Genomic DNA, 88,866 nt, shown 5'->3' with positions numbered 1-88,866 from the left:
CGCCGTTCGTGGTAGGCGGCCAGCCGCGGCTGGGCCAGCAGCGCCAGCGCCCCGCCGGCCACCAGGAACGGCACGACCCGGGCGAAGACGCCCGGCGGGGTCGACAGCAGCAGCGCCGATCCCGCCGCCGCGCCCAGCACCGCCGGCGGCAGCCACCGGCGCAGCCACGCCCCCTGACCGGCCAGCTCGGGCCGGGAGGCCAGCGCCGCGCCGGGCCAGCAGGCGGCGAAGGCGACGATGTTGGCCACGTTCGCCGTCACAGCGGGAAGGCCCAGCGCGAGCAGCGCCGGATAGGAGATGAGAGAGGTGATGCCGCCCGCGGTGCCGACCACCCCGGCGAGCACTCCGGCCAGGGCCAGCAGCGCCATCTGCCCGGCGCCGCTCACCGCCGCTCCCGCCGGCGGGGGAGCGGGGGGCCGAGGCTGCGGGGCAGGTGCACGGCAAGGGCCTTCCTGGGCTCCGGCCCGGCACCCGGCCCCGGGCACGACCGCGATCTTCGCAGGATCGTAGCAGCCGCGCGCCGACGGGCCCCGCCCGCTGCTCTACCCTGGCTCCGAAACGGTGGCCGAAGAGGGGTTCGCGTTGAGACCTGGTCCGGATGGTTCGCTCGCCACATCGCTGGACGCGGTGCTGGAGCGCATTGTCCGCAAACCACTAACTATCCTGATCGCATGCTGAGGCAAAAACCCCCTGGTCAGGCCTTGATCCCCGCTATCGGCTACATCCGCGTCTCGATGATGCTGGAGGAGAAGATCTCTCCGGACATCCAGCGGGCCTCGATCAAGGAGTGTGCCCGCCGCCGTGGCTATCGGATCACCGACTGGGTCGAGGACCTCGACGTCTCCGGTAGGACCTTCCAGCGGCAGATCATGAAGGTCATCGCTGATGTCGAAGCAGGCAAGGCCCAGGCGATCCTCGTCTGGAAGTACAGCCGCTTCGGACGCAACCGGACCGGCAATCAGCTCAACCTAGCCCGCGTCGAGAAGGTCGGCGGTGAGCTGGTCTCCGCGACCGAGGAGATCGACGCCCGTACAGCGGTCGGTAAGCTCACCCGCGGCGTGCTGTTCGAGCTGGCCGCGTTCGAGTCCGACCGGGCCGGTGAGCAGTGGGGCGAGGCATTTCAGAACCGCCTTGCTCGGGGACTTCCTCCGCTCGGCAACGCCCAGTTCGGGTACATCAGGCGCGGGCGTGTCCGTCACCCGCTCTATCACGACAGGACCCTCGCTGCGCCTGAGGACGGCAAGGAACGCTACGAGCCGGATCACGCAAGCGGTATGGCTAGCGTCCTTGCGGACTGCTACGAGCGGTGGATCGCTGACAGGAACTTCTGCACCCTGGCCGACTGGGCGAACGCTCGCGGCGCCCGCACGACAACCGGTGCGAAGTTCAGGCCCGGTGAGCTGGCGCGCGTGATGGACCGGGGGTTCGCGGCCGGTCTGATCTGTGTCCACCATCACGAATGCCGGTGTGCCAAGCCGTCGACCTGCCGAAACAAGGAGTACCACCCCGGCGCGCACGAGGCCGTGATCGGCATGGAGACGTGGGAGACCTACAAGCGATACCGGAAGATCACCTCGGCTTTGCCACCGCGCGCCAGGAAAGCGGTCCACCCATTGTCCAAACTCCTGAAGTGCGGCTACTGCACTCACACCATGTACGCGCACAAAGTCCAGCACAGCGGTCGCACAGGGTGGGTCTGCGGGTCGAACTACCGCAAGCGCTATGGCGCCGCACCCTGCGGCACCCGGTTCGTGACGATGGAGGCCGCTGAGCAAGGCGTTCAGCAAGTGCTCGTCGAGTGGTTGCCAGACATCGAGGCCGCAGCCGCCCTTGCAGCGGCCGGCCTCCAGCCACCAGAAGTCGAGGATTTCAAGCCGGAAGTGCTTCGCCGCGAGCTGGACCGGATCGACAAGGCTCTCGAACGGCAGACCGAGCTGCTGATCAACGAGGTGATCCCGCAATCTTCCTACGAGCCGGTGCGTGACAAGCTCCTCCGCGAACGAGAAGAGGTCATGAACTCGCTCGCTCAGATCGACGACCTACCGGAGCCGGTCGACCCGCTGGACTGCGTGCCGGTGATCGAAGGGCTCCTGCAGGAGTGGGACAGCCTGCCCTCTGACCGGCTGCGGAACATATTGGCCGAGGTCATCGCCCACGTGGATGTGTACCGGCAGGATCACACAACGGCGTGGATCGTCGTCCACTCAGTGTGGGGCGACGAAAGACGTCACACGCTGGCTGGCCGCTTCAGCACATGGGGAGGCTCGGAGGCTGTGGGATACTCCGGCGACTCTGACAAAGGAGAACTACCGGCTAAATAAGAAACGGCCCGCAGTGCGGGCCGCTCCCTGAAGTACCAACTTCACGCGATTGTCATCCCTGCTCCGTGCTTTGGCCGGCGGTGAGCGGGGTGCCTCGCGTTGCCCCCGTGGGGGCCTTTCTCTCGGAGTAGAAGATAACACGCCTGCCCTCGGTTTGCGAACAAACCGAAATCGGGGGGCGTCGCCGCACGTCGGCGCACGCCCCCATCACGCCCGTACCCATGGACGGGCAGAAACTTGCACCCACCCGCGCGGTGTGGCTCGACGCGGTGGACTACCTTGCCCGCGCCCACTGCAACCGGCAGCGGCACCGCAATGTGATGCGCCTGGCTTGGCAGCTCGCCACCCGTACCGACGCCACGATGATGACGGCGCCCAAACGTGGCGCCACCTGGGACGTGCTGGCCGAAGAGGTCGGCGTCTCGCGCCGCACCGTCGCCTACCTGCTGGCGTGGATGCGTGAGCACCAGTTGCTCATCACCGTCACCACCGGCTCCACCCCGAGCACCCGCGCGGGAAACCTGTGGGGCCGGAAGGACGACGGCTTAGGCAACCTCGCCGCGGAGTACGCCCTCACCATCCCGGCCGAGCTGCTGGCCGACGACGTCGACGACCTTGGGGCGCCGGAGCCCGAAGAGGAGGAAGAGGTGCCCTGGCCGGTCGAAACCGTCGCTGAGCGCCCCACGTTTTCTCACGTCAGCGAGGGTGTGGAAAGAGTTTGCACCCCCGCTGTTTGGGGTTGCTCTTGGGAGAGATCTTTCCCTAACGCGGGCGCGCGCGACAGCTCCGAGCCCACGGGCCCGTCCCGCTTATGGCCACGCCACGAAACGCCCCGCAGCAAGAGAGACCAGGTCGCGGCATGCGAGCGGCTGCGTCAGGACAACCGGCTGACCCTCGGCATCCTGTCGGCGAAGGACCTGCGGTCGCTGCTGCGTCCGCTGTTCGTCGCTGGGTTTACCGTCGCCGATGTGGAGCACGCGCTGAACCGCCAGCCGGACGGGCAGCACTGGGGCGACATCGACCCCGGCCGGCAGGCGGGCACGGTCGAGCGCAAGCGGGGCATGCGGGCGCGGATCCGTCACCGCGTCCGTCTGTGGGTCGACGCTGACGGCACGCCGCTGGCGCGGTCGGCGTCGCAGCGGGCCGAGGACGCCGAGATCGCGATGTGGCGGGCCCAGGAGCGTCGACTGGCCGACGTCTGGGGTACGGCCGATCCCGAGCCGGTCGACCAGGCGGCGCGCGTGGTCCAGTTGGCCGAGCGGCGCACTCCGCCGGCGGAGTACCTGGCCGCTCGGGCGGCGCTGCGGGCGCGGCTGAAGGAGGGCGCGTGATGGGCAGCTTGCCGCCGCAGGTGCCTGCGCATCTCCTGGACCTGGCCCAGCGGTTCTTCGACGCTGGGTGGAGTCACGCGGATGTGCTGCACGCGCTGAACAACTCGCCGGACGGTTCGCCGGTGTGGGGCGACCCGATGCGGTGGGAGGTGGCCAAGGCCCGGCTGCGGCTCTGGATGGACGGGTCGACGCGGCCGACCCTGTCGCAGTCGCAGCAGGTGGCCCGCGCCCACTCAGCCCGGATGCGAGCGCAAGCGCTTGCGCGAGCGGCGCGGGCTGAGGCCCTGCAGCGGACGTCGACGGATCCTGGGGCCGCGGCCGCGCGCGCGAGGGAGATCCTGGCGAAGGTCTTGCCGGCGGCAGCTGAGCCGCTGGCCAAGCGTACGGAGAAGCGGGGGAGGACTCGCAAGGATCTGGAGCGGTGGCGCCGGTTGGATGAGGCTGCGGCGGCCGCGGTGGCGGCTGGTGCGGTGGCTGAGGCATGGGAGCCGGAGCCCGAGCCGGTGGTGGATCGCGGCGAGGCGGCGCGGTTGCGGGCGGTGCTTCGGGCGCGGTGGGAGCGCGCGAGCCGCAGTGACAACACGTCGGTATTCAACGAATAGGGGCCCCACTCGGGTCCGTGCCATCAGCCGCAAAGTAGCTCTGAGTAACCGCCATAGATCGGTTATCTCAGTGTCGAATAACAACGTCTGTCGACACTCCGCCCAAAATCCGGGAGGTCGCAGGTGGTGGAGCGTCGAGAACCCGTGTCGAGAATCAACGTCGGTGAACGGTTCGGTGAGCGAATGCCGGCAGGTACCGGTGCGGTCCCCCTGACTTCGGGGTACGCGCGGGGGTCGGTGAGTTCGGGTGGCGCGGTCCCGGCAGCCCTGCCGGACGGGAACCGGACCGGGGCTGCCGGGACGTGCCCGGGTGGTTAGAGGGCCTGGTATTGCAGCAGCCAGCTTGCTGGGGCGTCGTCCACCGTGTCGTTGGGGCCGGTCTTTACCCGGCCGATGCTGATCTTATGTGCCAGGGCAGGAATCTTGGCGCCGACGCCGACGCCGACGCGGGGCCCCGCGGCGGGGACATTGATGGTCTGGGGGGTGCCCCAGTTTGTGCCATCGTGGATGGCGACCCTGAGCCGCACATCGGCCCAGTCGCTGCCGAAGGTGATGTGGCCGTCGCCGGACCAGGTGGGCTGGTTGGCCATGGGGATGGCCAGGACGATGGCGTATTTGTAGTGGATGAGTGCACCGTTTTCGGTGAAGGCGAAACCATGGGGGATCTCGCCAGTCTGGAATACCTGCATGCTGCTCCTTTGGGTCCGGCGGAGCGCCATGGGAGGCGCCAGGCGCCGGTAGGGGGCGGAGGCGTATGCGGTCAGCAGGAAAACTCGTCCTTAACCGACCACTCACTGAGTGTAGTCAAATAGATACTGAACGTCAGGTGGGTGGTGGTGAACTGGGCAGAGCAGAAGCGCTAGGTATCTGTCGCGTCGAGGCAACCTCCATCGACATGGAGCGTTATTGGCCTCCGGGGAGGGTCGGACCGGATTTTGGCGCTAGAGACTCGATCTTGCGACCACACAGAGCGATGGGTCCTCCGCTCGGGTCCGCGCGATGAGCCCTAGACCAGAGCGTTGCCGCAGGCCGGAGCGGGTGACGGCGGCAGTGCCCGCCGCCGCCGGGTTTCGGTCCAGGCGTTCGGGGATGAGTCCGGCGCTCCCCGCCGCGATAACGACGGCAGGGACAGTCGACGCCGTGCTGCACGGTCCCCCGCCGTTTCACTCGCGGGCGCCGGTGCTCAGACCGCGCTCACCCAGTGCGCCATGACTCCGGTGCGCCCATCGCCGCTGCTCTCGATGACGGCATCGCCGGTCCCGTTGCGGTAGGCGTGGAGTGTCACGACGTCTCCGGCAGCGAAGGTCTGCAGGAGCGTCTGCCCGGCGGTGGCGCGCAGTGTTGCAGTCGCACCGGCGAGGCCGCTCAGGGCCTCACTGCCGGGAAGGAGCACGCCATTTATGAACAATGCTGTCTGGATATACAGATGCGGCGCCACCATAGCCAGCGCGTGGAGGGCGTGATAGGAGACCTCCCACACGCCGGGAAAGGGGATCTGCAGGTCCGGAACCTCAGAGACCTTCTCGTGGACACGGTTGGCGCCCCTGAGGCCGTGGGCGAAGGTGAGCGGGCCCGTCTGGAGCCATACTTTCGAGGCTCCCTGCTGGGGGGACGCGGTGTTGGGTGTTGGCATATCTGGCGCACCTTCCGGATGAGGGCCTTCCGCCCTTTTGCTGGGGACGAGTCGCCGAACGGGCCGGCGCTCGCATCGATGCGGTCTCTATGAGTATTCGTTCAACTACCGCCTGTATTCGAGCGAGATGTTGCTGTCCCCCCGGCCACATAAGCCCCACCACGGGGGTGCCACGGGAAAACCAAAGTCGAGCGGCTTGCGTCTACGCGTGGCCAGGATCGTCCGTGAGCCCTTCCGGACGCTTTTCATGAGAAGAAGATCCAGAAGCTTCCGCGAAACACTTTGGGACGCTCTGAGACGTGCGTTTTCCAACGTCAAATGGTCGTTTTGCAAACGAGACGACTCTATGGCAAGATGATCTCAGCAAACGCAACTTGACCTGCGGAAACGCGGCGGAGCGCTGGACGCGGCGGCACCCTACCACGGTGCCGAAACCGCCCATCAACCCCACCCCCGGTACAACTAATGCAAGCAGAAAGGCCAGCATGGTCATCACCACGCCCGAGGTCGAACCTCCCACCACCGCCGAGATCGCCGAGAGCATCCTCGGCGCTCTACGGCAGGCCACCGCCGCCCGATATGAAGCCGTTGCCGACGCGATCACCGAAGCGCTCGTCGTCCTGCTGCACGAGTGTGGCTGGCCGCGCGGCATGGCGCGGGAAGCCATCAACCACGCCATGGTCAACCACACCACGATGAAGGCCGCACTGTTCGCCAACCAGACCGGCTGACCCAACCCTCCGGCCCGGCGGCCACCCACCGGCGGGCCTACAACAAACCAACCCAACCCGGCCTTTGCTGCTAGCACTACAGCCAGCAGTACGGCATCCCCGAGGAGAACCGGCCATGGCACCGAAGCCCACCCTTGAGCAGTCCGACATCGTCGAAACCTTCATCCCCGGCGACAAGAACCTCGTCATCCAGGCCGGGGCCGGCTGCGGCAAGACGTCCGTGCTCAAGATGGCGGCGCGCGCGGTCCCCAAGCGCACAGGTCTGTACATCGCGTACAACAAGGCCATCCAGGTCGAAGCGCAGAAGTCGTTCCCCGACTCCGTCACCTGCAAGACCAGCCATGGCCTGGCGTTCGGCGCGGTCGGCCGCAAGTACGCGCACCGCCTCAAGGCGGCCCGCATGAAGTCGGAGGACGTCGCCCGGCTGCTGAAGGTCAACAGCCCGATCTACACGCCGACCACCATCATCCCCCCGGCGCACGTCGCCCGGATCGTCATGGCCACGGTCGGCGCGTTCACCCGCTCCGCCCGCACCAACATCCTCTCCCAGCCGGTGCCGCGCATCCCCGGCCTGGACGACCCCGAGACGAAGGCGACGCTCGCCGCTGAGATCCCGTTCCTGGCGCAGAAGGCGTGGGACGACATCTGCGACCCCCGCGGTCAGCTGCCCTTCTCCCATGACTGCTACCTCAAGATGTGGTGCCTGTCCGAACCGCAGCTCACCAAGTACGACTACGTGCTGCTCGACGAGGCGCAGGACTCCAACCCACCCGTCGCGAAGGTTGTCAACCAGCAGCGGCATGCCCAGCTCGTCCTCGTCGGCGACGACGCCCAGTCCATCTACGGGTGGCGGGGCGCCGACAACGCCATGGCGGGGTTCGACGGCGTCCGCAAGACCCTGTCGCAGAGCTTCAGGTTCGGCGTGGCCGTCGCCGAGGAGGCGAACGTGTGGCTGGAGTACCTGGACGCCCCCCTGCGGCTGCGAGGCTTCGACCAGATCAACAGCCGCATCATCGAGCTGGACGAGCCCGACGCGATCCTGTGTCGCACCAACGGCACCGCCATGGCTCAGGTCATGCAGCAGCTGCAGGCCGGCCGCCGCGTCTCCCTCGTCGGCGGCGGCGACCAGATCCGCAAGCTGGCCGAGGCCGCGACCCAGCTCAAGGATGGCCGCGGCTGCTCCCACCCCGAGCTGTTCGCGTTCAAGAACTGGGGAGAGCTGCAGGACTACGTTGAGGAGGAGGAGGGCTCCGACCTGCGGCCGTTCGTGAACCTCATCGACGAGCACGGCCCCGACGTGGTGCTGGACACGGTGTCCAAGCTCGTCACCGCGAACCCCGAGGTTGAGATCTCCACCGGCCACAAGGCGAAGGGGCGCGAGTGGCACCGCGTCCAGGTGGCCAACGACTTCCCCGAGCCGAAGCCCACTGCTGACGGCAAGCAGGGCAAGATCTCCCGCCCGGACGCCATGCTCGCCTACGTCACCGTGACCCGAGCGCAGTACGACCTCGACAACACCGGCCTGGCCTGGATCCACGAGTACGTGTAACCCTGTCCGCACTTGACGCAAGCACTGTTACTTGCGCTAGGTGCCCCCCTCACTGACTAAGGAGCCAAACCCCTCATGGCGAAGCTGACCGACATCGTGATCATCCGGACGCACGGCAAGGGCCGGTACGAGGCCGAGATCCCCGGCTTCGGCCGGTTCGAGGCCGAGCGGCCCGCGCTCGCGACCGATGCCGCGGTGACCGCGTTCCAGGAGTTCCACCTGATGGGCGACGACCGGAAGTCGGAGTACATCCCATGCAACGACGGCAAGACCCTGTTCCACTGCTGGGCCACGCCCCACAGTTGGGCGTGGCAGATCGTCAAGTTCGCCGAAGGCGGACGCAAGACGAGCCTCGGATTCGAGTACCACGACGGCGCGACGAAGACGTGGGAAGAGTTCCTCGCGCGGATGCGCGCGTGGGCGGCCGACTACGACGGCACCATCTCCGCTACCACTAAGGAGGCTCCCTGATGCCCGACCTTCCCGAGGAGGCCGCACAGACTGCCGCCGTCGTGGAGAGCACTGCGCTCGCCTTCGCCGCCCCCGAGGAGGCGATCCGTGCCGACGAACGCCGCAAATGCATCGCAGAACTCCGCGACCTCGCCGCCCGCTACCGGACCCTACCTGGCGAGAAGCGTTCCGCTGGTGAGCGAGTCAATCTGGGCGAGGAGTGGTCCTGTGACGTGCAGGCCATGCACCTGGAATACGCGGCCGACGTGCTCTGGAGGCGGCGGGCTCAACCCGGGCCAGGACGGCGGTAGACGCGGTTCTGAACGTACCAGTCGCTCGTGGCCCTCGGCGAGGAGCGATTCGGCCCCCGCCCTGCCGGCGGACCAGCCTCTCGGCTGCTGGCCCGACCAAGGACCAGCTCAATCACGCAATCAAAAACGCTAGCGAGAAAGGTCATTCCTACCATGGGATCCACGACCCGCAGGACCAAGAGAAGGCGTCCCCGCGCCAACTTCACCCCCGAACAGCGCGCGGAGTGGTCGGCGCGCAAGCATGCCGACAAGCAGACGGCTATCGCGGCAAGGGAGAGCGCGGCGGTGCTCCTCGCGCAGCGGTCTGATCTGATTGACGCATTCCGGGTGTACGCGAGCCGCGTCATGGGTCACCGCACCCTCGGCAACGCCCTCGGCATGATGGCGCAGAACCCGGCCGCGACCCGGGTCAACTCCGCGTTCTACTGGGCCCGGGAGGGCCGGGGCGTCCGGCCCGAAGCAAAGCCGATGTGCGTCCTGGCGCGTCGCAAGGGCAACAAGATCGTCGAAGAGGAGAACCCGGACACCGGCGAGACCGAGGAGACCGTCGACGGCAAGTGGTCTGGCTGGACCAGCGAGCGGGTGTTCGACGTTCGCGACACCGTCCCGGCCAAGAAGCCTTGCGAGCACTGCGGCACCGAGCCAGGCGGGAGCTGCCCCGGCTCGTGTGCAGTGTACGTGTCGGTGGCCGGCCCCGTCCCGACGAGGGAGGAAGTCGCCGAGCTGCTCGACAAGATCCTTCGTGATGAGGGCGGTTTCGACCTCGACTTCCTCGAGGCGGCGGCCGACGAAGCGCAGGGCCTCCTTGACGACGAGTCCGCCGAGGGCGACGAGTGACCCGCAACCCGAACCCGGCCACGAAGACCGGCCGCGCCCAGCTCGCTAGGCAGGCCCGTCGCCACGGCTACTTCCACGACCGGGAGAACTTCACGATCGGCGTGACGTGCCCCCTGTGCGAGGAGCGGGTTCGCGGCGACCAGCCCGGCTACGGCGAGAGCGTCACCAAGGCGTTGGACGCCCTCATGGACACCCACCTCCTCCGCGATTGCCTGAAGGGACCACAGCAGTGACCGCCACCGACATCACCTTGGAGAAGCGGTACGTCCTCGCGGGGACGCCCGGCTGGGGCGAGCACGACCACACCATCCGGTCGCAGGGCTTGGCCGTCGCCAACGCTCCTCGCCTCCTCGCCGGTGCTATCACCTGGACCGGGGAGTTCATGAACGGCCGCTACTACGCGGCCGGGAAGCTCGACGAGCTGGCCGAGCGCTGGCACGCGGATGACGCCGTACTGGTGGTCGAGCTCACACCGCAGGCCATCGTGCGGAAGGTTGCGCGCTACATCAGCGATCACGGCTACACGCTGGAGGAGATCGCCAAGGGGTACGAGGGCGCGGTCGGCGACACCGCGCACGAGATGGGCCTTCCGTGGGACGACGCCTGGCTGCAGGTGCCCTTCCTCCCGGCACCGACGACTCAGGCGATCACTGGCATCCCGCTGTGCGAGCACGGCGTCACGGCCCAGGCGTGGATTCTGCAGGTGGTCCGGCCCGGCAACCCGCTGCCGGAGGACGTGGAGATCGGCTCCATGAACGAAAGCAACCCGACGTCCTTCATGAACATGAAGGCGCGGGCCGCCGCCATCGAGGGCCTGCCCGACCAGTTCCAGCTCAGCTACATGCACAAGGACCTGTGCCGCACCGCCAGCGACCCGGGCGTCCGGAGCCTGCGGTGAACCAGGCCACGCTCGAACTCGACGCCGCACCGACCGTTTTCCTCCGCATGTCTCTAGCCTGCCCTTACAGCGGGTGCGGCGGCGACTCGATCGCGGAGACGACCACGGACGGCGACGAGAACCCGCTCTACATCGCCGAGGAGCGCGTGATCAGCGCATCCACCGGCCTGGACGAGCGCACCGCCGGTCACGAGGGCTTCAAGTGCTCCGACTGCGACCGGTCGGTGTCTCTGCCGTCCGGCTGGACCTTCAAGCGGTCCTGACCGGCCTGAACCACTCACCCGGGCGGCGGCCACCCACCGCCGCCCCTTCTCACCCAACCAACCCAGAAGAGGGGCACGTTGACCATCACCATCAGGCACAACCACGAGGACGGCACCCTCGTGTACGGCACCCGCAAGGGCGACGGCGTGTACGAGATCATCCGCCAGTGGGAGAACGGCGGCTTCCGCTACTTCCGCTCGATCGGGATGCTTGGGCTGCGCAACAGCCGTGACCAGGTCGCCGACCGGTACGCCATCCACGCCGCGGCGAAGGCCCTGCGCGAGGCCGGGTTTGAGGTCGAAGTCGAGATCGATGACACCTTCCGCGACCGCGCTCAGGTCCTGGCGGATAAGGCCGACCGGCTCGACGACCGACGTGACGCGCTCGAAGCGAAGGCCGGCCGGCACGCCGGCGAGGCGGCAGCCGCGCACGAGCGAGCGCATCAGATCAGCGAGCGGTTCGCGGCTGGCCAGCCGATCCTGGTTGGCCACCACTCCGAGCGGGGCGCACGGCGCGACCGGAAGCGCATGGATGCCGCAATGCGCAAGAGCATCTCCGAGGACAACGCGGCGCAGAGCGCTGCTGAGCGCGCGAACGCGGTTGGCCGCCAGATGCGTCGCTCGGCGACTCCAGCCGTGACCCGGCGCCGGATCGAGACGGCCGAGGCAGAGCTACGCAAGATCCAGAAGAACTTGGAGGGCTACGAGCGCAGGCACCTCGACTACAGGGGCAACGCACGCTACGTCGAGAACCACGCGCCCGCCCAAGGCGACTACCGGGAGATGCAACTCGCCCGCAAGGCGCAGCTGGAGAACCAGCTCGAATACGACCGTGCGCAGCTCGCCGCCGCGGTGGACGCGGGCGAGTACGTCATGTGGGACAAGCACAACGTGCATGTCGGCGACGTCGTGCACTACTGGGGGATCCGGGCGCGCACTGTGATGAAGGTCAACACGGTGACCGTTGCCGTCGAGTCCGACTACAGCTGGCCCGACAAGGTGAAGTTCGCCGACATCCGCCGCGTCGATTGCCCGCACGGCGAAAACGGCCTCGAAGTCACCACGACGAACCGGCCCGCGAAGAAGGCCCCGGCCAAGCCGAAGTTCGAGGTGCCAGCGATCGACGTCGAGAAGCTGCGGGTCGCCGCGCAGGCTCTCAGCAACATGACGGTGGGCGCCGGCCGGGAGGCGTTCGTGTCGCCACCCAAGGTGGTCGCACGGCTGATGGAGTTGGCCGATATCCAGTCCGGCCACACCGTGCTCGAACCCTCGGCAGGCACCGGCAACATCGCCGCAGCCGCCGTCGAGCTGGGCGCGATCGTGGACTGCGTCGAGATCGACAACGGCCTCGTGGAGGTCCTGGCGTCCCGCGTCCCTGGCGCGAACCTGCTGTACCGCCACGACTTCCTGGAGACGGACACGTCGCAGCTCGGCACCTACGACCGGGTGGTGGCCAACCCGCCGTTCTCGGAAGGGCGGGACATCGCGCACGTCACCCACGCCCTCGGGTTCGTCAAGCCGGGCGGTCGTCTCGTCTCGGTGATGGGCCAGGGCGTGACGACCAGCCGGACCAAGGCTGCTGCGTCGTTCCGAGACACGGTCGAAGCGCACGGCGGCTGGTTCGAGGACCTGCCTGCGGGCTCTTTCGCCCCGGCGACGACCTTCAGCACCGTCATCGTCGTCATCCCCTGCTAGCCCATCTCTCCGGCGCTGGCCATTCATGCAAGCAAAACAGCAAGCGTCTAAAGGACCCTCTCATGCCCACAAACCCGAACCGGACGCTGACCGTCACCCTGACGAGCGACATCTGGGACCATGTCACTGACCTGCTCGGCGACTTCGCCGACCAGGTTGAGGAACGCCCGTGGCTGGGTGACTGCCTCGACTGCGACAAGGCCGACCCCGGCATGTGTCCGCAGCACAAGCAGGCGGCCGAGTTCGGCACGCGGGTCCGTGGCTGGCGCGACCAGATGGTGGACCAGATCGTCGTCCAGACCGCGACGACGGCCGACCTGGTGCGCTACTCCTGGCTGCCGGTGACGACCAAGATCGACGACCTGTCGGTGTCAGGCGAGATCCGGAACCTGCTGGCGCGGGCGGGCATCTTCACCCTCGGCGACCTGGCCGCGTACAGCGATGACGAGCTGCGTGGGCTCAGGAATCTCGGCGCGGGCAGGTTCGCGGAGCTGCGGACCATGCTGCGCGGGATGGCCGCGAGCGGATGAGCATGCCGCCGCTCTACCTCGCGCCGCCGTCGACCCCGCTCATCCGGGAGCAGGTTACCGCTGGCCGGCTGGGTGCGATCCTCAACCCGGCCAGCGGCAACGGCGTTCCGGATGCGGGCCTGTTCGGCGTGGACAACGCGGTGTTCAGCGGCAAGTACCCGGGCGACGCCAAGTACCTGCGCTGGCTAGAGCGGTTCGTCCCGGCCGCCGACAGGTGCTTGTTCGTGACCGCGCCCGACGTGGTGGGCAACGCGTTCGCCACCGTGGCGCGGTCACGGCACATGCTCAAGGAGATCCGCGCCATGGGCCTCCCGGCCGCCCTGGTCGCGCAGGACTACATGGAGTTCTGCCCGCTGTGGGACTGGGAGGACTTCGACTGCCTGTTCATCGGCGGCTCGACGGCGTGGAAGCTGTCGCCTGCCGCCGAAAACCTCGGACGGGTCGCCAACAGCATCGGCCTCTGGACTCATGTCGGACGGGTCAACTCCCTGCTGCGCTACCGGCTCGTCGACTGGGCCCGCTCCGTCGACGGCACCTACCTGCAGCGCGCCGGCCCCGACCGGGCGCTCCCGACCGTCCTCGGCTGGCGCGCCGCGCTGCTCCGCGACGACGAGCCGCCGCCCGGCCTGATCGACGTCGACGCGCCCCCACACAACCCCGACCCCTGGGACGGCAGCTACGACCTCGCGCAGTGGCTGCCGCCCGGCTGGCCGCGGCGGTCGAAGCCGCCGCGGCCCAAGCCCGTACATCAACAACTCGCTCTGCTGTGAAAGGAACCCTCGTGGACGACAACGCCCTGTTCGGCCCGCCGGCCGCCGACATGGAGATGACCAGACTGCCGCACGGCTGGACGACGGTCAACCGGACGAAGGTGAAGGCCATCATCAAGGATGAGTTCGTCGCGGCCGACCCCATCATCCGGCCGGGCCAGCGTGACTTTTTCCCCCGCAAGGCCACCTACCAGTGGGAGTGGAGGCCCGACCACGGCTGGAGGCTCACCATGTACGTGCTGACTGGCCCGAATCGGAAGGCGAACGGTGAGGTGGGCCTGATGACCGTCACCGAGCGCAGGTACAGCGCCGCCTCCGAGTCGTGGGCTCACCTGCCGGACTGGCTGTACCTGGCCATGGTCGCCTCTCGTCCCGACTGGGAGCCGCCCGCGGCCACGCTGCAGCCGGCCGAAGGCGCGGTCGAAGCAGTCATGGCGGCTGCGGGCGACGAATATCCCGGTGGCGTCCGCGCCGACGACTTGGAGAGCGGGCGGACGTGGTGAGTCCCGACGCCACGACGGCGGCCTCGGCCGCCGTCCGCCGCCAGCGAGCCGCACGGAAGGAGCAGGCCGCGCGGCTGCTGCGTGACGGCATCACCGATCTTGCCCTGATCGGAAAACATCTCGGCGTCTGCGAGCGGACCGTCCAGCGGTACTTGCGGGAGCTGGAGGGCGACGTTGACCGGCGGGGGATCGTGTACCTGGAGATCAAGCCGCAGGTGTTGGAGCACCTCCGCAGATATCCGCATCTGCGGATCAGCGCATGGATGCTCGCCCGAGCGCTCCGGATGATGTCGTATAGGCCCGTGCAGCACGCATTGCAGAGCCTGGAGCTGGATGGGCACGTACGGCATGAGATCGGGACTCGCAAGGAGGGCGACTACAGCCGCGCCGTGAAGGTGATCCTGTGGTCACTCGCCGAGCAGGGGCAATCCGATGGGCGGTGAGCCGCGCGGCGTCGCCGCCCGCCAGGCGGCGCTCAGAGAAATCCCCATCGGCCAGGGGCGCGGCATGTGGGCCATCTACTTCGGCCACCCGGGGGCGAAAGAACATGACGGCGTCACCTCCACTGCGCCCGACCACCGGCCGACCCTACTGGGCCGCGTGGTCGACGAACCGAAGTGGCACCAGCTCTACCGTGGCGGGTGCCTCGGCTGCGGCTGGGAAGGCGAGACGCGAGCCAGGAACGGCGACGCGATCGAGGACGCGCACGACCACGCGTGGCCTGGCTGGCGTGACCTGCCCGCAGTGCAGCGGCCGAAGTCGAACTACGAGCGGTGGCTGGTTCAGGTGAAACGTGCCTACCCGCCCGGATGGCTTGAGGCTGGTGGGCCGATCATCACCGTCCGGCCCGACTCCCGGTTCGGCCGGCACTTACCTGGCAAGGCGCCGGGCGGCGGCTACGACTTGGCCGCCTCGTACTACCTAGCCAAAAGAACGCGGGGCAATCACCCCCAACCGACCCTTGATCTGGAGTTCCCCTGTTGATCTACCTGACGCGGTGGTCAAAGCTGCTCGTCACCAGCGGGCCTACTGCGTACCTCTGGGTGGGAAATTCTGCTTCGGGTAGGCCAGGATCGCGGTGTGCATCGGGCGGCGGTTGCGATGGAAGCCCGCCTGTCGCCGTCTGGGGGTAAGCCCTAGCAAACCAGTCGCCGGGCCGCCTCATACGGCGGTGGCCGCACCAGCGCGGGACTGAGGCAGCCCTGCGGCTACCGGGCGTGGGTGTCAGCCAATTCAGAACCGCTCGAAGCGTGCGGCGAGGCAACGGGAACACATCCCGGTATCGATGTCGGTCGTCAGGTCTCCGCACCCGCCCTGACATTCGGCCAGCTCGGCGAACGCCTCACTGCAGCCGAAGCACAGGGCCACCGGAGCGTCCTTCGCTCTGGCGAGCACCGCTCCAGGAACCAGGGACTTGGTGCCACATCCGGGGCAGTAACGGACTGGGGGCATGCCGCCAGTCTTGACCTGCCGATATTCGGAAAGGTTCAGTACGCCCCAGCAGTAATCGTCTGCTGCTTCTTCCGGAGTTGCCCATTCGGTATGGCAGTACAGACAGCTAACCGTGCAATTGTATGTGTCGATCGTGATCGCGTCCTGCCCACATTCGGGGCACTCGACTGCCCAGCCGGCAGCATCACCCAGATCGGACCGAATCCGGGCCATCCGGATATCGATCAGCGTCCGCACGTCTTTCAGGCTCTCGCGCACGGAGGTCATGTGCTGGTCTACGTATGCAGTGTCGTCTGGGTCCAGGTAGTCCCGCAGGTGGTGGCGAATGAAGTCGAGCAGGAAGTCCAGCACCTTCGCCGCGCTGGCCTGTATGGCCGTAGCGGACCCCGACATTCCCAGGTGCTGAAGCTGATTCCGGTTGTTACTCAAACGGCGGATCGCCCTCTTCGCACGGCCTGGGATCTTAATATCCACCTCCTCGTTGAGGAGTTTGATGGCCAAGCCGAGACCTATGCTGCGGAACTCGCCTCGGCGAAAGGTTGCTTCGTCACAGATTAACCCGGTCTGCTCGTCGGGCATAACCACCAGACGCCAGTCACGTCGGATTAGTGGCCACTTCAGTAATACTTCCGTGGCGGCCTGGAGGTGGAGGACGGCGTACTTTGTGTCACGCGCCTCGACCGGAGGAGACAGGCATTCCATCACGCTGGCCAGATAATCCATGCCGTTGCGGACTACCGGAAAGTGAAAGTCGTGCTCTTGCGGCATCGCCAATCCTCTCCGGGATCCACGCTGAAGACGCTCTGGTAAACCCCCGAGGAGGGACGGTGTTTGCGGTTGTCAAACGCCAGGCGTTTGCGGGTAAAGCGGGATGCCTCGCTTACGCAGCCATGCCTTGAGGGCGGTCTCCACGATGTCCTGCGGGCCGGTGGCGGTGTCCAAGCAGGCGATGGTGAGCCGGTCGTCCGTTTGGCGGGTGATGCGTGGACCAATGGACACGTCGTCGACTTCGTCCTTGGATCGGCGGATGCGCTTCTTGACGCTGCGTTCCCGCTTGGGGCGACTGCCGTCTGGGTTGCGGGGTGGCTCGGCGTCTGCGGGGATGCCGAGGAAGCCGAGGTAGTCGACGAGGGCGGCTTCGACGATCCCGGAGATGCCGAGACCGGTCTCTTGGTTGGCGTAGGTGAGGCGTTCGTTGGTCTGGTAGCTGATGCGGGTAGCGAGGGTTGGTTTGTCCTGGCGGCTTTTGGTGCGCACGCGCGATGCCGCTTGCTGTTCCGCTTGCTTGACCAGTGCCTTGCGGGCGGTGGCGGCTTGGGTTGAGCGGGCCATGGGCGGCGGTGTCTCCTTGACGGCGGGCGTGGTGTCGCCACCTACCTTTCCGTGCTTCGGTTCTTTCTGCAAGTGACGTTGCTTGCGTTTCGGGTGGCCATTGAGAGGGTGGACGCGAGGGAAGCGTCCTCCGGAGTGACGCTAGAAGCGTGCGCGCGCGACGCTCAGAGCCAGCGTGGGCGTTGCTGATCATGGTTCGTGCGTCTACTGATCATCTCGCCTCTTACGTCGGCCCAGGGGCGTTTCAGCGCGTTCTATGGGTCGTTGCGAAAACGGAACGAGTATGCAAGAATAACCAAGATCAAAACGCAAGCGAACGTGAGCAATACCCAACTCACGCAAGCAAAACAGCTCGCAACCAACCCAGAAAGGCAGGCAAGTGACCGCCGCCCCCGAGAAGAAGCTCGACCTCATCCGCAAGCTCCTCGCCGTCGCGGAACACCCCGGCACCGGCCCTGAAGAAGCCGAAACCTACCGCGAGCGCGCCTACAAGCTCATGGCCAAGTACGGCATCGAACGCGCCCACCTCGCCGCCGCCGGAGAAATCGTCGACGACCTCGGCAGCATCCCCCTCATCGTCGACAAGACCCACCAGGCCGAGCGCGTTTTGCTCCTCACCGCCATCACCAGCGCCAAGCAGTGCCGCGTCCTGCAGTGGAAGCTCAACGGCAAGACGTACCTGATGGTGTCCGGCTACCAGAGCGACCTCGAAGCCGTTCAGATGCTCTACGCCTCCCTGTCGCTGCAGATGCTCAAGGAAGTCGCCCACGTCACGTCCACCGGACGCAAGGGCCTCAGCACCGCCCGCAAGAGCTTTATGGCCGGATTCGCCAGCCGCGTCGGCGAGAAGCTCCGCGAGGCCAACAAGGCCGCCACCGCCGAAGCCGCGCACATCGAAGGCCGTTCCACCGACCTCGTCCTGCGCGACCGGAAGACTGCCGTCGACGACTTTTTCAACCGCATGACGCCCAACACCGGCGCCATCAAGGCGCGGAAGGTCGGCGACGCAGCCGCCTACTACGCCGGCCGTGAAGCAGGCGACCGCGCCGACCTCGGCGGCGCTCGCCTCGGCTCCGGCAGCCAGCACTCCATCAGCGCTTAACTTCCCCAGGGGCGGGCGCCACCCAGCGCCCGCCTTCCGACCAACCCGAAGGAGAACCGTGGAGAACACGGAATCGACCTGCACCAGGTGCGGAGGCCCTATCCGCAACCTGGCCACGGACGGCCGCCCCGATCTGTGGGACCACACCACCGTCACGGACCCCCGCTGCTATGAACCGATCCCTCCCTACGAGGTCGAGGCGGCCCTGCCCCGCGAGACCCGCAGGGTCCGGATCCGGGTCGAGGAGTTGGTCACTTACGAGCGGGAGATGGAGGTCGAGGTCCATGTCGGCGTAACCCCGGATGAGCTGGCCGCCTACCTCGACTCCAACACCGAGCAGTGGGCCGACGACATCGAAGACCACTTCCTCGGCGCCAGCGACCGGGAAGTCCTCGGCGAGTACACGTTCTTCTCCGACGACGCCGGCTACCTCGCCAACCTGGCCATCCACATCGACGAAGGCCCCAAGCACCTCACGCGGTGGCTGACCCTCACCTGCCCGGTCTGCGGCGTCCAACCAGCCGCGGACGACAGCGCGCACCAGAACATCGGCTGGTTCGTCGGGATCGCCTGCGACGGCATGCGCGTCGTCGCCCCCGACAGGATCGGCATGGACGGCACCGGCTGGACGGACTGGACCATGAAGCCCACTGATGCAAGCGGAAAGGCTAGCAATTGATGGCCCGCATCGTTGTGAAGATCGAGCCGGTCGAGGTCGACGGCAAGCCCCGGCACCAGGCCGTCTGCCACACGCCCGGCTGCACGCTCGGCGTCGACGGCGGCCCGTGGGCCAGTCACACCAGCGTGGTCAAGGCCGCCGCGGAGGAGCTGGCCCGCTACCACCGGAACGACCACCGCGCCCCCGATCGGCGGCCGATCTCCGCCGCCTCGGCGGCGCCGCCCGTGCGAGACGCCCAGATGCCCGCCCACACCAGCGAGGAGAACCTGTGATCCGCTACTGCGACGCCGCACGCGTCGCGGCCTTCGCCTCCGATGTCGCCCAGCACCTCCCCGAGACGTTCGAGGTGCAGACGTTCCCGCAGAAGTGGGAGAAGGCCGCCATCGTCCTGGTCAACGGTGACGAGCGGATCGCACTCCTGCACCGCACGTTCAGCGAGTGCCACAACAACAAGGTCACCTTCATGGGGCTTCGCCTGGAGGCCGACCTGTCGGACCCGGCGTGCCTGTCGTTTGAGAAGGGCACGACCACCACCGCGGCGCTGACCCGCTCCCCGAAGGCCGTGGCGGCCCAGCTCGGCCGCAACGTCCTGCCGTACTACCGCAACCAACTCGCTTCGCAAAGGCGGATGGAAGCCCACCAGGCAGCTCAGCGGTCCATGCGGCGGGCCGAAGCCGAACGGATTGTCGCGCTACTCCCCGGCAGTGAGTACACCCCCACGAACACCAACCGCTTCTACGACAGCGAACTCATTAGCTTCTCCGGCCCCGGCGGCAAGGGACGCCTGTCCGTCTACTCCGACCGGGACGGCCTGAGCTACGCGCTGACTTTCGGCCAGGACGACGCCTTCTGCGCCGACCTGGTCACCCTGCTCCGCAAGCACTCTGGCTGACGCCTATCCAGGGTGGCCCGGCCGCGCGCCGGGCCACCCGCCCCACCCTTCGGAGATCCAATGCGCCAAGCAATCCTCGACCCGCCGCACCGCACCGTACCGATGGACTACGTCGACGGCGACACGTCCGATGTCGTCCGCGGCCTCCGATACGACATGCTCCTGCCGTGCAGGGAGCACCACATCCCGCGCAAGTACATCACCCCGTACGTCAGCCGGTGGGGCTACGGCTTCACCATCCAGGGCGCCGACTACGACCGCGACAAGCGCAACGTCATCCTGTGGACCCGGCAAGGCCACTGGCGCAAGTTCCCCCTCAAGGCCGGCACCGCTGAGTACCGCACGCTGATGGACCTGCGTGACTACTCCCGCCTCCTGGAGGCGATCGACCGGGATTATCCGCCGGGGAGCCTCACGGCTGAGCTGACGGCGTCGCTCGCGCAGATCCTTCAACTCTGGGTCTCCGCGAAGGAGCAGGGCCAGAACAGCCTCGACCTGCGACCGGTCGACGAGATCGTGGCCGCCCGGCTCAACCCGTTCGTCAGGGCGTGGCTCGACAAGGAGCCCGGCCGGTGAAGTGCGTTGAGTGCGGCCAGAAGAACAAGCCGTGGACCAGGCAGCACGTCTACGAACACAGCCTCTGCCAGCACCCGATCTGCATCTACTCCCGGCCCTGCCAGGACATCCACGGCCGGACCTGCGTCAGCTACTGCCGTGACGTCGGCCAGACACCTGAACCTCACCCGCGCGACCTCGCCCGCCACGCCGAGGAAGCCGCCAACCCTCGACAGCTCGACCTCTTCCCCGAGCTATGACCCCACCGAGAGGACACCCGTGAAGTACGTCTACCTGGACACGGAGACGACCCACCTCGACCCCGAGTTCGGCCACCTCTGGGAGGTCGCGCTGATCGTCCGTGACACCGACTTCCCCGACGGAGGAGACCTGGAGTTCTGGTGGCAGGTGAGGCCCGATCTCACCACCGCCGACCCCAAGGCGCTGCTGATCAGCAAGTACTACGACAGGAGCCAAGTCTGTGACCTGCCGATCGGCACCGGCGTACAGCTGATGTGTGGGACAGAGTTCCCCGACGCCCCTGTGGGCACGGTCATGAAGAACGAGACGGCGGCCGGCATCGCGCTCCAGCTCGCCTGGCACCTCGACGGCGCGACCATCGTGGCGAACAACCCCCGCCACGACCGGGACTTCCTGCGCGCGTTCCTGCACGCCAATGGGCAGGCGTTCACGGCGTCGCACCGGATGGACGACGTCCGGGCCATGCTGAAGGGCTACGTCTACGGACGCCTGGCAGCCCACGGCGGCAAGGTGGACCAGGCGTTCGGGTCCGAGCCTGCAGCGCACATACGCGACTGGCTAGAAGGTGCTACGGACGTGCTGGCCTGGGAGCTCGTTAGCGTCCACCAGGACCCCGCGACCAAGCACACCGCGCTGGGCGACGCCCGCTGTGTCCGGGACGTCCACGACGGCATCACGCACGGGATCCACCGGTGACCACCAACGAGGAAGAGGCCCCAGACATGCCCCCGTACTGGGGGCCCGGCGGCTACCTGGAGAGCGCCGCCGACCCGACTGCGCGGGTCGTGGTCGACGGTGAGCACTACACGATCGGCGGCGACACCGGCGGCTTCCGCGGCTTCGGCGGTCGCCGCTTCGGCATCGAGTGGTTCGACGGCCGGAAGGCCACGACCCGGAACCTCTGGCACCAGGGCACCGTGCCGGCCGAGTGGCGGCACCGATACCCCGACAACGCCCGATTCGTACAACCGCAGGAAGGAACGCAGGCATGAGCTACGCCTACGGAGAGGACTGCTCGGCCGCGCGGGACGCGCAGCGGGCCGTCGACGACGTGCGGCACGAGGTCGACATGCTGTCCCGCACGGTGGACTCGAACCGGTGGGCGGCGGAGAACCGCGCCGAGGAGCTGGAGCGGCGCATCCGCGACCTGGAGAACCGATGAGCGCGTCCGGCTACATCACCCGCGAAGAGATCGCCGAGGTGGCCGGCTTGCTGTGCGCCCGGCCCGGCCAGCCGTCCGAGATGGTCAGCGTGCAGGCCGCCACGATCAACGGCGAGTACGAGAACCCCCTCACCTTGGAGAGGGCGTGGGTCGAGATTCAGGACGTCCTGGATCGGGCGCGGAAAGACGCTGACCACTACGGCGGAGACTGGCAGGACCACATGCCCAACCGGCCGGAGCTATTCGACGTCGAGTACGGCGACGACTACGACCTTGATACCGGCACCGGGACCACGACCTACAGCCACACCGAGGACTACGACGAGGCCGAGGACCGGCGCATCGCCCTCGACATCATCCGGGCGCTAGCCGCCCGGTTCCCCCTCACCGCCGAAGAAAGGAACTCCCTGTGAGCGTCGACCTGACCCGTCTGGGTCTCACCGACGACCAGGTGCGCGAGCTGGTCAAGCTCGCCGCCGCGGCCTGCGCGAGCACGGCCTGGGAAGAGCCGAACCCGCTGAACTGGGCGCTGGATTTCTTCGGCGACCCCGAGGCCATGGTCGAGCTCGGCATCGCCGTCTGGGACCAGATTGACAACAAGTACGGGATGGTGTGATGAGCACCTGGACCGAAGTGGCGCACGTGCTCGCCGACGAGCTGGAGCGCAGCGAAGCGCTGGGGCCGTTCGCTGAGGAGGACTACCGGCTGCGCATCGCTGACCAGTTGCTCCAAGCGCTGGACACCAGGAAGTACGTCGTGATGAAGCGCAACACGATGGCCGAATTGGCACCGCCGCCAGCCACGGTCGTCTCGGCGAGCACGCCCGTGACCGTAGAGCAGCTCTACGACGACCCCGGCATGATCGTGCAGCGGCACACCACGCAGGAAGAGGGCTCCGACCGCGTGGTCACCGAGCTGCCGTGCTGCCACCGGCCCCTGACCGTCCCCGCAGATTCCGGCCTCGAGGTGGACGTGGTGTGTCAGTTCGATCGGGTGCTCTACACGCTTCGCCTCGCGGAGGAGTGGGACGGCGGCCTGCTGGCGTGCTTCGAGGTGGCAGGCCGGGTGATGGTGGCCAAGCGGCGCCCGGCCAAGAGAAGGGTGGCAGCGTGATCACCGAAGCCAGGAAGTACGGCACGCCGTTCGTGGAGACGGAGGTTCTGCTCGCCGTGGGCGCGCGGGACGTGAACTACGTCCGCGCGCTGCTGGCCGAGATGACGCCGGGGGAGCGGCGAACGCTGGAGCGCCAGTGCGAAGAGATCAGCGGCATTATCCAGGTCATGCGAGAGGACGAAGAGTGAGCAGTGACGGGATGCCCCACCGCAAGTACCCGTGCGGCGAATGCCCTTGGCAGGTCAAGGCCCCGCTCGGGAAGTTCCCCGCCGAACGGTACGAGCAGCTGCGCTCCACCTGCCGGCCGGACGCGGCCGGGATCCCGCCGCTGCCGGGGGCGCCGATGTTCGGCTGTCACGTCGGCGACCCGGGCACGGGGGAGGACCTGGCGTGCGCGGGGTGGCTCGTGGTCGAGGGCCACAACCACATGGGTGTCCGGGTCGCGGTGATGGAGGGAAGGCTGTCAATGGAGGCGCTGGACCGGGGAGACAACTGGCCGGAGCTGTACGAGTCGTACGAGGCGATGGCAGAGGCGAACGGGGCCGCCGCCAGGGAGGACGTACGGTAGTCCGATAATGCGAGCTGTATCGCTAGCGACAGCGGTACGGCTCGCTACCCCTCTTGGACGTTGGGAAGGACCCGTGTTGCCCGCGACCGACACGAACCCGCTATGCATCGGCCCTCGCTGCGGAAGAGGCGCACCCCGCCAGGCAGCGGCCGGGCGTCTCATCTGCGCGACCTGCACGATTAGGCTGCGACGTGACCTGGACATCACGCCGCTGCTCATGCGGTGGCTGGAGCAGCACAAGACGCCGGGCCAGGGCGGCGGGGACAAGGTATCCGGATCGCAGGAGGCCGGCACGCCGTCACGGCTCGATGTGCTGTCGATGCTGCACGAGGGGGCGACGCCGATCCATGGCGACGATGACGACCAGGTCGGCCCGCCGTCGATCCCGTCGACGCTGAAGAACTGGGCGTGGCTGATCGCTGAGCACCGCGGCCTGGTCCATCCGCAGAGAGCCGACGTCGACGAGCTGTCGGCGTGGCTGCTGCGGCATCTGGACTGGGCGACCAGCCAGCCGTGGATCGACGACATGATCGGCGAGGTCGGGGCGTTGCGCCGGTGGGCGCATGGGCTCGCGCCGTGGGCTGTCCACGTGCAGGAACTCGTCGGGCCGTGCCGGGCGTGCGGCAAGCGGGCGCTGATCCGGGTGGCGGGGGAGCGGTACATCGAGTGTGACGCGCGCGAGTTCGTCGGAGGGTGCGGCAGCTTGTGGACCGAGGAGGAGTACGAGGAGCACGTGGCCGAGCTGGTGGGTCGGCGTCGCCAATTCCGGAAGGTTGGCGCGAAAACAAAACGAGGCATGGCAGAATGATGTTCATGAAGAACCCCAACCCGGGGCGGCTCCCCCCGGCCGATCAGAGAGCCGCCGCCGAGAAGGCTCTCCTGGAGGCGGCCCGCGCCTACTACAAGACGATTGGCGAGGCGACCGAGAAGTTCAACCAGGCTCTCATTGCCGCGGCGGGTCGGCCCGAAGGGGTGCCCGCCAGTGACAAGAAGTCCCTGGTGACCCGTCGCCGCATGGTGGAGATCACCAAGGAGGCCGACCCTCAGGGAGAGGGCTTCACGCTCTACACCATCTTGAAAGTCGTGTCGGAACTCACGCAGCAGGACGAGTAGTTCTCCCGCCGAAGTGCCATCGGAAAGCTCCGGCCCCCGCCGGAGCTTTCCGCGCTTAGGAGCTCGACGGCGCGGAATCCCTGAGGCGTTCATAGCCGGGAGTCGAGATCGAGTCCCGGATGCCGATGCCGTGCTCCAACCCGATCGCGTACGCCAACTTGGCGTCGCCGATCATGCGCTGGAACGTCCGCAGCGCGACCAGCGCCACGGCGGTCACGGTCGCCACGATCGCGAAGCTGTGCAGCCACAGCAGGTAGACCGCGAGATTGAGCATGTTCGGGTTGGGGGCGACCCAGATGGTGGCGGCCGCGGCACCGATCCAGCCGAGCACGGCGACCGTCACGGATGTTGCCGAGGCGCGATCAGCGCGCAGCACATGCAGCATAGAGAATCCCCCAGTAGGTGGCGTTGGATACGTTTGCAGCCAGTTCTTGGTTGCGTAGTGCATGAGTTGCCCTCGGGTGGACACACCTGACGGCCGGCGCGTCCGCGCGATGCAGGCTGCGGGGTGCCGAGCGGCTGACACTAACTAGTGTTAGCGACCGGCCCGGTGTATGTTTCCGCTAGCATCTTGGATTTGTCAACTGTAGTTAGTGCCGCAGGCCCGAACGGAGTAAGCGATGCCCCTGGCTGCCCGGCTGACTCGCTTATTCGAGGTGATGGTCAACCCGGCAGACCGCGAACCCTATTCGCTGCGAGAAGCCGCAGAAGCCATAACAGCAGCCGGGACGCCGATAACCGACGCATACCTGTCGCAACTACGCACCGGGCAACGAACGACCTTGTCACTGGACAAAGCGATTGGGATCGCCGGCTTCTTCGGGGTGCCCGTCGAGTACCTGTCCTCCAGCGATGACAGCGCAGAGCTGGCGGCCTTGCGAGAACGGGTCGAGTCGCAGCTGGATCTTCTGGCGGCGCTCCTCAAGACAGGCACACAGGACCTTGCGCTGCGGTCGGCCGAGCTGTCTCCGGAAGGCCGCAGGAAGATCGCGAAAGTCATCGAGGAGACCCGGGCGCAGGAAGGATTGTCCTCGCAAGACGGTACTTTCTGATCTTCACCCGCTCGCCGACCAGCTTGCCGGAAAGGTCATGCTGACATGCCTGCCTCCCGTTTCGACGTCCCCGATCCTGTCCGTGCCGCGCTGAACGCTGTACGTCCGCCGAGGCCCTTCCACGTCGACACGTACCTGGCCCGCGTGGAGGCGTTCCGCGGCAACCCCCTTCACCTGCACGAGGACGACTTGCCGGTGGACGTGTGCGGGATGTGGCGCTTCGAGAACGGCGTCGACCACATTCACGTGCCGCGCGGCACGACCGGCTCCCAACGCCGGCAGATCGTCGCCCACGAGGTAGGGCACATGCTGATGGCCGACCCGAGCCGCAAGTTCGGGCACGGCCTGCGCGACGAGGAAGACGCTCTCGCCCGGCTGTCCGCACTCATGCCCGACCTGGACCCAGCCCGCCTGGCGATGTACCGGGCACGCACCAACTACGCCGACGAGGAAGAAGGCTGGGCCGAGCTGTACGGCACTTTCGCGGTCGCTGGCCTTTTCCCCGATGACACTACCCCCCAAGGGCGAATTGCCCGGATTCAATCAGCATTGGACGGTATGTAATGATTTACTGGTTAGTGACGCTGGTCGTTTGCGCGGTCGCGGTGTCGCGCTTACGCCAGCGCGAGACCCCCCAGGACATCGGCCTCCTCATCTGCTATTTCGGCTTGGCCGCCGGACTCGTGGTGGCACGGCCAGAGGTCGCCGCGCTCCTCGACTCCCTTGCAGGCGTCCCCCTCTCGTCACTGACAAAGCGCCTGTGTGGTGGCGCCGCCGCGCTCGGCGTAATTCTCTTCATGTCGGGGGTGGCCGCCCAGCGGAACACCCGAGGCTACGTGTACAGCGGAATCGCGGTCATGGCGCTGCTGGCCGTCACCTACGTAGCTGGCGCCTACCGGTGGGCGGAGACCGCCGACTTTTTCGCAGACCCGGCGCGGTTCGACTTCACCAGCACGTGGGCGCCGTGGGTCCACTTCCTGGCCTGGTACATCTACCTGGGCGCCGTCATGCTGTTCATGACGGCCATCTGCGCCAGCGCGGCGCGCAAAGCCACCGGACCGCTACGCACCCAGTTGTGGCTCATGTCGATCGGCTCGGTGGTGTTCGGCCTCTCCCCGGTGTACTCGCTGGCCGGTATCGCTGGCCTGATCCACTACGACCTCGGCGTGGACCGGGCCGCGTTCATCATGCCCGGCACCGTCATCCTGGTGCTGGGGATGACCTGGCAGGCCGCCGGCCGCCGCCTGTCCGACCTGCGCGCGTGGTGGCTGTACACGCGGCTGAGCGGCCTGTGGAAGCTGCTCACGACCGTCAACAGTGACGTCGTGCTGCAGCAGCTCAAGCGGGCGCCCTGGCAGGTGCGGCTGCACCGGAGGGTGGTGGAATGCCAGGATGCGCTGCGCGACCTGCTGGCCTACTCGCCGGCCGAAGAGGGTGAGGACGGCGGGGACATGCGCAAGACCGCAGTTCGGATGCAGGCGGCACTGGCAGCGAAGGAAGCCGGGGCCGCCAAGCCCGTCGAGGTCGGACCGCCGGCGACGGTCGGGGAGAGTGTCACAGAGGAAGCGAAGTGGCTGATCAAGGTGTGGTCGGCGTGGAGGCGGCTCCAGCGGAGGCAGCCTCACGTCGAGACCGTTTCGCCTGGGCGGTGACGCACGCGGCTGCGTCGCAGTACCTGCTGTAGCCCTCCGGAATGCAGCGACGCCCGGACAGGGGACAACCCTGGCCGGGCGTCGTCGTACCCAGGGCCAGATAAGCCGACGCGATCGCGATGGAGCTTCATCGGTCCAGCGATCTTGGGATTCCGTTGCGTCACGTTTCCTGCCGCATGATGTCCACCTGCTTGTTGTGTAGATCGAGCAGGGCATCCACCTGCTGCAGGAGTACCTGGATCATCTCGTTCTGCGTCTCCTCACTGAAGGGGAGTGTCCGAATTTGGGCGATTGCGGCCTCGATCCGCTCGGTTGTCCGCGCGGATGCGCCGCTCAGCTCGGCAGGCGCGCGGCGCCGGTCGAGCTCTTGGCGGAGGAGCTCGCTGGCCTTGTCGCGGCCGGCGGCCTTCACCTCTTCCGGGGTGGCGCCCACGACGAGGGCCATGAGGACGTACTCGCGGTCAGGGATGGACCTCTTGCCCTGCTCGTAGGCGGACCAGGAGCGGTCGCTGAACGGCTTGGTCGTGTAGGTGCCAAGCATCTCGGCGCAGCGAGCGACGCTCAGGGGGCCTTCGAGGCCGCGGTCGGTGCGTAGCCGCTGGATGAGGGCGGCGTCCGGGGGTAGGGCGGCGGTGTCGTGCTGCTGCATGACGGTCTGCCTCTCCTTCGGTTCTTGCGGTGGTCTTCTGTTTGTGCTGCACGGCGCCACCGTATCAGTTACGTGCGCGAACCTACCGACCTTTCGCGAAAGATCAGTCACACAACGTAATTTCGCGTGACTTCGCGAAGCTTCGCGAAATGACTTGATTTTCGCGAACAACCGGGTAATGTCGTTCAGGAAGTGCAATGATCTTCGGAGCGAAGATCACAAGACCCGGGAGGTGCCAATGACCAGCGCAAACACGGCAACGACGCCGGAGCGAATCGTCGGCGACCTCATCGACGCCGCCGTGCCGGACGATGAGCAGATGCTCGAAGTCGGGCAGGTCGCGAAGGTCCTCGGAGTGACCAACCGCGCCGTCCTCTACCTCCTGCAGGACAATCGGCTCAGCTACATCCGCACCGGAAAGCGCGGCTATCGCATCCCGAAGCCAGTGCTGGCCGAGTACCTGCTGCAGGGCTTCGTCCCCCGGCAGCTCACGGCCGCTGAGCGGCAACTGGCGGAAACGCGTCAGGCCATCCAGGACGCGGAGGCCAAGCTGGCGGACCTCACCGCACGCATCAACGAGCTGGCCGACGGTGTCGACACACCCCCCCGACGTAGACGGTCCACCCAAACCGTCTCGTGACCAACCCACCAGCACCACACATAGGAGACCCCACGACCATGACCATTGACGCAAGCACTCTTGCTAGCGCCAACGTCTCGAAGGGCTCAGACCTGCCGTTCGACCGGAAGTACGCCGTCGTGGCCATGCACGCCGCGCGGCACATGACCTGCCCGGCGTTCGGGCCGCTGCGTCTGCTCCTCGTCGACCTACTCCTCGAAGGCGGCCACTCGCCCATGGACGCGGGCCTGCACGCCGACGACCTGATCGGCGTCGCGTTGGGCGTGATCGTCAGCGTCGAGGTGGGCGAGCCTCGCAAGACCCCGTGGCCCGGCGGCCAGAAGTCGCAGCCGTACGTGCAGGCCATGAACGAGATGGAGACCAGCAAGTGAGCCGACTCGCAGCTGTCGCTGAAGAGGAGATGATCAACGGCCTGACCGGCGAGGCCGACGACGGGGACCCGGCCGCAGAGCAGGTGTTCCCCGACCTCTACCCCTGCCCCGGGGAGGAGTGCAAGAAGACGGGCAAGCTGCAGAAGGTCAACAAGACCGGCAGGATCCGCAAGCACAAGGCGAACAAGGGCGACGTGCTGCCCTGCACCGGCTCCGGCGCTCCGATCCTCACCGCGCGCATCCCGCACCGCAGCAAGTCCGGCTTCTACAAGGACCCCGTGACCGGCGTGCTGCTGCGGTCGGTCACCACCATCCTCAACCAGGGATCGGCGCACGAAGGGCTCGCCTACTGGTACGCCAAGGTCACCGCCGAGACCGCGATGGACAACGTGTTCGCGATGCTCGACGCCTCCCGCACCGAGGAAGGCCGGGCCGAGTTCATCAAGTGGCTCAAGCAGGAGCCGAACCGGCGCCGCGACGAGCGGGCCGATATCGGCAGCGCGGTCCACAAGCTGGTCGAGTGCAAGATCCTGGGCGAGCCCGCGCCGGTGCGGTTGCTGGCCAATGAAGAGCTGCGGCCGTACATCACCCACTTCAACCGGTGGGTCGAGGAGTGGGAGATCGACTTCGAGGCGTCGGAGATGGTCGTCGCTCACTACCAAGACGGCTACGCCGGGACGCTCGACTACCTGTTCCGGTCCCGGCCGCTTGCGCGCAAGCTCGGAGTGCCCGCCGACACGATCTTCCCCGGCGACACCAAGACGGGCGGCACCCTCAACGGGACCACGTACGACGGCTCCGTCCACGGCGTCTACCCGGAGGCCGGCCTGCAGATGAGCGCGTACCGCGCCGCCCCGTGGGGGTGGGAGCGCGACGGCACGCGCATCAAACTGCCGCCTCGGCACCACATCGGCGTGATCTTGCACCTGCGTCCGGAGGGCTACAACCTCTACCCCGCCCGCTGCGGCGACGACATGTACGAGATCTTCCAGACCATCCGCCGCATCGCGGAGTTCCACACCGGCCTGGCCAAGAGCGTGATTGGCGAGCCGCTGACCCTGGTCGACGACGACCCCACCGACGACGACACCAACGAGATCAAGGAGGAGGCAGCCTGATGGGCGGACGCATTCTCGACAGGCAGGCGCGACTCCGCACGATCGGCCGGTTCCGCCTCGGCACATTCGAGGGTCGACCGAAGGCGTCGGAGTTCTTCATCCCGACCTCGGAGTTCGAGCACATCATCCGGCAACTCGCCGACATCTTCGGCGGCGAGGTCGAGCAGTTCAAGCCGCAGGGCGACGGCGGCATGCAGTGGCGGCTGATGAATCCCGAGCTGACCTCCTTCGACGCGATCATCCCGCCGGGTCGTGACCCCCTCGACCAGGCGTACGAGAAGTGGAGCCGGGGCGGCAAGCAGGCCCGCTGCAACGGCGAGACCGTCGACAACCTGGGCGGCCGTCCCTGCGTCTGCAAGGCGACGTGGGGGCCGCGGTTCTGGGAGAACGCACCAGCGCAGCAGGCGTGCAAGCTGTACACCCGTCTGAACTTCTGGGTGCCTCGGGTCCAGGACATCGGGACGTTTCTGCTGGAGACGAAGGGCGCGAACGCCGGAGCGGAACTGCCGGGCTTCGTCGACATGATGCGCGGCATGTTCGGTGACAAGGTGGCGCTCCCTGTCAGCCTCTGGCTCGTCCCCCGCACCGGTCGGGAAAAGGGCAAGCTCAAGCACTACACCAAGGTCGAAATCGCGATCCGGGGCATGAACGCGCAGGAGGCGGCCTCCCGCATCATGGCCGCCGCGCCCGAACACGCCGAGCTCGGCGCCGGGGCGTCGGAGGACCGGCTGGCGATCGAGGCTGGCCAGCCCGAGCAGATCGACTACATCGCGGCCATCGGCGTCGCACAGACCCGCGACACCGTGGTCCACCTGTGGAAGAAGGCTAAGGCTGACCGCGAGGCGTGGATGGCCAACGGCGCGCAGATCGAGGCGGAAGCGGCCAAGCGCGCCAAGGAGATCGACCAGTTGACCGAGGCTTGGAAGGCCGTCGTCACCGCCTGGGAGGGCGGCGACATGGAGGCGCTGCACGGCGAGTTCGCGGACTTCTCCCGCGGTCGCCGTATCGAGGACGCCACGGCGGCCGAGCTGCAGGCGTTCCTCAAGCACATCCAGCCCGAGCAGCCCTCGACGGACGAGCAGGCCCCGCCCGAGCAGCCCCCCGCCGGCCACGGCGCGGAAGACGTGCCGGTACCGCTGGACGACGAGATCGTGGACGCCGACATCGTCGACGACCCTCCGGTGGCGAAGGAACGCCTGACCCGGATGAACATCATGATCGGCGAGCGCGGCATCGCTTCCGCCACCGGCAAGGGCAGCACTGCGGCGAACAAGGCCGCCAAGGCGGCGTGGCTGACCGAGACCGTCAAGCGGCCCGTCGAGTCCACCGCGGACCTCACCGAGAGCGAAGCCGACACGGTGATGGCGCATCTCAATGGCATGCCGATCACCAACCCCGGCAAGCCCAAGCAGGCCGCCGCCCAGCAGCAGGACCCGGCCGCACGCCGCACCCACATGCTGAACCTGTTCGGTGTGTTCGGCATCACCGGCGAGGACATGCTGCGCGACATCAGCATCATCACCGGCGTCAACGTGACCATGGCCGCCCCGCCGACGCCGCAGCAGATCGAGGACACGATCGACGTCCTGGAGTCCGCCGGCGGCGACACCGCCACCTACGACGCGATGATCGCGCAGATCCAGGAAGCCCGCGCCCAGCAAGCCGCGAACTGATCCCCCTTCGGCCCCGGCCCCCACACCCAAGGCGGGCCCCCAACCCCCCAAGGAGAACCAACCTCATGCGACCCATCTATGTGCAGACCGACGAGCTCACACCCGACCGCGTCACCTACGTCCGGTACGAGACGGAGGCGGCGCTGTCGATCGGCGACTACCGGCTGCCCACGTCGGCCACGGACGTGAGCAAGCTGCGGGAGGCTGCCAACCTCTACCTGAAGATCTCGACTGAGGCTGACAAGGCGTTCCGCGACCTGCAGGCCCGCATCGCGTTCCTGGAAAACCAGGAGGAGCAGCGGAAACTGGCCGCCGCCACGCAGGCCCCGGCCCCGGCTCCGGCCCAGGCCGCGCAGAAGCAGTGCATGTGCGGCGACACGTCCGCGCCGTTCACCGTGCACCGCCAGGAAGCGCCCTGCTACCGGGTGGACAACCGGCCCTGCCAGACCTGCCAGGGGAACGGCTGCCCGAACTGCGCCGGCCACGGCCTCGCCATCGTCAACCCCCCGCAGGAGGCCCAGGCCGAGCAGACCCGCGACTTGCAGTTCGTCGACGACGGCCGCACGCCCATGCCGAGCATGGACGCGTTCAACCCGCCCGCCCGGACCCCGGCGCCCGCGCCGGGCCACTGACCCCAGCACAACCACGATCACGAAAGAAGGACGCATGAGCGACAAGAAGACCAGCAACCTCGACGACATCGCGGCTCTGGTCGCGGACGCGACCGACCTTGAGGCGAAGGTTGCGAAGAAGGCCGTCACGGCGACGCTGTACGCGATCCAGCAGGAGGTGGCCAGGGGCAAGAAGGTGCAGTTCGTCAACTTCGGCAAGTTCGAGTTGGTCCACCAGGAGGCCCGCACGGCGCGGAACCCGCGCACCGGCGAATCGGTCGACGTGCCGGAGAGGTGGAAGCCGAAGTTCACCGTTGGGCAGGGGTTCCTCGGCCTGATTCAGCAGGCGCAGAGGCCGACGAGCTGATGCAACACCGCAAGTTCCGAGGGTGGGGCGGGCTCCGGGTCTTCGCAGCGTGGGACGCCAGGCGGCACACGTTCACCGCGTACGCCCGAGATGTCAACGACACGATCGTGTGGCAGGTCGGCCAGGAAGAGGTCGAGCTGCCGACGATCACCGCCCTCCAGCAGGCTCTTGAGCCGCGCCGGGCGTACCTCACCGTCGAGGTGGTGGCTGCCCTCCTGGGAGACCAGGAGGGCGGCACCGCCGCTCTCGCCGGCATCGGCGGGGTGGGAGTTGCCCAATGATCGGAGTGCCCGACACGGCCGTCATCGTCGGCAGCGTGATCGCCGTTCTCGGCGGGGTCATCGTGTTCAGCTATTTGGCGTCCAGCGAGAGCCGCCGCCATCAGTGCAGGTGGTCGCCGGTGGCCGTCTCCAAGTTGAAGGCTGTTGCCTTCGGGTCGGACCAGACTGCCGTGCTCAAGCGGTGCTGCTGCGGTGCCCTCCAGTCGACAACGCTGGTCGGCGCGTGGACGTTCGCCCAGGTAGTGGGGGCGGAAGCCGAGGCCGGCACCGCCGCCGAGGACGTCGCCGTATGAAGCCGCTGATCTACGTTCTCGTCGGCGTGCTGCTCGGTCTCACGGCGCTGGCCATCCTCTTCTGGGTCCTGGCCAGCGCCCGTGACGACCGCGTCGTCCAGCAAGGCACCCCCGCCCCAGAGCAGTACCGGCAGGTCGGCTTCCGGGTCGACGGCGACGCTGCCCAGAAGCCGTAGGACAACCGGTGAGGGGGTGCGCTGACCACGGCGGGAGACCTGATCAGCGTGCCCCCAGCCGCGTGCAAGTGATTGGAGGAGTTGTGAGAGAGATTCTGGCCGTGACCTCGTGGTTCGCCCTCACGGTCACCTTGTGGATCACGGCGTACGTGTGGCCGCTGTTCGGTCACGTGCTCGTCCCCCTCGGCGCGATCGGCATGGCGTTCGTCGTGCTGCTCCTGGGTGAGGTCGTCGTCCATGAGGTGCGCGGCGTCGTCCGGGCGCGTCGGTACGAGCGGCAGCAGGCGGAGTGGCTCGCGCGGCGTAAGCGGCGGGAGGGGAGCGGCGAGTGACGCTCCAAGGCGGCAAAGCCATTGCGGCCGAGATGATCACGAAAAGCGCGGCCTGGGTGCGTGAGCACGTCTGGACGAACGGCATGCGCCGCGTGGAGTTCGAGGTCCGTCCAGGCTTCTACACCCGATGCGAGTGCCAGCGCGACGTCTGCCACCAGTGCCGTCGCGGGACGCACGAACTGTGCAACGCCATCCCGCGCACAGACTGCGAGGGGATGATCGCCGACAAGACCGGCGTCCACCCGGCGTGCTTCAAGGAGCCGTACAAGCACCGCACGATCGACGGCCCGCCGCGGCCGACGCCCGTAGCGCAGGTGTGGCTGGCCGACAGGATCTGCCGGTGGGCCTGTCGATGCGACTGCAAGGGCAAAATCCCCATGTCGCCGGTCAACGCGGCCTGGGTCCGGCGAAAAGCCTGGACACGCAGCTTCGCCGAACGGATGACCCGCCAGTACGGCGACCTGTACGACCAGTGCCCGTGCCAGTGGGACGTCCGCGTAGAGGGCAGACGCAGCATCCCGGACGGCTGGCTCAACGGCGGCATCATTTTCGACCAGCGCTGCCAACTCCTCGCGCCCATCGCCGTGTGGCTGGCCGACCGGGCATGCCGGCCGCTGCCCAAGCGCGTGCCTCCGGTCGCTGTCCCCGGCGGCCTTCAAGACGCACTCCCTGGTTTTGATATGGAAGGAGCAACCGTATGAGCGGCTCGATGGAGCAGCCCACCCCGTACACCACCCGCAAGAAGAAGCCCCGCAAGATCGACGGTAAGCGGGTCGTCAAGCACAAGAGGAAGCAGCAGCAGCTACCGATGCACCAGGTCGTGTGCGGCGACGGCGTCGTGGCAGTCGTGGAGGGCTACGGCGTCACGGACGCGGACCTGGCCAGCGTCCGCGCGATGGTCCTCGGCATCAACCTGGCGTCCACCGGAGGCATGTGATGCCCGGCGATGACTTCCTGGCCAATTTCAGGATGCGGGCCTCCATCAGCCGCGAAGTGCTGGTGGAGCGGACGCACCAGCACGCCAAGCACGGCCAGCAGCGACACCGCGACCGTGCCAGCTTCAAGCCGGTCGAGTTTCAGTTCCCGGCGATGCTCGCCGAGGGCGAGCGGCAAATCAACGCCGACCCCGAGACGAAGACTTGGCAGTCGGTCCTGCTGGAGCAGGTGTACGGGGCGATGGCCGCCGACGAGCTGCCTGCGATGCGTCAGGGCCTCGTCCAGGCCGCCGTGGTCATCCTGGCGTGGATCGAGGACATCGACACCAGGCCAGCCCCCGGAGGCGATGTCGATGGCAGTTGACCAGGCCCGCCGTGTGACCGCTGCGACCAGGCAGCGGAAGGCGCACAGTCTCGGCATCAAGACGCGAGTGGATGCCACGCGTGTCCGCCAGCACCTGCAACTCCTGCGCCGCACCATGAGCGTCCGCGAGATCGCCGAAGCTTCCGGCATCACCGGCACGTCCATCTGGAACATCCTTCTCCACGGCCAAAAGACCGTCATGCCCGCCACCGAAGCGAAGATCCTCGCGGTGACTCCCATCAACGGGTACGTGCTGCTGAACTCGATCGGAGCTCGGCGCCGCGTCCAGGCGCTAGCCACGATGGGATGGACGGGCGAGACGGTCGGCCGCCGCGTGGCGATGCGGCGAGGAGACACCTGGGCCAACATCACGCGCATCTTGCAGGGGCAGCGGATCACGGCGAGCCTCGCGCATGAGGTCCACGTCGTGTACGCGGACCTATGCAGGCAGGTCCCACCCAATAATCTTCCAGCCAGGCGGGCCAAGGCACGCGCCCAACGCCGCCGGTGGGCGCCGCCGGCCGCATGGGAGGCCGTCGATATCGACGACCCGGACGCCCGGCCGGACTGGGCGTCGGTGCTGTGCGAGGTCGTCGTGTGCGGGCGCTCGGTGAAGCCAGGTTCCACCCGCTGCGAGGCGTGCCTGACGCGGCTGAAGAAGCACGGCACATTGGACGGCTACATCCCGGCGAAGAGCGGGCGGGCGCTCGTCGAAGACGCACTGTGGATCTCCAAGCATGAGCGGCTATCACTCCGCGACGAGTCCGAGGCGACGCTGATCGCGGAACGCCTCGGCGTGACCCTCATGGCACTGCGGCAGGGTCTCATACGGCACGGCATCGCTGACATGCAAGCGCAAGCGCTTGCGGAAGGGGAAGTGCAGTGAAGGGGACAAGGCAGACGCTCAGGCCGATCGACGCCAACCGGCACTTCGGCTACTGCAGGGAGTGCGGCAGAGTCCGGTACGCCTCGAAGCGGGTGGCCAAGGTTGCGGTCCGGCAGCTCCATCCGGGCCAGAACCTGCGGGTGTTCAAGTGCGGCGACTATTGGCACTACGGCCCGCACACCGTGGCGAGAAGGAATCGGCAGTTCCAGGGCGCCCGGCCGAGCCTGGTCATCGTCGACGAGTGCGTGCGCATGCCGCAGGAGGCGGTGATCGCCGATGTCTCCTAGCCGTACCTACCGGCGCGCCAAGTTCCGGAATCTGCAGGTGCTGGAGGAGTCAGCAGTATGAGCGGCGACTCCCTCGAACAGCGGTGCGTCATCCTCGACTCGCCCGACGAGCTGTGCACCCGGCAGGCGGTGATGGTGCTGCTCATGGCGTGCGTCCACGAGCACATGGGCCACACCCCGGTCTGCCAGTTCCACGTCCAGTGCGCCGCGGACGGGGAACTGCTGTGCCCGGACTGCTACGAGTCGGCCGAGAAGCACCACGCCTGCCAGCTTGAGGCCTTGGCTGAGGTGACCGAGTCGGGGGAGCGCCGTGTTCTCCAAGGCTGACATCCGCGTGTGCAAGGGGTTCGGCGTAAAGCCGTCGTGCGGCCAACGGGTCCGGATGACGAAGACCGAGGCCGGCGCGCCGTTCCCGGTCAACCTCGTCCCGGACCCGAACGGCAACACCGCGGTGTGGCGCGACGTGACCGGGGTGCTCCGGTCGCGTCGCGTCACCGACGAGCATCCGCTGGCGCCGTGGGAGCGGCTGATGATGCCGCACGTCGCGACGTGCAAGCCGCCAACCCGGAGGTCGACGCCCCCGCCGCGGTCTCCCGGAGGTGACCGAGCGCCGCGCGAGTCGTTCTACGCGGTGCTCGGTGTCGACCGCAGTGCGAGCCGAGACGACATCACGAGGGCGTATCGGCGGCTGGCCCGGCAGCTGCACCCGGACGTCAACCCCGACCCCCGGGCGGCCGAGAGGTTCAAGCGGGTGACGGAGGCGTACGACGTCTTGTCGGACCGCGCGAAACGCCAGATGTACGACCTGACCGGCCGGGCTCCGCGCCCGGGCCGGTGACTGATTGGGAGGAGAGCACATGGCAGATGAGGAGAGCCGCTGTCGCGGCTGGCGCTACGGTGTTGAGGCCGAGAACGACCGGTGTGACCTTATATGACCGCCCTTCCCTCAAGGACGATGATGCGCGACAGGGGGAGTGGTGGCCGAAAGCCTGGTCGGGGAGGTGGCTGCGTGGCTTGGGACGCCTGCCGCGAAGGGGATGCCAGCTTCGGACCGGTGTGTGCTGTTCGTGATTGCTGAGCGGGCGCACAAGGCGACGCGCCGCATGCTGTGGCATCGCGGGGACCGCAGGGACGACGGCACGAAGATCACGTTGACGGAGACGTTGCAGATGCGGACCGGGCTCGGCGCGCGGGGCCTGAGCGAGTCGTTGCAGAGGCTCGCGGCTCGCGGGGTCGAGGTCAGGGTGCAGATCGACACGGATTCCCTCGGGCGGCCGGTGTTCGCTCGGCGGGGGCACGCGGTGGACTACTACCTGCCGCGGTTGCCGGCATCGGTGGAGCTCCCACCAGCCCCCGGTTAGGTCACGCTCAGACCGTAGCCAAACCGGTCGTTGAAGCCTGTGGATAACCCTTAAATGATCATGAAATCGGAGGGGGTTTGGTTACGGCCACAGCGTGGCCCGTGGCCACGCTCAGACCGTAACCAAACCCCTCGTTAGGCCACGCTCTGGCGGGGGCCCCTATCCCTAATAGCTATCCCTTCTCTCTATCCCTTAATGGATCTCCCCGTACGTGGCTGACGTGGAAGAGAACAAGATCACGCGCCCAGAAGCCCACAGCTCACGCAACCAAGAGGACCCCACATGCCCACCTCGAGCGACAAGCCCACCCTCCGGCCGGCCTACGGCCCCCTCGCCGCCCTCCTCGTCGAAATGCGCGCAGACTGGAACCTCGACCAGGTCATCCGCGAACTCGTCGGCTGCCCCTGGAGCGCCTACCTCGTCCTCCAGGCGTTCCTCGCCGCCAGGGACGACCCCAGCGAGCAGCTCCGCGTCCGCGACGCCGTCATCAAGATCCCATCCCAGCAGCAGCGACTCACCCCCGAGCAGGTCGCCGCATACCGCGACCACGCCCAACGCATCATCGGCCGACGCCACACCCTGGACAACACATGAGCATTCTCATCGGGCTCCACTGCGACACCCCCCGCTGCGGCTCCCAGGCACACCTCGCCGAAGACTCCCCAGCACACGCCCGCGACCAAGCCGCACAACGCTACGGGTGGACCCACGCAGGCGACGCCGACTACTGCCGGACCTGCAGCAGCGAACCCGCCCCCGCTCACTCATCGTCGCTGATGGCTTTCAACCACGACGAGACAGGCACGCGAGAACACGACTGGACCCCCTAGAGCGCACTCAGACGCAAGCTAAAGCGCTCTCGCGTCCGATCCGACCATGAGACACGCGGAACACGATCAACGACGCTCTACGGGCAATCTGGCGGCGTACAAGGGAAGGCGCGGCACGGAGGCCAGAGCGGAGCGGAGGGAAAAGAGCGTTTGGCCAGGCCACAACGTCGGACACTCGAAGAAATCTCGCCTGGAACACCGTCAGATGGTTGTCACGAAAACCGAATGACCCATAGACTTGGGTCATGAAGTTAACGAGAGCACACGGGAGGACGGCGACCATCGCGGTCGCACTCGCCCTCTCCGGTGCGATTCTCCCAACCCTGGCGTACGCGTCTGCGCTGTCGCCAGACACGCCACCGACGGTGACTCCGGAAACTCCGGTGACCGTGACCGCAACCGCGACGGTTTATGTAACCGTCACGCCGCCCACGGTGACCGTCACTCCGCCCGTCCCCACCCCATCGGTGTCGGTGTCGGTGCGGACCGTCACCCCGGAACCGTCAGTGTCGGTCAAGACCGTGACCCCGCAAGCGTCGGTGTCCCTCAAGACCGTGACGCCTGCCCCGTCCGTTTCGACGCTCACCCCGTCGCCCACGACGGTATTCGTCACGACGGACCCGCTTCCGACGCTGGCGGGTCCGACACCCCCCGCCCCCACACCACCGGTGACCATGCCCGCAGGGCCAGCAGCCCCGGTGATCGCATGCGCAACCCCTCCGCTCCCCGGAGTCGCATGCGTCCCCGCTCCGCCCGCGCCCACCGTCACCCTGACCGCTGCCCCGGCGGCCATGGGTGGCCCCATGGGCCTAACCCTCGGTCTCCTCATCGTGGTGGCCGTCGGCGCGATCGTTGCGGCAGTGTGGCTCTACCGGCGATCACGCAAGCAAAACCGCAAGCGTAAAAACAACCAACCCAAGTAGGGACTGATCATGTCTGAGAACACGACCACCACCAACGCCCCTGAGGTCAAGCTCACCGAGGACCAGGCGACCGCCCTGCTGCCCGTGTACGCGTGGCTGACCCGCGCGGAGACTCCGAAGGGCGGTAGCGGTCGCGGAACCGCTTCGTTCTGGTCGTTCGTTGGGGGCATGCGCCCCAGCATCGCAACGCTCGTCAGCCTTCACGCTGACGAACTCCTGGCAGGTGACGCGACCGTCGGCGAGGACCTGGTCGCCGTCCCGGACGTGGAGAACTACCCGTCCGCGTACGTCTACAGCCAGGGCATCAGCAAGCAGGTCAAGCGCTACACATCGCGTCGCTTCCATGGCGCGTACCTGCTGGGGGTTGACCTCGACCATCCGCTGGCGCAGCCCGCTGGTGTCAGCGTCCCGGACCTGACCAAGTGGATCAAGGCCGTCATGCCCGACGCCATGGAGCGGATCGCCGCCCAGCGTGAGCTTGCCCGCAAGGAAGCGGAGAAGCGGGCCGCCGGTGAGCTTCTGGACAAGACCGTCACGGACCTGGAAGCCGCCATTGCGGTGGCCCGGAACAACGGTCTGGACGTGACCGCGCAGGAATCCATGCTGGCCGCTTTCAAGGCCCAGCAGAACCCCCAGCAGGGCTAGCAACAACACCGGGGCGCGTACCCGCGCGCCCCGGTTTCCCTCCCCAACCAACCCAACACCGGAAGGCGCACGCAATGTACAACACGACCCCCACGAACGGCCTGATCGAAGAGACTGCGGAGCTGTACGTTCTCCTCATGGCGGAGCTGTACGTCCCCGTCGGTGCACTGGTCCTCTACCCTGGCGAGCCGCGTAAGGCCGTCGTGAAGTTCGACATCGGCCACTGCCGGGGCGTGGAGAACGCCGTCATGTTCTGGCACGAGGCGATCACGACGCCGCTCATCGCCGCCCACGTAGCTGCACACGAGCTGGAGACCGTCGCAGAGGCCCGCCACCAGCGTCAGGCCCTGCCCAACTCGCCTTACTCCGTGGAGGCCCGACGCGAGGTGAAGCGACTCCGGGCCGTCATCGCTAACAGCGACATGGCGATCCGTCGTGAGCTTCGCGGGCTCCAGGAGACGTTGACCAGGGGCATCTAGCGGTATCGCGCGGACGCGCGTTTCAGAACCCCGTACGCAGCCAGCGTGCGGGGTTCTTCCGTTCCCAGGGTCGCGCGCCCCCCACTCCCCGGGGGGCCGGCGGGGGCTGGGTGCGGTTGGTGTCGGGCTGCCGTGCTGTTCTCTGGTCCGGCTCTTGGTCTGGTGTCTGGTGTGTGGTGCATGGTTGGTGGTGTGTGGGTGGATTTCGAGGTGGCTGCGGCTCGTGCTGGCGTGGACCGGTCGACGGTTGGTCGTTGGGTGAATGCTGGCCGGTTGCGCTGTCTGGTGGTGGACGCGTCGACGGGGTTGCCGCGGGCTCGCAGGCGAGGGGAGGCGGGGGGGCTGGTCAACGTCCGGGAGTTGTTGGAGGTGGAGTTGGAGCGTCGTCGTTCGCGTGGCCGGCCGGGTCCGCGCCTCTCTGGCGGCTTGTAACGCTGCGCCGCCCGTCTGCGATTCTCCGGCTACGGCACGACCAGCGTCGGACTCTTCCTCGAAAGGATCTCTATGCGCCGCTCCCTTTTCGGCTTCGCTGCCGCGTCCACGCTCGCGATGTCCTTGGTTGGCTGCTCGGGCGACGATGCGCAGGCCCAGTGGATTGAGGAGGTGAAGGCGGCGGGGTTCATCGCCAGTGACAGCTACGAGGCCATGTTCGAGAAGGCCAAGGCCATGTGTCAGTCGGATGGGCCGGAGGCCATCGCCGCCTTGGCGCAGATCGGGTTGGCGAACGGCCAGTCGCGCGAGAACATGGACAAGCTCGGCGTTAAGCCTGCGGATGCGGCGAAGCGCTACGCCGAGGCGACGTGGACGTACGTCTGCGGGCACTGAAGCATGTCGGGTTTCGAGCTTGTGGCGTCTCTCGTGGGCTCTCTCGCCTGGCCTGTCGCTGTGGTGGTGGCGGTGGTGGTGTTGCGCCGCCCGTTGGCGTCGGCGATGGGGCGGGCGAAGCGGGTAGAGGCGGCGGGGATGGCCGTGGAATTGGCCGAGGTGGAGCAGGCCCGGGAGGACGTGGAGGAGGAGCTGGCACAGGCCAGCATGGAAGGTGCGTCTCTTGGAGCCGCCGAGATGGACGAGCTGGTGCGGAAAGCTGCCCAGTTGGGTTGGCACTTGGCGATGCTGGGGCCAGGCTTCCCGCCGGATGTCGTGGTGGATCGGTCGGGGGACAAGCCGGTGGTGCGGTCACCCGTAGAGGAGGCGCTCCGCACAGTGCCGTCTAGCGTCTGGATTGAGGGGGCGCAGCAGCAGCTCAAGTTCGTTAAGCCCTGGCGCGATCCGCGCCGTCCGAGTGACTGACGCGTTTGGGCGCGTGCCTGTGGGACGCAAAGACCTCGCGAGGGCTTCGTGATCAAGCCCTGTAACTCACGATAACGTCCCTTATCGTGAGTTAGAATGATCTCCGAGAGCGCTTGATCACGACGCTTTATCACGGAATGGTCACGAAGCTCGACGCCGCCCGGTGCACCCACACCGGGCGTTAACCAACCCGAGAACACGCAAGCAGAAAGGCTGGCGACATGCCTGACTCTCGCCCCGCCATGACGCACTCGACCCTCATCGGCTGCGTCTTCATGGTCCGCACCCCCGCCGCCGGCGGCGGCTACCACTACAACCAGATCGAGACCACCGGCTACCCAACCGTTCACCCGCCCTCGGTGGGCGACTTCATCACACACGAGGACGGCGTGTACCGCGTGGTCGCCCGGCAGTGGCACCTCCCCGACAGCGGCACCGCGTCCTGGCCGTACGGCGACATCCTGCCCCGCGAGGTGATGCTGGACCTGGTCCTGGAGCCCGACGACGGCCCGTACGCCGACGAGGCGCCTTACGCCGGCACCCGCGCATGAGCGCGACTACAGGCAACCCCTGATCACCCCGGCCCCGGCCCACTCACGCCGGGGCCACCCCTCATCCCATGGAGACACCGAAGTGAGCGAGAGCCAGTTCACCCGCAAGATCGTTGACGCCGAGGCCGAGGGCGACCGCACCAAGCTGGTCCACTACCTACTCACCGGCGAGCACGGCACCGTCGAGATGCTGCTCATGAAGCCGCCCGCGGAAGCCTTCCTGTGGCCGGAGACCGGTGGCTGGCACGGCGCCGGAGTCGCCTACCACGCTCCGTTCCCGTTCCAGGATGACCAGGAGCCACGCCAGGAGCCCTGTGAGTACGTGCTCGGCGGCCGGTGCTTCTACGACGTGACGTACAGCCACCCGGAGGACCTGACGCGCGCCTGGTGGGAGGCGGGCCGTGACGACGAGATGATCTGGCGGGAGGCAGAGGACCGCTACCTGGCGTTCTTCACCGCGAGGGAGCTGCTGGCCAAGGCGTTCGACGACCAGGAGTGTGCGGAGTGACCGAGCTGGAGCTGCCTGGCGGCGGTGGCCTGGTCCCCGCCGACGAGGCGGAGAGGTGGGCCCGGCTCGCCGCGCTCGACCAGGCGGCCGAGGAGTTCGAGCCCCGCTCGGAGAACACGCTGCGCTCCTACGCCTCCGATTGGCGGGTGTGGGAGCGGTACGTCGCCGAGGTCGGCATCCCGCTGGAGGCCGGCACGCCGGGCGCGTTCCTCGGGTTCGTGATCTGGCGTGGCAAGGGTGGTGCGGCGCCGGCGACGATCGAGCGGAACTTGTACGGCGCGGCGGTGTGCCTTCGTGAGCGCGGGGTCGCCGTGCACCCGGACGGGCCGAAGAAGGGGAAGAAGGCGGTCGACGCGCTGGTTCGCATGCTGGCCGAGGCGGGAGAGCAGCGCGGCCGCGGCAAGGCCCCCGCGTTGACGGTGATGCAGCTCCGCATGATGTCGAAGGCGTTGCCGGACACGCTGAAGGGGTTGCGGGACCGGGCGATCCTGACGGTGGGATTCGGCATGGCGGCGCGCCGGTCGGAGCTGGCGAACCTTCGCGCCCGGGACGTAGTCGTGGTGCCGGGCAAGGGCCTACAGGTGTTCAGCCGTTACGGCAAGACCGGCGCCCGATCGCCCGTGATCAAGAAGGGTGAGAACGAGTGGACGTGCGCACAGACTGCCTGGTTAGCGTGGGCGGAAGCCGCGGACCTCGCTCCGGACGGGCCTGCGTTCATGCGCTTCAACCGGCACAAGATGCTGGGCCCGATTAGCGGGCAGGGCATCGGGATCGCCATCGCGGACGCGGCCAAGGCGGTGGGCCTGGCCGGCATCACCGGGCACAGCATGCGTGCCGGCCTGGCCACGGCGGCCCGGGAGGCAAAGCACGACTACAAGACGATCGCCGAGCAGGGCGGGTGGGCACCGAACTCGGCTGCGCTGTACGAGTATCTCCGGATCGTCGACCAGTGGGCGGACAACGCCACGGCGGGAATTGGCATGTGAGGAGGTTGACCGCGTAAGGCCGAGCAGCGGCGTGGCGAAGGTGGCTCGATGCAGCCCCCAGCCAGGCCACCGCCTCACCGACGCAGGTACCGCCGGAATCGGCGACGTATCACCTCCCGCCTGACGCGAGCGAGGGCATGGCGAAGCATCCGCGCTTTCGCGAACAAGGAGGTGAAGATCCTGGCCTTTGTCCGGCTTCGCCAGGCGGCACCGACGAGGAGCGCCCCTACGAGGAGGAGGGCAGCGAGAAGCCAGGTAGCTTTCCCTGGTACGAGGGCTAGAGCCGCATATTGCCGGGCTGCGCACTGCTGGGCACGTTCATGGTCACGGTGAACCGCCAGGGCAGCAAGGAATACGAGCCTACGCGACGCCCACGGGCACAGCTCGCCCAGCTCGTTGACGAGCATCCCAACAAGGACCCCGATGAGGAAGGCGCCCATCGGCCGCCCCCTTGGGGCGGCGAGCGGGCACCGTGGGAGGTACAGGGTTCGACAGCGCGACCCCCACGAAGCGGCGTCGACGTCGGCGTCGGCGTGAACGCTGCGTCAGAAGTGTGGATGCTTTCACTGCTGCAGTGCGTTGTGCGCGAGCCAGAGTCAGCAGCCTGGAGACCCAGGCCACGATCGCCCAGAACATGAGCTCGGCGGTTCCAACAGTATGGAGACGGTGGTACTCGGCTACTCGCGACCGCCGGATGACCTCCTGTGCGAGCGTGTAGACCCCAGGCAAGGCCGCCACAGCCCGGCCTGCGAGGCGGTCAGCCGAAGCTGTGGCTTCGCCGCCAGAGAAGTTGTTTACGGGGGACGGTGTGTGCCTCCTGACGTCGAGGTAGTCAGGTCGAGGGCACCCCGCTGCTAGCTGGCCAAGCCGCGGGTTCGTGGCCGGCGGTATTGAAAGCCGTGTTGCGCCGTTCCGAAGCACTCCATCGCGGCCGATGATCGGCAGGGTGGGGGTATCGGAGGTGCGCCTGCGGGCATGCGCCCTCATGGAAGCAGCTAAGTGTCTGCGTTGTTCCCGATTGAGGAGGTCGGAGATCGCCCCCAATCTGGCTTGCCCGTCGATCAGGAAGAAGCCCCCGTCGGCCCATTCGATGAGCGCATCCATTGGGCCCGAAGTGAGCACCGTGTGAAGGTCGGTCTCTCGCCGTTCTCTAACGGCTCGTGACCTAAAGGGCGGCATTGGGCCTAGAACCGGGTCTCGCGCAGTCGTAGGGGTATCGAACATAGGAAAAGTCTAGATTCCACGCCCTGTGATCGCGCTGGATTGAGGCCATGCCGAGAGCCACGCGATCGTCCGCTTCACGTACTTACCCCCAATGCCGGGCGCGCTGGCTTGCGGTGGCTTGACAACAGTGCATATGCTGCACGCCAGGGTAGAAGACGCATGCCAAAGTGCTTGCACGATTGTACAGGCGCGTCGCCGAGTCCGCGCGTGACGGACGTTCACGGCCCTCCCGGATATCTCTGATACTCCCAGAGTTGATCTTGTCTCAGGCGCTCTAAGAGGGTGTTTTCGAACCTCCGATGGGGTCGGGCTGCAGCCGGACCGCCAGGGCTCAGCCCAGCGCGTCCATCAGGGCGATGACATAGGCGTCCAGCCGCTCCTCCACGGATCGCGTCGTCAACTCTGCCCTTCCTGCCTCCCTCCATGGCTGCGACACCACCTGCACCTCTTCTGAAGCCGCCAGCGCGTCCCGCACCTGCCAGTACAGCCGCTCGCTCGTGGCCGCGGCCAGCACCCCGCCGGCTTCCTCATACGCCTCAGCGAACCGCAGACCCCACGCCGGTCCGTGCAGCAGCGCGAGATTGGTGGAGCAGTGCGCGACATCGAGGTCTGCCGGGCCCCAGGAGGTCGCGGCCCAGTCGACGACGCCGGTGATCCGGGCACCTGCCGGGCTTGGGGGCGACATGGCGAACAGCACGTTGCCGGGCTGGAAGTCCCGGTGCAGGAATCGCCCTTCATTGGGCGGCGTGGGCTTGCGGATCACGTCGATCGCCACGGCCCATACCGCAGCGTCGGCGCCCTTCGGAACCACGACGGTGTCGGCGGTCGTCAGCGTCACATACTTCCGGGGCCGCTCGGCGGGCCGCAGCGCGTGGATGGCCACGAGTTGACGGGCCAGCAGTGGGACGCGCGTCTCCACTCCCTCATCGTCGAGGACCGTCCGGCCCGTTAGATGTGTCATCAAGAGCGACGGGTACTCGCAATGCGCGGCGGTTGGATCAACCGCGACCAGTTCAGGAGCCGCCACGCCGGTCCCCGCCAGCAGGGTCAGAGCTCCGGCCTCCCTGTTCAGTCCGCCCTCGGCGCGCTCCACGTAGAACGGGTCGACGTAACTCCGCAGCACCAGGTCACGCGTGCGTCCGTCCTGCGTGCCGATGGTCAGCCTCCGCATGTCAGCAGTGATGCCGCCGCGTAGCGCCTCGGTTTTGACTATCCGTTCGCCGACCTCCAGATGCCGGCTCACCCAGGCCAATGTCAACGGTCGGACAGCCGCCTCGTCGTGGTTGATCATCGTGCCATCTCACCATCCCGACGGCTGCACGCGCCAAGGCTTTCTCGATCAGTGCGTGAGCGCCGCTCGATGAGGTGCCAGCTCGCCGTCAGGTGCGGTAGCGGCGGGCGGCGGTGTCGGGGCTGACATCCAGAACGGCCGCGATCTCGTCCCAGGTGGCGCCGGTCGCTCGGTCGGCGGTGCACGACCACCGCACTCACCCGCACGCTCCGGCGGTTCCCGGCCCCCCATTCACATCCCGGGTACGACGGTTTCCGAGATCAGAAGTTCAGCAACACCCTCTAAGACGCGCACACGCTGGAAGGTCCCGATTCCCGAGATGGGACGGGGCCTTCCCCATGTCTACCCGGCCCCGGCGCGGCCCTGCGCCGCATGGGGGAGGCGCGGAAAACGAGCCGGGGCCGGGTAATGATCGAACCGAGGACGAGACGTGACGCAGCGCTACATCGAATACATGCCCCTCCCGGACATCCCGTCCGCCATGAGGAACCCCAAGGACCACGACCTCGCTGGCATTCGCGCCAGCATCGAGACGTTCGGCTGCGTCGTCGCCGGGGAGATCGACGAGCGCACCGGCCGGCTCGTCGCCGGGCACGGCCGCAAAGAGGTACTGGCGCAGATGGCCGCCGAGGGCGCGAGTCCTCCGCAGGGTGTGCAGCTGGCCGAGAACGGCACATGGATCGCGCCGATCGTCCGCGGCTGGTCGTCAAGGTCCGATGCCGACGCTGAGGCGTACCTGATCGCTCACAACAGGACAAGCGAGAAGGGTGGCTGGTACGAGAACGTGCTGGCCCAGTCCCTGCAGGACATCCAGCAGGCGGACGCGAACCTGCTCGCGGCCACGGGCTACTCCTCCGACGAGCTGGCCGACCTGGAGGAAGCTCTCGCGGTGGACGCGCACGTCGCGGTCGGGGTGCACAACGACGAGTACGGCGATGACGGCGCGGCCGACCATGCTGCGGATGGCCCGTCGCCAGAGAAATTCCAGTCGTTCGACGACGACATCAGCACCGACTACCAGTGCCCCCGCTGCGCATACGAATGGAGCGGCAAGCCCCGATGATCAAGCCGCCGTACAGGGTGCCGTCGATGGCAGAGGTCCGGGCGGTGCCGTGGAACGGCTTCAACGGGATCTCGACGTTCTCGGGCTGCGGCGGCTCGTCTCTCGGCTACCGCATGGCCGGATTCCGCATGCTATGGGCCAGCGAGTTCATCCCCGCGGCCGCCGACACGTACCGAGCCAACGCCGCCCCGTACACCCACCTGGATACCCGCGACATCCGCGAGGTCACCGCCAAGGACATCCTCGACCGGATCAACCTCAAGGCGGGAGAGATCGACCTGATGGACGGCTCCCCGCCGTGCGCCGCGTTCTCCACCTCGGGCAAGCGGGAAGCCGGATGGGGCATCGTCAAGCCGTACAGCGACACCCAGCAGCGAGTCGACGACCTGTTCTTCGAGTTCACCCGGCTCTTGGGCGACCTGCAGCCGAAGACGTTCGTCGCGGAGAACGTCGCGGGCCTGGTCCAGGGCACCGCCAAGGGGTACTTCAAGGAGATCCTGGCCGCGCTGCGCAAGGCCGGCTACCGGGTCAGCGCGAAGCTGCTCGACGCGCAGTGGCTCGGCGTGCCACAGGCCAGGCGGCGACTCATCTTCGTCGGGGTCCGCGACGACCTCGGCGTGGAGCCCGTCCACCCGGTGCCGCTGCCGTACCGCTACACGGTGCGGGACGCGATCCACGATCTGCCTGGCGCGTTCGATGACCTGCGGGCCGACCCGGAGACCGGGTATCCGCTGAGCTTCCGCGGTTACTCGATCGAACGACTGTGGGGGGAGATCCGCCCCGGCCAGGGACACCCGACACGGCTGAGCCTCAAGCGGCTGGCCTGGGACCAGCCGACCGCCACCATCGTGGCCAGGGCGGGCACGGCGGGAACCGCCGCTCTCACTCACCCGGACCACCCGCGATACCCGAGTCTCGCGGAGCTGCGCAGGCTGGGCGGCTTCCCGGACGACTTCGTGTTGACGGGCGACTTCGGGCGCCGCTGGGAGCGCATCGGCCGCGCGGTGCCGCCCGTGATGATGGCGCGGATCGCCGCGACCATCCGCGACCAGGTGCTCGTGCCGCTGCGTGACGCGGGGAGGATCTGATGTGCGGTGTCGTCGCCGGTCTCGGCAAGCTGAACATTGCTCCGGCCGTGGCCGCGCTTATGCATCGCGGGCCCGATGCGGCCAGGACGGCAACGGTGGCCGGCGTGCACCTCGGGCACACCCGGCTCGCCGTCCAGGACCTCGACCCCCGTTCGGATCAGCCGTTCCGGGACGGGCCGGTCACGATCGCCTACAACGGCGAGATTTACAACGCCGCCGAGCTGCGCCAGGCCGTGGAGGAGCGCGACCCGGGCCGGGAGTGGAAGACGACGGGCGACACGGAGGTCCTGGCCGCCGCGCTCGCGGTGCTCGGCCCTGACCGGGCGCTGCCGCTGGTGAACGGCATGTTCGCCGTGGCGTGGGTGAACGAGCGTCGCCCCGGCGTGCTCCACGTCGCCCGCGACCGGCACGGCGAGATCCCGCTGCATCTACATCTGGCGCAGCCCGTCATGGCCGCGTCGGAGCTTAAGGCATTCGCCGCGGCAGGCCGCCCCATGGCATCTCACCTGATCGCGGATGTCCCGGCCGGCCACTGGGGGACGATCCATGGCGACCGCGCCGCCTGGTCGCGCTTCCACACCCAGCGGTGCACACCGGCGGGCTACACCATGACGCAGGCGTCGACCAGGCTGAAGTCCGCACTCGGGAAGGCCGTGCAGCGACGGCTCATAGCCGACGTGCCGGTGTGCGCGCTGCTGTCCGGCGGGATCGACTCGGCCGCCATCACCTACGAACTCGCGCAGCACGTGCCTGGCCTGGTCGCCTACACCGCCCGCATGGACCCCAAGTCCAGGGACCTGCGGTGCGCGCGCGAGGTCGCGCATCACCTCGGGATCGAGCTGGTCGAGGTCGACATCCCGGTGCCTAGCGCCGACGACCTGGCGCGCGTAGTCCAGATCGTCGAGATGCCGCACAAGGCGCAGGTCGAGATCGGTTGGGCGTGCCTGCATCTCGCCGAACGGATCCGCTCGGACGGCTTCAAGGTCACCTACTCAGGCGAGGGGTCGGACGAGCTGTGGGCGTCGTACGGGTTCGCCTACCACGCGCTCAAGACCACCGACTGGCACGTCTACCGGCGTGACCTGATGGCCGCCCAGGCGAGGAAGAACTTCCCCCGCGTCAACAAGACGTTCATGGCGCACTCGGTGGAGGGGCGTCTCCCGTTCTGCGACCCGGTCGTGGTCGACCTGGCTCTGTCGCTGCAGCAGCACGCGGTCGCCGACGGCAAAGCCCACCCCAAGGCCGTGCTCCAGCGGGCATACGCCGGGCTTCTGCCCGACGCCGTGGTGAAGCGGCCGAAGGTCGCGTTCCAGGACGGCCTGGGGCTGAAGACGGTGATCACGAGCGTGCTGCCGAACCCGGCCCGCTTCTATCGGGCCGAGTACCAGCGCCTCGTCAGGAGCAGAGCATGAGCGACGAGGACACCGACATCGCCGAGCGGTTCGGCACGGGAGCGTGGCAGTTCACGCCCGACGTGGTCGACGTCTTCGACGACCACGTACGCGCCAGCGTGCCGCACTACGACGTGATCCAGGACCTCGTCGCCGAGACGGCCGACTGGCTGGTCCCGGCCGGCGGCCTGGTCGCGGACCTCGGCGCGTCGACGGGCGCGTCAGCGCGGCGCATCCTGCAGCGGCACCCGAACCGGGGCATCCGGTTCGTGCTGTACGACGAGCAGCCCGCGATGCTCGACCAGGCCATGATCGAGCTGAAGCAGATCGGCGGCGAGCACGACGTCATCCTGAGCGCGACCCGCGTCCAGGAGGGGCCGCTGGTGCATGAGGACGCGGACCTCACGTTGTGCCTGTTCACGCTGCAGTTCCTGCCGCGTCGGGAACGCGTTAAGGCGCTACGGCTCGCGCGGCAGCGCTCGGCTGAGTCGGGCGCGCTGATCGTCGCGGAGAAGATCCGCGCCATCGATTCGCGGTGGGCGGAGATCGGCACCGACGTGGCGCACGACTACAAGGCGGCGCGTGGCATCTCCGACGCGGCGATCCGGGCCAAGGCGCGCGCGCTGCGCGGAGTGCTCCGGCCGTACCCGCAGCAGGCCACCGCGGACGCGATGGTCGCGGCCGGGTGGCACGCGCCCGAAGTGCTGTTCCGGTGGCATTCGTGGGCGGTCATCGGGGCGTTCGCGGCTGCTCAGTGAGCTTGCGTCCGAGATTCTTCAGCGCCTCATCTGGGGTGTCGCCCACCCCGACCGGGCTCGTGTTGTTGTCCCACCACTCGGAGGCGATGCGGTCCCCGGCGTAGGCATCGCGGGGAAGGTCCCACGCCTCCAGCGGGAACGCCGCGAACTTGCCCCCTTCGTACCGGCCGCCGTGGCGGGTCGCAACGATCGTGACCGGTGTGTATGCGCCCGGGACCAGTTCATACATGCGGGCCAGTCTCGCACGGAGGAGGTGGCCTGTGTGGTTCGACGAGCGCCCTTCCCCGCACTGGACGATCGAGCTGCCGCCCGGCATGGAGCTGCTGAACTCGAATCAGCGGCTCCACCCGATGGTCAAGGCCCGGATCACGAAGCTGCTGCGCCGCGCCGGCCATAAGGCCTCCGTGGCGGTCGGCCTGCCCCGGCTTGAGCGGGTGTACGTCGTCGGCGAGCTCCGGCCGACCGACCGGCGCCGACGCGACCCGGGCAACTGGTACCCCTCGGCCAAAGCCGCGGTGGACGGCGCGATGACCGACGCCGGGGTGCTTGTGGACGACGACGCCGAACACTTGGTGGGCCCGGACATGCGGCTCGGGCCGGTGGTGAAGGGCGGTCAGCTCGTCCTTCACGTCTGGCGCGGCACCGACAGCTGACCCGCCTTCACTCTCCATACCTCGGACGGGGGTCCCCTCATGGTTTCCAGTAAGAAGCGAGCGTCGGCCACCGTTGTCGCGGAGCGGCGCGCCAAGGCCGTACAGATGCGGATCGCGGGCATCAGCCCCACGATCATCGCTGAGAACTTGGGCTACTCCTCCTCCGCGGCCGTCATCAAGGACATCACCCGCTCGATGCAGAAGGCCGCCAAGGCCGAGCACATCGCGTCTGAGCACCTGCTGCAGATCGAGATCGACCGGCTGGACCGGCTCATGGCGGCCGTCTGGGCCAAGGCGCTATCCGGCGATGTGAAGGCCGTGGACCAGGCCGAGAAGCTGATCGCCCGCCGATGCAGCTTGTTGGGCCTGGACCTGATCAACCGCAACGGTTCGGAGAACGGCGACATCGCCAGCCTGCTCGGCAATCTGTTCGCGAGTCTGCAGTCCCGGCATGGCCAGGACGAGGTGTCGGTCGAGGTCGTCGATGCCATCGAGGCCGGCGAGGACAGCCCGTGAGTCTGGCTGTTGTCACGCTGTCGCCGATGCAGGAGCGCAGCATCGCGGAGTCCACGTCGCGGATCAATATCTGGACCGGCAGCGTACGAAGCGGGAAGACGATCGCCTCGCTGCTGCGGTTCTTGATCTACGTGACGCAGGCACCACGTGGCGGCCATCTGGTAGTCGTCGGCAAAACGAGCGACACGATCGCCCGCAATGTGTTCGAGCCACTGATGGACCCGTCGCTTACGGGGCCGGTGGCGCGGCGCATCTTCTATACGAGAGGCGCCGTCACCGCCAACGTCCTCGGCCGTCGCGTCGAGATCATCAGCGCGAACGACGTCCGCTCGGAGTCCCGGCTGCGGGGTCTCACATGCGCTGGCGCGTACGTCGACGAGGCGACGCTGATCCCCGAAGCTTTCTGGGATCAGCTGCTCGCGCGATGCTCCGTCCCGGGCGCGATGATCTTCGCGACGACGAACCCTGACGCGCCCAACCATTGGTTGAGGAAGAGGTTCCTGCTCCGCTCGCACGAGCTGGACCTGCGCTGGTGGCACTTCACACTCGACGACAACCCGAGCTTGGATCCGCTGTACGTCGCGAACCTCAAGGCTGAGTACACGGGTCTGTGGTACCGGCGGTACGTCCTGGGCGAGTGGTGCATGGCCGAAGGCGCGATCTTCGACATGTGGGACCCGGACCGGCACATCGTCGACGAGCTGCCGCTCATGGAGCGGTGGCTGGGGGTGGGCATTGACTATGGCACGGTCAATCCATTCTCAGCCCTGCTTGCTGGGGTGTCCGTCCCAGACGCAGCCGGGCAGCGGCGCGTCTACCTGGCATCCGAGTGGCGATGGGACTCTCGCGCAGAGCGGCGACAGCTGACTGACGCGGAGTACTCGGCGAAGATCACCGACTGGCTGGACAATGTGCCGGACACGTACGGGCCCGGCACGATGGGCCTCAGGCCCGACTGGATCATCGTCGACCCCAGCGCTGCCTCGTTCGTCACCCAGCTCCACCACGACGGGTTGCTGCCGCAGCTCGGCGACAATGCCGTGCTCGACGGCATCCGCACCGTCAGCAACTTGATCGCTGGTGACCTGCTGAGGGTGCATCGCTCCTGTCACGGCTGGCTCGGCGAGGTCGGCTCCTACTCCTGGGACGACCGGAAAGCCGAGAAAGGCGACGACGCCCCCGTGAAGGTCGACGACCACTCCATCGACGCCAGCCGGTACATCCTGCACACCACGCAGGCGGCCTGGATGCCGCTGATGGAGCGTCTGCCCGACTACTGGCGCAAGCTATAAGACTTGCGCAACTTACGCCCACCGCCTCGCCGGCGTGGGCCTGTGAGTGGTCCCGGCCGCCGCTGTTGAGGGGCAGTCGGCGGCCGGGACCACACCAACTCTCCATTCCACCGAGAAGGGCGGCGAGCATGGCGGGAGCTAGCAACTCCTTCGACGGCGGCAGCAACGGCACCGCCATCACGCCCGCCAACTCCGGCAGCGCATCAGGGACCGCGTTCAGCGCCACAGACAGCATCACCTACAGCTCCGCTCAGGCATATCGCGGGCCGCTCTCGGCCCAGATCGCAGCGGGCGCGATCGGCTACGTCCAGTACGCGCTGTCCGGGACCGGGACGCGGTGGGCCCGCTGGTACGCGAGGCCCGTGAGCCCCTCAAACAGCCTGATCGAGATGGCGTTGGCGAACGGTGACATGTTCGGCCTGGATATCAGCGGCGGACAGATCATCTTGTGGCGCAACACGAACTTCAATCAGAACAACCTCGACACGAAGACCTTCACCCTGCCCGGCGGGTGGATCCGGCTGGAGATGCAAGCCAACAGCGACAACAGCGGCTCTGCGACGGCCCGCATCTTCACCGCCCCGGAGGCTTCCACACCGGCCATCGAGCTGTCGGGATCCGACGTGGCAGTCGCCAGCAGTTGGGACGCCGTGCGCTTCGGCAGCGTGAACGAGAGCTCTACACCGGGCTGGATCGACAGCGTGGCTTGGTCTGACCAGGGCTGGATCGGGCCTCTGCCCGGGACGGACGTCGCCACGCCCCGGATTCCTCGTGCCGCCACCCACCGTGCCGCCGCCTGGTAGCCCCCGCACCCACACCCAACCGATTCCAAGGAGGGCCTCTCGTGGCCGACTTTGAATTCAATATCGCTAAGGGCAGGAGCGTCGAGCTATACCGTCGCGTCCGGCTTGGCGACCCCGCCACCAGCGCCCTGGTCGTCGTCGTCCTGGCGGCGACCGGCATCGAGTCCGACGCCGTCCTGAAGGACAAGGCCAGCCTCGCCGCCGTGCTCGCCGGTGCAACCGATGAGGCCACCAACGTCGGCTATGCCCGCAAGGTGCTGGCGGCGGCCGACCTGAACGACGTGCTCCCGGACCTGGCCAACGACAGGACGGACATCGACATCCCCGACCAGACGTGGCTCAACGTCCAGACGGCCGGTGGCGGCTGGTCGAAGGTCATCGTCTGCTACCGGCCCGCGACCGGCTCTCCGGACAGCGACATCGTGCCGATGACCAGCCACGACTTCAGCATCTCGCCGGACGGCTCGAACGTCGTCCTCCAGATCGACCCCTCCGGCTTCTACCGGGCGGTTTGATCATGTCCAAGACTGGTTACTCCGCGATCACCCCGGCCGCTGTGGCGCTCATGGCGGGCACAGCACGCAGCGTGCTGGGCGTGCTCGCGCCCGCCTCGTTCGGGCTGGAAATCAAGAAGATCAGGATCAGCACGCTCGGCACCGCCGCGGCGGTGCCCGGCGATATCGAGCTCTGCAGCGCGACGTTCGCCACGAACCCGCCCGGCACGGCCGACTCCACAGCAGTGACGCCGCAGCAGCTCTACGGCCGCACCATCGCGCCGGGATTCCTGGCCGCCTCCGCATGGGCCGCAACCAAGGAGCCGACCGTGCTGGCGGTCATCGACTCATGGTCGCTTACCCCAAACAGCGGCACGGTCCTGTATGACCTGCCGCTCGGTGACTCGCCCGACTGCGGGCCCAACACCGGGTTCGTGCTGCGGGCGAAGTTCGCGGCAGCCGTCAGCGTGTCGGCCTGCCTGTGGGTCGAACGGTGCTGAATGCCTACCGTCCGCCCACAGATATTCCAGGCGACCGGCACGACATCGACTGTCACGCCCCCTGACGGCGCCCAGGCCGGTGACCTGCTGCTGGCGTTCCTCAGCACCGAAGATGCCGCCTTCGGTGCGACCCTGACCGGCGGGACGCCTGAGTGGGCGCTGCTGACGACCAAGCTCACGAGCAACGTCAGCGGTACCAATACCCTCGGGCGCGTCTCCTCGGGCATCTGGTGGAAGCCGACCAGCACCGGAGAAACCAGTTGGGCGCTCGCAGGCGCGTCCCAGTACATGGGCATGGCCGTGATCGCCATCACCGATGCGATGCTCGAACCACCCGCGTTCACTGTGTCGGCAGACCAAGCCAGCGCGACGGCGTTCATGACGGTGACCAGCCCGGCTGGGCCAATCCCCGCCATTGGTGATCTGGAACTGCGGTGGGTTGGGGCGGACAACTACAACACGTCGGCGACGGGCTCCTGGGAAGAGCCCGCATTGACGGCCGAAGTCGCCGAGCTCCGCAGCTCGTACGTGACCGCGCAGCTCACACGACAGAACCTCACATCGGCCAGCTCGCCCTCCCGTTCGCACACCGTGTCGTCAGGAGTTTTGGCCGCTCATGGGTTCACGCTGCGGATCCGTTCGGCTGGCACGCCGAGATCTTCTGTCCTGACACCGACCGCTGCCGCACATCGCGCCGCTAGCTGGTAGAGGAGGCAGTCATGGCTCGCGCTGGCCGCTCCTATCCCAACCGTCCAGTGGTCACCCGAGCGGCCAACATCTTCATGGTGCGCGTCGATGGGCAGGGCCTGGCCCTGGCCGTGCTCGCTGCCCGCTCGCAGCGCACTGGCCAGGTGTCCGGTAGTGGCGGGTCTCTGCCGGTGGCCGCCACCAAGACGCTCGTGATTGATCAGGTGACCGGGACCGGCGTGGCCGCTCCGGTGGCCGCGACCCGCACGAACCGGATAGGCCAGGTCGCCGGGAGTGGTGCGGCCACGCCTGCGATCCGGCGCAAGCTCCGGATGACCGGTCAGGTCGCGGGCACCGGGCTTGCGTTCCCGGTGCGCAGCGACCCGATCGCTAACCACGTCACCGGCGTCGGCCAGGCGCGGCCGGTACGGGCGGGCAAAGCCCTCGCTATCCACGAGGCGACCGGTATCGGGCAGGCCAAGCCTCTCGCATACGCGCGGGGTGGGCCGGTCGGCCGCGTCGTCTCCACCGGCAGCGCGTTGCCCCTCTCCGCTACGAAGCAACTCATGATCGGCCGCGTCACCGGCTCCGGGCTGGTCAATGTGGTGATCCGGCGTACTCCGCCGCTCCGTGTTGGCCTGCCGATGAGGTCCTGGTCGGCGCGCTTTTTCGGGAGGGGGTCGGGCTTGGACACGATGAGCAGCTTGAGCCTGGAGTATTTGCGGTTCTTCGTCTCCAACGCCGTCGGGTCAGAACCGGTCGAGATCGCGTTCACACAGCCGGGCGTCGAGCCGACCGAAGGCCAGTGGGCGCCTGCCTCGTGGGGCGCGGTTGACCGGGGCGGTGCTGAGGCGCGCATTCGGGTAGGCCCTGGCGGCGCGGTGACTCTGCCTGACGGCACCTACCAGGGGTGGGTGCGTGTGACCAGGCCCGATGAGCGTCCGGTGCTGCCGTCCGGGCTGGTCGCCATCACATGAACGACAGAGAGGTGGTGTGATGCCGCTCCCTAATGAAGACCAGGAGTGGCCGCCCCCGCATACGCGTGCTGAGATGCGCCTGTACCGGCAGCATGGTGCCTGGTACAGCGGTGACCCTGACCGGCTCGCCGAGGTCTACGGCAACGGGGCGGTGACGCCGGGCCTGGGTTTGGATCTCAAGGGCTGGGACAGGCCGTTGCAGTTCGCTGGCGGTGCTGTCGGCCGGGTCGCCCGCTGGTTCTGGGGCAGTCCGATCCCGGCTGGACAAAGCAGGTCGACGAAGCTGCACGTCCCGCTGGCGGCGGACATCGCGGCCAAGTCCGCGGACCTGCTGTTTTCTGAGCCGCCGACGCTACGCGCGGCGGGCAAGAAGACGCAGAAGCGACTCGACCAGATCATGAACGAAGGCTCGGTGTACGCCGGGCTGCTGGAGGCCGGCGAGCTGGACAGCGCATACGGCGGCGTCTACCTGCGCGTGGGCTGGGACACCGAAATGGCTGACTACCCGGTGGTCGACTCGGTACCGGCCGACACTGCGGTGCCGGAGTTCCACAGCGGCCGGCTCGCGGCTGTCACGTTCTGGCGGGTCGTGGGGGAGAACCAGAAGGTGGTCTGGCGGCACCTGGAACGCCACGAGCGCGGCCGCGTCTACCACGGCCTCTACCAGGGGGACGATGCCCGGCTTGGCCACCCCGTGCCGCTGGAGGAGCACCCTGCGACTGCTGGGTTTGCGCAGATAGTCGACGCGGACGGCGGATTCGATAGTGGCTATCAAAAGGGCTTGCTTGTTTACTACGTGCCGAACATGCGCCCGCACCGGACGCTGCGCGGCACGGCGCTGGGCCGCTCCGACTATGCCGGGGTTGAGCCGCTGATGGACGCCCTGGACGAGACGTGGACATCGTGGATGCGGGACCTGCGGCTCGGCAAGGCGCGAATCATCGTGCCCGAGGTGTACCTGCAAAACACGGGCCGCGGCAAGGGCTCGTACTGGGACCCGGACCGGGAGATCTACAGCGGGCTCGGCATGTTGCCGCCCGCGAACGGCGGCGGCAACATGATCACCGTCTCGCAGTTCGACATCCGTGTGCAGGAGCACCAGCAGACCGCCAAGTCATTGGTCGCGCAGATCCTCCGGGGCGCAGGGTACAGCGTGCAGAGCTTCGGCGAGGCCGGCGAAGGCGTGGAGGCGACCGCGACGGAGATCCACTCCCGCGAGCGGCAGTCCCTCACCACCCGAGGCCGGAAGGTCGGCTACTGGACGCCCGCGCTGGCGTGGCTGGGCGACTGCCTGCTGCACGTCGACCACTACATCTACAAGACCAAGGTCACCGCCGAGCGCCCGCAGATCGAGTGGCCGGACGGCGTCTTCCTGGAGACCGAATCGGTGGCCCGCACCGTGGAGTTGCTGAATCGGGCGCAGTCCGCGTCCATCGACACCCGGATCCGCATGGTGCACCCGGACTGGGACGACGACCAGGTGACGGTGGAGAGGAAGCGGCTGCGGGACGAGATGGGCCTGAACGTCAAGGACGCTGACACGTTCGACGAGCAGATCCTGCCTGGCCAGGACGACGACCTCGATGGCTGACTCGATTGAAGCGGTGGAGGCGCGTGTCGCGCTCGCCGCATCCATCGCCGCGAGGTACGCCGAGGCCGAGACACACCTATTCGAGGTCATCTCCCGGGCGGTGAACAAGGGCAAGGACGCGCCGCACCAGGCAAGCGCTCGGCTCGCCGAGGTACAGGCGCTCAGCCAGCAGGCCGAGAAGATTCTGCGGGACCTGGAAGCGCTCGCGGCGCAGGCCCTGGAGGACGGCGTTACGGAGGGATGGGAGGCAGGTTACGAGCGGGCGGTCCAGGAGCTGGAGAGCTTGGGCGAAAGCCAGGGCATCAGCCCTGGCGCGGGTTTGGTGGATCTGCTGAAGGAGGCACTCGGCCTGCTGCCCGCTCTCACCACAGGGGCGTTGCGGCAGGTCACCGACATCTACCGGCAGGTGATCGCGGAGTCGACGCCGCTGGCGCTGGCCGGAGCCATGACGCGGGAGCAGGCCACGACCCGGGCACTGCAGAAGTTCGCCGCGAAGGGCATCACGTTCTTCGACGCCAAGGGCCGCACGTGGTCCATCTCCAGCTACGCGGAGATGGCGACCAGGACCGCGATGGCGCGGGCGGCGAACGAGGGGCACCTGGCGACGCTGCGGGCGAACGGCCGCGATCTGGTCATGGTGTCCCGCGCGCCGTACACGTGCCCGCTGTGCGACCCGTGGGAAGGCAAAGTCCTGTCCCAGACCGGGGCGGCCGGCGACCGGCAGGAGAAGAACGTCCTGACGGGCGACCCCATGACCGTGCACGTGGCGGGCACCGTGGCGCAGGCGCGCGCGGAGGGCCTGCAACATCCGAACTGCCGACACACGTTCGGGATCTTCCTGCCGGGGCTGACGAAGCGTCCGCCGAAGCCGGAAACGAACGGCACGTACGAGGACACGCAGAAGCAGCGCTACCTCGAACGACAGATCCGCGGGTGGAAGCGGCGCGCTGCGGCGGCCCCTGCGGGCAGCTCGGAGAGGAAGAGCGCCGAACAGCACGTCAAGGCGTACCAGGAGCAGATGAAGGAGCACCTGGACAAGACGGGCCTGCTGCGGCAGAGGTCCCGTGAACGGGTCCGCCCGGACGAGACGACGCCGCCGGATGACCATCCGTCGCTCCGGCCGAAGCCGGACAGGACTCCTCCGAGGCCCGACCCGAGCAGGACACCGCCCTCGCGGGAGCGGCAGTCGGCCAGGTCAAGGCAGGTCGAGGACTCGCCTCGTCTGGTGGTGTCCGATCGGGCGCGCAAGGCGATCGACGAGGCCAAGGCTGCGCTGCCGGGAAGCCGTTCGACATGGGCGGCTGACCGGACGGGCCGCGGCGATCAGGGCTACATCATCGACCGCAACAGGCAGCGCCGTCCGTCGCGGAGGTATGAGGAGCACCTGAATGCGGTCCTGGCGGCCGGTCGGGCGTTGCTCGATGACCTGCGTGACGCGTTCGACCAAGACCCGCAGCTGCGGCGTCTCCGGGAGCGGAAGCAGAAGGCGACCGGGTACGACCGGACGCAGGCGCATCAGGCCGTGGCGCGTCGGGAAAAGCAGATGATTCAAAATCTGCTGGCGGATCTGCGTGCGATGGGTGGAAAGATCAACGCGGAAAAAGGGCGGCCAAGCAGCATCAACTCGTCGTCGCGGGTCTACAGCGCACCTGACGACTGGGACAAGCTCCTCGACGAGGCGGCACGTCACTTCCCGTCCGACTGGCATGATCGGGTAGATCGAGATGCTCCGGCTCCGCTCCGAGTGGTCGGCTCTGAACGGGCCTTCTACGACTACGTCGACGACGTGATGGCTTTGCCGACCAAGCCGCGGCGATACGACGGCGCTTTCACGGACCAGAGCCGTGAAACTACCGTCCACGAAATGGGCCACCGCATGGAGAGGTACATTCCAGGGCTTCGAGAGCTGGAATTCACATTCGTGCGTCGGCGTGCCACGAATCGCGCTGGCGTACTTGATCGGCAGCGCGATATGCACGACATCTACAGCTACTACTCGCCTGGCAGGGAGTACACCTACGAGGACCGGTGGGCCAACGCCTACGCCGGCAAGGCGTACGTAGGCGAGGGGCATCCCGACCCGGCCAGCGGGTACGCCGAGGTGTTCCAGGTTGGCCTGCAGGATTTGTACGGCCGAAGCAGCATCCGGTTTGATCACGGAGACGAGTTGCAGGCATTCACTCTCGGGATCTTGGCGGTGCTATGAGCTGGCGTGTGGAGTCGCGGATCGCGCCTGACCGGTGGGTTGCCCATGACGGTGAGACCTGGACTGCGGATAGGGAAACCGCGGGCGTGCTGGAAGGGCTCGTCCGGAACCCTCAGCCGCTCACGCCGACCGGGCCGTGGTACGAGCCGGAGGGGGACGCCGATCCTGTCGCTGTCTTCCTCTGCGCGTTGGCGCTGCTGCCGGGCCCAGTCGTATCGGGTGATCCTCCACCCGTGCCTCCCATCGACGGCGACGACAACCCGAACGTAGTCCACTAGATCACGGAAGGCCCGCCTGGTGCGGGCCTTCCGCATGTCCAGGGGCGCACCCCATCCGGTGCGCCCTTTTTCATGCCCGCCCGCAGGCCGGGCGGCCCCGTGCGACAGCCCGCAGGACGGGCGGCACATCACCGATTCGCAAGGAGTCAGCTCATGGCAGACGAGCAGATCGAGGTCTCCTCCACCGCCGACCAGGCCGCCTCCCAGGCCGGCCAGGAAGGCCCCGCGCCGGAGATGGTGAACGCCACCGCTTCCGAGCAGGCCCCGGCCGCTGAGGAGGACAAGGGCAAGGCCGACGCGCGGAAGATCGACGACCTTCCGGCGTGGGCTCAGGCCGAGCTGCGGCGAGCCCGCAACGATGCGGTCAAGTACCGCACGCAGCTCCAGGAGAAGGAGAAGGCCGCCGAACAGCAGGTCGGGCCGTCCCCTGAGGAGATCGCGGCGCAGGCGAAGGCCGAGCTGGCTCAGCAGGTCGGCAGGGCCCTCGGGATCGTCACCGAGGAGGAGAAGCCGGTCGATCCGAAGGAGATGGTCGAGCGGCTGACCGCTGAGAAGGACGCCACGGCGAAGGAGAGGGACTCCGAGCGGGAGCTGCACCGGCGGGCGCTCGTTGAGCTGGGCGTACACCGCACCGCTCTGAAGGCGGGTGCGGACGGCGACGCACTGCTCGACAGCAGGTCGTTCCTGCGCAGCATCAAGGACCTCGACCCTGCGGCCGAGGAGTTCGGCACCGCTCTGGCGGAGCGGATCCAGCAGGCGATCGAGGACAACCCGAAGTTCAAGGCGGCGTCGCTGAGCGGGCCGCCCGCGAGGAGCGGAGGGGAGTTCACCGGTGGGCCCGGTGGCCGTAGCTCCGACCCGGACCAGATGACCACCGACGACTTCCGCGCGGCGCGGCGCCGCCAGAAGTCCAACCCCAACAAGGAGTAGGGGCCCACATGCCTAACACGTTTCTCACCCCGACCGTGATCGCCCGTGCGGCGCTGGCCACTCTGTACGAGACCACGGTGATGGCTCAGCTCGTTCACCGGGACTATGAGGAGGAGTTCGCGGCGCGGATCGGCGACACCGTGAACGTCCGCAAGCCGGCGACCTTCACCGCGAACGAGTACGTCCGCGAGAACGGCATCCAGATCCAGAACGCGCAGGAGACCAGCATCCCGGTTCGCCTGAACCACTTCGCCGACGTGTCCTTCGCGGTGACGACGGAAGAGCTCACGCTGCGGATCGAAGACTTCGGTGTGCAGCTGCTGCAGCCTGCGATGGAGGCCATCGCGCAGAAGATCGACCGGGACATTCTGGCTCTGCGTGACGACGTCCTCCAGGAGGTCGGCGTCACCGCTGAGGGTGGCGTGCAGTTCCCGGCGAACCCGGTCGGCAAGAACATGTTCGACTACAGCAACCCGAGGTCCGCGATCGACGCGCGCAGAGTGTTGAACCAGCGCAACGTCCCGGCTGCGGACCGCTACCTGGTGGTCGGCCCGGAGATCGAGGCCAAGTGGCTGGGTGACGAGCTGTTCCACAGGGCCGACGCGAGGGGCGACACGGACGGCCTGCGCGAGGCGTCCCTGGGTCGTCGCGTGTTCGGTTTCGACCCGTACCAGACCCAGAACATCAAGGTTCCGCCGCAGACGACTGGGAACAGCACGACCGAGGCCGGCGTCGCGTTCCACAGGACGGCGTTCGCCCTCGTGACCAGGCCCCTGGTCCTGCCGCAGGGTGCCGCCAACGCCGCCGTGGCGTCCTACAAGGGCTTCGGTCTCAGGGTCGTGATGGACTACGACATCGACAAGAAGCAGGACGTCGTGTCGATTGACACGTTGTACGGCACCAAGACCCTCGACGAGAAGCGCGCGGTTCTCATCAAGGGCGTCGACGTCCCGTAGCAATTACGCGAGCATTTCAGCTCGCGTGATGTCCTCCGGGCCCGCCCGCGCGCCGGGCGGGCCTTCCATCTCCCAGCCTCAGGAGGGGCAGCGATGGGCCACAAGGTCAATTCGGTGGACGGCAAGGCGGGCGACGTCGACCTGTCCGCCACCAGAACCTTCACCAAGGAGTACCGCGTCCCCAAGGGCACGGCCGGCACCTACATGGTGGCCAGGCTTCCGGTCGCTTGCACGGCCATCGCCGTGCGCGCCTACCGCTCGGGCGGCACCGGCGGCACCGTGAACGCGCAGCGCAACGGCGGTGACCTGCTCGTGGAGAACCTGGACACCACCACCGACGCGTGGGCGGGCTGGACGCACCTGCAGAACGCCGCGTTCGCCGCGGGCGACACCCTGTCGGTGGTCACCGCCGACGCGGCCGGCAGCCCGGCCGAAGTAATCGTCCAGGTCGACTTCCGAGTGAACCCGTAGGGCGGCCCGCGTGTACGTGTACCGCAACAGCAACAACGGCACGATTTACCCAACTCCGCAGCGGTCTGCCCGGCTGGACAACCTGCCGAACTGGCTGCTGATCGACGCCCCCGGCGAGCAGCCGGCCGACCCGGTGACCGAGCCCGCGGCCCGGCCGTCGCGCCCGCTCGACACCGACAACCGAGCTGCGTGGGTCGAATACGCGATCTCCCGAGGCATGCCTGTGAAGGACGCTCGCGCCCTCAGCAAAGCCTCGCTGGTGAAGGAGTTCGGCCAAGAGGAGGACGACTATGCCTAGAACCGACCTTCCCGTCACGAAGATCACCCGCGCCGGTCACGATCTGGCGGCTGCGCTGCCCACGCCTGCGGCTACGGACGGGCACGCGATCATTAACAACGGCCGTCGCATGATTCGCGTGAAGAACACCAACGCCGCCTCCCGGACGGTCACGGTGCAGATCCCTGGCCAGGTCGAGGGCCAACCGCTCCCCGACGTGCCGTACACGATCCCGCCGAACAACGGGGACGTGCTGATCCCGCCGCTGCCCGCGATCTACAACCAGGCCAACGGCAAGGTCTACCTGGACTACTCGGACCCGGCCGGTGTGACGGTCCAGGTCCTCGAACTGCCAGCGGGCTAGCCATGCCGACCTACGCCACGGCAGAGGACTACACCAAGTACAGCGGGCAGACCGGCCCCCCCGACATCGACCGGCGGCTGGCTAGGGCCAGCGAGCGGATCGACGAACTGCTGTCCAACGCGATCTACGAGACCGACGCCCAGGGCATCGCCCGGAACGCGGTGCTCAAGGATGCCATCATCCGAGCGACCTGCGCGCAGGCCGCGTGGACTCTCGCGGTGGGCGACGAGTTTGGAACCGCGTCCGCTTTCAAGGACGTGTCGATGGGGTCCGTCCGCCTCAGCAGGGTGGACACCGCGACCGGTGAGGCACCCCGCTACGCGCAGGACGCCGTGTCGATCCTGCTGCAGGCCGGGTTCCTGATTGCGGTGCTGACATGGTGACCACGATCCCCGATTTCCTTTTCCGCCACACGGCGAGGATCGAGCCGCTGACCGGCGAAGGAGCGTACGGGCCTGTCTACGGCCCACCGGTGACGGAGCCGTGCCTGGCCGAGGACAAGCGGCAGCTCGTCCGGGACGCCACCGGCTTGGAGATCGTGTCCGACACGACGCTGTACTTCAAGCCCGGCGTCGTGTGCCCGCCCGGCAGCCGAGTCACGGTCAACGGCCGGACGACCACGGCCATCACGTCTCTGATCAACGACGGAGGCGGCCTGCCCACACCAGATCATGTGGAGGTGGCCCTGAAGTGAAAGACGGCATCGACGTCAAGCTGGACATGCACCTCGACCCCGCGGCCTTCAACGAGGAAACCAAGACGGTGGCCGCCCGTGCACTCAAGGACGCAGCGCTACACATCCTGCAGGTGGCCAACATGCGGGTGCCGCTTCAGGAAGGCCACCTGCAGAACTCGGGTGACACGGCGGTCGACCGCGATGAGATGCGGGCCTCCATCAGCTACAGCCAGCCCTACGCGGTGTATCAGCACGAAACTCTCGGCCTGCAGCACGCGCCCGGCCGAGAAGCGAAGTACCTGGAGACGGCGCTGGAAGAGGAAGCCGCTGCTGTGAAGGCGCTGATCGCCCAGCAGCTCAAGGAGCTGTTCAAGTGACGCCGCCGCAGGGATGGACCCGGCACCTTCTGGCGGGCCTCGGGCAGCTCCTGGAGGACGCTGGTGCGGGCGACTGGTCCCCGGACGGCATCTACACCTCTGCCCAGACCGCCATCACGCTCGGCGGGCTGCCTTCCGCGCCAGATCTGGCCATCTCGCTCGCGATGTACGGCCTCGGCCAGGCCGGCGACGACGTCGAACAGACCGACTCCAGCGTGCTGGTGCAGTTCCGGATGCGGGGCGGCCCGGACGCGCGGGTGGCCGACGACCTGGCCGACGCCGTGTTCAGCGCGGTGCACGGCCTGAGCAACCATCGGCTGTCCACTGGCGTGTTCGTGCTACTCGCTCAGCGGCGAATCGTCGCCCCGCACACGCGGGACGGCTCGGGCCGGGTGGAAAGGGCCGACAGCTACGAGCTGCTGTGCGTCCGGCCCTCCACCTACCGGGACTGACCTTCCGCTTTTACACATGTCGCTAGCAATCGTGCTGGCGACTTCGGCATGCGCTCACAAGGAGATGAGATGACGCTGCGCAGCCTGCTCGCCAAGGACTGGACTGTCGAAGTCAACACGGGCACCACCGCCGCGCCGACCTGGACACCCGTCCGAGGTCTGACCGAGTTCGCCGAGGAGATCAACACCGAGACCGAAGACGACAGCGACTTCGACGGCGACGGCTGGGCCAGCCAGGTCGTCACCCAGCGCGGCTGGACACTGACGCTCAACGGCAACCGCAAGCGCGACGCCGACGCCGTGGCATTCGTCCCCGATGCCGGGCAGGAATTCCTTAGGAAGGCCGGTCACGTCATCGGCCCCGGCGCGAACGTTCACGTCCGCTGGTACCGCAAGGACGGCAGCCCCGACGCGTACGAGGGCCGCGCGGCAGTCGACTACAAGGGCGCCGGCGGCGAGACTACCGACCTGGAACCGTTCGAGATCGAACTGCTGGGCCAGGGCAAGCCCGAGGAGATCGAGAACCCGGTGGCGGCCTAACCCATGGCGAAGCTCAAGGCCCTCGACGAGTTCTTCGACGACACGCTCACGCTGCCGGTCGGCGGCAAGGAGTACACCGTCCCCGCGCCCTCCGCGGAGACCGGCCTGCTGTGCCAGAGGCTCATGCAGGCCGGTGTCGCCGCTGCGAACGGCCAGGAAACGGACCTGACCGACCTGGCCAATCTGGACGACGACCAGGAGACCGACCTCTACCGGCGGTGCCTCGGCCCCGTCTATGACGAACTGCGCGCCGACAAGGTCACCTGGCCCCGGATCAAGCACTGCGGCGTCACCGCGTTCCTCTGGATCGCGGTTGACGTCGACGCCGCGATGAAGTTCTGGGAGTCCGGTGGCGACCCGGAAGCCCTCGCCCCGAACCGGGCCGCCTCCGAGGCGGTGGCGCGTACGACCCGGTCACGGGGCTCTACGAGTGGTACGAACCCGCCCCGGCAGGCCCCGCGCTCACGTGGGAAAGCCTCCTGACCCACTGGGAACTCATCGAGGCCGACCTGCACAGCGAGTTCGGGGTCGACCTCGATGAGCCCGGCCTCATGACGGGTCGCTCCTGGCGGTGGCTCCGTACCCGGATCCTCGGCCTGCTGACGGCTGATACCCGCCTTGCTCGGCAACTCGCTCCGCCTCCCGACAAGACGGCCAGCCGTGCGCGGAGCCGGACGCACGACTGACGCGAGCACTACTGCTAGCACCTCAGGGAGGTGAACCGTGGCTCTGTCGATCGGAGACCTGTACGCGACCCTGAGCCTGCGCGACAACATGACGGGGCCGCTCGGCAGGGCCACCGCGGGCATCAAAGTCCACGCCTCCGGCATCCACGCCGCCCTCATCAGCGCGGGCATGGCGGCCACTCGCATGGCCACCACTGCCGCCAAGGGAGGCCAGGCCCTCGCCTCAGCCAGCGCGAAGAGCAGCGCGCTGCTGGCCGGGGTAGGCGCGGCTGGCGTCGCTGTGGGCGGCGGCCTTGCGGCGGTGTTCGCTGGCGCGACCCTCGCCATCGCCAAAATCGGTATCACCGCGGCCGCCGCCGCACCGGCCGTGAAGGCGGCGTTCGCCGACCTGGGCGCGTCGGTCAAGGGGCAGCTCGCGGACGCCGCTTCGGTGTTCCAGGGGCCGCTGATCGCGGCGGCGGGCCAGCTCAAGGGCATGTTCGGCTCGCAGATCGCTCCGGCGCTGACCAGCATGTTCGGGCAGATCGCGCCGCTGATCGGCCAGTTCACGGCCGGGCTGGGGCAGATGCTCACGCCACTGCTGCCCGCCGTTCAGGGGATCGTGGGCGCGGCCTCGCCGCTGCTGTCCGAGCTGGCAGGGAGCCTCGGCCAGTTCGGGTCACAGCTTGCCGGTTTCCTGGCGCCGGTGTCTGCCGCGCTGTCGCAGAACAGCGGCCTGCTGGCGACCCTGGTCACGGGGATCGGCGGTGTCCTGCAGGCCCTTGGCCCGCTACTGGCCGCCCTGGTGCAGCTCGCCGGGTCGGTGGCCGGGCCACTGATGTCCGGGCTTCAGCTGATCGCGACTACCCTGTCCGCGCAGCTCGGCCCCGTCCTGGTCCAGATGGGGCCGTTGATTGGTCAGTTGGTCACAGGCTTGGCCGGGATTCTGGCCTCGCTGATTCCCTTGCTGCCGCCGATTCTGCAGCTCGCAGGTACTTTGGCGAGCGCGTTCCTGCCCGTGCTGGTGCAAGTGGCGCAGACGATCACTGCGGCCCTGCAGCCGGTGCTTGTCCAGCTCACTCCGGTGATCGGGCAGATCGCGAGCGCCTTCGGTCAACTGATCACCGCTGTGCTGCCCCTGCTTCCGCCCATCGCTCAGTTGGTCGGCACGCTGGCGTCGCAGCTTCTACCTGCGATCACGCCGATCATTCCGCTGGTCGGTCAGGTCGCGGCGGCTCTTGGTGGCGCGCTGCTGTCCGCCTTCTCAGCGATCTTGCCCGCCATCACACCGCTCCTCCCGGTGATCGCGCAGTTGGCGCAGGCCCTGCTACCGCCGCTGGTGCAGTTGATCAACGCCTTGTCGCCCATCCTGACGATGCTGGCGACGATCTTCGCGAAGGTTGTCGGCGCGGTGACACCCTTCCTGCCACCGCTGATCCAGCTCTCGACCAGCATCCTCCCTCTGGTGATCAGCGTCGTCACCGCCCTGGCCAAGCTGTTGACCGGCGACTTCAAGGGAGCTTTCGAGACGATCAAGCAAGGCGTCACCACCTTCGCCACCACGATCAAGAACGCCTTCGAGAAGCTGATGACCCTGGGCCGGGACCTGGTCAACGGCATCCGAGACGGCTTCGTCAAGGCGTGGGACGCCTTCGTCAACACGATCAAGAACCTCGCCAAGGGCGCAGTCGACCTGGTCAGGGGCATCTTCGGCATCTCCAGCCCGAGCCGAGTGTTCGCCGAGATCGGCCGCCAGAACGTCCAGGGCCTGATCAATGGCATGGCGGCCAAGCAGAAAAACCTGCAGAGCATGGCAGCCAGGCTGTCCACCACTCTGCAGCGCTCGGCACCCGGGCCGCTCACCTACGCCTCCCAGATCAGCGCGCCGATCCCGCCGCCCCCGGCCGTGCCGGCGCTCCCCGGGGGCGGTGAGAGCCGCCAGATCCACATGGTGATCAATAACCACTACCCGCAGGCCGAACCCACCAGCAAGTCGATGAACCGGGGCCTCCAGTACGCCGCGGCGGTCGGCCTTCTGTCCTGACCTCCCCATCCGCCAACGGACGCCCCGGGGAGGTGAGGTGGCGCTCAATGTCGGCGACCTGTTCGCCACGATCTCCCTGCGGGACAACCTCACGCCCGGCCTGGGCCGGGCGGTCGTCGCGCTGCGCACCATGGCAGCTCGGTTTGACGACGGCGCAGCGCAGATCACCAAGACCGGCGCCGCGATCTCCATGGCCACCACGGTGGCTAGCACGGCGCTCGCCAGCCTCGGGGTGGCGGCGTCCGCGGTCGCGGTGGGGGCCACGTCCTCACTGCTCGGCCTGGTCGGGGGGATCGCCGCCATAGGCATCACCGCTGCGGCGACCGCTGACGGCGTCAAGGGGGCGTTCGCCTCTATGGCGAGCACCGTCACAGCGCAGCTCAAGGCGGCCGCGGCCACCTTCGAGCAGCCGCTGATCCAGCTGGCCGGCAACCTGCAGACGATCTTCACGCAGATGATCGCTCCGCAGCTCGCGGCCATGTTCCAGCAAATCTCGCCGCTGATCGGCCAGTTCACCACGGCGCTGGTGCAGGTGCTGGTGCCGATCCTCCCGTCGGTGCGGCAGATCATCGCTGCCATCGTCCCGATGCTGTCGCAACTGGCTGGCGCGATGGGAGCCTTCGCCAACCAGGTCGCCGCGTTTCTCGCTCCGATCACGGCGGCCTTCGCAGCGAACTCCGGGCTGCTCGCACAGTTCGTGCTGGGCGTCGGCTCGCTTCTGCAGATCCTCGGCCCGTTCATCGCCGGGCTTGTGCAGGTTGGAGCCCTGCTCATGGGCCCGGTCCTGGGCGCTCTGCAGATGATCGTGCAGGCCCTCGCCGGGGCACTGCTGTCGGCCATCCTGCAGGTGACCCCGGCCATCTCCCTGCTGCTGGTGAGCGTCGGCCGGTTGGTTGCCGCCGTGGCGCCGCTCCTGCCGCCGCTGGTGCAGCTCGTGGCGGTGTTCGCCACGGGGCTGATGCCGGTGATCGTGCAAGCCGTGGCGGTCATCTCCGGCGCGCTGGTCCCCGTGCTGGTGAGGCTGCAGCCGGTCATCGGTCAGATCGCCGCGGCGTTCGGTGCGTTCCTGTTCGCTGTGGTGCCGCTGGTCGGCCCGCTGACGGACCTGGTGGCGCAGATCGCGTCGGCGCTGGTGCCCGCCATGGCCCCGCTGGTGCCGCTGGTCGGGCAGGTCGTGGCGGTCCTCGGTGATGTCCTGGTGAAGGCGCTCGGCATCCTCGTCGACGCCGTCACGCCGATCCTGCCGCTGCTGTCGCAGGCCGTCGTCCTGCTCGGCGTGGAGATCATGCGGGCGCTGGTCGGCCTGTCGCCGGTGGTGCTGCAGGTCGTCCAGTCGTTCGCTGCGCTGCTGCCCGCTGTGGCCACGATCCTGCCGCTGCTGGTGCAGCTCGGCGTGTCGGTGCTGCCGCAAGCGGTACAGCTGGCGGCGTCGCTGGCTCCGCTGCTGGTGCAGCTCGCGGGCGGGTTCGTGCAGATCCTCCAGGCCGCGATGCCGCTGCTGCCGCCGCTGGTGCAGCTGTCGAGCACGGTGCTGCCGCAGGTCCTCAACCTGGTCGCGCTGCTCGCGCAGGGTCTGACGACGCTGCTGGGCCCGGCGTTCCAGTTCGTCACGACGGTCGTGGCCACGATGGTGCAGAGCGTGGCCACGCTGTTCGGCTGGCTGTACGACGTGCTGATCGGCCACTCGATCATCCCGGACCTGGTGACGGGGATCGGCCGGTGGATCGGCGGCACGCTGGTGTCGTTCTTCGCTGACCTGCCTGGGCAGCTCGTGCGCGCGGTCGGCGACATCGGCGGCGTGATGTCGGGCGTTGGCCAGGCCGTCATGACCGGCGTCTGGAACGGCGTCGTCAGCATGTACGACTGGCTGAAGAACGCCCTGTACTCCTTCTTCTCCAGCATCATGCCGGACTGGGTGCGGCAGGCCCTCGGCATCTCCAGCCCGTCGAGGGTGTTCGCCGAGATAGGCGGCTACACCATGCTCGGCATGGCCAAGGGCATGCAGCAGTCGGCCGGCGAGGTGATGCGCACGGCCCGCAGCATCGCAGGGCAGCTCACCACAGCGTTCAACCCGGACCTGTCCGCGTCGCTCAACTCGGACGCGGCCGCGGTCGGCGCGCCGGGCCGGGGCGGGGGAGTGGTCGTCAACCTGACCACGATCAACCCGGTGGCTGAGCCGTCCTCGCAGACGATCAACCGTGGCCTGCAGATGGCCGGTGCAGTGGGGGTGGTGTGACGATGTCCGCGACGTACTTCCTGGACGGGGTGCCCCTGGACCACCCGGCAGGGTGCTGGAGGTTGAAGAAAGGCACGAAGCGGCGCCCGTTGCCGGGGGTGCGGTCGGTGAACCTGTCCGTCCCCGGCCGGGTGGGCGACCTGCCCGTGCTCGGCCTCGATCATGAGGCAACGACGCTGGCGCTCGCGTTCACCGTCTACCCACACACGCTGTCCGGCGCGGTCGGCGGCGCCGAGCAGATGGAGCACAACCTCGAAGCGCTCGGCGCGCTGCTCGGGACTCGACACCGGCTCATGACGCTCAAGTGGGTGACGGGGTCGATCGTCCGCGTCGCCGACGTGACGGTGGAGGCGACCAGCGACCCGGAGTACTTCCCCGGCGCGGCCCTGGCCAGGCTGACCGCCGTGGTGAAGGTGCCCGGTGTGTACTGGCGGGACGAGGCCGACACGACCTGGACCGGCACGCTGCCGGGCGCTGGCCAGCTCGTCACTCCGCTCGCCGGTTCGACCGGCCCGATCGTGGACGCGCTGCTGCGGATCACCGGCCCCGCCGTACAGCCGTCCGTCACGGACGTGGCCACGGGCGGGAAGGTGGCCTACACGGACACGGTGCAGGCCGGCCAGCACCTGCTCATCGACTGCGGCCAACTGCGGGCATCGGTCGTGACGACGGACACGTGGGACCTGACCGGCGGAACGGACGTGACGGGGAAGATCCAGGCGACCGGCCCCGGCTCGGCGTTCCGCTGGCTCCACCTCACCCCGGCGATAGCGGTCGGCGACCCGCACTCGCGGGCGGTCATGGTCGACGCCGCGGCGTTGGGCACGTCGGGGGAGTCGGTTCTCAGGATTCGGGCGCGTCGGTCTTATCTGTGATCCCGGCCTGGCCGAGCCACTTGTAGACGGTGCGGCGCGAGAGTCTTGTGTGGTTGATGATTGCCTGCGGCCGGACGCGTTCGCCGTCCTCGACGGTCGCCCCTGCGGCCTTCACTGCGGCTTCCATGTAGCGCATGACGTGGTGAAGCTGCTTGCGGGCGGCATTCAGATCGTCGGCGAGGAGCTGGAGGACCTGGAGCGCGTCCACTTCGGTCTCGAAGGCGAAGACGGGGTCGAGCGTCCAGTTGAGCCCGTCGGACTCGCCTTTGGCCAGCTCGAACAGCTCATCAGCGTCGTGAATGGTCACGATGTCCACGTCGGCCTCCCAATGTGTCTACCGGTAGACACATTACGGTGTAGCGCCTCATCTGTCTACCGGTATACAAGATCACAAGGGGGTGCCTAGGTGTTCGAGCTCCGTCTCATCGCCTACGCCCCCAACGGCCCCAAGCTGGGCCTGCTGCCGCACCCGCTGTCGTTCGAGATCGGCCAGCCGTTGAACGACGTCCCGTCGATGACGCTGCGGTACAGCCGTCACGCCCTCGGCGCGGAGCTGCTCGCCCAGCCGTGCGAGGTCGCGGTGGAGTGGACGGAGGACGGGCAGACCTGGGTCGAGCCGCCGGACGCGCGGCTCCTGAGGATCCGGCGCGGCACCGCCATCACCGACGAGGCCGGCGTCGAGATGTTCGAGCTGCCCGGCTACGGCTGGCAGCTACGCAAGATCGTGCTCTACCCAGGGCCTGCGCCGCTGGTCGACGGCAAGCGCGCGTTCACCAGCGCGACGCCCGGCACCATCCTGCAGACGTACCTCGCCGAGGCGAAGGCGCGCGGCGCGCTGCCCGAGCTCGACTGGACGTTCGACACCACCCACGACAGCGCTGGCCAGCCATGGGCGAAGATCCTCACGATCTACTACCAGCCGGGCCTGGACGCGCTCACAACGCTGATCAACCTGGCTGAGCAGTCCGTGATCGACTTCCGGATGGAGGGCCGGACGCTCCACGTCTACAACGCCGACACCGCGCTGGCGCGCGACCGGACGGCCGCGCCGCGCGTGGATCTCCGGCTCGGCCGTGACGTGCTCGACGCCCCCGACGCAGGCACGCTGGAGGACCTTGCGAACGCCGTGCTGGTCGTCGGTGACGACGGTTTCCGCCGGTCGTACGGCTCCGGCGTGACACTCCCGTGGGGGCGGTGGGAGAACTACATCGGGCAGGGCGGCGTCTCCGACGAGGGGACCGCGTTCCTCCTCGCGGAGGGGTCGCTGTTGCGCGCCGCCCAGGAGCGGGTCCAGCACACGCGGGAGATCACGCCGTACTCGGCGCGGTGGCTGCCATGGCAGGACTACCAGCCCGGAGACAAGATCATCGCCCCGGCGAACGGCGGCACGCTCGCGCCGCTGCGAGTCCGGCAGATCACGCTCACCAAGGACGACAAGGGCACGGTGGGCGGAAACGTCGTGCTCAACGACCGGTTCCTTGAGCAGTCGATCAGGCTCGCCCGCCGCACCGCCGGCATCGTTGGCGGCTCCACTGCGTCGGGCGGGTCCGGCGCGCAGCCCGCGCCCCCGTCCCCGCGAGGCCGCACCGCCGCCAAGCCCACGGGCCTGATCGTGAACCCGATCACCTACGTCGACGCGACCGGGCACGCGCAGGGCCAGATCACCGCGACGTGGGGGCCGGTGCTCCTGGACGTGGCTGGCGAGGCGATCGACATCGACTCCTACGAGCTGTTCATGCGGGAGAACGTCGTCGGCGCGCCGTGGTTCCTCGTGGCCACGACCGAGCCGGGCGATACCACGGCGACCTACTCGCCGTTGCTCGTCGGCCAGGAGTACGCCTTCAAGGTCCGGGCCACGTCGCAGGGCGTCAAGGGCGTGTTCTCCGACGAGTACGCGGTGCTCATCGAGGCCGACGACACCCCGCCGCCCGTGCCGACCGCCCCCGCTCTGTCGGCGCGGCTCGGCGTGATCCACGTCGGATGGGACGGACTCGGCGTCGGCTCGGCGCCGATGTCGACCGACTTCCACCGGGTGCGGGTGTGGATGCAAGACCCGCTCGCGCACGGCCCGGCCGAGGTCGGCTATCTGCAGGCGGCCGGGTCGATCGTCGTCACCGGCCAGCCGTACGGCGCGCTGCGCGAGTTCTGGCTGACCGCCGTCGACCACGCCGGGAACGAGTCGGCCCCGTCCGCGAGCGCGGTCATCGCTGCGGTGCCGCTGGTGGAGGGCGACGCGGCGGACGAGTCGATCACGGCGGGTGCCATCGCGGCCAACGCGGTCACCGCCGACAAGATCGCAGCGGGGGCGGTCGAGGCCGGGCACATCGCGGCGAACGCGATCACAGCCGACAAGCTCGCGGCGATCCTGGCCCTGGTCACGCGCATCGTGGCCGGGGACCCGAACGCGGCGCGGGTGGAGCTCAACGCTGCGGGGTTGGCCGCGTACAACGCGGGCGGCACGCAGACGGTGGACGTGTCCTCGACCGGCGCGGTCAGCATCGTCGGGCAGCTCGCCACCGGCCTGACTGGCAACCGGCTCATCATCAACCCGACCGGCGCGACCCAGCCGGAGATCCGGTTCCTGCCGGGCACCGGCACGAACCCGGCGCGGATGTACGTGGACGGGTCGCTGTACCCCGGTGAGGCCACCATCGTCACCGTGTCGGGCACAAACGGCGCGAACACCGCGCAGGCCCGAGTGGTGCATGCAGCCACCGACTACCGGATCGCCATCGTCAACCCCACCAGCGGGCTCGCCGGCGGCGGCTACATGTTCGCGAAACCGACCGAACTCGAGGTCGGCTACAACGACGCCAGCGCGAACCTGCAGCGGTTCAAGTTCAACGCCACGTCGACGGAGTTCGCCGGGAAGTGGTCGTTCTCCGGCAGTGAGGCGGGGCTGCTCATGCGGTCGGTGTCGCTGTCGGGCGGCTCGTCGTACACGGTGAACTGGACGTTCACGATGGTGACGATCCCGCGCGTGGTGTTCACGGCGGACAACCCCATCCCGGACCGGCTGGCGTTCCACATGCGGAACCCGACCACCGCGAACTTCTCGCTCCGCAGCTCGGAGAGCAGCCTGGGCACGCCGACCGCCTTCACGGTGCAACTCAACTTCTGGGCCTGGCGGATGTGAAGGGGGAGCCGATGGCAGTGCAGCAGTGGCGGATCACCGAGGTCCGCGAGGTCAGCAGCCCCGGCGAGGACGCATGGCTGATCACGTACGAGCCGGTCGACGGCGACCCGGGCGCCGCGTTCGTGTCGTACGTGCCGAAGGAGGCCGTCGAGGTGCGGGCCGCCGAGTACGGCCTGACGAGCGTGGATGAAGCGCTGGACGTGATCCTGCACGCGCCGCTGCTCGCGCCCGCGCACGCGGCTGGGGAGCTGGTCATGCCGTCCCCGGCGCTGGTCGACGTCGAAACGGCCCGCGCGCAGGCAGCCGAGCAGCTGGCCACATGCAGGGCGAAGTACGGCGTTGTCACCACGGCGGTGGCCGGGGCCGGCCGCGCGGCCAAGGCCGCTGATCCGCTGAAGGTCATCCGGGAGCAGATCCGGATCGACCCCGTGAGGGCGGCGACGATCCGCATGGAGATGGACCGATACCGGCTCGCCCACGAGGCCGAGTCGGAGAAGGGAGGCGGCCGGTGAACGTGATCCTGCCCGCTGACTTTTCCCGGTACGGGCTGCGGCTGGTCGCGTACGAGCCCAACGGCGACAAGCTGGGCCTGCTGCCGCACCCACTGAGCTTCGAGGCCGCGGCCCCGCTGAACGACGTGTCGTCGCTGCGGTTGGACTACTCCGCGCACGCGGCCGGGCAGGACCTGCTGGCGCGGCCGTGCGAGATCGCGCTGGAGTATCTGGTGGACGGCGACTGGGTGGAGCCGCCCGGCGGCCGGTTCCTGCGGATCAAGCGCGGCTCGGACGCGATCGACCAGGCCAGGAAGCGGAGTTACACCTGCCCCGGCTACGCGTGGGCCTTCAAGAAGGCCGTGCTGTACCCGAACAGTGCGCTCGTCGATGGGAAGCGCCAGTTCAACGGCGTCCCGGTGGGCGCGGTGCTGCGGACCCTGATCGACGAGGCGAAGGCCCGGGGCGCGCTGGAAGGCATGACCGCCGAGTTCAGCTCCAGCACCGACAGTAACGACCAGGAGTGGGCGGCCACGCTGACCATCGGGCTGGACCCAGGCGTTGACCTGCTGACGCTGCTGCTCAACCTCAGCGATCAGGGCGTGATCGACTGGCGAATGAACGGCCGCACGCTGCAGGTGTTCAACGAGGGCACCGTGATGGCCACGAACCGGGCGTCCGGCCTCGTGGTCGACCTGCGGCTCGGCCGTGATGTGGACCAGGCCCCGGATGACGCCACCCTGGAGGACATCTCTACCGCCATCCTTATTGCTGGCGAAAACGGGTTCACGCACGAGATCGCCAACGCCCCCTCCGCGTCGCCCTGGGGCCGCTGGGAGACCTACCAGCAGCAGGGCGGGGTGAGCGACGCGGGAACGGCTTCTGCGCTCGGACAGGCCGCTCTGGGCCGCGCGGCGGGAGAGCGGGTCCAGATCACCAGGGCCGTGACGTTCGACGCTGCGCGGTGGCTGCCGTGGGCCGACTACGCGCCGGGGGACACGGTGCTCGCGCCCGGCGACGGCGGCCGCATGGAGCCGCTCCGCATCCGCCAGGTCACACTGTCCAGGGCGGGCGACGGCAAGCTGTTCGGGAATCTCGTGCTTAACGATCGGTTCCTGGAAGACGACATCAAGCTCGCACGCAAAACCGCTGGCATCCTCGCGGGCGGCGTCTCATCGGGCGGCTCGGGTACGACGCCGGCGCCCGACTCCAGCGGTCGTGTCCCGGCCGCGCCGCTGGGCTTGCTCGTGGAGCCGGTCGCGTATCTGGACACGGCCGGGTATGCGCAGGGCCTCGCGGTGGTGACGTGGGGGCCGGTGACTGCGGACGTCAACGGGGTGGCGCTCGACGTCGACGGCTACGAGGTGTACGCGAGACCGAACGCGGAGGGTGAGCTGTGGTACCTGGTGGCGCAGACCGCGTCCGGCGACGTGTCGGCCAGCGTGTCCCCGCTGAACGTGGACGCAGAGTACGCGTTCAAGGTGCGGGCCGTCGGCAACGACGGCACGAAGGGCGTGTTCAGCGCCCCGGTCGCGGTGATCGTGCCGAACGACGCGACACCTCCTCCGGCGCCGTCCGCGCCAACGCTGACGAGCAGACTCGGCGTGATCCATGTCGCGTGGGACGGCCTGGGCGCTGGTGGCGTGCCGATGCCAGCAGACTTCGAGCGGGTCCGCGTGTGGATGCAGGATCCGCTCTCGCCGGGCGCGGCCGAGGTCGGGTATCTGACGGCGGCCGGCGTCGTGGTGATCCCGGATCAGCCGTACGGGCAGGCCCGCGAGGTGTGGCTGACTGCGATCGACCGCAGCGGTAACGAGTCGGCGGCCACTCCAACCAGGGTGATCGCCACAGCGCCATTAGTGGACTCGGACCTGATCGGCGAGGTGATCGACGGGGCCGAGCACATCATCGACGGCACGATCCCGGGCGACGCGAAGATCACCGCCGATTCGATCACGGGTCGCCTGATTCGGGCGCTAGCGATCGAGGCGGACAAGATCGCCGCCAACGCCATCACGGCTGACAAGGTGGCAGCGGGTGCGATTCAGGCCGGGCACATCGCGGCCAACGCTGTCACAGCCGACAAGATCGTCGCGGGAGGGATCACCGCCGACAAGCTGGACGCGAACGCGATCAACGGCAAGACCATCACGGGCTCCATCGTCCGCAGCTCGGCGACCGGCCGCCGCTTCATCCTGGACAGCAGCACGCTCGACCTGCGGTTCTATCCGGCGTCTAACGCCAACTACACCCGCTTCTACGCCGAGGATGGCTGGTACCCCGGCGAGACGACGACCTTCATCACCAGCGGCACCAACCAGGCCGGCAGCGCACGCGCCGAGCTGCAAGTCGCCGCCGGCCTCGTGCGGCTCGGCATCCGGCAGCCGTCGTCGTCCACCCGTAAGGGCGGCGGCCTCGACGTCGCTGAGGGGTATGGCCGGTTCGGCTACGACGACGGGTTCTCCAGTTCCCAGTCCTACATCCACTGCAACTCCAGCGGCCGCTGGTACCTACGCGGCCGGGTGTGGGACACCAACACCGCCGATCCCTATGACACCGTGCACGCGGGCAGCGGCGTGGTCGCACCGGACAGCGGGGGAGCGACCATCCACTACGGGCCAACGATGGCGTCGAACATGGGGCCAGTCTCCGTGGTGAGAGACGGCGCGGCGAACCCGAACTTCTACTGGTGCCTCGACCTGTCAACTCAGACCGACTTCTCGTTCGCCTGGTCGGCGGGCGGCGGCGTGTGGTCCGGCAAAGCCTTCTATTGGTGGAGTCACCGCCATTGATCACGAGAAAGGGGGCCGCCGATCATGGCGGAGACGTGGACCATTTGGGACGCCGAGCTCGGCTACTCGACGACCAGTCTGCTACAGGGCGGGGGAGAGCAGGCGGATCAGCTCGCAACCCACGACGGTGCGGAGCCGATGTGGGGAATCAGCCGTGTCCGGCCGGACGGCGTGCCGCACATGCACATCATCCCGCATTCGACCTGGGAGTGGCGGTGCGCCGAGTACGGGATCGATCCCGACGACGTGGACACGCTGCTCGACATCGTGCTGCACGAGCCGTGGATCCCGGACCCCGGCGATGCTTTGGCCAGGGTGCAGCCGGGCGCGGCCGCGGTGTTGAAGGAGACGCACGGCTTGCCTACGTGCTGGACGCCGGGGGTGCCCGATGCTGACCGACTGGCTGCGCACCTGGCCCGGATCGAGGCGGTGAAGACGCACCGCGTCCGCATGGTGGCGGAAAAGCAGGAGGTGCGGCAGGGCGTGGTCGACTATGTGGGCCTGGCCGTGACCGTTCCGGAGGATCCGCTGGATCCGGTCAAGACGCTGGCCCGGCTGGATCCGGCCCGGGTGGCGGCCCGTCGTCTGGCGGTCGACTGGTACCGCGACAACCGCACGCAGCTGAGCCCGCCGTCGTTTGAGTCGAAGCCGCCGGCGACGTGGATGGGCCGCAAGCCGTGGGTGGTGGCGGGTGGATGAAAACCTGGCGCTTTCCCTGGCCGAGTTGCGCAGATTGGTCGAGGTCGGGTTCACGAAGGTTGATGGGCAGAATTCGCTGATCCTCCAGCGGCTTGATCAGGTGGACGACCGGCATGCGGAGCTGGCCCGAGCGGTGGACAAGGACCGCGCCGACCGGGAGCTGCTGGAGGCGCGGGTGGAGGTCCTGGAGCGAGAGGCGGTCACGCGCACCCAGCTCGCCGACCGCACCAAGCAGATCATCGCCATCGTTGGCCTGCTCGTCACGGTGGCCGGCGCGGTCCTTGCGCTGATCAGCCTGACCCGGGGCTGACGACTTCAAGACGACGGTTCCAAGGGGGACACATGCCGTGGTTAACGCAGTTGGCTGACGTCGCTCGCCGGACGGGTTTCCCGGTGACGGAGGTTGGCGGGTGGAAGAGTCGCGGGCACGGGCAGCAGCCCGCCGTGGAGGGCGTGGTCTGCCACCACACCGCCGGATGGAATGACCGGCACGTCGTGGTGCACGGCAGGCCCGGACTGGATGGGCCGCTGTCGCATTTCTGGTTGCAGCACACTGGCCGGATCTGGGTCGTCGCGGCCGGGCGGTGCTGGCACAACGCGCCGAGCACCAGCGGCCACCACATGAACTCGACGAGCATCGGCATCGAGGCCGAGAACGACGGGCACACACCGTGGCCGGACGTGCAGCTCGACGCCTATCACGCGCTCTGCGCCGAGCTCGCCCGCGAGTTCGGCCTGCCCGCGAGCAGGGTGTGCGGCCACAAGGAGGTCAACCGCCAGAAGGTGGACCCCCACAGCCTCAACATGACCTCGTTCCGGTCGCGGGTAGCCGCCCTGATCAAGACCCCCGGAACGCCCAACAAGCAGGAGCAGGAGGACGACGTGCCCGAGGTGATCTCTCTGGGAGCAGGTGAGGACCAAGCCGTCCCGGCCGGTGGCGAGGCGGCGGTGAAGTGGCACACCGAGTACGCCGATGACCCGCCCGGCCACGCCGAGGACGGTGTCGCGGTTCTGGCCAAGGACTCGCGCTGGTGCATCGTGGACGGCCTGCTCAAGGTGCGCGGCCTGAAGCCCGGCACGGAGATCGACGTGGCGTGGTCGCGGTACAGCCGGGACGGCAAGCAGTTCGAGGACGACGCCTGGAGGCTCAGCCTTCGCGCCGACGTCAACGGCCGGGTCGAGTCGAGCGTGGGCGGCCAATTCGCGCTGAACACGAAGAACCAGCTCCGCCTCCGGATCATCAATCCGTCCAAGGACCCGGCGGTCGTCGAGCGGGTCACCATGGCCAAGATCTCGCTGTTCAACCGCTAGAAGGGCGGTACCCCGTGAGCATCAAGCTCGTCAGCCGCCGCACGTGGGGAGCGACGACCCCCACGGGGGCCTACACCAGCATCCCCGGCACCGAGGGCGTGAAGATCCACTACACCGGGGGCCATGTCGACCCGGAGATCGTGGACAACCACGAGCTGTGCGGCAAGCTTGTCGCGGCCATCCAGTCGGAGCATATGGCCGGGGCCCGCGACGAACCGATGATCGACATCGCCCACAACCTGATCTCCTGCCCGCACCGCCGAGTGTTCGTCGGTCGTGGCCCGTACGCGCTGCCGACCGCCAACGGCCGGGGCCTGAACACCGCGCACTACTCCGTCCTTGCCCTGGTCGGCACATCGGGATTCACCGAGCCGAACGACCTGCTGCTGCACTCGCTGCGCGATGCGGTCGAGTACCTACGCGCCCAGGGCAACGCAGGCAGCGACATCAAGGGGCATCGGGACGGCTTCGCCACGAACTGCCCCGGCGCCCCGCTGTCGGCGTGGGTGGAGGCGGGTGCTCCGCGGCCGCCGTCCCCGCCCGCGACGCCCGTCGAGTTCGTCCAGCCCATCCCGAAGACCACGGAGGCCCTGGTGAAGAACCTGCCCGTCCTGAAGCCCGGCGACTCGCACCGGCACGTGAAGACCATGCGCGCCGTCCTGTTCGCGCGCGGGCACGAGGTGACGAACCTGCACAGTACGACCTACGACCCGGCGGACGTCGACCTGGTGGAAAAGGTCAAGCAGTTCAAGACCACGTACAAGATCCCGACCGGCTCGGACCCGCTGATCTGGGACGCCTTCTGCTGGGAGGCCGCTCTCACCTGATGCCAGCAAAAATGCTGGCGTTACTCGATTCGTCCCGCCATGGTGGCGGGCCTGTCCCTGAGGAGGGGCGCATGCATGCTGACCCGGAGCCCACGTACTCCCGCCCGGTCGAGGCCAAGGTCAAGGCCATGACCCTGACCGCCTACCTCGCCGGCGTCGGCGGTATGGCGGTGCTGCAGACGATCGCCAACGACCCGTCAATGATCTCTTTCCTTCCCGACTGGATCGAGGCGATCACTCTGCCGCTGCTGCCCACCGCGCTGGCGGCCATCGCCGGCTGGAAGGCCCGGCACACGCCGCGGCCCGACCTCCCCGCTGCCCAGCGATAAGCCATGTCATGACGGCGCCCCGCTCCTCCCCATCGGGAGGGGCGGGGCGCTTTCTGCGTTTCGATGCTATTGCGGAGTGCTGGCAACCTTCATCGACGTCCTGTGGGAGAAGCTGGCGTTTCGCTCCTTCGGGGCCGGCGCGCTGCTGACCCACAGCTCGTCGCGGCCAGCAGCAATGGGGTGGATCAGACGGGGGCGGCGGAGGCGACCTTGGCGGTCAGGTCGGCCAATTGCCTGGCGGTGTGGGTGACCTCGTACCGGCGGGAGTTGTCCAGCCCGGCGCGGATCAGAGCTCTGCGCCATTGCACGTCGCGGGCCAGCTGATCGAGCGCGGACGCCAGGCTCGCCGGGTCACCTGCCGTGAACGGGGTACCGGCTTGACCCAGGGTCTCCACCATCCCGGCCACATCGGAGTAGACGACGGGGAGGCCGTGGGCCTGCGCCTCGATGGCCACCAGACCGAACGCCTCCAGACCCCTGGTCGTGAAGACGAAGGCGTCGAAGGCCGGCAGACGGCGCCACAGTTCGGCGCGAGGTAGGAACGGATCGAACCGAACCCGCTCGCGGAGTCCGAGTTCGACGGCCCGCTGTTCCAGGTACTCCCGCAGGATTCCGTGGCCGATCACGGTCAAGCGGTGCGGCTGGTCGGTCAGAGCGAGGGCTTCGATGGCAGTGAGCGTGGACTTGTTGTCGTCCAGCCGCCCGGCGTGCACCAGAGACAGCGGTCCGGTTCCGGTGGACGGGTACTCGCGCACCCGGACGTCGCCCAGGGGGATGCCCCACGGGATGACGGCGATTCGGTCGCCGCACCGCCTTCCGGTGAGCTGCTTGATCCGGCCGGCGAGGGCGGCGGTCGGCGCTACGACCGAGGCACTCGCGGCGACGACCTCGTGCAGCAGTTCGCGGTCCCGCTCGCTGCGCTCGGCCGCCATCACGTCGGGGCCGTGGGCGATGGCAATGATCGGGACGTTGCCGGCGGCTCGGGTGAAGGCCAGGCTGAGAGCGAACCCAAGGTGCTGGGCGTGAATGGCATTCGGCTGGGTCTTCTCGATGAGCGCACCGACCTCGCGCGTCAACTCGTCAACGTAGGGGTCGAAGTCCGGGCCCTGGGGGCGTTTCGTCGTGGAGAGGGTGATCAGCTGATCAAACGCAGCCTTCCATGCCTGATCGACCGGTGCCCTGCCCAGGAAGGTCGTGTGGATTTCAGGCATCGCGCCGTAGAGATCGTGGACGAGGATCGTGCTCCCGGACGAAGGCTCGGCGGTCCGGTTGATGCCGGTTAGGATGCGGAGCTTGGCGGTCATGCAGCAACCTCGTTCATCTCGCGCTGACGGGGAGGTGCCGACCACGACGCCAGGTGCGGCGTGATGGTGGCCTGGATCTCCGTGATCGGATGCAGATAGCCCCTGCCGTCCCGCTCCGCCGTCCACACTCGGACCGGTGCTCGGGGGTAGGCGGGCTGGATTCCGATCTCCCCTTTGGGGAGGATTCCGTTGAAGGGTGTGGGTATTCCATGCTGATTCCAGAAGGCCCATGCCTCAAGGGCTTTGGCCTTCTCGAAGTAGTGGTACAGCTCCGCGTAGCGGGGGAGATATCGGACCTCGCGGAAGAGCATCTGCCCGATCAGCCCCGGTGCGAACTGCTGGACCATCCCGAGATCGGCGCCCTGGAAGCTGACCGCCGCCGCATCCTGGGACGGGTGTAATGCGGTCAGGGTGAGAAGGTGGGACAGCCGCCGTCGTACGTACTCCGCAACTCCCGCGCTGAGATCCGGTTCTATGCCGTCGATCAGCTGAACGAGCCGGTCATGGCGTGGCGCGAATCGGGACAGGTCGAACAGCTCGCCCATGGTGTCCACTGCGGAGAACGCCAGCTTCTTGTAGAGCCGGTTATTCAACTCCCCAATCTGGGCGAGGGATTTGGTCTCCGGAGTAGTGGAGTGGAGCATCAGGTACTCGGACAGCACCTCGAAGTACAGGTAGCCGAGGAACGGCACCATGGCCACGGCCTCGGACAGCCGGTCGATGAACTCCGGCGCCGCAGTGGGACGTCCGGAGGCGTTGCGCAGGGCGAGGTCGAGGAACTCGGCGGCTCCGCGCAGACCGGCCAGCGCGATGCGGTCGAGCCGGCCGATCTCGGCCGGGGTGAGGAAGTTCTGGTAGCGCTGGTAGATCCGTAGGTGGATCGCGCCGAGATGCAGGTAGTCAACGCCCAAGGGCCGGATCGGGGCGTCCGGAGTGACCTCGAAGACCAAGGGCCGGGCGTCGTTCTTCGTCTCCATCAGATAGGCCCCGAGGTTGTGAGGCCGCAACCCGCCGCGCTCGGCGGTGAGGGGCGAGCAGTACAGGGCCCCGACCAGGCATCCGGAGGAGATGTGCAGTTGCCGGCCCGCCCGGATGGCGTCCAGGCCCCTGGTGGTGTGCAGTAGGTGCAGTGGCCGACCGCTCACCAGCGCCTCGGTCAGGGCGTTGTCCCGGATCAGCCACCCGTTGGGGGCCGTCTCCAGATACTGGCGCCAGTCGCTCTCGCTGTCGGTCAGCGAGGCAGGGGCGCGACGCTGCACGGGCATCGTGAAGTCCGTGTGGGCCTGTTCCCATTCGGCGCGCAAGGGAGAACTCCTGGAAATGGAAGGCGGCAGGGAATTCCGTGGAGGCTAAAGAACCTCGACGTTCGCGCCCGACAACCGGTTTCGGCAGTCGAGAACGTAGGGCGCGTGTTCCTGGATCACCTCGAAGTCGAAGAGGACGTGGTCCATGAGCAGCACCACCGCATCGGCACTGGCGATCTCCTCCGGGCTCGCGTCCACCAGGAGCACAGCCAGTTCCGTGCGGTCTCCCCCGGGGATGTTGGGGTCGGCGCCGCGCACTTCGGCCCCGAGGTCGCGCAGAAGGTCGGCCACCCGCAGGGACGGTGATTCCCGAAGGTCAGTCGCGTTGGCCTTGTAGGTGAGGCCGAGCAGCAGAATCCGGGCCCCGTTGATGGGAATCCGCCGCTTGTCGAGCGCTTCCATGAGGCGCTGCACGACGTACTCGGGCATGCGATGGTTCACCTCGGCGGCGAGTTCCACGAACCGGAAAGGGACGCCGAGCTCCTGGTGGACCTTCCAGGACAGGAACAACGGGTCGACGGGCAGGCAGTGCCCGCCGACTCCCGGCCCTGGGGTGAACCGCGTGAAGCCGAAGGGCTTGGTTGCGGCGGCGTCGACCGCCTCCCAGATGTTCACGCCGAGAGAATGGGCGAGCATCGCCAGCTCGTTGATCATGGAGATGTTCACCAGCCGGAACGTGTTCTCCAGCAGCTTGGCCATCTCGGCGACCTCGGGAGTGGAGACCGGCACCGTGATGTCGAACATGGTGTCGTAGAAACCCTTGATGGCGTCGAGGGATTTCGAGTCGATCCCGGACACCAGCTTGGGCGTCTCCTCGAACGAGAACCGCTTGCTGCCGGGGGTGATCCGCTCGGGGCTGAACCCGGCCAGGAAGTCCTCAGCCCGCAGGCTCGATGCCTCCTCCAGGATCGGCAGCAGCAGCTCCCGCATGGTACCCGGGTAGCTGGTGGACTCCAGGACCACGGTCGCGCCGGGTCGCAGGTGTCGGCCCAGCGTCCGGGCGCAGGACTCGATGTAGGTCAAGTCGGGCACGCCGTCGCGCAGTGGGGTCGGCACGGTGATCACCGCGATGTCGAAGCCGGCCAGCGCGGCAACGTCGGCGGTCGCGGAGTAGGCCCGGGAGTCCAGCACCGCGCGGAGCCGCGAGGAGGTCACATCCTCCACGTACGACTCACCGGCGGTGAGCTGCTTGATACGGTGCAGGTCCACGTCGTAGCCGATCACGCGATGCCCCACCTCTGCGGCGCGTACGGCTAGCGGAAGCCCTACGTAGCCCTGACCAGCAACGACTATCTGCATGTCAGCTCCTACTCGGTTGCGGTGCTTGAATGGACCGTCGTTCCTGGTCTGGGAAGGAGATGCGCTGTGCCCCTGGTGTCGGTCGTGATGCCCGTGTACAACTCGGCGGCCACGCTCGGCGCGGCGGTTCGATCGGTGCTCACGCAGACGCACAGCGACGTGGAGTTGCTGGTCACCGACGACCAGTCCTCCGACGGCTCGATGGATCTGCTGCGAGAGTTCGCCGCCCAGGACGAGCGCGTTCTGCCGCAGTTGGCGCCCGAGCGGGGAGGCGCGGCCCGGGCCCGCAACCTCGCGATGGAGCGGGCCCGCGGGGACTACGTGGCTTTCCTCGACTCCGACGACATGTGGCTTCCGACGAAGCTGGAGAAGCAGCTCGCCTTCGCCGCCGAGGGCGATGCGCCGCTGACGTTCACCAGCTACTTCAAGATGGACGCTGACTTCACCGGCGAGAGCACCGACTGGGTCCCGAACGGGCGGGTGGTCCGTGCGCGGGAGTACGTGGACTACCGCGCGATGCTGCGCCGGGACTACATCGGCGCGTTGACGGCCATGTACGACCGCAACGTCCTGGGCACGAGGCTGATGCCGGAGATGCGCAAGCGCCAGGACTACGCGCTGTGGCTGTCGATCATGCGGGACGGCGCTGTCGCCCGGGGTCTGGCTGAGCCGCTTGCGGTGTACCGGGCCCACCGGGCGGGATCGCTCTCCTCCAACAAGCTGTCGCTCGTGCAGTACAACTGGGCCGTGTACCGCGAGCACGAGCATCTGTCGGTCCTGCGGGCCACGCAGGCGCTGGCTGGCGCCGTGTGGCAGTCGCTGCGCAACTCCCGCATCTAGGTCCGCTTCCGGGCCCGGCACGCCCGCGCGACCGTTTCCGGGGATGCCCGACCGGGCCCCGCCCCGCGGGCGTGCCGCGTGCTCGGGGGCTGGGCCCGGGGGCGGGACTCGACGGGTCACCGGAGTCGGCTCGGCCGGCTACGCGGCCGAGCCGACTCCGGCCGGCGCGCGCAGAAACATCTGGAGGAGCAGTCGTCGGTCGGTGACCTGGACGGTCTCCTGACCGCTGTGGAGCGCCTCCCGACCGTGCAGGAAGCGGCGCTGGTTCACGATGAGGTAGTCCCCGGACTGGAGCATGAAGGAGACCTGCCCCCGGACGAGCTCCTCGGCGAGCTCCCTGGCGGCGTCGGCGTGCGCCTGGCCGAGCTCGGACCTCTCCAACATCTTGGCGGTGAACCGGACGAACCCCTCGCCCGAGTCGGAGTCGTCCAGGATCGGAAACGGCTTGTACTCGTCGCCGACGCCGTGCAGGTCGAAGAAGGTTCCGTAGTGGTAGGCCGCCTCGGACAGCAGGGCGCGGCTGTTCTCCGACAGCCGCGCCACCGCCGCGTGGGGGTCGGAGAGGATGCTGGGGCCGCCGCCGAGCGGGTCGGGGCGGACGCACAGGAGCGTGGTGTAGTCCGGGGGCCGGGTCGCGTTCACCAGGTCCATGTGGAACGCGTTGTACCCGATGCCGCTGGACTTGCCGGGGTCCTTGTCGACCTTGACCCCGATGTCCTTCCAGAGGGGCCACCGCGGGAAGGGCGAGAAGGGGACGGCCACTTCGGCCGCGAAGGCCGTCGCCAGCCGCAGGAACCGGTCGTCGGCTCCCAGCGCCTTGGCGAGGTTTCCAAGGCGCAGCACGGCGTATCCGCCGCCCTCTGCGGTCAGCGCGTCGCGCAGCTGCGCGACGGTCTCCTTGACCAGCGGCACGGACTCCATGTCCGCCTGGTACCGCTTGAGCGTGGCATCCGCCAGGAAGGAACCAGCCATGTCCCAAGCGGGGAGCGCACCTCCGATCTCGATCAGAGCGGCTTCGAGCTCCTTCGACAAGGTGATGAAGGCCGGCGGCCTGGAGTCGTGCTGGATCATGCTGTACTCCTTGGTTGAGGGGACAGTGCGTGGTGCTGGTGCACTTCCGTTCCTTCTGTTGGGTCGAATGGTGTCCGTGGTGCCACCCGGCTGTGTCGCCGGGAGCGTTGGGTCGGTTGCTCTGTGTGATGGTCTACGTGGTCGTCTGTGCTCCTGGCCGGAGGGACCCTAGGAACCGCCTGATGGACCGAGCTCGGGGCACCGGACCGCGGAGTGGCGCTGCGCAGAGAGGGGGTGACTCGACCCGCGACTTATCCCCGAAACGCCTCAATCTCGATCTCAACCAGCATCCGCTTGTCGATCAGCCCCGCCACCTTGACGCCTGTGCACGCCGGCCTGACGTGCCCGAGTACCTCCGACAGCGCTGTTCCGACCGCGTCGTAGTCGCTGTCATCCACCACGTAGTAGCGCACCATGACCACGTCCTCCCTGGTCAGGCCAGCCACCTCGATCGCGTTGAGCGCGATGCCGAAGGCCGTCGTGGCTTGCAGGTAGGCATCTTCCTCGTGCTGGACCTGACCATCGACCGTGGCCGTGCATCCGGAGACCACGACCCACGGCCCTGCCACTACCGCCCTGGCGTAGCCGTACTTGTCCTCCCAGATGCCGCCGGAGAAGACTCTGTTCTCCTCGCGCACGCAACTTGCCTGGACCATCACGTGTCCCTTCCTTGGGCCCCAGCCGCGGACTGCGGCTAGCGTCGGCCAGGTGGCCGCTGATGCTGTCGAGCACGGTCAGGCATCAGCGGCCGTAGCGGAGCCGGTGCAGGTGCGCCAGCCCTCGTCTTCTCTTGGTTGCACGGGGCTAACGGATGATGCCGGCATGGCGGGTGGCCGGACCCCACCCCTCACGGCAGAGCGTCACGTCTTGCGCTGCCAGCCACTCCTCCACGCTCTGGCCACCGAGATTCGCCATGCGGCTGGCTAGCAGAGTTGAGCTGCTGGTGTGCTCCAGGTGGACGATCGGCGGGCCTTGGCCCCAGGTTGGCGCGATGAGGATCACCAGGCGCTCCGTGGAGCGGCTGTATTTGAAGGAGGTTGTGGTCACGACTGTGTGTCTCCTGCCCAGCGCGGTGTTCTGCTGGGGGGAGCGGCAGCGGCGACCGCCGTGCCGACGCCGCTTTCCCTCTCCGACCAGCCAGCCGTCCGCACGATGGGGTGAGCCTGCGCGCGGTTTGTGGGTATGGGCTGCCGATCGCGCTCGTGGCCGCCAGCACGCTCGGGAGCTGCGTGCTGCGGTGTATGGATGGGTGGAAGCCAGAGCTTCGCCAGCACGGGATCGGCCTCGATGAGCCGCGCCCGCAGCTCCTCCGGCGTTCGCCCCTTGCGCCTGGCTCCCCCTGGACCAGCTTCCCCGCAGAAGAAGGCGGTGATGAGGCGGCTCCCCACGCCGTAGTCGCCCACCCATCTCCCGCCGGTCTCGGCGTGCAGATTCGCGGCGTAGGTGCGGCAAGCCTTCTCAAGCGCCTTCGCCGCCTCCGCTGCCGCCTTGGCACGGACTTGGTCATCGGGCCGCGGGCCGGAGGCTGCGGAATCCGGCCCGCGGTGAACGCCCGGCACCAGCACGATGCGGAGCAGGTGACGCAGACGCTGGCGTCTGCGTCCGCTCTCTCGACTGGCTGCATGGCGGGGAGCCGGGCGGATGGAACCTCCCGGCTGAGGAGAGCGGACATCCTCAGCCGGGAGGGCCTGTGAGGACCCCACGGCGCCCGTGGCGCAGGGCTGCGGCATGGGGCGGAGGGGAACCGGGCGCGGGGCGGCCAGAGTCGGGGGGTCGAGGGGTCGGCGCGCGGCCGCAGGGGGCGCGGCGGGGGGGGTGACCCGGGCGGCCCCCCAGTGCGCGGCAGCCCGCGGCCCCCAAGAGGGGGGGTGTGTA

114 protein-coding genes and 1 pseudogene are annotated in these 88,866 nt (G+C 68.0%); 99 read left to right on the top strand and 16 right to left on the bottom strand.

Annotated features, from left to right (window positions below):
- A partial coding sequence (locus tag AB0H64_RS32900; protein WP_357632433.1) for a TSUP family transporter occupies positions 1–386 on the bottom strand: 386 nt, incomplete at its 3' end.
- A gap of 285 nt (positions 387–671) precedes the next feature.
- On the opposite strand from AB0H64_RS32900, the gene AB0H64_RS32895 reads away from it, so the two are divergent.
- The 3 genes from AB0H64_RS32895 (at position 672) to AB0H64_RS32885 (ending at position 4,254) form a co-directional block, all read left to right on the top strand.
- The gene (locus AB0H64_RS32895) at positions 672–2,321 is read left to right on the top strand and encodes a recombinase family protein (RefSeq protein WP_357632431.1); all 1,650 of its coding nucleotides are present in this window, start codon (positions 672–674) and stop codon (positions 2,319–2,321) included.
- Between the two features lie 221 nt (positions 2,322–2,542).
- The gene (locus AB0H64_RS32890) at positions 2,543–3,652 is read left to right on the top strand and encodes a hypothetical protein (protein ID WP_357632430.1); all 1,110 of its coding nucleotides are present in this window, start codon (positions 2,543–2,545) and stop codon (positions 3,650–3,652) included.
- Positions 3,649–4,254 (top strand): hypothetical protein, encoded by a 606-nt coding sequence (locus AB0H64_RS32885; RefSeq protein ID WP_357632428.1) that lies wholly within the window; start codon positions 3,649–3,651, stop codon positions 4,252–4,254. The genes AB0H64_RS32890 and AB0H64_RS32885 overlap by 4 nt, the downstream gene beginning before the upstream one ends.
- 314 nt (positions 4,255–4,568) lie before the next feature.
- Here the strand turns inward: AB0H64_RS32885 and AB0H64_RS32880 are convergent, their stop codons facing one another.
- Both AB0H64_RS32880 and AB0H64_RS32875 read right to left on the bottom strand, forming a co-directional pair.
- Positions 4,569–4,943, bottom strand: coding sequence for a hypothetical protein (locus AB0H64_RS32880; RefSeq protein WP_357632426.1), 375 nt, complete (start codon positions 4,941–4,943; stop codon positions 4,569–4,571).
- A 494-nt stretch (positions 4,944–5,437) separates the two neighbouring features.
- Positions 5,438–5,887 carry a hypothetical protein gene (locus tag AB0H64_RS32875; protein WP_357632424.1) on the bottom strand — a complete coding sequence of 150 codons (450 nt, stop codon included), beginning with the start codon at positions 5,885–5,887 and terminating at the stop codon, positions 5,438–5,440.
- Positions 5,888–6,372: 485 nt separating this feature from the next.
- On the opposite strand from AB0H64_RS32875, the gene AB0H64_RS32870 reads away from it, so the two are divergent.
- The 14 genes from AB0H64_RS32870 to AB0H64_RS32805 all read left to right on the top strand — a co-directional run bounded on the left by AB0H64_RS32870 (position 6,373) and on the right by AB0H64_RS32805 (position 15,408).
- Positions 6,373–6,618: a hypothetical protein gene (locus AB0H64_RS32870; protein WP_357632422.1), complete on the top strand. Its 246-nt coding sequence runs from the start codon at positions 6,373–6,375 to the stop codon at positions 6,616–6,618.
- A gap of 115 nt (positions 6,619–6,733) precedes the next feature.
- Complete coding sequence (locus AB0H64_RS32865; protein WP_357632420.1) at positions 6,734–8,167, top strand: UvrD-helicase domain-containing protein; 1,434 nt, start codon at positions 6,734–6,736, stop codon at positions 8,165–8,167.
- Positions 8,168–8,242: 75 nt separating this feature from the next.
- Entirely contained in the window at positions 8,243–8,638 is a 396-nt protein-coding gene (locus AB0H64_RS32860) for a hypothetical protein (protein WP_357632418.1), read from the top strand.
- On the top strand, positions 8,638–8,928 hold the full coding sequence (locus tag AB0H64_RS32855) for a hypothetical protein (protein ID WP_357632416.1): 291 nt from the start codon (positions 8,638–8,640) through the stop codon (positions 8,926–8,928). Before AB0H64_RS32860 ends, AB0H64_RS32855 begins: the two co-directional genes overlap by 1 nt.
- A gap of 153 nt (positions 8,929–9,081) precedes the next feature.
- Positions 9,082–9,765, top strand: coding sequence for a hypothetical protein (locus AB0H64_RS32850; protein WP_357632414.1), 684 nt, complete (start codon positions 9,082–9,084; stop codon positions 9,763–9,765).
- Positions 9,762–9,998 carry a hypothetical protein gene (locus AB0H64_RS32845; RefSeq protein WP_357632412.1) on the top strand — a complete coding sequence of 79 codons (237 nt, stop codon included), beginning with the start codon at positions 9,762–9,764 and terminating at the stop codon, positions 9,996–9,998. The genes AB0H64_RS32850 and AB0H64_RS32845 overlap by 4 nt, the downstream gene beginning before the upstream one ends.
- Positions 9,995–10,663, top strand: a complete 669-nt coding sequence (locus AB0H64_RS32840; protein WP_357632410.1) for a hypothetical protein — start codon at positions 9,995–9,997, stop codon at positions 10,661–10,663. Before AB0H64_RS32845 ends, AB0H64_RS32840 begins: the two co-directional genes overlap by 4 nt.
- A 47-nt stretch (positions 10,664–10,710) precedes the next feature.
- The gene (locus tag AB0H64_RS32835) at positions 10,711–10,926 is read left to right on the top strand and encodes a hypothetical protein (protein ID WP_357632408.1); all 216 of its coding nucleotides are present in this window, start codon (positions 10,711–10,713) and stop codon (positions 10,924–10,926) included.
- Between the two features lie 78 nt (positions 10,927–11,004).
- Positions 11,005–12,621: a DUF3560 domain-containing protein gene (locus AB0H64_RS32830; RefSeq protein WP_357632406.1), complete on the top strand. Its 1,617-nt coding sequence runs from the start codon at positions 11,005–11,007 to the stop codon at positions 12,619–12,621.
- 62 nt (positions 12,622–12,683) lie between these two features.
- A complete protein-coding gene (locus tag AB0H64_RS32825; protein ID WP_357632405.1) occupies positions 12,684–13,151 on the top strand; it encodes a DNA-directed RNA polymerase subunit alpha C-terminal domain-containing protein in 468 nt (155 codons plus the stop codon).
- Entirely contained in the window at positions 13,148–13,921 is a 774-nt protein-coding gene (locus AB0H64_RS32820; RefSeq protein ID WP_357632403.1) for a hypothetical protein, read from the top strand. The genes AB0H64_RS32825 and AB0H64_RS32820 overlap by 4 nt, the downstream gene beginning before the upstream one ends.
- 11 nt (positions 13,922–13,932) lie before the next feature.
- Positions 13,933–14,424 carry a hypothetical protein gene (locus tag AB0H64_RS32815; RefSeq protein WP_357632401.1) on the top strand — a complete coding sequence of 164 codons (492 nt, stop codon included), beginning with the start codon at positions 13,933–13,935 and terminating at the stop codon, positions 14,422–14,424.
- Entirely contained in the window at positions 14,421–14,867 is a 447-nt protein-coding gene (locus tag AB0H64_RS32810; RefSeq protein WP_357632399.1) for a hypothetical protein, read from the top strand. Before AB0H64_RS32815 ends, AB0H64_RS32810 begins: the two co-directional genes overlap by 4 nt.
- Positions 14,857–15,408 carry a DUF6349 family protein gene (locus tag AB0H64_RS32805; protein ID WP_357632397.1) on the top strand — a complete coding sequence of 184 codons (552 nt, stop codon included), beginning with the start codon at positions 14,857–14,859 and terminating at the stop codon, positions 15,406–15,408. Before AB0H64_RS32810 ends, AB0H64_RS32805 begins: the two co-directional genes overlap by 11 nt.
- 249 nt (positions 15,409–15,657) lie before the next feature.
- On the opposite strand, the gene AB0H64_RS32800 is transcribed toward AB0H64_RS32805, so the two are convergent.
- Both AB0H64_RS32800 and AB0H64_RS32795 read right to left on the bottom strand, forming a co-directional pair.
- Positions 15,658–16,644 (bottom strand): hypothetical protein, encoded by a 987-nt coding sequence (locus AB0H64_RS32800; protein ID WP_357632395.1) that lies wholly within the window; start codon positions 16,642–16,644, stop codon positions 15,658–15,660.
- A 72-nt stretch (positions 16,645–16,716) separates the two neighbouring features.
- Entirely contained in the window at positions 16,717–17,208 is a 492-nt protein-coding gene (locus tag AB0H64_RS32795; RefSeq protein ID WP_357632393.1) for a hypothetical protein, read from the bottom strand.
- Between the two features lie 379 nt (positions 17,209–17,587).
- On the opposite strand from AB0H64_RS32795, the gene AB0H64_RS32790 reads away from it, so the two are divergent.
- From AB0H64_RS32790 to AB0H64_RS32715, 16 genes are all read left to right on the top strand, one after another.
- Entirely contained in the window at positions 17,588–18,310 is a 723-nt protein-coding gene (locus AB0H64_RS32790) for a DUF2786 domain-containing protein (RefSeq protein ID WP_357632391.1), read from the top strand.
- Positions 18,311–18,368: 58 nt separating this feature from the next.
- The gene (locus AB0H64_RS32785; RefSeq protein ID WP_357632389.1) at positions 18,369–18,989 is read left to right on the top strand and encodes a hypothetical protein; all 621 of its coding nucleotides are present in this window, start codon (positions 18,369–18,371) and stop codon (positions 18,987–18,989) included.
- Positions 18,989–19,261: a hypothetical protein gene (locus tag AB0H64_RS32780; RefSeq protein ID WP_357632387.1), complete on the top strand. Its 273-nt coding sequence runs from the start codon at positions 18,989–18,991 to the stop codon at positions 19,259–19,261. The genes AB0H64_RS32785 and AB0H64_RS32780 overlap by 1 nt, the downstream gene beginning before the upstream one ends.
- Positions 19,258–19,881: a hypothetical protein gene (locus AB0H64_RS32775; protein ID WP_357632385.1), complete on the top strand. Its 624-nt coding sequence runs from the start codon at positions 19,258–19,260 to the stop codon at positions 19,879–19,881. Before AB0H64_RS32780 ends, AB0H64_RS32775 begins: the two co-directional genes overlap by 4 nt.
- Before the next feature lie 60 nt (positions 19,882–19,941).
- Complete coding sequence (locus tag AB0H64_RS32770) at positions 19,942–20,457, top strand: hypothetical protein (RefSeq protein WP_357632384.1); 516 nt, start codon at positions 19,942–19,944, stop codon at positions 20,455–20,457.
- Entirely contained in the window at positions 20,454–20,696 is a 243-nt protein-coding gene (locus tag AB0H64_RS32765; RefSeq protein WP_357632382.1) for a hypothetical protein, read from the top strand. The genes AB0H64_RS32770 and AB0H64_RS32765 overlap by 4 nt, the downstream gene beginning before the upstream one ends.
- Before the next feature lie 19 nt (positions 20,697–20,715).
- Positions 20,716–21,393, top strand: a complete 678-nt coding sequence (locus AB0H64_RS32760) for a hypothetical protein (protein WP_357632380.1) — start codon at positions 20,716–20,718, stop codon at positions 21,391–21,393.
- On the top strand, positions 21,390–21,689 hold the full coding sequence (locus AB0H64_RS32755; RefSeq protein WP_357632378.1) for a hypothetical protein: 300 nt from the start codon (positions 21,390–21,392) through the stop codon (positions 21,687–21,689). Before AB0H64_RS32760 ends, AB0H64_RS32755 begins: the two co-directional genes overlap by 4 nt.
- Entirely contained in the window at positions 21,686–21,859 is a 174-nt protein-coding gene (locus tag AB0H64_RS32750) for a hypothetical protein (protein WP_357632376.1), read from the top strand. Before AB0H64_RS32755 ends, AB0H64_RS32750 begins: the two co-directional genes overlap by 4 nt.
- Entirely contained in the window at positions 21,856–22,272 is a 417-nt protein-coding gene (locus AB0H64_RS32745) for a hypothetical protein (RefSeq protein WP_357632374.1), read from the top strand. Before AB0H64_RS32750 ends, AB0H64_RS32745 begins: the two co-directional genes overlap by 4 nt.
- Entirely contained in the window at positions 22,269–22,475 is a 207-nt protein-coding gene (locus AB0H64_RS32740; RefSeq protein WP_357632372.1) for a hypothetical protein, read from the top strand. Before AB0H64_RS32745 ends, AB0H64_RS32740 begins: the two co-directional genes overlap by 4 nt.
- Complete coding sequence (locus AB0H64_RS32735; protein WP_357632370.1) at positions 22,475–22,972, top strand: hypothetical protein; 498 nt, start codon at positions 22,475–22,477, stop codon at positions 22,970–22,972. Before AB0H64_RS32740 ends, AB0H64_RS32735 begins: the two co-directional genes overlap by 1 nt.
- Positions 22,969–23,160, top strand: coding sequence for a hypothetical protein (locus AB0H64_RS32730; protein ID WP_357632368.1), 192 nt, complete (start codon positions 22,969–22,971; stop codon positions 23,158–23,160). The genes AB0H64_RS32735 and AB0H64_RS32730 overlap by 4 nt, the downstream gene beginning before the upstream one ends.
- Positions 23,157–23,540 carry a DUF6283 family protein gene (locus AB0H64_RS32725; protein ID WP_357632366.1) on the top strand — a complete coding sequence of 128 codons (384 nt, stop codon included), beginning with the start codon at positions 23,157–23,159 and terminating at the stop codon, positions 23,538–23,540. The genes AB0H64_RS32730 and AB0H64_RS32725 overlap by 4 nt, the downstream gene beginning before the upstream one ends.
- Positions 23,541–23,757: 217 nt before the next feature.
- Positions 23,758–24,348 (top strand): hypothetical protein, encoded by a 591-nt coding sequence (locus AB0H64_RS32720; protein ID WP_357632364.1) that lies wholly within the window; start codon positions 23,758–23,760, stop codon positions 24,346–24,348.
- Positions 24,349–24,353: 5 nt separating this feature from the next.
- Entirely contained in the window at positions 24,354–24,653 is a 300-nt protein-coding gene (locus tag AB0H64_RS32715; RefSeq protein WP_357632362.1) for a hypothetical protein, read from the top strand.
- A 55-nt stretch (positions 24,654–24,708) separates the two neighbouring features.
- Here AB0H64_RS32715 and AB0H64_RS32710 read toward each other — a convergent pair whose 3' ends face one another.
- Positions 24,709–25,038: a hypothetical protein gene (locus tag AB0H64_RS32710; RefSeq protein ID WP_357632360.1), complete on the bottom strand. Its 330-nt coding sequence runs from the start codon at positions 25,036–25,038 to the stop codon at positions 24,709–24,711.
- Between the two features lie 235 nt (positions 25,039–25,273).
- Here AB0H64_RS32710 and AB0H64_RS32705 point away from each other — a divergent pair, with 235 nt between their 5' ends.
- The 3 genes from AB0H64_RS32705 to AB0H64_RS32695 are packed head-to-tail and all read left to right on the top strand — an operon-like array spanning position 25,274 to position 27,357.
- Entirely contained in the window at positions 25,274–25,705 is a 432-nt protein-coding gene (locus tag AB0H64_RS32705; protein ID WP_357632358.1) for an XRE family transcriptional regulator, read from the top strand.
- Positions 25,706–25,750: 45 nt separating this feature from the next.
- Complete coding sequence (locus tag AB0H64_RS32700) at positions 25,751–26,269, top strand: hypothetical protein (RefSeq protein WP_357632356.1); 519 nt, start codon at positions 25,751–25,753, stop codon at positions 26,267–26,269.
- 14 nt (positions 26,270–26,283) lie between these two features.
- Positions 26,284–27,357, top strand: a complete 1,074-nt coding sequence (locus AB0H64_RS32695; protein WP_357632355.1) for an MAB_1171c family putative transporter — start codon at positions 26,284–26,286, stop codon at positions 27,355–27,357.
- 160 nt (positions 27,358–27,517) lie between these two features.
- Here the strand turns inward: AB0H64_RS32695 and AB0H64_RS32690 are convergent, their stop codons facing one another.
- Positions 27,518–28,006, bottom strand: a complete 489-nt coding sequence (locus AB0H64_RS32690; protein WP_357632353.1) for a hypothetical protein — start codon at positions 28,004–28,006, stop codon at positions 27,518–27,520.
- A 238-nt stretch (positions 28,007–28,244) separates the two neighbouring features.
- On the opposite strand from AB0H64_RS32690, the gene AB0H64_RS32685 reads away from it, so the two are divergent.
- The 26 genes and pseudogenes from AB0H64_RS32685 (at position 28,245) to AB0H64_RS32560 (ending at position 43,913) form a co-directional block, all read left to right on the top strand.
- Positions 28,245–28,646: an excisionase family DNA-binding protein gene (locus tag AB0H64_RS32685; protein WP_357632351.1), complete on the top strand. Its 402-nt coding sequence runs from the start codon at positions 28,245–28,247 to the stop codon at positions 28,644–28,646.
- A 38-nt stretch (positions 28,647–28,684) separates the two neighbouring features.
- Positions 28,685–29,017, top strand: a complete 333-nt coding sequence (locus tag AB0H64_RS32680) for a hypothetical protein (protein WP_357632349.1) — start codon at positions 28,685–28,687, stop codon at positions 29,015–29,017.
- Entirely contained in the window at positions 29,014–30,135 is a 1,122-nt protein-coding gene (locus tag AB0H64_RS32675; protein WP_357632347.1) for a hypothetical protein, read from the top strand. The genes AB0H64_RS32680 and AB0H64_RS32675 overlap by 4 nt, the downstream gene beginning before the upstream one ends.
- Positions 30,135–31,808 (top strand): hypothetical protein, encoded by a 1,674-nt coding sequence (locus AB0H64_RS32670; RefSeq protein WP_357632345.1) that lies wholly within the window; start codon positions 30,135–30,137, stop codon positions 31,806–31,808. The genes AB0H64_RS32675 and AB0H64_RS32670 overlap by 1 nt, the downstream gene beginning before the upstream one ends.
- Before the next feature lie 65 nt (positions 31,809–31,873).
- Complete coding sequence (locus tag AB0H64_RS32665) at positions 31,874–32,440, top strand: hypothetical protein (RefSeq protein ID WP_357632343.1); 567 nt, start codon at positions 31,874–31,876, stop codon at positions 32,438–32,440.
- 34 nt (positions 32,441–32,474) lie between these two features.
- Positions 32,475–32,786: an HU family DNA-binding protein gene (locus AB0H64_RS32660; RefSeq protein ID WP_357632342.1), complete on the top strand. Its 312-nt coding sequence runs from the start codon at positions 32,475–32,477 to the stop codon at positions 32,784–32,786.
- On the top strand, positions 32,786–33,067 hold the full coding sequence (locus tag AB0H64_RS32655) for a hypothetical protein (RefSeq protein WP_357632340.1): 282 nt from the start codon (positions 32,786–32,788) through the stop codon (positions 33,065–33,067). The genes AB0H64_RS32660 and AB0H64_RS32655 overlap by 1 nt, the downstream gene beginning before the upstream one ends.
- A complete protein-coding gene (locus tag AB0H64_RS32650) occupies positions 33,064–33,360 on the top strand; it encodes a hypothetical protein (RefSeq protein WP_357632339.1) in 297 nt (98 codons plus the stop codon). The genes AB0H64_RS32655 and AB0H64_RS32650 overlap by 4 nt, the downstream gene beginning before the upstream one ends.
- On the top strand, positions 33,357–33,536 hold the full coding sequence (locus AB0H64_RS32645; RefSeq protein WP_357632337.1) for a hypothetical protein: 180 nt from the start codon (positions 33,357–33,359) through the stop codon (positions 33,534–33,536). Before AB0H64_RS32650 ends, AB0H64_RS32645 begins: the two co-directional genes overlap by 4 nt.
- 83 nt (positions 33,537–33,619) lie before the next feature.
- Entirely contained in the window at positions 33,620–33,868 is a 249-nt protein-coding gene (locus AB0H64_RS32640; protein ID WP_357632335.1) for a hypothetical protein, read from the top strand.
- Positions 33,865–34,569 carry a DUF6248 family natural product biosynthesis protein gene (locus AB0H64_RS32635; RefSeq protein WP_357632334.1) on the top strand — a complete coding sequence of 235 codons (705 nt, stop codon included), beginning with the start codon at positions 33,865–33,867 and terminating at the stop codon, positions 34,567–34,569. The genes AB0H64_RS32640 and AB0H64_RS32635 overlap by 4 nt, the downstream gene beginning before the upstream one ends.
- The gene (locus tag AB0H64_RS32630; RefSeq protein WP_357632332.1) at positions 34,566–34,805 is read left to right on the top strand and encodes a hypothetical protein; all 240 of its coding nucleotides are present in this window, start codon (positions 34,566–34,568) and stop codon (positions 34,803–34,805) included. Before AB0H64_RS32635 ends, AB0H64_RS32630 begins: the two co-directional genes overlap by 4 nt.
- Complete coding sequence (locus tag AB0H64_RS32625; RefSeq protein WP_357632330.1) at positions 34,805–35,167, top strand: hypothetical protein; 363 nt, start codon at positions 34,805–34,807, stop codon at positions 35,165–35,167. Before AB0H64_RS32630 ends, AB0H64_RS32625 begins: the two co-directional genes overlap by 1 nt.
- A complete protein-coding gene (locus AB0H64_RS32620; protein ID WP_357632329.1) occupies positions 35,157–36,053 on the top strand; it encodes a hypothetical protein in 897 nt (298 codons plus the stop codon). The genes AB0H64_RS32625 and AB0H64_RS32620 overlap by 11 nt, the downstream gene beginning before the upstream one ends.
- Positions 36,050–36,340 carry a hypothetical protein gene (locus AB0H64_RS32615; protein WP_357632327.1) on the top strand — a complete coding sequence of 97 codons (291 nt, stop codon included), beginning with the start codon at positions 36,050–36,052 and terminating at the stop codon, positions 36,338–36,340. The genes AB0H64_RS32620 and AB0H64_RS32615 overlap by 4 nt, the downstream gene beginning before the upstream one ends.
- A 57-nt stretch (positions 36,341–36,397) precedes the next feature.
- Entirely contained in the window at positions 36,398–36,667 is a 270-nt protein-coding gene (locus AB0H64_RS32610; RefSeq protein WP_357632326.1) for a hypothetical protein, read from the top strand.
- Positions 36,668–36,971: 304 nt separating this feature from the next.
- Positions 36,972–37,148: pseudogene (locus AB0H64_RS32605) on the top strand (DnaJ domain-containing protein); the annotation flags it as partial.
- 250 nt (positions 37,149–37,398) lie between these two features.
- On the top strand, positions 37,399–37,701 hold the full coding sequence (locus AB0H64_RS32600; RefSeq protein WP_357632324.1) for a hypothetical protein: 303 nt from the start codon (positions 37,399–37,401) through the stop codon (positions 37,699–37,701).
- A 282-nt stretch (positions 37,702–37,983) separates the two neighbouring features.
- Positions 37,984–38,295 carry a hypothetical protein gene (locus AB0H64_RS32595; RefSeq protein ID WP_357632322.1) on the top strand — a complete coding sequence of 104 codons (312 nt, stop codon included), beginning with the start codon at positions 37,984–37,986 and terminating at the stop codon, positions 38,293–38,295.
- Between the two features lie 1,168 nt (positions 38,296–39,463).
- Positions 39,464–40,099 carry a hypothetical protein gene (locus AB0H64_RS32590; RefSeq protein WP_357632320.1) on the top strand — a complete coding sequence of 212 codons (636 nt, stop codon included), beginning with the start codon at positions 39,464–39,466 and terminating at the stop codon, positions 40,097–40,099.
- 74 nt (positions 40,100–40,173) lie between these two features.
- Positions 40,174–40,578: a hypothetical protein gene (locus tag AB0H64_RS32585; RefSeq protein WP_357632319.1), complete on the top strand. Its 405-nt coding sequence runs from the start codon at positions 40,174–40,176 to the stop codon at positions 40,576–40,578.
- A gap of 504 nt (positions 40,579–41,082) precedes the next feature.
- The gene (locus AB0H64_RS32580; protein ID WP_357632317.1) at positions 41,083–41,403 is read left to right on the top strand and encodes a hypothetical protein; all 321 of its coding nucleotides are present in this window, start codon (positions 41,083–41,085) and stop codon (positions 41,401–41,403) included.
- Between the two features lie 3 nt (positions 41,404–41,406).
- Complete coding sequence (locus AB0H64_RS32575) at positions 41,407–41,868, top strand: hypothetical protein (protein WP_357632315.1); 462 nt, start codon at positions 41,407–41,409, stop codon at positions 41,866–41,868.
- Positions 41,869–42,089: 221 nt separating this feature from the next.
- Entirely contained in the window at positions 42,090–42,419 is a 330-nt protein-coding gene (locus AB0H64_RS32570; RefSeq protein WP_357632313.1) for a hypothetical protein, read from the top strand.
- An 82-nt stretch (positions 42,420–42,501) separates the two neighbouring features.
- On the top strand, positions 42,502–42,927 hold the full coding sequence (locus tag AB0H64_RS32565) for a hypothetical protein (RefSeq protein ID WP_357632311.1): 426 nt from the start codon (positions 42,502–42,504) through the stop codon (positions 42,925–42,927).
- The gene (locus AB0H64_RS32560; protein WP_357632309.1) at positions 42,924–43,913 is read left to right on the top strand and encodes a tyrosine-type recombinase/integrase; all 990 of its coding nucleotides are present in this window, start codon (positions 42,924–42,926) and stop codon (positions 43,911–43,913) included. Before AB0H64_RS32565 ends, AB0H64_RS32560 begins: the two co-directional genes overlap by 4 nt.
- Before the next feature lie 1,555 nt (positions 43,914–45,468).
- Here the strand turns inward: AB0H64_RS32560 and AB0H64_RS32555 are convergent.
- Positions 45,469–46,428 (bottom strand): aminoglycoside phosphotransferase family protein, encoded by a 960-nt coding sequence (locus tag AB0H64_RS32555; RefSeq protein WP_357632307.1) that lies wholly within the window; start codon positions 46,426–46,428, stop codon positions 45,469–45,471.
- Positions 46,429–46,858: 430 nt separating this feature from the next.
- On the opposite strand from AB0H64_RS32555, the gene AB0H64_RS32550 reads away from it, so the two are divergent.
- Genes AB0H64_RS32550 through AB0H64_RS32535 form a run of 4 tightly spaced genes read left to right on the top strand, consistent with a single transcriptional unit; the run spans position 46,859 to position 50,728 of the window.
- Positions 46,859–47,491 carry a hypothetical protein gene (locus AB0H64_RS32550; protein ID WP_357632305.1) on the top strand — a complete coding sequence of 211 codons (633 nt, stop codon included), beginning with the start codon at positions 46,859–46,861 and terminating at the stop codon, positions 47,489–47,491.
- Between the two features lie 26 nt (positions 47,492–47,517).
- Complete coding sequence (locus tag AB0H64_RS32545) at positions 47,518–48,579, top strand: DNA cytosine methyltransferase (RefSeq protein ID WP_357632303.1); 1,062 nt, start codon at positions 47,518–47,520, stop codon at positions 48,577–48,579.
- A complete protein-coding gene (locus tag AB0H64_RS32540) occupies positions 48,579–49,991 on the top strand; it encodes an asparagine synthase-related protein (RefSeq protein WP_357632301.1) in 1,413 nt (470 codons plus the stop codon). Before AB0H64_RS32545 ends, AB0H64_RS32540 begins: the two co-directional genes overlap by 1 nt.
- A complete protein-coding gene (locus AB0H64_RS32535) occupies positions 49,988–50,728 on the top strand; it encodes a methyltransferase domain-containing protein (protein WP_357632299.1) in 741 nt (246 codons plus the stop codon). Before AB0H64_RS32540 ends, AB0H64_RS32535 begins: the two co-directional genes overlap by 4 nt.
- On the opposite strand, the gene AB0H64_RS32530 is transcribed toward AB0H64_RS32535, so the two are convergent.
- Positions 50,700–50,957, bottom strand: coding sequence for a hypothetical protein (locus AB0H64_RS32530; RefSeq protein WP_357632297.1), 258 nt, complete (start codon positions 50,955–50,957; stop codon positions 50,700–50,702). The genes AB0H64_RS32535 and AB0H64_RS32530 overlap by 29 nt on opposite strands.
- A 31-nt stretch (positions 50,958–50,988) precedes the next feature.
- On the opposite strand from AB0H64_RS32530, the gene AB0H64_RS32525 reads away from it, so the two are divergent.
- The 24 genes from AB0H64_RS32525 (at position 50,989) to AB0H64_RS32410 (ending at position 71,588) form a co-directional block, all read left to right on the top strand.
- Positions 50,989–51,381 (top strand): hypothetical protein, encoded by a 393-nt coding sequence (locus AB0H64_RS32525; protein WP_357632295.1) that lies wholly within the window; start codon positions 50,989–50,991, stop codon positions 51,379–51,381.
- 105 nt (positions 51,382–51,486) lie between these two features.
- The gene (locus AB0H64_RS32520; protein WP_357632293.1) at positions 51,487–51,897 is read left to right on the top strand and encodes a hypothetical protein; all 411 of its coding nucleotides are present in this window, start codon (positions 51,487–51,489) and stop codon (positions 51,895–51,897) included.
- Positions 51,894–53,189, top strand: coding sequence for a phage terminase large subunit (locus tag AB0H64_RS32515; protein ID WP_357632290.1), 1,296 nt, complete (start codon positions 51,894–51,896; stop codon positions 53,187–53,189). The genes AB0H64_RS32520 and AB0H64_RS32515 overlap by 4 nt, the downstream gene beginning before the upstream one ends.
- A 128-nt stretch (positions 53,190–53,317) precedes the next feature.
- The gene (locus AB0H64_RS32510) at positions 53,318–53,992 is read left to right on the top strand and encodes a hypothetical protein (protein WP_357632289.1); all 675 of its coding nucleotides are present in this window, start codon (positions 53,318–53,320) and stop codon (positions 53,990–53,992) included.
- Positions 53,993–54,033: 41 nt separating this feature from the next.
- Entirely contained in the window at positions 54,034–54,507 is a 474-nt protein-coding gene (locus tag AB0H64_RS32505) for a hypothetical protein (RefSeq protein ID WP_357632287.1), read from the top strand.
- Positions 54,508–54,509: 2 nt separating this feature from the next.
- Positions 54,510–54,986, top strand: a complete 477-nt coding sequence (locus tag AB0H64_RS32500; RefSeq protein WP_357632285.1) for a hypothetical protein — start codon at positions 54,510–54,512, stop codon at positions 54,984–54,986.
- Positions 54,987–55,694 (top strand): hypothetical protein, encoded by a 708-nt coding sequence (locus tag AB0H64_RS32495; RefSeq protein WP_357632283.1) that lies wholly within the window; start codon positions 54,987–54,989, stop codon positions 55,692–55,694. It begins immediately after the preceding gene.
- An 11-nt stretch (positions 55,695–55,705) separates the two neighbouring features.
- Positions 55,706–56,650 carry a hypothetical protein gene (locus AB0H64_RS32490; RefSeq protein ID WP_357632281.1) on the top strand — a complete coding sequence of 315 codons (945 nt, stop codon included), beginning with the start codon at positions 55,706–55,708 and terminating at the stop codon, positions 56,648–56,650.
- Between the two features lie 73 nt (positions 56,651–56,723).
- Entirely contained in the window at positions 56,724–58,241 is a 1,518-nt protein-coding gene (locus tag AB0H64_RS32485; protein WP_357632279.1) for a phage portal protein, read from the top strand.
- Positions 58,234–60,447 carry a phage minor capsid protein gene (locus AB0H64_RS32480; RefSeq protein ID WP_357632277.1) on the top strand — a complete coding sequence of 738 codons (2,214 nt, stop codon included), beginning with the start codon at positions 58,234–58,236 and terminating at the stop codon, positions 60,445–60,447. The genes AB0H64_RS32485 and AB0H64_RS32480 overlap by 8 nt, the downstream gene beginning before the upstream one ends.
- Positions 60,448–60,878: 431 nt before the next feature.
- Positions 60,879–61,655: a hypothetical protein gene (locus AB0H64_RS32475; RefSeq protein ID WP_357632275.1), complete on the top strand. Its 777-nt coding sequence runs from the start codon at positions 60,879–60,881 to the stop codon at positions 61,653–61,655.
- 8 nt (positions 61,656–61,663) lie between these two features.
- Positions 61,664–62,611 (top strand): P22 phage major capsid protein family protein, encoded by a 948-nt coding sequence (locus AB0H64_RS32470; RefSeq protein ID WP_357632273.1) that lies wholly within the window; start codon positions 61,664–61,666, stop codon positions 62,609–62,611.
- 93 nt (positions 62,612–62,704) lie between these two features.
- A complete protein-coding gene (locus tag AB0H64_RS32465; protein WP_357632271.1) occupies positions 62,705–63,082 on the top strand; it encodes a hypothetical protein in 378 nt (125 codons plus the stop codon).
- Positions 63,083–63,092: 10 nt separating this feature from the next.
- Entirely contained in the window at positions 63,093–63,380 is a 288-nt protein-coding gene (locus AB0H64_RS32460; protein ID WP_357632270.1) for a hypothetical protein, read from the top strand.
- A complete protein-coding gene (locus tag AB0H64_RS32455; RefSeq protein WP_357632268.1) occupies positions 63,373–63,723 on the top strand; it encodes a hypothetical protein in 351 nt (116 codons plus the stop codon). Before AB0H64_RS32460 ends, AB0H64_RS32455 begins: the two co-directional genes overlap by 8 nt.
- A gap of 2 nt (positions 63,724–63,725) precedes the next feature.
- The gene (locus AB0H64_RS32450; RefSeq protein WP_357632266.1) at positions 63,726–64,106 is read left to right on the top strand and encodes a hypothetical protein; all 381 of its coding nucleotides are present in this window, start codon (positions 63,726–63,728) and stop codon (positions 64,104–64,106) included.
- Complete coding sequence (locus AB0H64_RS32445) at positions 64,100–64,417, top strand: hypothetical protein (protein WP_357632264.1); 318 nt, start codon at positions 64,100–64,102, stop codon at positions 64,415–64,417. The genes AB0H64_RS32450 and AB0H64_RS32445 overlap by 7 nt, the downstream gene beginning before the upstream one ends.
- Positions 64,414–64,776 carry a hypothetical protein gene (locus tag AB0H64_RS32440; RefSeq protein ID WP_357632262.1) on the top strand — a complete coding sequence of 121 codons (363 nt, stop codon included), beginning with the start codon at positions 64,414–64,416 and terminating at the stop codon, positions 64,774–64,776. The genes AB0H64_RS32445 and AB0H64_RS32440 overlap by 4 nt, the downstream gene beginning before the upstream one ends.
- Positions 64,773–65,228 carry a minor capsid protein gene (locus AB0H64_RS32435; RefSeq protein WP_357632260.1) on the top strand — a complete coding sequence of 152 codons (456 nt, stop codon included), beginning with the start codon at positions 64,773–64,775 and terminating at the stop codon, positions 65,226–65,228. Before AB0H64_RS32440 ends, AB0H64_RS32435 begins: the two co-directional genes overlap by 4 nt.
- 69 nt (positions 65,229–65,297) lie before the next feature.
- Positions 65,298–65,768: a hypothetical protein gene (locus AB0H64_RS32430; RefSeq protein WP_357632258.1), complete on the top strand. Its 471-nt coding sequence runs from the start codon at positions 65,298–65,300 to the stop codon at positions 65,766–65,768.
- Positions 65,769–65,771: 3 nt separating this feature from the next.
- Positions 65,772–66,251, top strand: coding sequence for a hypothetical protein (locus AB0H64_RS32425; RefSeq protein WP_357632256.1), 480 nt, complete (start codon positions 65,772–65,774; stop codon positions 66,249–66,251).
- A gap of 240 nt (positions 66,252–66,491) precedes the next feature.
- A complete protein-coding gene (locus tag AB0H64_RS32420) occupies positions 66,492–68,477 on the top strand; it encodes a hypothetical protein (protein WP_357632254.1) in 1,986 nt (661 codons plus the stop codon).
- Positions 68,478–68,514: 37 nt separating this feature from the next.
- On the top strand, positions 68,515–70,713 hold the full coding sequence (locus AB0H64_RS32415) for a hypothetical protein (RefSeq protein WP_357632252.1): 2,199 nt from the start codon (positions 68,515–68,517) through the stop codon (positions 70,711–70,713).
- A gap of 2 nt (positions 70,714–70,715) precedes the next feature.
- Positions 70,716–71,588 (top strand): hypothetical protein, encoded by an 873-nt coding sequence (locus AB0H64_RS32410; RefSeq protein ID WP_357632250.1) that lies wholly within the window; start codon positions 70,716–70,718, stop codon positions 71,586–71,588.
- On the opposite strand, the gene AB0H64_RS32405 is transcribed toward AB0H64_RS32410, so the two are convergent.
- Positions 71,557–71,904: a hypothetical protein gene (locus AB0H64_RS32405; protein ID WP_357632248.1), complete on the bottom strand. Its 348-nt coding sequence runs from the start codon at positions 71,902–71,904 to the stop codon at positions 71,557–71,559. The genes AB0H64_RS32410 and AB0H64_RS32405 overlap by 32 nt on opposite strands.
- Before the next feature lie 90 nt (positions 71,905–71,994).
- On the opposite strand from AB0H64_RS32405, the gene AB0H64_RS32400 reads away from it, so the two are divergent.
- The 8 genes from AB0H64_RS32400 to AB0H64_RS32365 all read left to right on the top strand — a co-directional run bounded on the left by AB0H64_RS32400 (position 71,995) and on the right by AB0H64_RS32365 (position 81,173).
- A complete protein-coding gene (locus AB0H64_RS32400; protein WP_357632247.1) occupies positions 71,995–74,724 on the top strand; it encodes a hypothetical protein in 2,730 nt (909 codons plus the stop codon).
- Between the two features lie 11 nt (positions 74,725–74,735).
- Positions 74,736–75,236 carry a hypothetical protein gene (locus AB0H64_RS32395; RefSeq protein WP_357632245.1) on the top strand — a complete coding sequence of 167 codons (501 nt, stop codon included), beginning with the start codon at positions 74,736–74,738 and terminating at the stop codon, positions 75,234–75,236.
- Positions 75,233–78,007 (top strand): hypothetical protein, encoded by a 2,775-nt coding sequence (locus AB0H64_RS32390; RefSeq protein WP_357632243.1) that lies wholly within the window; start codon positions 75,233–75,235, stop codon positions 78,005–78,007. Before AB0H64_RS32395 ends, AB0H64_RS32390 begins: the two co-directional genes overlap by 4 nt.
- 24 nt (positions 78,008–78,031) lie before the next feature.
- On the top strand, positions 78,032–78,706 hold the full coding sequence (locus tag AB0H64_RS32385; protein ID WP_357632241.1) for a hypothetical protein: 675 nt from the start codon (positions 78,032–78,034) through the stop codon (positions 78,704–78,706).
- The gene (locus AB0H64_RS32380; RefSeq protein WP_357632239.1) at positions 78,699–79,016 is read left to right on the top strand and encodes a hypothetical protein; all 318 of its coding nucleotides are present in this window, start codon (positions 78,699–78,701) and stop codon (positions 79,014–79,016) included. Before AB0H64_RS32385 ends, AB0H64_RS32380 begins: the two co-directional genes overlap by 8 nt.
- A 32-nt stretch (positions 79,017–79,048) precedes the next feature.
- Complete coding sequence (locus tag AB0H64_RS32375) at positions 79,049–80,017, top strand: peptidoglycan recognition family protein (RefSeq protein ID WP_357632237.1); 969 nt, start codon at positions 79,049–79,051, stop codon at positions 80,015–80,017.
- Between the two features lie 14 nt (positions 80,018–80,031).
- Entirely contained in the window at positions 80,032–80,844 is an 813-nt protein-coding gene (locus AB0H64_RS32370; RefSeq protein ID WP_357632236.1) for an N-acetylmuramoyl-L-alanine amidase, read from the top strand.
- A gap of 71 nt (positions 80,845–80,915) precedes the next feature.
- A complete protein-coding gene (locus AB0H64_RS32365) occupies positions 80,916–81,173 on the top strand; it encodes a hypothetical protein (RefSeq protein ID WP_357632234.1) in 258 nt (85 codons plus the stop codon).
- A gap of 185 nt (positions 81,174–81,358) precedes the next feature.
- Here AB0H64_RS32365 and AB0H64_RS32360 read toward each other — a convergent pair whose 3' ends face one another.
- Genes AB0H64_RS32360 through AB0H64_RS32350 form a run of 3 tightly spaced genes read right to left on the bottom strand, consistent with a single transcriptional unit; the run spans position 81,359 to position 85,080 of the window.
- Positions 81,359–82,477, bottom strand: coding sequence for a glycosyltransferase family 4 protein (locus AB0H64_RS32360; protein ID WP_357632232.1), 1,119 nt, complete (start codon positions 82,475–82,477; stop codon positions 81,359–81,361).
- Complete coding sequence (locus AB0H64_RS32355) at positions 82,474–83,781, bottom strand: hypothetical protein (protein WP_357632230.1); 1,308 nt, start codon at positions 83,779–83,781, stop codon at positions 82,474–82,476. The genes AB0H64_RS32360 and AB0H64_RS32355 overlap by 4 nt, the downstream gene beginning before the upstream one ends.
- 45 nt (positions 83,782–83,826) lie before the next feature.
- Positions 83,827–85,080: a nucleotide sugar dehydrogenase gene (locus AB0H64_RS32350; protein ID WP_357632228.1), complete on the bottom strand. Its 1,254-nt coding sequence runs from the start codon at positions 85,078–85,080 to the stop codon at positions 83,827–83,829.
- 66 nt (positions 85,081–85,146) lie between these two features.
- Here AB0H64_RS32350 and AB0H64_RS32345 point away from each other — a divergent pair, with 66 nt between their 5' ends.
- Complete coding sequence (locus AB0H64_RS32345) at positions 85,147–85,920, top strand: glycosyltransferase family A protein (protein WP_357632226.1); 774 nt, start codon at positions 85,147–85,149, stop codon at positions 85,918–85,920.
- A 138-nt stretch (positions 85,921–86,058) separates the two neighbouring features.
- Here AB0H64_RS32345 and AB0H64_RS32340 read toward each other — a convergent pair whose 3' ends face one another.
- From AB0H64_RS32340 to AB0H64_RS32330, 3 genes are all read right to left on the bottom strand, one after another.
- Positions 86,059–86,991, bottom strand: a complete 933-nt coding sequence (locus AB0H64_RS32340) for a TauD/TfdA family dioxygenase (protein WP_357632224.1) — start codon at positions 86,989–86,991, stop codon at positions 86,059–86,061.
- Positions 86,992–87,242: 251 nt separating this feature from the next.
- Positions 87,243–87,647, bottom strand: a complete 405-nt coding sequence (locus AB0H64_RS32335) for a Rid family hydrolase (protein ID WP_357632435.1) — start codon at positions 87,645–87,647, stop codon at positions 87,243–87,245.
- A gap of 148 nt (positions 87,648–87,795) precedes the next feature.
- Positions 87,796–88,038 carry a hypothetical protein gene (locus AB0H64_RS32330; protein ID WP_357632222.1) on the bottom strand — a complete coding sequence of 81 codons (243 nt, stop codon included), beginning with the start codon at positions 88,036–88,038 and terminating at the stop codon, positions 87,796–87,798.
- Between the last annotated feature and the right edge of the window lie 828 nt (positions 88,039–88,866).

The organism is Nonomuraea sp. NPDC050733, assembly GCF_040654215.1.
Classification (GTDB): domain Bacteria; phylum Actinomycetota; class Actinomycetes; order Streptosporangiales; family Streptosporangiaceae; genus Nonomuraea.
The sequence above is the reverse complement of the archived record's forward strand: the minus strand, read 5'-3'. Positions and strand labels throughout refer to the sequence as shown.

What these genes read in the sequence shown, in the direction of transcription:
- AB0H64_RS32895 (WP_357632431.1), top strand. Translation starts at nt 672, where the DNA reads ATGCTGAGGCAAAAACCCCCTGGTCAGGCCTTGATCCCCGCTATCGGC.
- AB0H64_RS32890 (WP_357632430.1), top strand. Translation starts at nt 2,543, where the DNA reads ATGGACGGGCAGAAACTTGCACCCACCCGCGCGGTGTGGCTCGACGCG.
- AB0H64_RS32880 (WP_357632426.1), bottom strand. Translation starts at nt 4,943, where the DNA reads ATGCAGGTATTCCAGACTGGCGAGATCCCCCATGGTTTCGCCTTCACC.
- AB0H64_RS32875 (WP_357632424.1), bottom strand. Translation starts at nt 5,887, where the DNA reads ATGCCAACACCCAACACCGCGTCCCCCCAGCAGGGAGCCTCGAAAGTA.
- AB0H64_RS32870 (WP_357632422.1), top strand. Translation starts at nt 6,373, where the DNA reads ATGGTCATCACCACGCCCGAGGTCGAACCTCCCACCACCGCCGAGATC.
- AB0H64_RS32865 (WP_357632420.1), top strand. Translation starts at nt 6,734, where the DNA reads ATGGCACCGAAGCCCACCCTTGAGCAGTCCGACATCGTCGAAACCTTC.
- AB0H64_RS32860 (WP_357632418.1), top strand. Translation starts at nt 8,243, where the DNA reads ATGGCGAAGCTGACCGACATCGTGATCATCCGGACGCACGGCAAGGGC.
- AB0H64_RS32855 (WP_357632416.1), top strand. Translation starts at nt 8,638, where the DNA reads ATGCCCGACCTTCCCGAGGAGGCCGCACAGACTGCCGCCGTCGTGGAG.
- AB0H64_RS32850 (WP_357632414.1), top strand. Translation starts at nt 9,082, where the DNA reads ATGGGATCCACGACCCGCAGGACCAAGAGAAGGCGTCCCCGCGCCAAC.
- AB0H64_RS32835 (WP_357632408.1), top strand. Translation starts at nt 10,711, where the DNA reads ATGTCTCTAGCCTGCCCTTACAGCGGGTGCGGCGGCGACTCGATCGCG.
- AB0H64_RS32825 (WP_357632405.1), top strand. Translation starts at nt 12,684, where the DNA reads ATGCCCACAAACCCGAACCGGACGCTGACCGTCACCCTGACGAGCGAC.
- AB0H64_RS32820 (WP_357632403.1), top strand. Translation starts at nt 13,148, where the DNA reads ATGAGCATGCCGCCGCTCTACCTCGCGCCGCCGTCGACCCCGCTCATC.
- AB0H64_RS32805 (WP_357632397.1), top strand. Translation starts at nt 14,857, where the DNA reads ATGGGCGGTGAGCCGCGCGGCGTCGCCGCCCGCCAGGCGGCGCTCAGA.
- AB0H64_RS32800 (WP_357632395.1), bottom strand. Translation starts at nt 16,644, where the DNA reads ATGCCGCAAGAGCACGACTTTCACTTTCCGGTAGTCCGCAACGGCATG.
- AB0H64_RS32795 (WP_357632393.1), bottom strand. Translation starts at nt 17,208, where the DNA reads ATGGCCCGCTCAACCCAAGCCGCCACCGCCCGCAAGGCACTGGTCAAG.
- AB0H64_RS32780 (WP_357632387.1), top strand. Translation starts at nt 18,989, where the DNA reads ATGGCCCGCATCGTTGTGAAGATCGAGCCGGTCGAGGTCGACGGCAAG.
- AB0H64_RS32770 (WP_357632384.1), top strand. Translation starts at nt 19,942, where the DNA reads ATGCGCCAAGCAATCCTCGACCCGCCGCACCGCACCGTACCGATGGAC.
- AB0H64_RS32750 (WP_357632376.1), top strand. Translation starts at nt 21,686, where the DNA reads ATGAGCTACGCCTACGGAGAGGACTGCTCGGCCGCGCGGGACGCGCAG.
- AB0H64_RS32745 (WP_357632374.1), top strand. Translation starts at nt 21,856, where the DNA reads ATGAGCGCGTCCGGCTACATCACCCGCGAAGAGATCGCCGAGGTGGCC.
- AB0H64_RS32735 (WP_357632370.1), top strand. Translation starts at nt 22,475, where the DNA reads ATGAGCACCTGGACCGAAGTGGCGCACGTGCTCGCCGACGAGCTGGAG.
- AB0H64_RS32720 (WP_357632364.1), top strand. Translation starts at nt 23,758, where the DNA reads ATGCGGTGGCTGGAGCAGCACAAGACGCCGGGCCAGGGCGGCGGGGAC.
- AB0H64_RS32715 (WP_357632362.1), top strand. Translation starts at nt 24,354, where the DNA reads ATGAAGAACCCCAACCCGGGGCGGCTCCCCCCGGCCGATCAGAGAGCC.
- AB0H64_RS32710 (WP_357632360.1), bottom strand. Translation starts at nt 25,038, where the DNA reads ATGCTGCATGTGCTGCGCGCTGATCGCGCCTCGGCAACATCCGTGACG.
- AB0H64_RS32705 (WP_357632358.1), top strand. Translation starts at nt 25,274, where the DNA reads ATGCCCCTGGCTGCCCGGCTGACTCGCTTATTCGAGGTGATGGTCAAC.
- AB0H64_RS32700 (WP_357632356.1), top strand. Translation starts at nt 25,751, where the DNA reads ATGCCTGCCTCCCGTTTCGACGTCCCCGATCCTGTCCGTGCCGCGCTG.
- AB0H64_RS32690 (WP_357632353.1), bottom strand. Translation starts at nt 28,006, where the DNA reads ATGCAGCAGCACGACACCGCCGCCCTACCCCCGGACGCCGCCCTCATC.
- AB0H64_RS32685 (WP_357632351.1), top strand. Translation starts at nt 28,245, where the DNA reads ATGACCAGCGCAAACACGGCAACGACGCCGGAGCGAATCGTCGGCGAC.
- AB0H64_RS32680 (WP_357632349.1), top strand. Translation starts at nt 28,685, where the DNA reads ATGACCATTGACGCAAGCACTCTTGCTAGCGCCAACGTCTCGAAGGGC.
- AB0H64_RS32670 (WP_357632345.1), top strand. Translation starts at nt 30,135, where the DNA reads ATGGGCGGACGCATTCTCGACAGGCAGGCGCGACTCCGCACGATCGGC.
- AB0H64_RS32665 (WP_357632343.1), top strand. Translation starts at nt 31,874, where the DNA reads ATGCGACCCATCTATGTGCAGACCGACGAGCTCACACCCGACCGCGTC.
- AB0H64_RS32660 (WP_357632342.1), top strand. Translation starts at nt 32,475, where the DNA reads ATGAGCGACAAGAAGACCAGCAACCTCGACGACATCGCGGCTCTGGTC.
- AB0H64_RS32655 (WP_357632340.1), top strand. Translation starts at nt 32,786, where the DNA reads ATGCAACACCGCAAGTTCCGAGGGTGGGGCGGGCTCCGGGTCTTCGCA.
- AB0H64_RS32650 (WP_357632339.1), top strand. Translation starts at nt 33,064, where the DNA reads ATGATCGGAGTGCCCGACACGGCCGTCATCGTCGGCAGCGTGATCGCC.
- AB0H64_RS32645 (WP_357632337.1), top strand. Translation starts at nt 33,357, where the DNA reads ATGAAGCCGCTGATCTACGTTCTCGTCGGCGTGCTGCTCGGTCTCACG.
- AB0H64_RS32630 (WP_357632332.1), top strand. Translation starts at nt 34,566, where the DNA reads ATGAGCGGCTCGATGGAGCAGCCCACCCCGTACACCACCCGCAAGAAG.
- AB0H64_RS32625 (WP_357632330.1), top strand. Translation starts at nt 34,805, where the DNA reads ATGCCCGGCGATGACTTCCTGGCCAATTTCAGGATGCGGGCCTCCATC.
- AB0H64_RS32620 (WP_357632329.1), top strand. Translation starts at nt 35,157, where the DNA reads ATGGCAGTTGACCAGGCCCGCCGTGTGACCGCTGCGACCAGGCAGCGG.
- AB0H64_RS32610 (WP_357632326.1), top strand. Translation starts at nt 36,398, where the DNA reads ATGAGCGGCGACTCCCTCGAACAGCGGTGCGTCATCCTCGACTCGCCC.
- AB0H64_RS32595 (WP_357632322.1), top strand. Translation starts at nt 37,984, where the DNA reads ATGCCCACCTCGAGCGACAAGCCCACCCTCCGGCCGGCCTACGGCCCC.
- AB0H64_RS32590 (WP_357632320.1), top strand. Translation starts at nt 39,464, where the DNA reads ATGTCTGAGAACACGACCACCACCAACGCCCCTGAGGTCAAGCTCACC.
- AB0H64_RS32585 (WP_357632319.1), top strand. Translation starts at nt 40,174, where the DNA reads ATGTACAACACGACCCCCACGAACGGCCTGATCGAAGAGACTGCGGAG.
- AB0H64_RS32580 (WP_357632317.1), top strand. Translation starts at nt 41,083, where the DNA reads ATGCGCCGCTCCCTTTTCGGCTTCGCTGCCGCGTCCACGCTCGCGATG.
- AB0H64_RS32575 (WP_357632315.1), top strand. Translation starts at nt 41,407, where the DNA reads ATGTCGGGTTTCGAGCTTGTGGCGTCTCTCGTGGGCTCTCTCGCCTGG.
- AB0H64_RS32570 (WP_357632313.1), top strand. Translation starts at nt 42,090, where the DNA reads ATGCCTGACTCTCGCCCCGCCATGACGCACTCGACCCTCATCGGCTGC.
- AB0H64_RS32555 (WP_357632307.1), bottom strand. Translation starts at nt 46,428, where the DNA reads ATGATCAACCACGACGAGGCGGCTGTCCGACCGTTGACATTGGCCTGG.
- AB0H64_RS32545 (WP_357632303.1), top strand. Translation starts at nt 47,518, where the DNA reads ATGGCAGAGGTCCGGGCGGTGCCGTGGAACGGCTTCAACGGGATCTCG.
- AB0H64_RS32540 (WP_357632301.1), top strand. Translation starts at nt 48,579, where the DNA reads ATGTGCGGTGTCGTCGCCGGTCTCGGCAAGCTGAACATTGCTCCGGCC.
- AB0H64_RS32535 (WP_357632299.1), top strand. Translation starts at nt 49,988, where the DNA reads ATGAGCGACGAGGACACCGACATCGCCGAGCGGTTCGGCACGGGAGCG.
- AB0H64_RS32530 (WP_357632297.1), bottom strand. Translation starts at nt 50,957, where the DNA reads ATGTATGAACTGGTCCCGGGCGCATACACACCGGTCACGATCGTTGCG.
- AB0H64_RS32520 (WP_357632293.1), top strand. Translation starts at nt 51,487, where the DNA reads ATGCGGATCGCGGGCATCAGCCCCACGATCATCGCTGAGAACTTGGGC.
- AB0H64_RS32510 (WP_357632289.1), top strand. Translation starts at nt 53,318, where the DNA reads ATGGCGGGAGCTAGCAACTCCTTCGACGGCGGCAGCAACGGCACCGCC.
- AB0H64_RS32500 (WP_357632285.1), top strand. Translation starts at nt 54,510, where the DNA reads ATGTCCAAGACTGGTTACTCCGCGATCACCCCGGCCGCTGTGGCGCTC.
- AB0H64_RS32495 (WP_357632283.1), top strand. Translation starts at nt 54,987, where the DNA reads ATGCCTACCGTCCGCCCACAGATATTCCAGGCGACCGGCACGACATCG.
- AB0H64_RS32490 (WP_357632281.1), top strand. Translation starts at nt 55,706, where the DNA reads ATGGCTCGCGCTGGCCGCTCCTATCCCAACCGTCCAGTGGTCACCCGA.
- AB0H64_RS32485 (WP_357632279.1), top strand. Translation starts at nt 56,724, where the DNA reads ATGCGCCTGTACCGGCAGCATGGTGCCTGGTACAGCGGTGACCCTGAC.
- AB0H64_RS32480 (WP_357632277.1), top strand. Translation starts at nt 58,234, where the DNA reads ATGGCTGACTCGATTGAAGCGGTGGAGGCGCGTGTCGCGCTCGCCGCA.
- AB0H64_RS32475 (WP_357632275.1), top strand. Translation starts at nt 60,879, where the DNA reads ATGGCAGACGAGCAGATCGAGGTCTCCTCCACCGCCGACCAGGCCGCC.
- AB0H64_RS32470 (WP_357632273.1), top strand. Translation starts at nt 61,664, where the DNA reads ATGCCTAACACGTTTCTCACCCCGACCGTGATCGCCCGTGCGGCGCTG.
- AB0H64_RS32465 (WP_357632271.1), top strand. Translation starts at nt 62,705, where the DNA reads ATGGGCCACAAGGTCAATTCGGTGGACGGCAAGGCGGGCGACGTCGAC.
- AB0H64_RS32455 (WP_357632268.1), top strand. Translation starts at nt 63,373, where the DNA reads ATGCCTAGAACCGACCTTCCCGTCACGAAGATCACCCGCGCCGGTCAC.
- AB0H64_RS32450 (WP_357632266.1), top strand. Translation starts at nt 63,726, where the DNA reads ATGCCGACCTACGCCACGGCAGAGGACTACACCAAGTACAGCGGGCAG.
- AB0H64_RS32445 (WP_357632264.1), top strand. Translation starts at nt 64,100, where the DNA reads ATGGTGACCACGATCCCCGATTTCCTTTTCCGCCACACGGCGAGGATC.
- AB0H64_RS32430 (WP_357632258.1), top strand. Translation starts at nt 65,298, where the DNA reads ATGACGCTGCGCAGCCTGCTCGCCAAGGACTGGACTGTCGAAGTCAAC.
- AB0H64_RS32425 (WP_357632256.1), top strand. Translation starts at nt 65,772, where the DNA reads ATGGCGAAGCTCAAGGCCCTCGACGAGTTCTTCGACGACACGCTCACG.
- AB0H64_RS32410 (WP_357632250.1), top strand. Translation starts at nt 70,716, where the DNA reads ATGTCCGCGACGTACTTCCTGGACGGGGTGCCCCTGGACCACCCGGCA.
- AB0H64_RS32395 (WP_357632245.1), top strand. Translation starts at nt 74,736, where the DNA reads ATGGCAGTGCAGCAGTGGCGGATCACCGAGGTCCGCGAGGTCAGCAGC.
- AB0H64_RS32385 (WP_357632241.1), top strand. Translation starts at nt 78,032, where the DNA reads ATGGCGGAGACGTGGACCATTTGGGACGCCGAGCTCGGCTACTCGACG.
- AB0H64_RS32375 (WP_357632237.1), top strand. Translation starts at nt 79,049, where the DNA reads ATGCCGTGGTTAACGCAGTTGGCTGACGTCGCTCGCCGGACGGGTTTC.
- AB0H64_RS32365 (WP_357632234.1), top strand. Translation starts at nt 80,916, where the DNA reads ATGCATGCTGACCCGGAGCCCACGTACTCCCGCCCGGTCGAGGCCAAG.
- AB0H64_RS32360 (WP_357632232.1), bottom strand. Translation starts at nt 82,477, where the DNA reads ATGACCGCCAAGCTCCGCATCCTAACCGGCATCAACCGGACCGCCGAG.
- AB0H64_RS32350 (WP_357632228.1), bottom strand. Translation starts at nt 85,080, where the DNA reads ATGCAGATAGTCGTTGCTGGTCAGGGCTACGTAGGGCTTCCGCTAGCC.
- AB0H64_RS32340 (WP_357632224.1), bottom strand. Translation starts at nt 86,991, where the DNA reads ATGATCCAGCACGACTCCAGGCCGCCGGCCTTCATCACCTTGTCGAAG.
- AB0H64_RS32335 (WP_357632435.1), bottom strand. Translation starts at nt 87,647, where the DNA reads ATGGTCCAGGCAAGTTGCGTGCGCGAGGAGAACAGAGTCTTCTCCGGC.